Origin of the sequence: Ensifer sp. NM-2 (genome assembly GCF_003024455.1) — a bacterium.
Taxonomy (GTDB): Bacteria; Pseudomonadota; Alphaproteobacteria; order Rhizobiales; family Rhizobiaceae; genus Ensifer; species Ensifer canadensis.
This window is the reverse complement of the sequence record NZ_PVZR01000026.1, coordinates 1-93642: the sequence shown is the minus strand read 5'-3', so window position 1 is coordinate 93642 and position 93642 is coordinate 1. Positions and strand designations below refer to the sequence as shown.

The 93642-nt window shown below is 61.2% G+C and carries 79 protein-coding genes and 3 pseudogenes; 45 read left to right on the top strand and 37 right to left on the bottom strand.

The genetic code is table 11. From position 1 onward, the window contains the following. Positions 1 to 191 (top strand): annotated as a pseudogene (locus tag C6558_RS33155) (IS30 family transposase); the annotation flags it as partial. A 170-nt stretch (positions 192 to 361) separates the two neighbouring features. Here C6558_RS33155 and C6558_RS33150 read toward each other — a convergent pair. Further along, on the bottom strand, positions 362 to 664 hold the full coding sequence (locus tag C6558_RS33150; protein ID WP_057207743.1) for an alkylphosphonate utilization protein: 303 nt from the start codon (positions 662 to 664) through the stop codon (positions 362 to 364). Between the two features lie 253 nt (positions 665 to 917). On the opposite strand from C6558_RS33150, the gene C6558_RS33145 reads away from it, so the two are divergent. Both C6558_RS33145 and C6558_RS33140 read left to right on the top strand, forming a co-directional pair. Then, complete coding sequence (locus C6558_RS33145; RefSeq protein ID WP_057217359.1) at positions 918 to 1190, top strand: helix-turn-helix transcriptional regulator; 273 nt, start codon at positions 918 to 920, stop codon at positions 1188 to 1190. Positions 1191 to 1273: 83 nt separating this feature from the next. Beyond that, entirely contained in the window at positions 1274 to 3031 is a 1758-nt protein-coding gene (locus tag C6558_RS33140; protein ID WP_057217361.1) for a SulP family inorganic anion transporter, read from the top strand. A 200-nt stretch (positions 3032 to 3231) separates the two neighbouring features. Here C6558_RS33140 and C6558_RS33135 read toward each other — a convergent pair. After that, positions 3232 to 3687 (bottom strand): annotated as a pseudogene (locus C6558_RS33135) (benzoate/H(+) symporter BenE family transporter); the annotation flags it as partial. A gap of 544 nt (positions 3688 to 4231) precedes the next feature. On the opposite strand from C6558_RS33135, the gene C6558_RS33125 reads away from it, so the two are divergent. Then, positions 4232 to 5998, top strand: coding sequence for an ATP-binding protein (locus tag C6558_RS33125; RefSeq protein ID WP_057217364.1), 1767 nt, complete (start codon positions 4232 to 4234; stop codon positions 5996 to 5998). Between the two features lie 361 nt (positions 5999 to 6359). On the opposite strand, the gene C6558_RS33120 is transcribed toward C6558_RS33125, so the two are convergent. Continuing rightward, on the bottom strand, positions 6360 to 7868 hold the full coding sequence (locus tag C6558_RS33120; protein ID WP_107028314.1) for a winged helix-turn-helix domain-containing tetratricopeptide repeat protein: 1509 nt from the start codon (positions 7866 to 7868) through the stop codon (positions 6360 to 6362). A 137-nt stretch (positions 7869 to 8005) separates the two neighbouring features. Here C6558_RS33120 and C6558_RS33115 point away from each other — a divergent pair, with 137 nt between their 5' ends. The 7 genes from C6558_RS33115 (at position 8006) to C6558_RS33085 (ending at position 11436) form a co-directional block, all read left to right on the top strand. Beyond that, complete coding sequence (locus tag C6558_RS33115) at positions 8006 to 8275, top strand: DUF1127 domain-containing protein (RefSeq protein WP_371412320.1); 270 nt, start codon at positions 8006 to 8008, stop codon at positions 8273 to 8275. Between the two features lie 12 nt (positions 8276 to 8287). Further along, positions 8288 to 9454, top strand: a complete 1167-nt coding sequence (locus tag C6558_RS33110; RefSeq protein WP_057217367.1) for an MFS transporter — start codon at positions 8288 to 8290, stop codon at positions 9452 to 9454. Positions 9455 to 9607: 153 nt separating this feature from the next. Beyond that, positions 9608 to 9838, top strand: a complete 231-nt coding sequence (gene vapB / locus C6558_RS33105; RefSeq protein WP_025431366.1) for a type II toxin-antitoxin system VapB family antitoxin — start codon at positions 9608 to 9610, stop codon at positions 9836 to 9838. Beyond that, entirely contained in the window at positions 9838 to 10242 is a 405-nt protein-coding gene (gene vapC, locus C6558_RS33100) for a tRNA(fMet)-specific endonuclease VapC (RefSeq protein WP_057217370.1), read from the top strand. Before vapB ends, vapC begins: the two co-directional genes overlap by 1 nt. 101 nt (positions 10243 to 10343) lie before the next feature. Beyond that, entirely contained in the window at positions 10344 to 10592 is a 249-nt protein-coding gene (locus tag C6558_RS33095; protein WP_025431368.1) for a DUF982 domain-containing protein, read from the top strand. 30 nt (positions 10593 to 10622) lie between these two features. Next, positions 10623 to 11102: a WGR domain-containing protein gene (locus C6558_RS41805; RefSeq protein WP_337797719.1), complete on the top strand. Its 480-nt coding sequence runs from the start codon at positions 10623 to 10625 to the stop codon at positions 11100 to 11102. A gap of 55 nt (positions 11103 to 11157) precedes the next feature. Next, positions 11158 to 11436, top strand: coding sequence for an HU family DNA-binding protein (locus C6558_RS33085; protein ID WP_025431370.1), 279 nt, complete (start codon positions 11158 to 11160; stop codon positions 11434 to 11436). A gap of 170 nt (positions 11437 to 11606) precedes the next feature. On the opposite strand, the gene C6558_RS33080 is transcribed toward C6558_RS33085, so the two are convergent. Together C6558_RS33080 and C6558_RS33075 are read right to left on the bottom strand one after the other, a co-directional pair. Continuing rightward, positions 11607 to 11825: a hypothetical protein gene (locus tag C6558_RS33080; protein ID WP_057217371.1), complete on the bottom strand. Its 219-nt coding sequence runs from the start codon at positions 11823 to 11825 to the stop codon at positions 11607 to 11609. A gap of 29 nt (positions 11826 to 11854) precedes the next feature. Continuing rightward, a complete protein-coding gene (locus C6558_RS33075) occupies positions 11855 to 13801 on the bottom strand; it encodes a hypothetical protein (protein ID WP_207207720.1) in 1947 nt (648 codons plus the stop codon). Between the two features lie 436 nt (positions 13802 to 14237). On the opposite strand from C6558_RS33075, the gene C6558_RS33070 reads away from it, so the two are divergent. Next, a complete protein-coding gene (locus C6558_RS33070; protein ID WP_057217373.1) occupies positions 14238 to 15635 on the top strand; it encodes an MATE family efflux transporter in 1398 nt (465 codons plus the stop codon). Between the two features lie 136 nt (positions 15636 to 15771). Here the strand turns inward: C6558_RS33070 and C6558_RS33065 are convergent, their stop codons facing one another. Then, positions 15772 to 16365, bottom strand: coding sequence for a TetR/AcrR family transcriptional regulator (locus C6558_RS33065; protein ID WP_025431374.1), 594 nt, complete (start codon positions 16363 to 16365; stop codon positions 15772 to 15774). 165 nt (positions 16366 to 16530) lie between these two features. Here C6558_RS33065 and C6558_RS33060 point away from each other — a divergent pair, with 165 nt between their 5' ends. After that, on the top strand, positions 16531 to 16920 hold the full coding sequence (locus C6558_RS33060) for a RidA family protein (protein ID WP_057207791.1): 390 nt from the start codon (positions 16531 to 16533) through the stop codon (positions 16918 to 16920). A gap of 179 nt (positions 16921 to 17099) precedes the next feature. Here C6558_RS33060 and C6558_RS33055 read toward each other — a convergent pair whose 3' ends face one another. The 4 genes from C6558_RS33055 to C6558_RS33040 all read right to left on the bottom strand — a co-directional run bounded on the left by C6558_RS33055 (position 17100) and on the right by C6558_RS33040 (position 21705). Continuing rightward, complete coding sequence (locus C6558_RS33055; protein ID WP_057217375.1) at positions 17100 to 18170, bottom strand: alcohol dehydrogenase family protein; 1071 nt, start codon at positions 18168 to 18170, stop codon at positions 17100 to 17102. A gap of 11 nt (positions 18171 to 18181) precedes the next feature. Continuing rightward, a complete protein-coding gene (locus C6558_RS33050; RefSeq protein WP_057217377.1) occupies positions 18182 to 19558 on the bottom strand; it encodes an aspartate aminotransferase family protein in 1377 nt (458 codons plus the stop codon). Positions 19559 to 19606: 48 nt separating this feature from the next. Further along, a complete protein-coding gene (locus C6558_RS33045) occupies positions 19607 to 21103 on the bottom strand; it encodes an NAD-dependent succinate-semialdehyde dehydrogenase (RefSeq protein WP_057217379.1) in 1497 nt (498 codons plus the stop codon). Positions 21104 to 21222: 119 nt separating this feature from the next. Next, entirely contained in the window at positions 21223 to 21705 is a 483-nt protein-coding gene (locus tag C6558_RS33040) for an Lrp/AsnC family transcriptional regulator (RefSeq protein WP_057217382.1), read from the bottom strand. Between the two features lie 67 nt (positions 21706 to 21772). Here C6558_RS33040 and C6558_RS33035 point away from each other — a divergent pair. From C6558_RS33035 to doeB, 10 genes and pseudogenes are all read left to right on the top strand, one after another. Then, positions 21773 to 23193 (top strand): annotated as a pseudogene (locus tag C6558_RS33035) (PLP-dependent aminotransferase family protein). A 123-nt stretch (positions 23194 to 23316) separates the two neighbouring features. After that, a complete protein-coding gene (gene ehuA, locus C6558_RS33030) occupies positions 23317 to 24102 on the top strand; it encodes an ectoine/hydroxyectoine ABC transporter ATP-binding protein EhuA (RefSeq protein ID WP_057217385.1) in 786 nt (261 codons plus the stop codon). Positions 24103 to 24182: 80 nt separating this feature from the next. Beyond that, positions 24183 to 25016, top strand: a complete 834-nt coding sequence (ehuB, locus tag C6558_RS33025; RefSeq protein ID WP_371412321.1) for an ectoine/hydroxyectoine ABC transporter substrate-binding protein EhuB — start codon at positions 24183 to 24185, stop codon at positions 25014 to 25016. Positions 25017 to 25099: 83 nt separating this feature from the next. Next, positions 25100 to 25759 (top strand): ectoine/hydroxyectoine ABC transporter permease subunit EhuC, encoded by a 660-nt coding sequence (gene ehuC, locus C6558_RS33020; RefSeq protein ID WP_107028313.1) that lies wholly within the window; start codon positions 25100 to 25102, stop codon positions 25757 to 25759. Positions 25760 to 25763: 4 nt separating this feature from the next. Further along, positions 25764 to 26426 (top strand): ectoine/hydroxyectoine ABC transporter permease subunit EhuD, encoded by a 663-nt coding sequence (ehuD, locus tag C6558_RS33015; RefSeq protein WP_057207769.1) that lies wholly within the window; start codon positions 25764 to 25766, stop codon positions 26424 to 26426. Continuing rightward, the gene (gene eutA / locus C6558_RS33010; RefSeq protein WP_107028312.1) at positions 26426 to 27205 is read left to right on the top strand and encodes an ectoine utilization protein EutA; all 780 of its coding nucleotides are present in this window, start codon (positions 26426 to 26428) and stop codon (positions 27203 to 27205) included. The genes ehuD and eutA overlap by 1 nt, the downstream gene beginning before the upstream one ends. A gap of 2 nt (positions 27206 to 27207) precedes the next feature. Continuing rightward, the gene (eutB, locus tag C6558_RS33005; RefSeq protein WP_057217393.1) at positions 27208 to 28215 is read left to right on the top strand and encodes a hydroxyectoine utilization dehydratase EutB; all 1008 of its coding nucleotides are present in this window, start codon (positions 27208 to 27210) and stop codon (positions 28213 to 28215) included. Further along, entirely contained in the window at positions 28212 to 29204 is a 993-nt protein-coding gene (gene eutC / locus C6558_RS33000) for an ectoine utilization protein EutC (RefSeq protein WP_057217395.1), read from the top strand. Before eutB ends, eutC begins: the two co-directional genes overlap by 4 nt. A 31-nt stretch (positions 29205 to 29235) precedes the next feature. Next, positions 29236 to 30417, top strand: a complete 1182-nt coding sequence (doeA, locus tag C6558_RS32995) for an ectoine hydrolase DoeA (RefSeq protein ID WP_057217397.1) — start codon at positions 29236 to 29238, stop codon at positions 30415 to 30417. Between the two features lie 2 nt (positions 30418 to 30419). Next, on the top strand, positions 30420 to 31430 hold the full coding sequence (doeB, locus tag C6558_RS32990; RefSeq protein ID WP_057207774.1) for a N(2)-acetyl-L-2,4-diaminobutanoate deacetylase DoeB: 1011 nt from the start codon (positions 30420 to 30422) through the stop codon (positions 31428 to 31430). A gap of 191 nt (positions 31431 to 31621) precedes the next feature. Here the strand turns inward: doeB and C6558_RS32985 are convergent, their stop codons facing one another. The 4 genes from C6558_RS32985 to C6558_RS32970 form a co-directional block, all read right to left on the bottom strand. Then, positions 31622 to 33232, bottom strand: coding sequence for a DHA2 family efflux MFS transporter permease subunit (locus C6558_RS32985; protein ID WP_107028311.1), 1611 nt, complete (start codon positions 33230 to 33232; stop codon positions 31622 to 31624). Continuing rightward, positions 33229 to 34326, bottom strand: a complete 1098-nt coding sequence (locus C6558_RS32980) for an HlyD family secretion protein (protein WP_057217401.1) — start codon at positions 34324 to 34326, stop codon at positions 33229 to 33231. The genes C6558_RS32985 and C6558_RS32980 overlap by 4 nt, the downstream gene beginning before the upstream one ends. A gap of 91 nt (positions 34327 to 34417) precedes the next feature. Continuing rightward, positions 34418 to 34831, bottom strand: coding sequence for a cupin domain-containing protein (locus tag C6558_RS32975; protein ID WP_057217403.1), 414 nt, complete (start codon positions 34829 to 34831; stop codon positions 34418 to 34420). 76 nt (positions 34832 to 34907) lie between these two features. Continuing rightward, complete coding sequence (locus C6558_RS32970; protein WP_107028310.1) at positions 34908 to 35660, bottom strand: SDR family oxidoreductase; 753 nt, start codon at positions 35658 to 35660, stop codon at positions 34908 to 34910. 250 nt (positions 35661 to 35910) lie between these two features. On the opposite strand from C6558_RS32970, the gene C6558_RS32965 reads away from it, so the two are divergent. Beyond that, positions 35911 to 37506, top strand: a complete 1596-nt coding sequence (locus tag C6558_RS32965; RefSeq protein ID WP_057217413.1) for a winged helix-turn-helix domain-containing protein — start codon at positions 35911 to 35913, stop codon at positions 37504 to 37506. A gap of 211 nt (positions 37507 to 37717) precedes the next feature. Here the strand turns inward: C6558_RS32965 and C6558_RS32960 are convergent, their stop codons facing one another. The 12 genes from C6558_RS32960 to C6558_RS32905 all read right to left on the bottom strand — a co-directional run bounded on the left by C6558_RS32960 (position 37718) and on the right by C6558_RS32905 (position 50272). After that, entirely contained in the window at positions 37718 to 39040 is a 1323-nt protein-coding gene (locus C6558_RS32960; RefSeq protein WP_082557416.1) for an MATE family efflux transporter, read from the bottom strand. Positions 39041 to 39157: 117 nt separating this feature from the next. Continuing rightward, the gene (gene tdh / locus C6558_RS32955) at positions 39158 to 40192 is read right to left on the bottom strand and encodes an L-threonine 3-dehydrogenase (RefSeq protein WP_107028309.1); all 1035 of its coding nucleotides are present in this window, start codon (positions 40190 to 40192) and stop codon (positions 39158 to 39160) included. A 124-nt stretch (positions 40193 to 40316) separates the two neighbouring features. Further along, on the bottom strand, positions 40317 to 41507 hold the full coding sequence (locus tag C6558_RS32950) for a glycine C-acetyltransferase (RefSeq protein ID WP_025431395.1): 1191 nt from the start codon (positions 41505 to 41507) through the stop codon (positions 40317 to 40319). Positions 41508 to 41686: 179 nt separating this feature from the next. Next, positions 41687 to 42769 carry an NAD/NADP octopine/nopaline dehydrogenase family protein gene (locus tag C6558_RS32945; RefSeq protein WP_199197094.1) on the bottom strand — a complete coding sequence of 361 codons (1083 nt, stop codon included), beginning with the start codon at positions 42767 to 42769 and terminating at the stop codon, positions 41687 to 41689. Positions 42770 to 42814: 45 nt separating this feature from the next. Continuing rightward, entirely contained in the window at positions 42815 to 43426 is a 612-nt protein-coding gene (locus C6558_RS32940) for a helix-turn-helix domain-containing protein (protein ID WP_063997110.1), read from the bottom strand. Between the two features lie 41 nt (positions 43427 to 43467). Further along, complete coding sequence (locus C6558_RS32935; protein ID WP_025431398.1) at positions 43468 to 44043, bottom strand: peroxidase-related enzyme; 576 nt, start codon at positions 44041 to 44043, stop codon at positions 43468 to 43470. Next, positions 44040 to 44540 carry a CMD domain-containing protein gene (locus C6558_RS32930; RefSeq protein ID WP_057217244.1) on the bottom strand — a complete coding sequence of 167 codons (501 nt, stop codon included), beginning with the start codon at positions 44538 to 44540 and terminating at the stop codon, positions 44040 to 44042. Before C6558_RS32930 ends, C6558_RS32935 begins: the two co-directional genes overlap by 4 nt. A gap of 9 nt (positions 44541 to 44549) precedes the next feature. After that, complete coding sequence (locus tag C6558_RS32925; protein WP_107028308.1) at positions 44550 to 46043, bottom strand: NAD(P)-binding domain-containing protein; 1494 nt, start codon at positions 46041 to 46043, stop codon at positions 44550 to 44552. 93 nt (positions 46044 to 46136) lie between these two features. Further along, positions 46137 to 47222 (bottom strand): ABC transporter ATP-binding protein, encoded by a 1086-nt coding sequence (locus C6558_RS32920; protein WP_057217248.1) that lies wholly within the window; start codon positions 47220 to 47222, stop codon positions 46137 to 46139. Then, on the bottom strand, positions 47222 to 48016 hold the full coding sequence (locus C6558_RS32915) for an ABC transporter permease (RefSeq protein WP_025431402.1): 795 nt from the start codon (positions 48014 to 48016) through the stop codon (positions 47222 to 47224). Before C6558_RS32915 ends, C6558_RS32920 begins: the two co-directional genes overlap by 1 nt. Next, on the bottom strand, positions 48016 to 49002 hold the full coding sequence (locus C6558_RS32910; RefSeq protein WP_057217251.1) for an ABC transporter permease: 987 nt from the start codon (positions 49000 to 49002) through the stop codon (positions 48016 to 48018). Before C6558_RS32910 ends, C6558_RS32915 begins: the two co-directional genes overlap by 1 nt. A 160-nt stretch (positions 49003 to 49162) precedes the next feature. Further along, the gene (locus C6558_RS32905; protein WP_057208311.1) at positions 49163 to 50272 is read right to left on the bottom strand and encodes an extracellular solute-binding protein; all 1110 of its coding nucleotides are present in this window, start codon (positions 50270 to 50272) and stop codon (positions 49163 to 49165) included. Positions 50273 to 50681: 409 nt separating this feature from the next. Here C6558_RS32905 and yghU point away from each other — a divergent pair, with 409 nt between their 5' ends. Both yghU and C6558_RS32895 read left to right on the top strand, forming a co-directional pair. Beyond that, the gene (gene yghU / locus C6558_RS32900) at positions 50682 to 51596 is read left to right on the top strand and encodes a glutathione-dependent disulfide-bond oxidoreductase (protein ID WP_025431405.1); all 915 of its coding nucleotides are present in this window, start codon (positions 50682 to 50684) and stop codon (positions 51594 to 51596) included. A gap of 10 nt (positions 51597 to 51606) precedes the next feature. Then, a complete protein-coding gene (locus C6558_RS32895; RefSeq protein ID WP_025431406.1) occupies positions 51607 to 51984 on the top strand; it encodes a hypothetical protein in 378 nt (125 codons plus the stop codon). Positions 51985 to 52197: 213 nt separating this feature from the next. Here C6558_RS32895 and C6558_RS32890 read toward each other — a convergent pair whose 3' ends face one another. The 7 genes from C6558_RS32890 to C6558_RS32860 form a co-directional block, all read right to left on the bottom strand. Continuing rightward, complete coding sequence (locus tag C6558_RS32890; protein ID WP_057217253.1) at positions 52198 to 53337, bottom strand: hypothetical protein; 1140 nt, start codon at positions 53335 to 53337, stop codon at positions 52198 to 52200. Continuing rightward, positions 53312 to 54484, bottom strand: coding sequence for a polysaccharide pyruvyl transferase family protein (locus C6558_RS32885; RefSeq protein ID WP_057217254.1), 1173 nt, complete (start codon positions 54482 to 54484; stop codon positions 53312 to 53314). The genes C6558_RS32890 and C6558_RS32885 overlap by 26 nt, the downstream gene beginning before the upstream one ends. 42 nt (positions 54485 to 54526) lie before the next feature. Beyond that, a complete protein-coding gene (locus C6558_RS32880) occupies positions 54527 to 55705 on the bottom strand; it encodes a polysaccharide pyruvyl transferase family protein (protein ID WP_057217255.1) in 1179 nt (392 codons plus the stop codon). Between the two features lie 36 nt (positions 55706 to 55741). Further along, complete coding sequence (locus C6558_RS32875; protein WP_057217257.1) at positions 55742 to 58417, bottom strand: glycosyltransferase; 2676 nt, start codon at positions 58415 to 58417, stop codon at positions 55742 to 55744. Beyond that, positions 58407 to 59864, bottom strand: a complete 1458-nt coding sequence (locus C6558_RS32870; RefSeq protein ID WP_107028307.1) for a DUF6212 domain-containing protein — start codon at positions 59862 to 59864, stop codon at positions 58407 to 58409. Before C6558_RS32870 ends, C6558_RS32875 begins: the two co-directional genes overlap by 11 nt. A gap of 218 nt (positions 59865 to 60082) precedes the next feature. After that, entirely contained in the window at positions 60083 to 61312 is a 1230-nt protein-coding gene (locus C6558_RS32865) for a glycosyltransferase family 4 protein (RefSeq protein WP_057217261.1), read from the bottom strand. 48 nt (positions 61313 to 61360) lie between these two features. Further along, positions 61361 to 61933, bottom strand: coding sequence for a MarR family transcriptional regulator (locus tag C6558_RS32860; RefSeq protein ID WP_057217263.1), 573 nt, complete (start codon positions 61931 to 61933; stop codon positions 61361 to 61363). Positions 61934 to 62125: 192 nt separating this feature from the next. Here C6558_RS32860 and C6558_RS32855 point away from each other — a divergent pair, with 192 nt between their 5' ends. From C6558_RS32855 to C6558_RS32805, 11 genes are all read left to right on the top strand, one after another. Continuing rightward, a complete protein-coding gene (locus C6558_RS32855; protein ID WP_057217265.1) occupies positions 62126 to 63907 on the top strand; it encodes a type I secretion system permease/ATPase in 1782 nt (593 codons plus the stop codon). Then, positions 63904 to 65304 carry an HlyD family type I secretion periplasmic adaptor subunit gene (locus C6558_RS32850; protein WP_057217267.1) on the top strand — a complete coding sequence of 467 codons (1401 nt, stop codon included), beginning with the start codon at positions 63904 to 63906 and terminating at the stop codon, positions 65302 to 65304. The genes C6558_RS32855 and C6558_RS32850 overlap by 4 nt, the downstream gene beginning before the upstream one ends. Positions 65305 to 65569: 265 nt before the next feature. Next, positions 65570 to 66229, top strand: coding sequence for a calcium-binding protein (locus tag C6558_RS32845; RefSeq protein WP_057217270.1), 660 nt, complete (start codon positions 65570 to 65572; stop codon positions 66227 to 66229). A gap of 292 nt (positions 66230 to 66521) precedes the next feature. Further along, positions 66522 to 68546: a glycosyltransferase family 2 protein gene (locus tag C6558_RS32840; protein WP_225906501.1), complete on the top strand. Its 2025-nt coding sequence runs from the start codon at positions 66522 to 66524 to the stop codon at positions 68544 to 68546. Beyond that, positions 68543 to 69382: a class I SAM-dependent methyltransferase gene (locus tag C6558_RS32835; RefSeq protein WP_057217272.1), complete on the top strand. Its 840-nt coding sequence runs from the start codon at positions 68543 to 68545 to the stop codon at positions 69380 to 69382. Before C6558_RS32840 ends, C6558_RS32835 begins: the two co-directional genes overlap by 4 nt. Further along, complete coding sequence (locus C6558_RS32830) at positions 69379 to 70632, top strand: glycosyltransferase family 4 protein (RefSeq protein WP_057217274.1); 1254 nt, start codon at positions 69379 to 69381, stop codon at positions 70630 to 70632. The genes C6558_RS32835 and C6558_RS32830 overlap by 4 nt, the downstream gene beginning before the upstream one ends. A 9-nt stretch (positions 70633 to 70641) precedes the next feature. Continuing rightward, positions 70642 to 71373, top strand: a complete 732-nt coding sequence (locus tag C6558_RS32825) for a hypothetical protein (RefSeq protein WP_057208333.1) — start codon at positions 70642 to 70644, stop codon at positions 71371 to 71373. A 14-nt stretch (positions 71374 to 71387) separates the two neighbouring features. After that, positions 71388 to 73616 carry a hypothetical protein gene (locus tag C6558_RS32820; protein WP_146160939.1) on the top strand — a complete coding sequence of 743 codons (2229 nt, stop codon included), beginning with the start codon at positions 71388 to 71390 and terminating at the stop codon, positions 73614 to 73616. After that, positions 73613 to 74947, top strand: coding sequence for a glycosyltransferase family 4 protein (locus tag C6558_RS32815; RefSeq protein ID WP_057217277.1), 1335 nt, complete (start codon positions 73613 to 73615; stop codon positions 74945 to 74947). The genes C6558_RS32820 and C6558_RS32815 overlap by 4 nt, the downstream gene beginning before the upstream one ends. 12 nt (positions 74948 to 74959) lie before the next feature. Next, positions 74960 to 76147, top strand: coding sequence for a polysaccharide pyruvyl transferase family protein (locus C6558_RS32810; RefSeq protein WP_057217278.1), 1188 nt, complete (start codon positions 74960 to 74962; stop codon positions 76145 to 76147). 17 nt (positions 76148 to 76164) lie between these two features. Continuing rightward, the gene (locus C6558_RS32805; protein WP_057208339.1) at positions 76165 to 77052 is read left to right on the top strand and encodes a UTP--glucose-1-phosphate uridylyltransferase; all 888 of its coding nucleotides are present in this window, start codon (positions 76165 to 76167) and stop codon (positions 77050 to 77052) included. A gap of 306 nt (positions 77053 to 77358) precedes the next feature. On the opposite strand, the gene C6558_RS32800 is transcribed toward C6558_RS32805, so the two are convergent. Next, complete coding sequence (locus C6558_RS32800; RefSeq protein WP_057217279.1) at positions 77359 to 78039, bottom strand: hypothetical protein; 681 nt, start codon at positions 78037 to 78039, stop codon at positions 77359 to 77361. A gap of 275 nt (positions 78040 to 78314) precedes the next feature. Between C6558_RS32800 and C6558_RS32795 the strand changes: the two genes are divergently transcribed. Beyond that, on the top strand, positions 78315 to 79709 hold the full coding sequence (locus tag C6558_RS32795) for a sensor histidine kinase (RefSeq protein WP_057217280.1): 1395 nt from the start codon (positions 78315 to 78317) through the stop codon (positions 79707 to 79709). Beyond that, positions 79706 to 80362 (top strand): response regulator transcription factor, encoded by a 657-nt coding sequence (locus C6558_RS32790; protein WP_057208345.1) that lies wholly within the window; start codon positions 79706 to 79708, stop codon positions 80360 to 80362. Before C6558_RS32795 ends, C6558_RS32790 begins: the two co-directional genes overlap by 4 nt. Here C6558_RS32790 and C6558_RS40115 read toward each other — a convergent pair. Continuing rightward, complete coding sequence (locus C6558_RS40115) at positions 80352 to 80819, bottom strand: hypothetical protein (RefSeq protein ID WP_057217281.1); 468 nt, start codon at positions 80817 to 80819, stop codon at positions 80352 to 80354. The two genes, C6558_RS32790 and C6558_RS40115, sit on opposite strands and share 11 nt — an antisense overlap. Before the next feature lie 195 nt (positions 80820 to 81014). Beyond that, positions 81015 to 81281, bottom strand: coding sequence for a hypothetical protein (locus C6558_RS39795; protein ID WP_146160938.1), 267 nt, complete (start codon positions 81279 to 81281; stop codon positions 81015 to 81017). Between the two features lie 311 nt (positions 81282 to 81592). Here C6558_RS39795 and C6558_RS32775 point away from each other — a divergent pair, with 311 nt between their 5' ends. The 5 genes from C6558_RS32775 to C6558_RS32755 all read left to right on the top strand — a co-directional run bounded on the left by C6558_RS32775 (position 81593) and on the right by C6558_RS32755 (position 88313). Then, the gene (locus C6558_RS32775; protein WP_082557407.1) at positions 81593 to 82348 is read left to right on the top strand and encodes a GGDEF domain-containing protein; all 756 of its coding nucleotides are present in this window, start codon (positions 81593 to 81595) and stop codon (positions 82346 to 82348) included. 356 nt (positions 82349 to 82704) lie between these two features. After that, positions 82705 to 84150: a TolC family outer membrane protein gene (locus tag C6558_RS32770; protein WP_057217284.1), complete on the top strand. Its 1446-nt coding sequence runs from the start codon at positions 82705 to 82707 to the stop codon at positions 84148 to 84150. 33 nt (positions 84151 to 84183) lie between these two features. Continuing rightward, complete coding sequence (locus tag C6558_RS32765) at positions 84184 to 86361, top strand: type I secretion system permease/ATPase (protein ID WP_057217285.1); 2178 nt, start codon at positions 84184 to 84186, stop codon at positions 86359 to 86361. Between the two features lie 60 nt (positions 86362 to 86421). Next, positions 86422 to 87702, top strand: a complete 1281-nt coding sequence (locus C6558_RS32760) for an HlyD family type I secretion periplasmic adaptor subunit (RefSeq protein ID WP_082557409.1) — start codon at positions 86422 to 86424, stop codon at positions 87700 to 87702. Between the two features lie 2 nt (positions 87703 to 87704). Continuing rightward, the gene (locus C6558_RS32755; RefSeq protein WP_057217287.1) at positions 87705 to 88313 is read left to right on the top strand and encodes a ribbon-helix-helix domain-containing protein; all 609 of its coding nucleotides are present in this window, start codon (positions 87705 to 87707) and stop codon (positions 88311 to 88313) included. Positions 88314 to 88408: 95 nt separating this feature from the next. On the opposite strand, the gene C6558_RS32750 is transcribed toward C6558_RS32755, so the two are convergent. Further along, positions 88409 to 89356 carry a transglutaminase-like cysteine peptidase gene (locus C6558_RS32750; RefSeq protein WP_225906502.1) on the bottom strand — a complete coding sequence of 316 codons (948 nt, stop codon included), beginning with the start codon at positions 89354 to 89356 and terminating at the stop codon, positions 88409 to 88411. A gap of 505 nt (positions 89357 to 89861) precedes the next feature. Between C6558_RS32750 and C6558_RS32740 the strand changes: the two genes are divergently transcribed. Continuing rightward, positions 89862 to 93642 (top strand): VCBS domain-containing protein (locus tag C6558_RS32740; RefSeq protein ID WP_199197092.1); only part of this gene is annotated, 3781 nt, incomplete at its 3' end.

The window sequence follows — 93642 nt, the reverse complement described above, 5'->3', positions numbered from 1 at the left end:
AATTGCGCGCACTGGTCATCGAGCAGCTGGAGGCGCTGTGGTCACCGGAACAGATCGCCGGTCGCCTGTTCGCCGATGGCGTGAGCGCCGTGCGTGTCTGCACCGAGACGATCTATCGCTTCATCTACGGCAAGGAAGATCAGGCGCTGGAGCTCTATCAGCATCTTCCGGAAGGCCGCCGCAAACGCCGCCCCCGTGGCTCAGCCACGGGTGGCTCTTGAAGAGCGTTCTGAGCTGCTTCTAGTGGGAAGTCGTCCATCTAGAAGACGGCCCATCAGCGTGCCCGCGCGACCGACGCCGGAGGCTGAGGTAATTCGGACACTGCGCAAGGACTGCAAGTGCGGCCAACTGATGTTGTCGGTCACCGCTTGCGGACGAACTCGGTGCGCAGGACCAGACCCTTGATCGCGTCGTGCCGGCAGTCGATCTCGTCCGGGTTGTTGGTGAGCCGGATCGACCTGATGACTGTGCCCTGTTTGAGGGTCTGGCCGGCACCCTTCACCTTGAGGTCTTTGATCAGGACCACAGAGTCTCCGTCGGTAAGAGGATTACCCGACGCATCGCGAACCTCCGCAGCCTGCGCGGCCTCCGCGGCGATTTCCGAAACCGGCCGCCATTCGCCGGTCGCCTCGTCATAAACGTAGTCATCGCTCTGGTCGCTCATGTTCGCTCCGCTGTAGTAGCCTGCTTGTCTTTATCGGATCGCCGCGATGCTCTCGGCATCGGCTGCTAACCCATAAGTGCCTCTATCCCTATCACCCCGCGAAATCAAATCGCGGTTTAGCGCCGGAGGCGAACCCAGCGAACGAGCAGTTGAGATCGATCTCCGGCGCATCGTCGGTGACTCAAGATTTAGGCTTGAAACATGAACTTCAATGCGTCACTAGTTTAGATTAACAGCTATGGAATAAATCTGAATGATCACAGCTGCACAGATGCGTGCCGCTCGTGCCCTTGCCGGCATCGACCAGAAGATGCTTGCAGAGAAGGCCGGCGTGTCAGTACCGACGATCCAGCGCATGGAGGCCAGCGAAGGTATTGTGCGTGGCGTGGTCGAAACGTTGACGCGAGTGATCGAAGCGCTCAATGCCTGCGGCGTAGAGCTGATCGGCGACAACCAGCCGAGCGAGCGCGGTGGGCGCGGTGTCCGTCTAGTCCAGCCGGGTCCAGCCGTCGATGCGAAGAGGTGAAACGCGGAGTTCTCTCCAACGGCGGCAATCGCCGACCGTGACGTCGACGTCCCGTCGCCTATAACGAAGGGCCGGAATAACAAATGGGGATATCGCGGCATACGCAGACGGTATTAACGGCCCGCAGGCCGGACTCAGCACAGTTTTCCACCCCAACGTTCTGGGATTTGTTCACACCCAAACTCGTCACCGTGCTTCGCGAGGGGTATGGCTGGTCGCAATTTCGCAGCGACGCGGTCGCCGGGCTTACGGTGGCGATCGTGGCCTTGCCGCTTTCCATGGCGATTGCCATCGCTTCGGGCGTCTCCCCCGAACGCGGCCTCTTCACCGCGATTGTCGGCGGCTTCCTGATATCCGCTCTCGGCGGCAGCCGTTTCCAAATCGGTGGACCAGCAGGCGCCTTCATCGTGCTCGTAGCGGCGACTGTGCACAGCCACGGGCTGGATGGTCTGCTTCTGGCGACGACGCTGTCGGGTGTCTTCATGCTGACCGCCGGCTATATGCGGCTCGGCACCTATATCAAATTTATCCCCTATCCGGTGACCATCGGGTTTACCGCCGGTATCGCCGTCATCATCTTCGCCAGCCAGATCAAAGAACTGTTCGGGCTGAGATTGTCGGGCGCGGAACCCGGTGAACTTTTGGCGAAGCTGGCCGCACTGACCGCCGCAGCGCCCACGTTCAATTTTTCAACGCTTGCCGTGGCAATACTGACGATCAGCACCATCCTCGCCCTGAAACGTTTACGGCCGGGCTGGCCAGGCATGCTGCTCGCCGTCGCCGCCGCTTCGCTCGTCGCGGCAGTCTTCTCCTTGCCCGTGGACACTATTGGAACTCGCTTCGGTGGCATTCCGCGCGGCCTACCGCTGCCGTCAATTCCCGCGATGAGCAACGAACTTTTACTTGCCGTTTTGCCGAATGCTGTTGCCTTCGCCTTGCTCGGTTCAATCGAGTCGCTGCTTTCGGCCGTCGTTGCCGATGGCATGACAGGACGACGTCACCGTTCCAATTGCGAACTTGTAGCGCAGGGTTTGGCCAATATAGCCTCAGCGCTGTTTGGCGGCATCTGTGCGACCGGCACAATCGCGCGCACAGCGACCAATGTCCGAGCCGGCGCACATGGCCCCATCTCTGGGATGCTACATGCCTTGTTCCTCCTCGGCTTTATGCTAATTGCCGCGCCGCTCGCGAGCTACATCCCGCTCTCTGCACTTGCCGGTTTGCTCACCGTCGTCGCCTGGAACATGATCGAGACGCAATCAGTGGTCGCGCTGATCCGCTCCTCGCGGGGTGATGCACTGGTGCTGCTCGTCACTTTCCTGCTTGTGGTCTTCCGCGACCTGACAGAGGGCATCGTCGTGGGTTTCGCGCTCGGAGCAGTACTCTTCATCGACCGTATGTCGAAGACGATCGCCGTCGAAGCTCACACTCTTCCACTGCTAGACGACACCGCCGACGAGGCAAATGGCGGGCGCGAGGCTTATCACGCGGAAGTCGCCAGCGATCCGGACACGGTTATTTACCGCATTTCCGGCGCATTCTTCTTCGCCGCTGCCACGACGGTCGGCGCAATCCTCGACCGCATCGCCGACCAGCGGCGAAACTTCATCCTCGATTGCTCGGCAGTTTCCTTTCTCGATTCTACTGCTGCCAGTGTCATTGAAGGCGCGGTGCACAAAGCTGGGCGTGCCAGAGTGCGCTTCTTCATCACGGGCGCCTCTCCGCAGGCTCGCCGCATGCTGTTTGCGCACAATGTGCGTCCCCCTCGCGTGCGGTACAAAGCCACGATTGAAGGGGCGCTAAGGCAAATCGAGAAGGAAGATAAACCCGGCGGAACATAACAACTGTACGATTGTCGGGCTCGACACGTTCATTGCCGGTGAGACGAGTTTCAGCCTCGTCGGCTATCATGCCGGCATGCGCGCCGCCCACCGGCTGGCTTGGCCAGCGGTTCAAGTTCACTGCAAATGCACCGGATTGATCTGCCTTTCCCGTTGGACGAAGGCCGCAACAACGTCTTCGTTGGCGCGGGAATCGAGATAGCCGCAATGCCCGCGATCCAGCGCTTCAACGGTCTTCATGAGCTTCCTTGCCGAGGGCGATCGCCGCGATATTGAAGGCATTGGAGCCGAACGGAGCCATGATGAGCGAGCCGAAGCCCGTCACGGTCACAATGGGATTGGCGCTCGTCTTGAACCCATCGTTCCGCAAGACCAGCATTCCAGGCATATATTGGCCGGTCAGCGTAATCAGGAACAGCGGCAGCGCGACCGAGATCAGCGCATTCAGCGAGAACTCCGGCAAGGTGAAGACCGGAGCGGCGAATTCCAGCTTCAGGCCGGATAGATCGACGCGACCTTGCGTGAGCAGGCAGGCAAGCCCGAGTACCCAGAATGCCGACCACCGCATAACGGGCGAAGAAGCGCTTCAATGCGACGTAGGCGACGGTCAGAAGCCCGACGAGCAGCGGATCGACGCTTGCGCCGCCGAATGCGCCGTGCCGGTGGCAGGACTGCCCTGCATGCTACGGACCTTGGACGACCATCTACAAACGACCATCGAAATCCTGACGCCTCAGGGGCGCAAACCTGGCTGGAAGATGGATTTCATGAATGATCCTGTGGTCCTTGCGCGGCGAGAGAGAGCTTTGTCTCGCTCGAGTGCAGATCACCCGCCAGTTCCCTTCCCTTCCCTTGCAACCCGCCCCAGCCGGTCCGGTCGGGGGCTTGCGAGCTGAAGCGTCGCATTTCTAAACGGCTGAAGACGCCGGATGGGACACTTCTACTTTGCCCAACGGCGGACAGTTCAACCTGGCCGCCACATATCGTGTAGCGGCAGTTTAGAGATGCGACATATAGGCCAGTTAGAGATGCGACAGTCCCGCCTCTTGGGACGTGAGCGGGTCGTTCATCCGGCCACCCTCAATGAAAGCTTCGGCGCAAATTCTTTGGCCGCCAACGTATGGGAAACAGTTTTCCGATAAATCAATCGTCCTAGGACGGGCCGCTGGATGATGTCCCTCCGGCATCTGGAGAGGACGAATGCACGAAGACAAGATCCGCCAGGCCCTCATCGAGCTTCTGTATCGCAACTCCTATGGCGTGGTGATCTCAAACATCGTCATTTCTGGCGCTGCCGTGTACGTCCTTCGCAATGCCGTATCGGGGAGTTGGCTCGCCGGATGGGTTGGCGCTCTCTATCTGCTCATTATCTTGCGTGTGCTCGCCTCCCGCCGTTTTTTCAGCCGCCCAAGGGATTCCCGGTCCATCATGCGATGGGCCTGGCTCGCTGCAGCATTTACCTGGGCGTCCGGTCTGCTGTGGGGCACGCTCGGCTGGGTCGGCTTCCTTCCGGATGCGCCCATCGTCCTTTCGTTCACGGTTATCGTTCTGGCCGGACTGGTCTGCGGCACGGTGCCGTCTCTTTCAGCCTTTCCACCCGCGCTCATCGGCTCAATTCTTGTGACGGTCCTGCCGATCGCCGTCCGCTGCATTCTGACGGACAGCGATATTTCCGGCGCTTTCCTGTTCCTGCTCGCCTCCCTTGTGGCAATCAACTTCTACTACTGCCGCATCACCTACCGGATGTTGCGTGAAACCGTCAGCCTGCGACTGGAAAACGAAAGCCTCGTCGGTCACCTGCAAGAGGAACGTGATCGGGCACAGGCAGCAGACCGCGCCAAGACTCGATTTCTGGCAGCCGCCAGCCACGACCTGCGCCAGCCGATCCATGCGTTGAGCCTGCTTGTTTCCACACTGGCAATATTGGGGCAGCGCGGAAACGTCGCCTCAGGCGATGCTCGCGATCTGGCAACGAGAGCGAAATCCGCCGTCAGCAATCTCGGCGGACTGCTGAATGCGCTGCTCGATATCTCCCGACTTGACGCCGGCATCGTGACGATCGCGAACGAGACAGTGTCGTTGCGCGACCTCTTTCGCGATCTCCGCGACGAGTTCGCCGCAGAAGCAAACCAGCGCGGCCTTGACTGGCGGATCGTCGACAGCGACTTGCTGATCGACAGCGACCCGATGATGCTCCGACGGATCCTCAACAACCTGTTGTCGAACGCGTTTCGCTACACCAATGCGGGCGGCGTCCTCCTTGGCTGCCGCAGGCGCGGCAATTCGGTCGAAATCCAGGTCCTGGATACGGGCACCGGCATTCCTGCCGATCAGCAAACGATGGTCTTCGAGGAATTCATGCAGTTGCAGAATCCGGCAAGGGACCGCACACAGGGTCTGGGCTTGGGTCTTGCCATCGTTCGGCGCACGGCCGAGCTGCTGCAACATCCCTTAAGATTGGTTTCCGTGCCCGGGCGCGGCTCGATGTTCTCGATTACAGTTCCGAGGGCTCGCTCGGTAGGATCTCCCCTGCAATCCGGCCGGCCATCTCCCGCGGTCGGCATCACGGCCGGTATCATACTGGTGGAGGACGAGAAGGAGGTGGCCGACGCCATGGTTCGGCTTCTGACCCTGGAGGGGCATCGGATCTATGCCGGCCGGTCTGCTGAGGAGGTGCTGAGAGTCCATTCCGAAGCCCTGGTGGCCGGCAGCGCGCCGGTCGATCTTATCGTTGCCGATTACCGCCTGCAGCATGGCGCCACAGGTCTGGACGCGATCCAGACCCTTTGCGACCACATCGGCCGCCGCGTTCCGGCCATCATCGTTACCGGTGATACCTCGCCATCGCGCCTCAAGGAAGTTAGCGCCAGTCGTTCTCGTATTCTACACAAGCCCATTACCGGAGAGGAACTGCGCGAAGCGATCCATGCCGCCTTGGAGGACTTCGAGCCGGAACCCCGCGGATAACCAGGGTATTGAGCGCACCAGGCGTCGGCAGCAATGTTGCCAGAGTCTCGTTGGCGCGGCTGGGCCGGCTCGCCACAGCGGGTTCAAAATAGCGACGGCGGGGGACCGGGAATACTCGCGCCGGCAAGTCTTCCCGCTTGATCGAGGGGTCGGGCCAGCCTCGCGGCACCCGGCACCCTCACCCACCCGGTCTGACCAGCGACCGCGCGTAATCGCCAAGAACCGCACCGCGCCGATGTTTTCGACCGTGCGGATGGAGGCTGTCTGACGGCCACAGCAAGCGGCAAAAAGACCGGCAAGGCTCTCGCCGCTTTTTCCACGCTAAGGGTAAATGGCGGGTTTGGGAGATCACGCCCGCGTGTCACTCATGGAGCCCCGCCTTGCGGTAGCCATCGACGAAATGCGCAAGCGTCGCAGCGTCGCGGAATGGCTCGGTCGTCGCCCAGTGGTGGATTGTGAAACTCGGATTGCCAACCAGGAAGAGTTCGACCTCTGTACGTGCCTCGTCGAGCCGGCCCAGCTGAGCAAGGCTTGCCGCCAGGAAACGGCGCGAGCTTGTACGGTACGTCTCGTCCCTGCGCAGCGTCTCGACAGCGGCTTCGTACTCGCCAGCCGCGTATTGGGCCTGGCCGAGCGTCAGATAGTACCAACTCGCCGGAAACGGGTTCAGCCGGAACGCCTTGCGAATGTGCTCAAGCCCCTCCTCCACCCGTCCGGCCAGGACCGCGACATCGGAGAGTGCCGCCCAACTGTCGGCCTCGTTCGGGTCGAGTTCGATCGCCGTGGCAAATTCCCGATCGGCTTCGGCGAAGCTGCGCTCATAGGCAAGCAGGTAAGCCAACACCCAGCGGCAGCCAGCATCGTTGGGATCGAGCGCGACGGCTTTGCGCGCCATTTCCAACGCTATGCCACGGCTAGCTTCGGTGGGTCCGCCCGAATGCACCCACCCCATCCAGTGGTTCATGGCAAGCCAGCGATAGGCCTCGGCATAATCAGGATCGAGCGAAACTGCGCGCGTGAGCATCAGATGCGCTTCCTGCGCCGACTGCGGCGTGTCATCCATCAGCTTACGCGCCCGCACGCAGAGATCGTAAGCCTCGATATTGTTGGGTCGGTTGCGCGACGGCGGTGCGCGCAGCCGGCCGAGCAAGGCTTCCACGATCTTGCCGGTGACCTCGTCCTGAACGGCAAAGATATCTTCCAGGCTGCGATCGAAGCGTTCCGCCCATAGGTGTTCGCCACTCACCGCATCGACCAGCTGGGCGTTGATGCGCACATGCTCGCCGGCGCGACGAGCGCTGCCCTCCAGCAGGTAACGCACGCCAAGATCCTCAGCGATCCCGCGCACGTCCATCGCCCTCCCCTTGTAGGCAAAGGCCGAATTGCGTGCGATGACAAAAAGGCCGGAGATCCTGGACAGGTCAGTGATCAGATCTTCGGTCAACCCATCCGCGAAGGATTCCTGTTCGGGGTCGTTGCTGATATTCACGAAGGGCAGCACGGCTATCGATGGTTTGCCGGGCAGCGGCAAAGGTTTTCGCATCGCGCCGCTCAGCTGCTCGATGGCCCTGGTGAAGCGGTAGCCGACGCGCGGAACCGTCGAGATCCATTCACCGCCGTCGGCGGCGGGACCAAGCAGCTTGCGCAGCTGCGCGATCTGGACGGTGAGATTGCCTTCCTCGACAGCCGTGCCCGGCCACGCCGCATCCATCAACTCGGTTTTTCCAAGAATTTCGCCGGGTCGTCCGACGAGTGCTGCAAGCAGCTTTAGCCCGCGGTGGCCAACGGCAACGGGATCACCGTTCCGAAGGAGCGTTCCAGCATCCGGATCAAGCACGAATGGACCAAAAGCAAAGCGCGATCCCTGCATACGGCGCATCTATAGTCCGTTTGGAAGTTTTTGAGAACTATTTGGGAGGCCTTAATTACGACGCCGTTTGTATCCGGCAGACTCCATCCTCTTTCAGGTCGAGGGCCGCTGGCCGCTCAAACCATATGGAGGTTGCCATGAACGATATTCCCACCTCTGCGTCGACCCTGCTTCAGGCAGCGTGGCCGGCAATGCCCGTGGAACCGGCGGAAGTGTCGCGCCGACACTACAGCCTGGCGACCTTGCGAAGCATCATCGCTACCTGGGGTGAGCGGATACGCTTTCGCTGGGAACTTGAGCAAAAGTTGAAGGAAGATCCTCATTTGATCGATGACATCGGTCTGACGAGACAGCAGTTCGAGGCAGAGATCGCCAAGTCCTTCTGGCAAGTATCAAACCCCTTATAAGGCGAATGCTTCATGACTGCCGAAAGCACGACAATATCGCGCGAGGATCGGATCCCATGGGCCGCGATGGCAGGCATCATCGCGACCGTCACGGTGTTCGCCGTGGCACAGGGGCTAACCTATCCGCTGCTCAGCTTCATTCTGGAGCGGCAGGGAATGACATCAGGCGTGATCGGCCTGTCGGCGGCGATGACGCCGCTCGGTTTCATTGTATCCGCGCCTTTCATTCCCGCGTTGACCCGGCGGGTGGGCGCGCCACGGCTTGCGATCCTGTGTTCGATGCTGGCCGCGCTCACCCTGATCGCGATTGGCTGGACACAGGAAGTATGGGCCTGGATGCCACTGCGCTTCCTGCTCGGCTTTTTCGCCAATCCGCTTTACGTGATCAGCGAAACCTGGCTGCTCGCGATCACGCCCGCGCCACGCCGGGGCCGCATCATGGGCCTCTATTCATCGATCGTGTCGGCTGGCTTCGCCATCGGCCCCCTGTCGCTCGGGCTGGTTGGCACGCAGGGCTGGCCGCCCTTCATGATCGGCATCGTCGCCTTCCTTCTCTGCGGCCTAATCGTGCTTGCGGTCGTGCCGCGCCTGCCCGACATGCCGCATGAGGGTGAGGCAACATCGGTCGGCGGCTTCTTCGCACTGGCACCGCTCCTATTGTTCGCGGTTTTCACTGCCGCTGCTTTCGAGCAGACCCTGCTTTCCTTGTTTGCTGTCTACGGAGCAGCGCTCTGCAGCGCGGAAGAGCGCATTGCTTCGCTCATCACCTGCTTCATCGTAGGCAATGCCGTGTTGCAGATTTTGCTCGGGCGCGTCGCAGAGCAGTTTGGCTCGAGACGGACGATGCTGGTCTGTGCTGTGGCATCGCTGGCCGGCTGCCTGTTGCTGCCGTGGTTCTTCAACTCGTGGCTCATCTGGCCGCTCGTTTTCGTCTGCGGCGGGGTCTCGTTCGGGATCTACACCATGTCGCTGATCCAACTCGGCGAGCGTTTCGCCGGTCAAGCCTTGATCGCCGGCAACGCTGCCTTCGCGATCCTATGGGGTACAGGCGGCATCGTGGGCTCGCCCGTCACAGGACTGGCGATGCAACTGATCGGACATCAGGGATTGCCATTGTCCCTTGGCCTGCTGTGCTGTGTCCTGGCCTTTCTCCTGATGGCGGAGAGACGACGGGGTTGATCCGGGCACTTGCCTCATGCCGCGCCGACGATGAGAAGCCGGGTTCCACCAATAGGGAGTCAGCATGATCGCCGCCTGGTATATCCCATTGACATATCCACGGCCAACGACCTATATGGGGATATACTTAAGCCATATCCCAAGAGGTGATCTATGGACCAGGGCTCCGTATTTCAAAGCAATCGCAGCCAGGCGATCCGTCTACCGAAGGCCGTGGCGCTACCCGACGATGTCAAGAGAGTCGATGTCGTGGCGGTCGGAAGGACTCGAATAATAACCCCGGCCGGGGAAGCTTGGGACAGTTGGTTCAACGGCGAACGGGCGAGCGCCGACTTCATGGCGGATCGTGATCAGCCCGAGCAGCAAGAGCGCGAGACGTTCTGATGCTCAAATACATGCTCGATACCAACATCTGCATCTTCACGATCAAGAATCGTCCAGAGCCTGTTCGCGAGGCTTTCAACCGCCACCAGGGGCAGCTCTGCATCAGTTCGATCACTCTTATGGAACTGATTTTCGGCGCTGAAAAATCGGCAATGCCGGAGCGAAATCTCAACGTCGTTGAAGGATTTGCGGCAAGGCTCGACGTACTGCACTTTGATCGCTTGGCGGCAGCACACACCGGCCAACTCCGGGCCGAGCTGGCCAGGGCCGGCAAGCCAATCGGACCTTACGATCAATTGATTGCTGGCCATGCCCGCTCACAGGGACTGATCCTGGTCACCAACAATGGACGGGAATTCGAAAGAGTGCCTGGCTTGCGTCTTGAGGACTGGGCGACCACCTGACAATGGAAGGCATGCCCGATTGCCAGGGGCGCGAAAGCCTGGCCGGAGGAAGGAACAAACTTGCAGGATAAGCGTTCTGCGGCGAAACGGAGGCAACGCAGATGCAAGGTATCAATTGGGATCACCCCGTCAGGGTCGGTCCAGAAGGTGAGCGGTGTATCAACGGGCCAGAGGATGCGCTGCAGTATCTAAGTGAATGGCCGCAAGGCGGATGGTTCTACGAACGGGCCAGAAATCGCTGCCACGCCGCGCTGGAGCGCGGGGAGAGCCTTGGGCTGTCGCGCAAGGCCTTCATTGGCGCGGCCATCGAATGTTCATTCCCGATTGCGGAGGACGAGATATCCTCGTGAGTTGCCGGCCAGCCATGAAATCCCTCCAGAGTGCACAAGCTCCGGCGTTCCGGGGCGGTTAGTATAGCAACTATCAAAGGGGCGGCCTCTGCCGCAGGCGCGGCCTCCAGCCTTTCAGGACGACATTTTGCGGAACTGTCGAGGTTTGACTCGGCGACGCCAACCGATTCAAAACTCTCATTGGACGCGGATTCTCCGACGCGCGATGCTGCGTTCATGACCCAGCAGTGCTCCAACCTCTACTTTCAACGGATAGATCCCAGCCGAAACATGGCGCGCTACTATGCGCTTTCGATCCAGCCGACGCTCTTTGGCGAAATCTCCCTTATCCGCGCCTGGGGACGCATCGGTACGCTCGGCCAGGAGATGAGCCATCACTTCGCATCCGAGGCCGATGCCATTGCGATCCTTCTCCAAATCGCCCGCAGAAAGAGGGCGAAAGGCTATGTTGCCAAGGCAATCTGTGGAAAATCACCTGAGGAGGCGGGAGTTGTTGCGCAAGACCGATGACATTGGCGCCATTCGGGCAAAGTATCCTTTCGTCAAAAACGAGGAGGAACAACCTTTGACCACCACAACTGAAATCGCAGAAAAGATCGCCGGCGAGCATGGCCTGACGAAGGCTCAAAGCAAAGCCGTCGTTGAATCCGTGCTTGCAGCCATCTCCGCCGCTTCGGTCTCCGGCAACGAAACCTCCCTGCCCGGCTTCGGCAAGTTCAAGGTCAAGGCCACGCCTGAGCGTGAAGCCCGCAATCCGGCAACCGGAGCGACGATCAAGGTCGCGGCAGCAAGGAAGGTGTCCTTCGTACCGGCAAAGGCTCTGAAGGACGCACTCAACAAGTAACGTCGCAGCTTTTGGCCCCGCCTGCTGGCGGGGCCACTGAACTCGCTTGGGCTCTGCGTCCAGGCAGCAGCAGAACCCGATGCCATGGGGGTTCTCAGCCGCACGCGTTTAAGCGCCACCGCCGCTGCGCACCATCGTCAAACGCAGTGAAGACGTCCGGCCGGACCGCCTTACCCGTCGAACCGGCCGTTCGAGATGTCCTCGGCCGACGTCACGGAAACCGCGACGCTGACGCCCTTGATCACCGTGCCTCCAGCCCTTTGGAGATCAACGACGGTCTGAAGGGCGCCTTTGACCGGCACCGTCATCGGCGCGACGGTCCCTGCCTCCAGGTCAACAATGTAAAGTCCCTCTTCGCCAGCGAAACCTAAGATTGCAAGTTTTGCCATGCACATTCCCCCCCCGCTCGGTTTAATTTCTAGAAGCCTGCCTTCTTGAGACCTTCACGATAGATGTCTTTGTGCCATTTTTCCTTAATCGGCACGATCGACAACCAGTTTTCGACATCAAAGTCGGGATGGGTTTCTCGGACTCTGGTAACGAATACATGTGCTTTGTCGCGGTGGCCGAGCATGGCCCAGCTCGCGGCCGCCAACCGGTCGGCGAGGCTGCCATCTGCCATTCTATCGATGTAGCCAATCGCCGCCTCGAAACGGCCGAGACCGTAGCAGGCGCCCGCCGCCGTCCACAGGTAGGAATCTGGGCTTATGGGATTGAGTTCGATGGCGCGCTCGATGGTCCGACACGCGGTATCCAGACGCGAACAGTGGGCCAAGGCGTCGGCGTGGTCGGCAATGATATCCGCGTAATGTGGGCTTAGCGTCTCGGCCAGTTGCAAAGTCTCGACACTTTCGTCGAGAGCACCCTGCAGCAGCTTTGCCACCCCAAGCTCGCGGTAGCCATCCGCCATGTCGCTGCTTGTCTCAATGGCCTGCAAGGCATAGGCCTCAGCCGACTTCAGCAAAACCGCCTCGCCTCGCGCCGTCAGAAGCCACTCCTCCGAATAGGTTCGTGCAAGCGAGCTGAGCGCCGGCGCGAAGTTGGCGCTTTCCTGCAAAACCGCTTTCATCTCCTTTCGGGCACGACGCAGGTTTGGCAGCGTCAAGCGGTCGAAAAACCGCCGTCCAAGCAGATAGCGGTGATACGCGGCCGGGTTCCGATCGAAATTGGAGCGCGTGATCCTGTGGCGCTCGATTTCGCTCGCGACCGAAAGTGCCAGGCGCCCGGATATGTCACGCCTGTTTTGCGCGAAACGCGCGCCATCAAGGCTGAGGCGCTCCGCCCAGACAATCTCGCTCGTGGGAAGAAACACGAGCTGTGTGAACAAGGAAAGCGCCTCGTCCACACCGCTCAACCGTGTCTCGAGCACATAGGTCAGGCCATGATGCTCAAGCATCGCGAGCTGGTCTTCAGTTTTGCGGCTTATCTGCAGGGCGGAGTAAGGTGCCAGCACCTGAACGCTATTCAGCACACAGAAGCCAATGGTGATGTCCTCCAGAAGCGAGGCCACAATCATCGCTGCGGCGGGTTCGCGGCTGTAGTTGCTGGGCGGGAGCAACGCCAGGCGCGGCAGGCTAGGCCTTGAATGTTCCGTCAGTTCAGCGGGATTGATGATCTCGACATTTGCCGCCCGCGCCGCGATCTTGGCTGGCGGGAACGATTGTTTCTCCTTCATCCAGGATGCGAGCATCTCGTTTCGCCGTTCAAACGTGCGCTTGAGAAGCTCAACCTCTCCCTGCACTTCGTAGGCCTGCAGCAGAAATTTGGGTGCGATCTGGTCGTTTGAGCCCGTGAGAAAGACGAGAAGCGCGGCCTGTTGGACGACGGCACGCTGGTCAGCTGTGTTGGCCAGAGATGCCATCAGCCGCATGGCATGATCGAGAGCTATCAGCTGACGCTCTCGCTGCTGCGCTAGCCAGTGGTCAAACAAAGAATTTTGAAGGTCGATTTTATCCAGAAAAGCCGATCGAAGCCGGTCAACAAGCACCTTGAGTTCATCGAACGAGCCTTCAGGCTCGGCCATCCCAAACAACGAAACATCGCAGGTGATCGAGGATGACTTGAGCTCGATCCCATGGTTCGAAAAAACAAGAAAATGCACATTGAGCTCGGATTGACGACCTCTGATCCGCGAGATCAACCTGCGAAGATTGGTGAAAGCGACCGATGGCGTTCCCCTGCCCCAAAGCAGCTCCGCAACCTCCATTCTCGTGGCGGTCCGACGGCCTGTGGAAAAAAGGTAGGCGAGGATCACAAGCGCCTTTGCGGGGAACGGGATGGCGTGCCCATGCTCATCGAGCAACTCCAGACCGCCAAATGTCCGCAGGCGGAAGATCGTCGACTGTGGTTCGCCGCCTGAATCCAATCGCTCGACCTCTATCAGATTTCCACACGATCCTAAGTTGAAGTAGGCGGAAAATCATGCCGAAGTCAACTTACAGTATCAGAGTGCAACGGCGAACTCTCAAAGTCTCAAAGCTTCGCACATTTGTCCCAATCAATAGTGCAGCACCACGTCACAATCAGCGCAATGGGGAGCGGGTCTGATGCGTCAACACAGCGAACAAGTTCAAAGCAGCGTGGCTGAGAAGCGCCGGACCGGCCGCCTTGATAGATCTAAGAATTTGACATGGGGACCGGCAGGCGGATAAAGCTCGGCTAAGGTATCGGGCACCTGCCGCCTGCGGACGCAAGTCACGGTGAAGCCCGACGATACTCATCTTCTCACCCTCGAAGCATTTCGTCGGTAGGCAAAGCAGGCTCCCTGTCAAATGCGAAATGCCTCATTTGAGGAGTGAGCGATGTCGTCCGGACACGCACAGCAAAATCCGTTCCTGACCGCTCCGATCGGGCGGCTCTTTATTACCAATGCTTTGCCGATGATGCTTGTCATGATGATGAGCGGACTATTGACCGTGGTTGATGCCGCCATCCTCGGGCATTTCATTGGTGCCGATGCCCTGGCTGCGGTCAGCATCGTCTTTCCAGCGGCGATGGTCACCATCGCATTGTCGACGCTTGTCAGCGGCGGCATGTCCAGCCTGCTTGCCCGGCATCTAGGCGCAGGTGCGCGAGACATGGCGGCGGCAGTATTTGCACGGGCCCACGGTCTCGCGCTCGCGATGGCGCTGGTGCTGATCTTTGCCTTCCTTGTGGGCGGGCGCACCGCCACCGGCCACATAGCAGGCACCGAAGGCAACATCGCCGAAATGTCGTATCGCTACCTCCTGATCATGATCTGCGCGACGCCTGTGCAGTTTCTGCTGGGGCTGCACGCGGATGCTTGCCGCAACGAAGGCCGCGTGGGCCTGATGGCATTGATGTCGGTCGGGGTAACCTTCGCCAATATCGCGTTCAACTACGTGTTGATCGTCGAGCTCGATCTTGGCATTGCCGGATCGGCGTTGGGCACGGCGCTGGCCCAGGCCCTTGGATTGGCACTCCTGGTCGGGATGCGGCTACACGGCGTTTGGATGATACCGCTCGCTTCGCTTGGGGCGCATAGTTGGGCCGGTGGCTGGCGGCCCATTGTGCTCCTCGGCATGCCGCTGAGCCTGAGCTTCATCGGCATCGCACTGGTTGCGGCCGCGGTGATCGCGACATTGCGGCTGACCGCCGGCGCCAGCTACGCCGACACTGCTGCTGCTTATGGCATCGTCATGCGCATTTTCAGCTTTACCTTCCTGCCACTCATGGCGATCGCGCTCTCCACGCAAAGCATCGTCGGCAACAATGTCGGAGCCGGTTTTTATCAGCGTTCGGACAGAATGTTGCGCCTCGCAGTAAGCGTTGCGTTTTTCTATTGCGTCGCGGTCGAACTCATCTTGCTGAGCGCAAGCAGCAGGATCGGCGCGGGCTTTGCGCAGGATGCGTCTGTCGTCGCAGAAGTCGGCGCAATCCTGCGGCCGATGGTTTCTCTTTATCTCTTTACCGGGCCCATTCTGGTGTTCGCGCTTTATTTCCAGGCCGCGGGCCAGCCTGGGAGAGCGGCGGTGCTGACGCTCGTCAAGCCGTTTGCGCTTAGCCCGCTGCTGATTGTCTGCTTTGGGGTCTTCGGCGACAGCACGGCGATCTGGTTTGCCTTTCCGGTCACAGACTGCCTTGTGGCCACCCTCGCGACAGCGATCCTTATCCCAATCCTGAAGACCCCCGCACCTGCAGGCGGCTTTGGGCTCAGGGTCCAAAGGATAACTGTATGACAAACCAAGCGGGACCACATGAGGCCGGCAGCGTTGCCGGTTGGTGATGACGCAAGGGAGCGATGTGGTGCGGTGCCACGCGAAGTTTCGTGGCGCAAAAATCACAAATTTCGCGCCATTGAATTGGCCCGGGACCCTACGCGGGTTTCATGAGAAAGCCCGTGGCCAGTGCGTGGAAAGCGGCTACAGCCTTCGGCAATACGCCCTGCGGATCGTCGCTGGCGGCAATCCAGAGGGCGGCATTGAGCGCAGCGCCACTGAGAAGCCGGGCGGCGGCTTCCGCGTCCACCGGCTTGAGTATCCCCTGCGCGGTCAGCCGCTCAACTGTGCGCTTTGTCGCCTGAAGACAGCTGCTCTGGCTCGGCCATTGCGATGGATCGCCCAAGACAGCAGGTCCGTCGAGCAGAACAATGCGTTGCACTTCTGGGACAAGTGCCATCTCGATATAGGCGGCACCCTCGGCCAGCAAACCTTGCCAAGGGTCTGTCGCACGGGCGCCGATCTCCTGCGCGCGCAAAGCCATGTCGGAGTCGATCTGGTTGACGACCGCGGCCAAGAGGCCGCGCTTGTCGCCAAAATTGTGGTAAAGCGCCCCTCGCGTGAGCCCGACTTCGGCTGTCAATTCGTCCATTGAAGCAGCGGAATATCCCTTTTCGGCAAAGGCTTTTCGCGCCGCCGCGATCAGCTTGACGCGGTTTTCCTCCATCGTCTCGACACGCCGTTTCGCCATCTTGCCCTCAAATTCATATACGCCTCGTATATGAACTTGACATACGAGGCGCATTTCGGCTATTTCACATACGCACCGTACATGAAACGAGTGAGCATGGAAAGCGCTTGAAGCGTCGCCTCCGCTCATTGGATGCGGTCAAATGACAACAAGGCGAGATCAAAGATGACAGAGCGCGAAGCAATCTTTCCCGCAAACCGGCACGCTCTTTATGAGGAACACGGTTATTCGGCCGCCATTCGATCCGGTGACCTATTGTTCGTATCCGGCCAGGTTGGCAGCCGTAGCGACGGAACGCCGGAACCCGACTTTGAACGCCAGGTCCAACTGGCCTTCGAAAACCTCAAGGCGACGCTGAATGCGGCCGGGTGCACATTCGACGATCTTGTCGATGTGACGACGTTCCACACGGATCCCGAGAACCAGTTCGCAACGATCATGACCGTCAAGCAACAGATTTTTAGCAAGCCGCCTTACCCGAACTGGACCGCAGTCGGTGTCAATTGGCTCGCCGGCTTCGACTTCGAGATCAAAGTCATCGCCCGCATCCCCTAGGCTCCGCCGGCGCGATCGTGGGACAGATTTCTAACAGTCGGTCGCGGTACCAATGGAACATTGGCTCAACTCCGACATTGTGAAGTCCGATGGTTTCGCCGGCCTTGCTGCTCGAGACGCATGCGGCGCCGGCCGCATAGCTCGTTCTCGAATTTGTCAAGCATGAAGGAATTCGGCCCTCAGTCCGGAACGACAACCAGATTGCCGACAAAAGACTTGGCCATGAAGTCCGACTGGGCGCGATGAAACTCACGCAGCGGATAGACGCCTGCGACCAGCGGCCGGATTCTGTTTTCTTCGATATAGCGAACCAAGCGCCTGAAATCGGCCCGGGTGCCCTGGCTTGAACCGTGCAGTTCAAGCTGCTTCAGATACATCGTCCGCAAATCGAGCTGAACGACGGCGCCGCCGATCGCGCCGGCGGTGGTGTAGCGACCCTCCGGTTTCAGCACCTTCAGAAGATCGTTGAACATCGGGCCGGCAACGAGATCGGCAACGACATCGATCGGTTTGCCCTGTGATGCTTTGGTGACTGCGTCCACGAGATCGCCTTTGTCGCGCGTGACCACGGCACTGGCGCCGATATCGAGAAGGGCCTGCTCTTTACCCGCGCTGGTAATGGCTATCGGCACCGCGCCACGAACCCGCGCCAGCTGGATAATGGCGGAACCGACGCCGCCCGAGGCACCAGTCACCAGCACGATCTCGCCGGCGACCAGCCGTGCCCTTTCCAACATGCGTTCCGCCGTCAGGTAGGCACAACAGAACGTCGCCAGCTCGACATCCGTCAGATCGGTATCGACGACATGGGCATTTTCCGCTGGCAGCGCCATATATTGAGCATAGCCGCCGTCGCGGCCATGGCCCATGTAATCGATGTCGGCAAGGCTGTCGTCATCGCGGTTGTAGATCGAAAAATCCACCATCACTCGTTCACCGATACGCGCTGGATCGACGCGCGATCCGGTGGCGACGATGCGACCAACGGCATCGGTGCCCTGGATGCGTGGGAAAGTGAGGGTGTTGCCCTGGCGACGCCAGGTCGAAACCGCGGCTGCGTCGTCCTCCGTGCCATAGGCGCCCTGGCGCACCCAGACATCGGTGTTGTTCATTCCGCAGGCCGTCACCCTTATCAGAACCTCGTCGGAGGCCGGCCCCGGCACGGGGACAGCGCCGTTGTAGACGAGCTTGTCGAGCCCGCCATGACCGACGAGTTGCACCGCGCTCATCGTTGTCGGTATCAAGGTCATAACGGCCTCCCTCAGCGCCCGAGAACCTGTTCGATTGCCGCCGTCGCGGCTTTCACGACGATATCGGCTTCATCCCGTGTCAGGCATAGCGGCGGGGCAAAACCGAGGATATCGCCTTGCGGCATGGCGCGGCCGATGACGCCACGCTCGGCAAGAGCGGCAGAAACCTGCGGGCCGATCTTCTGGCTCACATCGAAGAACCTACGGTCGTCCCTGTCTTCGACGAACTCGACGGCTGCCATCAGCCCATCGCCACGAACCTCACCCACATGCCTGTGGCCGCCAACCGCTTCGGCGAGTCTTTCGCGGAAATAGGCGCCGGTCGTACCGGCATTTTCGATGAGGCCGAGTTCGTCGATCAGCTCGAGATTGGCGATGCCGGCTGCAGCACAGATCGGATGGGAGGAATAGGTCCAGCCATGGCCGATGGCCCCGAGTTCGTCGGATCCCTGAACCAGAACCTGCCACACCTTGTCGGAGACGATCGTTCCCGAGAGCGGAGCATAGGCGGAGGTCAGCCCCTTGGCGATGGTGATGAGATCCGGCTTCATGCCGTAGTGATCCGAGCCAAACATCGTGCCGAGACGGCCGAAGCCGGTTACGACCTCATCGGCGATCAGCAGGATGTCGTATTTGGCAAGCACCGCCTGGATCTTCTGCCAATAGCCCTTCGGCGGCGGAACGATACCGCCGGTGCCGAGGATCGGTTCACCGATGAAGGCGGCGATGGTGTCCGGCCCTTCATTGACGATCATTTCCTCAAGCTTGTCGGCGCAATATTGCGAGAACTGCTCCTCGTCCATCGAACGGTCGGGCCGGCGGAAATAATAGGGTGCCTCCGTGTGCAGGATCGGTGCGCGTGGCAGGTCGAAGGCGTTGTGAAAGAGCGCAAGACCGGTCAGCGATCCAGTCATCACGCCGGATCCGTGATAGCCACGCCAGCGTGAAATGATCTTCTTTTTATCCGGCCGTCCGAGAATGTTGTTGTAGTACCAGATCAGCTTGATGTTGGTTTCGTTGGCGTCCGAACCCGAAAGCCCGAAATAGACGCGGGACATGCCCTCCGGTGCCCGGTCGATGATCATTTTGGACAGCGTGATCGAGGCTTCGGTGCCATGCCCGACATAGGCGTGATAGTAGGCCAGGTTCTTTGCCTGCTCGGCAATCGCGTCGGCGATCTTCTGGCGGCCATAGCCGACATTGACGCAGTAGAGCCCGGCAAAGGCATCGAGACTTGTCCGCCCGTTGACGTCGGTGATGTAGACGCCCTCGCCGCCGGCAATCACCCGGGTCGGTGTCTCGCCGCGCGCATGCATGCCCATGTGGGTCGACGGATGGAAGAAGTGGTCGCGGTCCCAGGCGGTCAGTTCGTTGTTGCGGTCGAGCATGGTGTTTTGTCCTTATGCTGTCGGTGTTCGATTGGTGATGGAGCGACTTCAGGCCGCGGTGTCGATGCAGAGATATTTGAGCTCGCTGAAGGCCTCGAGCCCGTGTCTCGATCCCTCGCGGCCGAGACCCGACCGTTTCCAGCCGCCGAAGGGAACGGGCCCGCCGGTGATCTTCACCCGGTTGATCGCCACCATGCCGTAGTCGAGTGCCCGGCCGAGCCGCATCTGTCGTGCTCCGTTCTCGGTGACGACATAGGCGACCAGGCCATAGTCCGTGTCGTTGGCACGGGCGATCACCTCCGCCTCGCTGTCGAAGGAGGTGACGGCCGCAACAGGGCCAAATGTCTCTTCCCGCATGATCAGCGCGTCATCGGGAACATCGGTCAGCAGCGTCGGCTCGTAAAATAGCGCGCCCACGTGGTGCCGCCTGCCGCCGGATACAAGGGTCGCTCCGCGTTTCAGCGCGTCGGCGACCTGTTCCTCGACCTTGGCGACAGCGCGCTCATGCATCAGCGGACCGATGTCGACACCGGCATCCAGACCGCCCCCGACGTTCAGCTTGGCGATACGTGCCGCAAACGCGGCATTGAAAGCCCTAAGGATCGGGCGTTCGACGTAGATCCGATTGGCAGCCAGACAGTCCTGGCCGGACGTCGCGAACTTGGCGTTGATAGCGATGTCGGCCGCTTTTTCGATATCCGCGTCGGCAAAGACGATGAGCGGGGCATGTCCGCCAAGCTCCATGACGAGGCGCTTCATCGTCGGCGCGCATTGGCCGGCGATCAATCGGCCGATCTCGGTCGATCCGGTAAAGCTCATGGCGCGCAGGCGTTTGTCCGCGCACATCTGCCCGACGATCTCCGCTGCATCGCCGGTGACGACGTTAAATACGCCTGCTGGAATTCCGGCCCGTTCGGCGAGTTCGGCGAGCGCCAGCGCCGAAAGCGGCGTTTCGCAGGACGGGTGGGCGACCACCGTGCACCCCGCCGCAAGTGCTGCGGCAGCCTTTCGGGTGACCATGGCCGACGGGAAGTTCCAAGGCGTGACAATACCGACGGCGCCGAGCGCCTCCCGACGCACGATCATCTCGGCGCCGGCAAGGTGACTTGTGACGCTTTCGGCATTCAAGCGTTTGCCTTCTTCGCCATACCACTCAAGGAAGGACGCGGCATAGTCGATCTCTCCGCGTGCTTCGGCAATCGGCTTGCCCTGCTCCAGCGTCATGATTAAAGCGAGATCGTCCTTGGCAGCCAGCATCAGTTCGCACCATTTGCGCAGTATGCCGGCGCGCTCCTGCGGAAGCATATCCCGCCACCCGGCGAAAGCCCTGTCTGCCGCGTCGATCGCCGCAGTCGTTTCATCGCCATCGAGCGACGCCACCCAGGCAAGGGTCCCGCCCGTGGCCGGGTCGGTCACCGCAAAGCTCTTGCCCTGGCGAGAAGAGGTCCAGCGACCGTTGACATAGGCAAGCTCGCGCAGCAGGTGACGATCTCCCAACTGGTTCAGCGTGTCGTGAAACGGTGTGCGGGCGAAAACGGCGGCCATCGGCATCTCCTCGGCATGGGCTGAGGAGATAGTGGCAGCGGACGGGCGAGAGATTGTCTGTTCAGCGAGCAGCGACGAGAGACTTTGTCTGAAATCGTGCCGGAGGAAAGAGAGATTGTCTAGGGTGCTGCCGGCAGCAATGCGGCCAGAGGGAGAACGGTTTCTTCCTTGACGGTCTTCGTCACGATGTAGGTGAAGTAGCGGTCGATCCCCAGTTCGCGATCGAGCAGGCTGTCGACCAGCCGCTGGTAGGCGTCGATATCTGCCGCGATGATCTTCAGAATATAATCGACGCCGCCGCCGACCGACCAGCAGGCGGTGATCTCGGGTATGGTTGCGACGGCGCGCTCGAAGCGCTCGAAATCAGCCTGCCGGTGATTGCCGAGCGTCACTTCCATCATCACGCTCGCCACCGGCGCCACGCGGCGCACAGCCACCCGGGCATGGTAGCCGGTGATGATGCCGGCCTTCTCCAGTTTGCGAAGCCGCATCCAGCATGGCGTCGGCGACAGCCCGGCCTTTTCGGCGAGCGACAGCTTGGTAATGCGACCGTCCTCCTGGACCGCCTCAAGGATGCGCAGGTCGATGGCGTCGAGTTTCATTTCATGGCTTTCGCGCGTGCTGTTTCATGTCAAATCTGGGAAAAGAGATTGGGTGTTGATTTTGCCGTTGTCAATTGACCTGATTTTCAGCAGTGTAAAATCATGACAACTTGGCGCCCCGACCCTGCCCAACTCCGCCGTCCGGCCTACCTCTCGTTGGCCGAACAGTTCGCGCGCGCGATTCAGGAGGGCAAACTATCCAACGGGCAGCGCCTTCCGACCCATCGCAACCTTGCCGACGAGCTGTCGTTGTCGGTTCAAACGGTGAGCCGGGCCTATGACGAACTGATCCGCCGAGGGCTTGTGTCCGGCGAAATTGGGCGCGGCAGCTTCGTGCAGACCCAGGCAAAGGAGCCTGAGCCCCCCTATCTGCCGGAGCGCCTGGGCGAGTTGATCGACCTTTCGATCCTCAAACCGGTCTGCGAACAGCTCCATCTGCAGAAAATGCGGGGAGCTTTTGCCTGGCTTGCGGAAAATCTGCCCTCGAGTTCGGCGCTCTCCTTCCGCCCCAATATGGTCTTCCCGCGTCATCGCAACGTGGCGGCTGAATGGCTTGCGCGCTGTGGCCTGGAGATATCGCCGCTCAACATCAGCCTGACCAACGGCGCGACATCGGCCATGACGGTGGCGCTGATGAGCGTCGCGCCTCCCGGATCGACAATTGCGACCGAGGCGGTGAGCCATCATACGCTGGTGCCGCTGTCGACATACCTCGGCATCCATCTTGAGGGCCTGCCAATCGATCATGACGGCATGATCCCTGGGGCCCTGGACGAAGCCTGCCGAAAAGGCGTCATCCGGGCGATTTTCCTGCAGCCGTCGGTCATCAACCCGAAGGCAACGCTGATGAGCGAGGCGCGGCGCGCCGCCCTTGCCGAAGTCGCCCGTCGTCATGACATCGCGATCATCGAGAACGACATTCTCGGTCCGCTCGTCGATGCGGGACTAAAGCCGGTGGCAGCCTTTGCGCCGGAGCGGACGCTTTACATCACTAGTTTCACCAAGATCACCGTTCCGGGCCTGCGCATCGGCTATCTCGCTGCACCCGATCGCTATGTGGCTGCCGTTGCCAACCGGCACCTCGTCTCGAACTGGATGGCGACACCGGCAATCGCCGAGATCGCGACGCATTGGGTGAGCGAGGGAACGGCAATCGAGCTGGTCGACTGGCAGCGGCGGGCACTGGCTGCCCGCCACGCCATTGCCGCCGAGGCGCTCGGCAATCTCGACTACCATTCGCATCCGCAGAGCCTGCATATTTGGCTGCCGCTGCCGGAGGGTCATACCGAAGAGGGCTTCGTCTCGCAGGCGCGCCTGCGTGGCGTGGCGATAGCGCCAGGATCTTCCTTCCGCACCTCGGACCTCGGCTGGCGCCCGGCCGTGCGCATATCGCTGGGCTCCACCACCGAGCAGGAATTGCGACAGGGCCTCGGTATCGTCGCCTCGCTTGCGATGGGAAATCCCGAAGCGCTTCTGCTTGCGATTTGAGGCGAAAGCCTATTTTCCGGGCGGAGTTGGAATAATTGTCATGATATTATTATTCCAATTGACATGATTTAGATGGGCGATCATCGTTAAGGCATCACCGGTCCCCACCAGGGAAAGACGTGAATGCCCGAACCCATCATCCGCATCGATAACATCATCAAGCGCTATGGTCCGCTGACCGTGCTCGACGGTCTGTCGATGCAGGTCATGCCAGGCGAAAAGCTTGCACTCATCGGTCCGTCCGGCTCCGGCAAGACGACGATCCTGCGCATCCTGATGACGTTGGAGACGATCAGCGGCGGCCATATCCATGTCGACGGCAAACAGCTCTATCACATGCCCGGGAACGGCGGCCTCGTTGCCGCAGACGAACGCTATCTTCACCGGATGCGCGAGAAGATCGGCATGGTCTTCCAGCACTTCAACCTGTTTCCGCACAAATGCGTTCTCGACAATGTCACGCTGGCGCCGATGCTGACCAAGGGCATCGCAAGGCCGGCCGCGGAAAAGCGGGCAATGGAGCTTCTTGACATGGTGGGCATGGCCGACAAGGCCAAAAGCATGCCCGCGCAGCTGTCGGGCGGGCAGAAGCAGCGGGTGGCGATTGCCCGGGCGCTGGCGCTGTCGCCGAAGATCATGCTGTTTGACGAAGTCACGTCCGCACTCGATCCCGAGCTTGTCGAGGAAGTTTTGAACGTCATGCGCAAACTCGCAGCCGAGACCGACATGACGATGCTGCTCGTCACCCATGAGATGGGGTTTGCCCACGATTTTGCCGACCGGATCCTTTTCTTCGACCGCGGCAAGATCGTCGAGGAAGGCAAACCGGACGACATCTTCCATCATCCGAAGCAAGAGCGCACGCAAGTGTTCCTGCGCAAGATAATCGCGGCAGGGCACCGCGTCTGAGCGTTCGCGCCGGGATGTGCCCCAAACAAGAAGATGAAGAACAGCCAGAGGAGCCGATACCGATGAAGATGACGCATTTCATGACAGTGGCCGCAAGCGTTTCGACGCTGATGGCACTCGTTGCCGCAACACCGGCCGCTGCCGACGACAATAAGCTGCAGCAGCTCAAGGAACAGGGCTTTGCCCGCATCGCTATTGCCAACGAGCCGCCGTTCACCGCTGTTGGCGCCGACGGCAAGGTGTCGGGTGCAGCACCTGATGTCGCTCGCGAAATCTTCAAGCGCCTCGGCGTTGCCGATGTCGTCGCATCCATCTCCGAATATGGCGCGATGATCCCCGGTCTTCAGGCCGGGCGGCACGATGCGATCACCGCCGGCCTCTTCATGAAGCCCGAGCGCTGTGCAGCGGTTGCCTATTCGGAACCGGTTCTTTGCGACGCGGAAGCCTTCGCGCTGAAGAAGGGCAATCCCTTGAAGCTGATGAGCTACAAGGACATTGCCGACAATCCCGATGTCAAGATCGGCGCGCCGGGCGGCGGCACCGAGGAAAAGCTGGCGCTGGAAGCCGGCGTTCCGCGCGATCGCGTCGTTGTCGTGCCTGATGGTCAGAGCGGGCTGAAGATGCTGCAGGATGGGCGCATCGACGTTTACTCCCTCCCGGTCCTGTCGATCAACGACCTGATGTCGAAAGCCAACGACCCGAACCTCGAGGTTGTCGCCCCTGTCGAAGGTGCGCCGGTCTACTGCGACGGCGCCGCGTTCAAGAAGGGCGACGAAGCGCTGCGCGACGCCTTCGACGTCGAGCTGGCGAAGCTGAAGGAATCAGGTGAGTTCGCCAAGATCATCGAACCCTATGGCTTTTCCGCCAAGGCGGCGATGTCGACGACGCGCGAAAAGCTCTGCGCGGCCCAGTAAGGCTTCCCGGCTCCCCTCTTCGCGCTTGCGACGACGGGAGCCGGTCTCGATCGCTCCCGACGACGACTGGAATGTGAACAACGATGATCGACTGGTCCGGCTACATAGGGCTGATATTGCAGGGCGCCCTGGTGACGCTGCAGCTGACGCTGCTTGGCTCGGCGCTCGCCGTCGTCATGGCCTTCGTGGCAGGGCTTGCGCGCGTCAGCCGCTTCATGGCGGTGCGGGCGCTGGCGACGACCTATATCGAGTTCTTCCGCGGCACGTCGATTTTCGTGCAGCTCTTCTGGGTCTACTTCGTGCTGCCTTTCGCAGGCATCACGCTGACGCCGCTGCAGGCGGGCGTCCTGGCGCTCGGCCTCAATGTCGGTGCCTATGGTGCCGAGGTGGTGCGCGGTGCGGTGAAGGCGATCGGGCGGGAGCAGCGCGAAGCCTGCATCGCGCTCAACCTGACCCGCTCTCAGGCCATGCGCCATATCATCCTGCCCCAGGCCTTGCCGCTGATGTTGCCAACCTTCTGCAACAACGCCATCGAACTGTTGAAGGGCACGGCCGTCGTCTCACTGATCTCTCTGACAGACATGACGTTTCAGGCACAGGTCGTGCGTGCCCAGACCGGCAATACGCTGATCCCGTTCACGGTGATCCTCGTTCTCTATTTCCTGATGTCCTGGGTCATTTCGCGCAGCATGCGGTGGCTTGAACGGCGCATGACGCGCGGCCTTGATGGCATGAGGGCATGATCTGATGGAATGGGATTGGAATTTCGTCTGGCAGATCATGCCGACCCTGCTCGAAGGCCTGAAGATCACGATCCTGGCCACGGTTCTGGGGGCAGCAGTCGCCGCCGTCGTCGGCCTCGTCTTTGCGATCCTCAGGCTCTCGGCCCCGAAACCGATTGCCCGAGTGGTCGGCTTCATCCTCGAGTTCATTCGCGGCACGCCGCTGCTTGTCCAGCTCTACTTCATCTTCTACGTCCTGCCTGACATAGGCATCAGCCTGCCTGCGCTTGTCGCCGGCGTCATCGGGCTTGGAATCCATTACGGCACCTACACGGCTGAAGTCTATCGCGCCGGCATCGAGAACGTGCCGCGCGGGCAATGGGAGGCGGCGCGCGCCACCAATCTGACGCTGCGCCAGACCTGGCTGCACGTGATCCTGCCGCAGGCGATACCGCCCATGATCCCGGCGCTGGCGAACTATCTGATTGCCATGTTCAAGGAGACACCGTTGTTATCGGCCATCACCGTACTGGAACTGATGAACCAGGCGAAAAGCATCGCCAACAGCAACTATCGCTACATCGAACCGATGACGCTTGTCGGCGTGTTCTTCCTGGTCATGAGCCTCATCTCGGTCGTCTTCCTCAGGTGGCTGGAAGAACGCTACAGTCGCGTGGAGGAACGTTGATGGAAAAAACGCTGTCTCTTTCCCTTGCTTCTCGTGCTGCGAAGCTTGACGAGCGCCCGCTCGAAAAACGCGTCGGACTGATTATCCTCGCCACCGACCACACGACCGAGCCGGACTTCCAGCGCATGGTCGCAAGCGATCGTATCGGCATCTATGTCGCGCGCATCCATTATGCCAATCCGGTCACGCCTGAAAACCTGCGCGCGATGCAGCCGTCGCTGACGACGGCCGCCGGCCTGATCCTGCCCGACGAACAGCTCGACGTTATCATGTATTCCTGCACCTCGGCCTCGGTGGTCATCGGCGACGAGCAGGTCACGGCGGCAATCCATGCATCAAAGCCCAACGTGCCGGTCGTCACCCCGACGGCGGCGGCGGTCAAAGGCCTCCATGCCCTCGGTGCCCGCCGCATTTCCGTGCTGACCCCCTATACCCTCGAGACCAGCCGGCCGATGGCGGATTATTTTGCCGAAAGCGGATTTACGATCGATCGGTTTACCTGCCTTGGCCTGACGGATGATCGCGAAATGGCGCGTATCGGTACCGACGAAATCATCGCCTTTGCCAGGGAGGCAATGGCGCCTGGCTCTGACGCGCTCTTCATTTCCTGCACGGCGGTCCGCGCCGCCTCTGTCGCTGCCCGGATCGAGGATGCGATCGGCAAGCCCGTTGTCACCAGCAATCTTGCAACCGCCTGGGCGTGCCTGCGCCTTTGCGGCGATGACGAGCACCGTCCTCAGCTCGGCCGCCTGATGACGCTGCCGATGGCGGGAGTTTGAGCATGTCCGGATCTCCCCTGCCCGTGGCCTATGGCGACATTGAAGCGGCCGCCCGCCGGATTTCGGCGCATGTGCTGAGAACGCCTTTGGTTCTCTCGCCATCCCTGTCCGAGTTGTCGGGTGTGCCTGTCGGGCTCAAGCTGGAACATCACCAGACCACCGGCAGCTTCAAATTGCGCGGCGCCTGCAACGCCTTGCTGTCCATGTCGCCTGACGAGCGCAAGCGCGGCGTCGTTGCCGCCTCCACCGGCAATCACGGCCGGGCTCTCGCCCATGCCGCAAAGGCCGAAGGCACGATTGCGGCGATCTGCATGTCGCACCTCGTTCCCGACAACAAGGTCGCTGAAATTCGTCGTCTTGGCGCCAGGGTCCATATCACCGGTGCCTCGCAGGACGATGCCCAGCGCGAAGTCGATAGGCTCGTCGAGCAGGACGGGCTCGTGATGGTGCCGCCGTTCGACAATCCGGCTGTTGTTGCCGGCCAGGGCACGCTCGGTCTCGAAATCGTCGACAGCATGCCGGAGGTCGGAACCGTGCTCGTTCCGCTTTCCGGCGGCGGCCTGGCCTCGGGCGTGGCGCTGGCGGTCAAGACGCGCCGGCCGGGGGTTCGCGTGATCGGCATCACCATGGAACGTGGCGCGGCGATGAGGGCGAGCCTCGATGCGGGTCGCCCCGTCGAGGTTCCCGAAGTCCCAAGTCTTGCCGACTCGCTTGGCGGCGGTATCGGCCTTGCCAATCGCGTCACCTTTGCCATGTGCCGCGCGCTGCTCGATGACATCGTGTTGCTCTCGGAAGCGGAGATCGCCGCTGGCATGCGGCACGCCTACGCACAGGAGCGCGAGATCGTCGAAGGCGCAGGTGCGGTCGGTATTGCGGCACTGCTTGCCGGCAAGATCGACACGCACGGCCGCCCGCTTGCGCTGATCCTCTCCGGCCGAAACGTCGACATGGGGCTGCACCGGCGCGTGGTGAATGGCGAGACGGATCTGTTGCGGGAGAACGCGGCATGACACGCATGACCATTTTGACCGAGGCCGACCTGAGGGCGCTCGTGCCGCTGGACCTTGCGGCCGTCGATTGCGTCGAGAATGCCTTTCACGCGCTCGCCACGAAAGCTGTGGTGATGCCGCCGATCCTGCGCCTCGATATCCCCGAACACCGGGGCGAAGTCGACGTCAAGACCGCCTATGTCCCCGGTCTAGACGGGTTCGCGATCAAGATCAGTCCCGGCTTCTTCGACAATCCCAAGCTCGGACTGCCGAGCACCAACGGCCTGATGGTGTTGCTGTCGGCCACAACAGGTGTCGTGCAGGCGCTGCTCCTCGACAATGGCTATTTAACCGACGTGCGCACGGCGGCGGCGGGCGCGGTTGCTGCCAGGCACGTCTCGCGACCGGACGCCTCGGTGGCCGCTATTTTCGGTGCCGGCATGCAGGCAACGCTGCAGCTCGAAGCGCTTTGCCTGGTGCGGCCGATCCGGGAAGCGCGGATCTGGGCCCGCGATCCCGAAAAGGCAGAGGCTGCGGCGCGGTCGCTGACGGCGAAGTTCGGATTTCCGGTGCGCGCTGAACGCGATGCGCAGCGAGCGGTGGATGGCGCGCATGTGATCGTCACCACGACGCCGGCGGAAACACCGATCCTCCAAGCTGCCTGGCTGCAGCCCGGCCAACATCTGACCGCGATGGGTTCCGACGCCGAGCACAAGAACGAGATCGAACCCGCAGCAATCGCCCAAGCCTCGCTCTATGTCGCCGATAGTCTGAAGCAGACGCGGCGTCTCGGCGAGCTGCACCACGCCATAAAGGCCGGCTCCATTGCCGCCGACGCCGACTTTGCCGAGCTCGGCCAAATCATCGCCGGCCAGCGGCAGGGACGCACCGATGCGAACCAGATCACGATCGTCGACCTGACCGGCACCGGGATCCAGGACACCGCCATTGCCACGCTTGCCTTCGCCCGCGCGCAGGAGCGCGGCAAGGGCACGACATTTGAAAGTTGAGACCGGCACGGCCGGAGAATGAGGGAGAGACATGACCCAACCCAATCTCAAATTTTCCCTTGGGGAGTATGAGGCGCGATTGAAAAAGACGCGCAAGGCCATGGAGGAAAAGGGCGTCGACCTGCTCATTGTCAGCGATCCGACCAATATGGCCTGGCTCACCGGCTATGACGGATGGTCGTTCTACGTGCATCAGGCGGTGGTGGTGCCGCCGACCGGCGAGCCGATCTGGTACGGGCGCGGGCAGGATGCCAATGGCGCCAAGCTGACGGCCTATCTGAGCCATAAGAACATCATCGGCTACCCTGATCACTATGTGCAGTCCACGGAGCGCCATCCGATGGATTATCTCGCTGCAAAGCTTATCGAGCGCGGTCTCGACAAGCTGCGGATCGGTGTCGAGATGGACAACTATTGGTTCTCGGCGGCCGCCTATGCGGCCTTGCAGAAGCATCTGCCCAATGCCCGCTTCGTCGATACGACGGCGCTGGTCAACTGGCAGCGCGCGGTGAAGAGCCCAACCGAAATCGGCTATATGCGCAACGCTGCCCGTATCGTTGAAGGCATGCATCAGCGCATTTTCGACAAGATCGAGGTCGGCATGCGCAAATGCGACCTTGTCGCCGAGATCTACGATGCCGGCACGCGCGGCGTCGACGGCATCGGCGGCGACTATCCCGCCATCGTCCCTCTGCTTCCCTCAGGCGTGGAGGCATCGGCACCGCATCTGACCTGGGACGACCGTCCGATGAAGTCGGGCGAAGGCACGTTCTTCGAAATTGCCGGTTGCTACAATCGCTACCACCTGCCGCTTTCGCGTACCGTCTTCCTCGGCAAGCCGACGCCTGCGTTCATCGACGCAGAAAAGGCGACACTGGAAGGCATGGAGGCCGGACTTGCCCAGGCTAAGCCGGGCAACACCTGCGAGGATATCGCCAAGGCGTTCTTCGCAGTTCTGAAGAAGTACGGCATCGTCAAGGACAACCGTACCGGCTACTCGATCGGTATGTCCTATCCGCCGGATTGGGGCGAGCGCACCATGAGCTTGCGTCCCGGCGATAGGACCGAACTGAAGCCTGGCATGACCTTCCACTTCATGACCGGCCTGTGGCTCGAGGACATGGGTTTTGAGACCACAGAAAGCATCCTGATCACCGAGACGGGGGTCGAATGCCTCGCCAATGTGCCGCGCAAGCTTTTCGTGAAGGACTGATCATGACGGTTTCAGAGCTGCGCCCGCCTGCGATCTCGCCGACCGTCGATTTCTCGATGGACGGCGTCCAGCACGGGTTCCTGCGGCTGCCCTATAGCCGCGATGATTCCGCCTGGGGCTCGGTGATGATCCCCGTCACCGTCGTAAAAAACGGAGAAGGGCCGACGGCGCTTCTGACGGGTGGCAATCACGGCGACGAGTATGAGGGACCGATCGCCCTGTTCGACCTTGCGCGCACGCTGAAGGCTGAAGATGTGGCCGGCCGGGTCATCATTCTGCCGGCCATGAACTATCCCGCCTTCGTATCGGGGACGCGCACATCGCCGATCGATAAGGGCAACATGAACCGCAGCTTTCCCGGAAGGCCCGACGGCACGGTGACGGAGAAGATCGCCGATTACTTCCAGCGCGAACTGCTGCCGCTCGCCGATATCGTCCTCGATTTTCATTCCGGCGGAAAGACGCTGGATTTCCTGCCGTTCTGCGCGGCGCACCTCCTGTCGGACAAAGAGCAGGAGGCACGATCGTTTGAACTCGTGGACGCATTTTGCGCGCCCTACTCGATGAAGATGCTCGAGATCGACGCGGTCGGCATGTACGACACCGCGGCGGAGGAGATGGGCAAAGTCTTTATCACGACGGAACTTGGGGGCGGAGGTACGGCGACCGCGAAAAGCGCAGGCATCGCCAAACAAGGTGTCGCCAACGTCTTGCGCAGGGCCGGCATCCTGAAGGGTGGGGACAGGTCGGCTGCCGGCCGGACGCAATGGCTGGATATGCCGGATGGAAATTGCTTTTCCTTTGCCGAGGACGCCGGCCTGATCGAACCTCTGGTCGACATGGGGGACAGCGTCGTTGCCGGTCAGGTCGTCGCCCGCATCCACCCGATCGGCAAAACCGGCGCCCTGCCTTCCGACGTCTGCACGAAGATGGATGGCATCCTGTGCGCCCGGCATTTCCCTGGCCTCGTCAAGGCAGGAGACTGCGTCGCGGTCGTTGCGGTTGCCGTCTAGTTCGACCCGTTCTACCGCACGCGTTGAACCGGCGTCATATGCAAGTGATCGGGCGGGTCGTCACTGCTGAAGGGATGTGTCGCAAATGCAGCCCTTCGGCGCCGCTCAGTCCGCCGAAGCAAGATGCGCCATCTGGTCCGCGTGTGCCTTTGCGAAGCATGGACCGGGCCGCGGGGTTACTGGCGAAGCTCTTACAATTCGACTTCTTCGCCTTGCGATTGCCGAACGCGTGCCTTTGCATATTTTGCCAATCCGATCTTGATGGCGACCAAAATTGGGGCGGCAACCAGAAAAAGCAGTGCGACGGCGTTGAAGGCAGTGTCGAAGGCAATCACCGTCGATTGACTTGTGACCGCCCGGCCCAGAAGGCTCGTCGCTGCCCGGCTAGCGGCAGCTCCTTCCATCCCTTTCGCCATCAGCATGGCTGTCGTGATCTTCAGCCGTTCGAGCACCGCGATCTCCCCTCCGGTCACGTCGGCGGCAAGCACGGCGACATTGGCGGCAACGTTATGGTCGATCAATGTCTGCAGCCCTGCGACTCCGATCAGCCCACCGAGCTGGCGACCGGTATTGAAGAGGCCGATCCCGGAGGCAAGATTGCGGCTGTTGAGATTACTGAACGCAATCAGGGTGATCGATAGAAACAGGAAACCGAGACCTAGACCGCGCAACAGGACCGCTGCCATCATGTCGTCCGCGCCACTCTCACTGGTCGAACCGGACAGCATCCACATGGCGACCATGATCATCAGGATGCCGAAGGGCACGGTGGCAAACGGAGGAAGGTGGCGGGCCTGCATCAGAAAGGCAGCCAGCAGGAGCGCACCGATGAAAAGTGCACCGCTCGGCAACAAGAGCTGCCCAGCGTCGGTGGGCGTGAATGCGAGAACGGACACGGCGAATGAGGGAATGAGGAAGGCGCTGCCGAAAAGTGCGGCGCCGGCAACGAAGCTGACGATGAAGGCGAAGCTGAAATCCTCCGACCAGAACAGGGTAAAATCGAGCAGACCCTGCCCCTTTGCCAGCACCTGTTGGCCAAGAAACGCCAGCAACGTGGCCATGCCAATCACCGTTAGCCACAGGATCCGAGGCTCCTCGAACCAATCCCATCGACTTCCCTGGCTGAGGACATACATGAGCGAAAAGAGCGCGCCGGACATCAATGTAAAACCGATCCAGTCAAACGGGCGATGCGCCGCTTTTGCCGGCATTGGCACGTCTGCGATCAGCAGAAGCCCGGCAGCCGCCAGCGACACCGGAACGACGCTGAAGAAGATCCATGTCCAGGATTGGCTGTCGAGCAACCATCCCTGAAGCGCCGGGGCGATCGTCGCTGGCGCGACAACGGCCCCCATGGCGAACAACGCTTGCAGGATTGGTTGACGAGTTCTGGGATAGGCGAGGAAAATAATCGCCTGACCGCCGACCAACAGGGTGCCGCCGGAGAAGCCCTGAATTACTCGAAGGACGACCAGCAAGTCCAGGCGAGTGGCCATGGCGGCAATGGCGCACGCCAAGCCCATGGCAAGGGTCGAGGCAATAATCAGGCGCAAGGGATGGATGCGGCTGAGCAGCCAGGGGGCCGTCATGAAGCCGATGAGCTTGAAACTGGTGTATCCGACATCCAGCCAGGCGAACTCGTCTGGCGTTGCATAGGTGTCGCCGATGATATCACTACGCCCGAGCGACAGGACGGTGCTGGCGATCGCCTCCGTCAGGGCGGCAAGCACAATGCCAGTGACCAGAAGCGCGCCTGTCGCCGATCTCTCACGCTCCGGGATCGCGGTGACGGCCATTGTCATGATCCGCTCCCCAGATCGATCGCGACTCGTGCGGAAAGGCCGGGAACCAGACGGCCAAGCAGCGGATTGCCGGCAAGCCGGATCTTCACCGGAACGCGTTGTACGACACGAACGAAGTTGCCTGTCGCATTGTCGGTGGGGAGCAAGCTGAAGGCAGCCCCACTGCCAGGTGCAAAACTGTCAACCACGCCCACAAGCGCATCGTTCGGATAACCGTCGATGCGAATGCGTACGCGCTGGCCGGACCTGATATGTTCGAGCTGGGTTTCCTTGAAGTTCGCCACCACCCACACCCCGGCGACCGGTACGATATCGAGCAAAGCGTTACCCGGCGCGACAAGTCTTCCGATACGAACCTGGCGGTTGCCGATAACGCCGGCAACAGGCGCGCGAACCACGGTGCTTTCGAGATCGATCTGGGCGAGATCACGAGCGGCCTGTGCCTGGGCCACGGCGGCAACGGCCGCCTCGCGCTGAGCGGCAAAGACCGTTATGCGTTGCTGCTGAGCCTCGACTGTGGCGGATGCAGCCGCCACGCCCGCCTCCGCTCTTGATCGCGCGGTATCGCTTTCATCGACATGAGCCTGGCTGATTGTGTTGCTGCGGATAAGCTCACGGCGGCGGCCATAGGCCTTGGTCGCCAGATCCATCTCGGCGACAGCCGAACGTTTCTGTGCTTCGGCCTGTCGAATGAGTGCGTGCTGAAGTTCGGTCTCCGCGTCGACATTGGTGAGGCGAGCTTCGGCGGCTTCCATATTGGCGACCGCTTGCGCAAGGCGCGCCCTGTAGTCCCGATCATCGATCCGGAACAGCACCTGCCCTGCGCTTACGGTTTCGTTGTCATCAACCTCCACCGCCGTGACGTAGCCCCCGACTTTTGCGGCAAGCGAGGTCACATCGCCGCGCACATAGGCGTTGTCGGTCGACGCCTCGCCGCTCGGACGAGCCCAGGCCCATCCGCCGGCCACGGCGATCACTGCGCCGAGGCACAGAAGCAGGCCGACGACCTTTTTCTTGTTGCCTTGTTTTGCTGCGCCACGGATCGTTGCGCCCTCGCCCACGACGGTGGCGGCTTTGTCCTCGAGCGGATCCATTTTCTCAGTTCCTGTTGGGGTTAGGTGGCCGCGAGGCAGCCTTTCGACGGAGTTGTCAAAGGCTGCCCGCGTGGAAAACGCGTTCGATGCGTCATTCGCCGATGGGCGTGGTCAATTCCTTTTCACCGGTGTTGACGATGAACACGGCGAGCAATCGCGCCGGCTTCGTGTCGCTGGCGTTTGCACTGACGCCGTGACGAGCACCGGGATCTTCATAGAAGTTCTCGCCGGCCGCGTAGACCCGTTCCGGCGCACCGTTGACGCTGCTGCGGATCGCGCCTTCGAGCACAGTTGCGTAGATGAAGGCCGAGTCCGGATGCGTATGGCCGGGCGAAGCGCCGCCCGGCCCGTACTCGACGAGCACGCCCTTCATGCTCTTGCCTGGAACGTTCGGAAGGACATGGTCGAATACGATCGTCACCTTGCCCTCGGGTCGGTCGGCGGCTGAGACCGGGGTGATCGAGAGTGTTGCCAGGGCAAAGGCATGGAGAAACCGTGTCAGCATTGTCGTTCTCCTAATGGGTGTCTCGTGGGACACCGCGCCGGGTCCCGGACGAGCGTTTTTGGCGTCTGCGCCAGCCTCAATGTGCGGGTTGCTGGCCAAGCCAATCCTCGAAGTGGATGGTGCCGAGGCGCGGTTTGTCGCCTGGTGTCAGCGACTGATCGTTAAGCACCGCACCGAAGTAGCGTGCGTGAACGTCCGGCACGACCTTGCGCGTGTCATGCTTTGCCTTGAGGAAGCGCCTCACCAGTTCATCGAGCGGAACGGCCTCGGGGCCGGCGACTTCGACCGTGCCGTTGATCGGCGGTGCGAGTGCGACATCGGTGAGCGCCGCCGCCACGTCGTCGGACGCAATCGGCTGGAACAGCGCCGGCGACAGGCGAATCTCGCCGTCGACGTCGGCCGATTGCGCAATGCCGCCGACAAACTCGAAGAACTGCGTGGCGCGTAGGATGGTGTAGGGAATGCCGGACGCCTTGATCAGATTTTCCTGCGCGATCTTTGCCCGGAAGTAGCCGTTGTCCGGAAGGCGTTCGCTGCCGACGATCGACAGGGCAACGTGATGGCGAACGCCGGCAGCGGCTTCGGCGGCCAACAGGTTACGACCAGAGGTCTCGAAAAACTCGAGAACGGCCTTGTCTTCCCAGACCGGCGCATTTGCCACGTCGACGACGATCTCGGCGCCGTCCATCGCTCCCGCTAGCCCCTCGCGGGTGATGGTGTTCACGCCCGTGTTGGGGGCGGCGGGTAGCACGTCATGGCCGCGCTCGCGCAGGTTCTTCACAAGTTTCGATCCGATGAGGCCCGTGCCTCCGATGACGACGATCTTCATGGGTTTTCTCCGCTTTTCCCGACCGCAACCATTGCCGTCTGTACGAATGGAGAGTACCTGCGGGTATGTGGGAAGTCCTTGAGGCATGCTTGAATTGCCATTGAGGCATGCTTGAATATATGTCCAAGACGCCTGCCTGATCGATGCCCTGCGGACGCGTCGGCGGGCCAGGCGTTCGCTATCGATGTCAGATACCATTCGTCAGTTGCCTCGGCCGTAAGCCGGTGGCGCTCGGTCAGGGATGCCGGCCTTGCAGTTCATCTTCGGAGACTACGTGCTGGATCAGGAGCGCAGGGAACTGACCTTGCGTGGGCAAGTCGTGGCCGTCGGACCGCAGGTGTTCGATCTTCTGCAGCACCTGGTGGCAAACCGTCACCGTGTCGTCAGCAAGGACGACCTGCTGGAGGCGGTGTGGAGCGGCCGGGTGGTCTCGGAATCGACAATCACCAGCCACATCAACGCCGTTCGCAAGGCCATCGGCGACAGTGGCGAGGAGCAGCACCTGGTTCGCACGATTGCGCGCAAGGGTTTCCGCTTCGTCGGCGAAGTTGAGGTCGATGAAATCGGAGACACGCCACAGCCCGGCGGGCGTGGCGCCAATGAACAGGCCTCCGGAAAATTGCAGGGGCAGCCGTCCGCGCTCGTCCTTCCCGACAAGCCCTCCATTACAGTCCTGCCGTTCCAGCACCTGAGCGGCGATCCGGAGCAGGAGTATTTCGCCGACGGAGTGGTCGAGGACATCATCACGGCACTGTCGCGCATTCGCTGGCTGTTCGTCATCGCGCGCAATTCCAGCTTTACCTACAAGGGCCGGGCGGTGGACGTGAAGGAAGTCGGCCGGGAACTGGGCGTGCGCTACGTGCTGGAAGGCAGCCTGCGCAAGGCGGGCAACCAGGTGCGCATCACCGGCCAGTTGATCGACGCCACGACCGGGGCGCATCTCTGGGCAGAGCGCTTCGAGGGCGCGCTCGACAACATCTTCGACCTTCAGGATCAGATTTCGGCCAGTGTCGTCGGCGCGATCTCACCGCAACTCGAGCGCGTGGAAATCGAGCGCGCCAAACGCAAGCCGACGGAAAGCCTTGACGCCTACGACTATTACCTGCGCGGCATGGCGAAACTGCACATCGGAACCCGCGAAGCGATCGAGGCAGCGTTGGCCCTTTTCTACAAGGCGATCGAGCTCGACCCCGACTTTTCATCGGCCTATGGGGGGGCGGCCTGGTGCCATTTCTGGCGCAAGCTGAACGGCTGGATGGTTGACCGGAACCACGAGATCGCCGAAGGCGTGCGGCTGGCGCGGCTGGCGGTGGAGCTGGGTCGCGATGATGCGGTGGCGCTGACGAGAGCTGGCCACGCGCTCGGGCATCTCACCGGCGACGTCGACGGCGGCATTGCGCTCATCGACAGGGCACGGCTACTCAATCCGAACTTCGCCCCCGCCTGGTTCCTCGGCGGGGCTCTGCGTGTCTTCCGTGGCGAAACGGAAAACGCCATCGAGGATCTCGCGCATGCCGTTCGTTTGAGCCCATTAGATCCGGAAATGTTTCGAATGGAGGCCGCCACTTCGCTCGCGCATTTCTTCGACGGGCGCTTTGATTCCGCCTCGTCTTGGGCGGAAAAGGCGCTGGGAAACCTGCCCAGCCTCCTCGTCGCGGTCGCCCTTCTGGCGTCGAGCCACGCGCTCGCGGGGCGGCTCGTAGAAGCGCGACAGGCCATGCGGCGCCTGCGCGCGCTTGATCCATCCTTGCGCATCGCCAATCTCAAGGACTGGCTTCCGATCCATCGCCCGGAAGATTATGCGCGGTTTGCCGATGGTCTGCGCCTGTCTGGGTTGCCGGAATGAGCCCACCAGCTTGAACTGGATGACGACGCCACCGCCCTCGCCGGGACAGACTGGCCGCCGTCAACGAGCCAGTCCTCTTTTCCCTGCTCAACCGAGCACTCTAAAGGCTACTCGACAGGGTCAAACCAGAAGACAGCCCGGTATCGCCCAGTGGCAACGCGAAGCAGGCGATGGCGAAGGCCCGAGGGCGCCTTTCGTCAACGCGCCCAGATCACAGCTGCGCAAAAATACGCTTCAGTTTGAGGCCCAATGTCGCCGCGCGCGCCAGCATCAACACCATCATCCCGAGCCAGAGCCCGTGATTGCCCCAGACTTGCTGGAGAATGTATGCCGTCGCGAGGAAGACCGTCGTCGAGATAAACATGCTGTTGCGCAGTTCCCGGGTGCGTATTGCGCCAATGAACACACCATCGAGCATGTAACTCGTCACCGAGATCAGCGGCAACACGACGACGTAGGGAAGAAAGTGGACGGCCGCGGCGCGAACTTCCTCCTGGTTGGTCAACAGGGAAATGATCGTCGGACCGGCCATCGCATAACACAGCGAAAACAGCAGCGCCACCAGGCCGGACCACAGGAAGGCCGCCTGGATCACACGTCGAAGGGCCTGTTTGCGGCGTGCACCGATGACTGATCCGACAAGGGTCTCGGTCGCATGGGCAAAACCATCGAGGCCATAGGAGGTGATGCCATGGAGGTTCAAGAGCACGGCGTTGGCCGCCAGGATCGCGTCGCCTTCTGCAGCGCCGCTTCGCGCAAACCAGCCGAAGCACACCAGCAGGAAGAGGCTGCGCAAGAATATGTCGCGGTTGACTGCAATCAAGCTTCGAAAGGCGGCACCATCAAGGAGGTCGCGCAAGTCCAGCGGTTGCCCCGCACTGAACGGTCGGACGATCAACAAACCGGCAATGAAGGCAGCCCATTCGGCCATGGCGGTGCCAGCGCCGATGCCTGCGACCCCCCAGTCGAACACGAAGACCAAGGTCACGGTCGCGGCTAGGTTGAGCACATTGAGCGCTACCTGCAACGCAAGCGAAATCATCACCCGCTGGCGACCCAGCAGGTAGCCGAGCAGGACGAAATTCCCGAGAGCCGCGGGGGCCGACCAGATTCGCGCCGAAGCGTAAGCCACGGCGCTCTCGTAGACCGCTTCGCTGCCACCAAGGAGCGCAAGCCCGATTTCGATGATCGGCTTCTGCAGCACTATGATGATCGTGCCACCGGCAGCGGCAATGAGAAGCGCCCTGAGTAGATGCTTGCGTATGAGTGCGCTGTCGTCGGCCCCCGAAGCCTGAGCGACCAGCCCTGTTGTCGCCATCCGCAGAAAGCTGAAGCTCCAGAACAGGAAATTGAACAGAACGCCGCTGAGCGCCACCCCGCCGAGATACCAGGGACCGGGAAGATGCCCCGCCACCATCGTGTCGACCAGCGACAACACCGGCTGCGCGAGATTGGCCAGGATGATCGGAAACGCCAGCGTGACCATCCGGCGGTTCCAGTTTTCCTGCAGCTCCACAGGTGGCGAAATGTTCATCGCGCATTCGACCTTGGCGGAAGTATCCACACGGCCGCACCAGTTTGCCTAAACATCTCTATCACCCCGGCTGGTTGGCCTGTTTACGTCGATACTGTCTGCAAAACGTTGTCCCGCTTACCAGTCCATGACGACCTTGCCGGAGTTGCCGGAGCGCATGGCCTCGAAGCCGTCGCGGAACTCGTCGATGCCGATGCGGTGGGTGATGACCGGTGACAGGTCGAGCCCGCCCTGGACGAAGGCGATCATCTTGTACCAGGTCTCGAACATCTCGCGGCCATAGATGCCCTTGAGGTTGAGCATCTTGAAGATCACCTTGTTCCAGTCGATCTCGAATCCGGCCGGCGCAATGCCGAGAATGGCGATCTTGCCGCCATTGTTCATCTTGTCGATCATGTCGCGGAAGGCGGGTGCTGCCCCCGACATTTCCAGCCCGACATCGAAGCCCTCGGTCATGCCGATCGCCTTCATCACGTCGGCGAGGTTTTGCTTCGACGCATCGACGACATGGTCGATGCCGACCTTGCGGGCAAGCTCCAGCCGCGTCGGGTTGATGTCGGTGATCACCACCTTGCGCGCGCCCGAGCGCTTGGCAACCAGTGCCCCCATAATGCCGATCGGCCCGGCGCCGGTCACCAGCACATCCTCGCCGACCAGATCGAACGACAGTGCGGTGTGCACCGCATTGCCGAAGGGATCGAAGATCGCGGCGATCTCGTCGGGAACGTCTTCGGGGATCGGCACGACATTGTATTCCGGCAGGCAGACGAATTCGCCGAACGAACCCGGCCGGTTGACACCGACGCCGAGCGTGTTGCGGCAAAGATGGCCACGGCCGGCGCGGCAATTGCGGCACTTGCCGCAGACGATATGGCCCTCGCCCGAGACCCGCTCGCCGACATGGTATTTGGTGACGGCCGAGCCGACCGCGGCGATCTCGCCCATGAACTCATGGCCGACGACCATCGGCACCGGAATGGTTTTCTGGGCCCATTGGTCCCAGTTCCAGATATGCACGTCGGTGCCGCAGATCGCCGACTTCTTCACCTTGATCAGCACGTCGTTCGGTCCGACCTCCGGCACCGGCACACGTTCCATCCAGAGCCCGACCGCCGGCTTCGTCTTGACCAGCGCCTTCATCATCTTCGTCATTTGGTTGTCTCCAAAATCAACTGCCCGCCTGGGGCCGCCCCTCATCCGGCTGCCGCCACCTTCTCCCCGCGAGACGGGGAGAAGGAACATGCCGAGGGCTAGGGTGAGGGGCAGAGCTCTACACTCACTTGATCACACCGAGCTCGCGGCCGACCTCTTCGAATGCGGCAATCGCCCGGCGCACGTCGTTTTCGCTGTGGGCGGCCGACATCTGCGTGCGGATGCGCGCCTGGCCCTTTGGCACCACCGGGAAGGAGAAGCCGATGACGTAGACGCCCTTCTTGAGCATGCGCGCCGCCATCTCCTGCGCCAGTGCGGCATCGCCGAGCATCACCGGGATGATCGGATGGCCCTCGCCGGCCAGCGTGAAGCCGAGCTTCGACATCTGGTCACGAAACAGCGCCGCATTGTCCGACAGCCGCGCCCGCAGCGCATCGCCGTTGTCGATCAGGTCGAACACTTTGAGCGAGGCGGCGGCAATCACCGGCGCCAGCGTGTTGGAAAACAGATAGGGCCGCGAGCGCTGGCGCAGCCAGTCGACAACCTCGGCCTTGGCCGACGTGTAACCGCCCGAGGCGCCGCCGAGCGCCTTGCCGAGCGTGCCGGTGATGATGTCGACGCGGCCCTCGACACCGCAATGTTCGGCCGAGCCGCGACCGTTCCTGCCGACGAAGCCGACCGCATGGCTGTCATCGACCATGACCATGGCGCCATACTTCTCGGCGAGGTCACAGACGCCCCCGAGATTGGCGATGATGCCGTCCATCGAGAACACGCCGTCGGTGGCGATCAGCTTGAAGCGACTGCCTTCGGCCTTCTTCAGCTCTTCCTCGAGCGCCGCCATGTCGTTGTTGGCATAGCGGAAGCGCTTGGCCTTGGAGAGGCGCACGCCGTCGATGATCGAGGCGTGGTTCAAGGCGTCGGAGATGATCGCGTCCTCTTCGCCCAGCAGCGTCTCGAACAGGCCGCCATTGGCGTCGAAACAGGAGGAATAAAGGATCGTGTCTTCCAGGCCGAGGAAGGCGGAGATGCGCGCCTCCAACTGCTTGTGCTCTTCCTGCGTGCCGCAGATAAAGCGCACCGAGGCCATGCCGTAGCCGTAACGGTCGAGCGCCTTTTTGCCGGCCTCAGTCAGTTCCGCATTGTCGGCCAGGCCGAGATAGTTGTTGGCACAGAAGTTCAGCACCCGCTCGCCCGAGGCAACCTCGATCTCGCCCGCCTGTTTCGAGACGATCACCCGCTCGGACTTGTAAAGGCCTGATGATTTCAAGCCGTCGAGTTCTGAGCGGAGGTGGGAAAGAAAAGCATTGGTCATGGCGGGGTAAAGCCTCACTCTTGCCGGCGACACACTTCCGTGTCGCAGCACTGGGAAATCCATATTGAACAACGAGGACCGGGCTGTTGCCCGATCGTTTGCCACAATCGCCCGGCCTTCACGCACGATCGGCGGGCTGGCTGCCGCGAGCGCGTGAAAGCGGGCAATCAGGACTGAAGTCAGGCCGCCGCGGCAAACCCGTTGCGGCACAGCTCCTTGAGCTCGTCCAGCGACATAGCGTCGAGATCAAGGGCCGTCAGAAGGTCGTTCTCCGCGGTGAAATCACGGCCATACATCGCCGAGAAAATTCGGATGCCCGCCTCGTGCAGTTCCGCGGGATGGCCTGCGAGACGTCCGATCTTCGCCGTCATGACCAGACCGAAGGGCACGTCTTCCGTCACGTAGCGGCTATCGGCGGTGGTCGGGCCGCTGCCGCCATTGCCGGCTTCGTGCATCTCCTGATTCATCTGGGAGATGGAGCTCATCGGCACGTGGAATGACAGATGAAAGTGCTGAAAGATATTGCGCACCTCAAGTCCGAGCTTGCTGGCGATGGCGATGCGCTCCCGGTCGAGATCCTCAAGAAGGCGTCCGACGTTCGGCGTCACGTTCTGGCCCTGGCTCCAGCTTTCGCCGCGCTCCATGCGGGTCATGTTGCCGAGCGCGATGCCCATATGGTTCTGCGGATTGAGGTTGGAAAGCGCGATCGCCATCAGGCTGCCGCGGTCGAGGAAACGGTCGCCGAACAAGGACTGGCAGATCGAGAGCCCCTTGGCGCTCTCGGACGCCGGCACCGTCGCGAGATCGACCTGCTTGCGGATCGTGTTCACATTGACCGAGGTCGGGCTCAACTGCCTGCCCGACACAGCTGTCGTGCCCCAAGCAACGATCGGAACGACGACCCCGCGTGCGGCCAGCAGGCGGGACAGGTACAGCGCGCCAAACGAGGCGTGCGAACTGAAGATGACGATCTGTCCCGGGTTAATGTGCGGTGCAATCGCATCGAGGACAGTCTTGTGACCATAGGCCGGCAGCGCGATGACGAGCGCCTCGGCACCGGCAACAAGGTCCTTTGCGCTGGTGGCAACGGCCGGATGGAAGGTGCCCTTGATCGCGCCTTCCGCAACCAGCGCCTGGCCGCTGGCCAAGGCACGCGTCCGTTCGCCGGATGGCGACCACAAGGTCACCTCGTGGCCCTGCTGCTCAACAAGCGCCGCCGTTCCAAAAGCGATCGAACCCGCCCCGACTATTCCTACCCGCATTATCATTCCCTTTTCTGCTCATGAATTCGGCCCGCTGGCCGATCGTTATTTCGGACGTATCGACGTTCTCGGCGTGTTCGGCCCGACATCGCCGGACGCAACCACCAGGAATGCCCCCGCCCCGACAGGACCGACGCTTGTCAGCGAATGGGGGACGTCGGCGGCATAGCGCGCCGTTTCTCCGGCCCGAACGATCATGGTGTTGCCTGCGCTGCGCACCACGATCTCACCCTTGGTGCAGTGCAGATGCTCAACGGTGCCTGCCCCATGCGGGTCGCTCACCAGTTCCCCTTCAGCCTCAAAACTCAGCAGATACCATTCGATCAGCGACACCATGCTGGCCGGGGACAGGATCTGCAGCGTGCAACTGCCGTCCGCACTGCGGATGGTCGGCGTCAGGTTTCCCGGCTGGAGGTCGATGATGGAACCGCCGCGCTCTTCGCTTGCGCCGCTGACCAGACTGTTGAGGTCGATCTTGAGCGCACGCGTCAGATGCCACAGCGTTCCGTAGGTCGGGTTGGCATTGCCGCGCTCAATCTCCGACAGCATGGAGCGCGATACGCCGGACATTGCAGCCAGTTCGGCGAGTGTCAGATTCAACTCTTTTCGATATGCCTGCAAGCGCGGCCCGATCTCGGGCGGGTTGACCAACACCATGGCTTGTCCCTCTTTGCCAATCGAGTGAGTGTCTCCTCCTGTCATTCCCTGATCGGTTCGCCGAGCGTATGCATAAGCCGGTTGGCCCAGCCGAACAGAGAGGTGGACAGGATGAGATCGAGGATTTCCTCCTTACCTAAACCGGCCTCCACCAGCGCCGCCATATCATCGGCGCTTGCTTCGGACGGGCATTTCGAAAGCTTGACCGCAAACTTCAAGATCGCCTTCAACCGCGGCTCGATCTCGGCATCGACGCCATCGGCAAAAATGGACGCAATCACATCGGTGCTTTTGGTCAACTGGTTGTAGCGACTGGCATGAACGGCCGCACAGTAGACGCAACGGTTGACGATGGAAGCACCGACGGCGCCGATCTCGCGCTCGGCGCGTGACAGGCCGCCACTATTATACATCACACCGTTGAAGAGCGGGCTTCTGTGCGTCAGCGTTTCGACATCATGCGCCAGCACCAGCACATAGTCCGAGACCTTGGTGTTGGATGGAGTGACCTTGAGCGCTTCGAGCTGCTCGGCGCTCGCGTCCGCCAGCTTGAGCGGGGTCACATAAGGCCTCCAGACCGGGATATCGGTGGTCAAGTCGTGCACGATCTCGCTCATGCCAGCCCCCTCATCAACTCCAGGCCGACGGCAACCCTGATCTGGTAGCTGACGAAGGCGACGAGTTCTGAAAGCCGCACGATGTCGTCATCGGCAAGACCCGCTTCCTGCAACGATTCGATGTCACGGCGGGTTGCCTGCTTCGGCGCATGCGCCACCAGGTCGACGTGGCGGATCAGCGCCTTGGCACGGATATCGCTGCCACCATCGAACCAGATATCGGCCATCCGGGCAGCGGCGTCGGGCGCACCGGCTTTTTCCAGCAAAGCCTCGAAATGATCCTCGAAGGCTTTATGGTCATTGATCTTTGCAATGCGCCAGGCAAGTGCTGCGCGCTCGGCATGCGACAGGCCACCGGGATTTTCCGGCGTCAGCGCACTGTCATGTGTCTTCTGGGTAAGCGCCATGATGTCCGCGCGCGCCGATAGCACGCCGGCCATCGCGCTGCCGGGCTCGATGCCGACGATCGCGGCAATCACGTCCTCGTTTTCAGCCATGTGATCCTCCTATGCCTGCTTGCGATCGTTGACCGCTACGCTGTCCGGCAAGGGCGATGCCGTCCATTCGTCGCCGCGCAATTCGGGCGTGTCGTAGTCAAGTAAACGCTGCCAATATTGGTCGAAATTCTCTGAGTAGAGCTTGGCGGCGATCTCCCGCACCAGCCACGACGCGCCTTCGCTGATGCCCGGAATGTCGCCACTCACCTTGCCGAGGCTGGCGGCAGCGCCCGAGTTGAAGCTGTGGATGTTGGCAAGCCACGGCGCCTGGCCTGGTACGCGCTCGAGGAAACTGAAATCGTCGGCGAGATAGGGGAACCGGCCGAGCTGATCATTTTCCTCGCGCGCTGGCGGCGTGAAGCGGTCCTGCCACAAAAGGATCTTGTCGGCGTAGCCGTCGAGTTCCTTGCGCGCCAGCGGATCGACCCCAAAGCCGGTGCCGAGGATAAGGAAATCCGCGCGGACCGACTTGCCTTGCGACGTCTCGATGACGATTTCGTCGGCGTCGAGTTCGACACTTTCGACGGCGGCGTCAAAATGGAAATAGGCGTTGGGATGGCGGCTGACGCGCATCGTCGACCCACGCGGCGCCGGCGTCTGGGTGCGCAGCGAGTAGTTCATGATCTGCCACCGCCTGGCGTCACCCAGCTGCGGGAACGCAGCGGTGAAGCCGAACGAGCCGATACCCATCAGTTTGTTGATGCAGGGCATTTCCTTGCGTCGGATGAGATGGCGGACTTCGGCAGCCCCCGCTTCCAGCGCCTCGGCGGCGTTGTCGACCGCCGATGCGCCGACCCCGACAACCACGACCCGTTTGCCGCTGAGGGCAGCAAAGTCGATCTCGTGAGAGGAATGCGCCCAGTATTTCTCCGGCAGATCGCCGACGAAGTCGGGAATGCTGGGATGCCCCATGCCGTCGCGGCCGGTTGCCATCACCACCTTCCGGGTAAACACCGACGTTTCCCGCGCGCCCTTGCCTGTTATCGTCAACCGCATGAAAGCGCCCTCGGGCTGGATCGCCTTGACCTCGACGCCGTTTTCGACCGGCAGATCGAGCACCTTGCGGTACCAGCGTAGATACTCCATCCACATCGGGCGGGGGATCTTGTCGAGCTTGGCCCATGCGTCATTGCCGAACTGGGCAACGTGCCAGGCGCGGAAGGTGAGCGAGGCCATGCCATAGGCCGGGCCGGTTAGTTGCTTGGGCGAACGCAGAGTCTCCATGCGCGCATAGGTCAGCCATGGCCCTTCGAGGCCCTCCTCGCTGCGATCGAAGATGCGGATATTCTGAATGCCGGCGCCGATCAGAGCGAAACTGGCGACCAGGCCGCACATGCCGCCACCGATGACGACGACGTCATGGACCTGTTCATCAGAGGCGGTGGGCACAACCCAGTTTGCCGGCGGATAGCACAGGCAGGCAAGATCGTCGCGGACACGCTGTTCCAGCTCCAGCAGGCTCGTCGCCGCCGATGGGATCGGTGTCTCTACGTTATAAGCCATGGTTCACCTCCGTCGGCCGATGGAACTTGGGGTTCGCATTGGCCGCCTTGCCTGCTTAGGACCCGCACCAATGCGATGCGCGCCGTTGGTTGATTAGTTGTGAGCGTGCCGGTCGGGAATGACCGTCGCCGTCTCGGGCTTCCAACCGACCCAGATGTCCTCGCCGTTAAGTTGCGCGACATCGCTTGGATGCACAAGGGTGTTGAGCAAGGTGCCCGCGCCGACTTCGACCATCAGCGAGGTGTGGTTGCCCTTGAACACCCGTTGACGGATCTTGCCCTTGATGCGGTTTCCGCTGGTCGGCTCGCTCGCCGAACAATGGATCGCCTCCGGGCGCAGGACCACGTAGAGATGCTCGCCGACCTTCGGCGAAAGCCCGCCTTGGTTTGCCGTGATGGTGATGCCGTTCCAGCTGAGAGCCGCGACATCGCCTTCGGTTCCGACAACGGTACTGCGCAACAGGTTGGTCTCGCCGATGAAGTTGGCGACGAAGACCGAGCCGGGGCGGCCGTACAGCGTGTGGGGATCGCCCATCTGCTCGATCCGGCCCTTGTTCATGACCACGATCGTGTCGGACATGGTCAACGCTTCTTCCTGATCGTGGGTGACGAACATGAAGGTCTTGCCGGTCTTTTCCTGGATGGCCTTGAGCTCGATCTGCATCTGCTGACGCAGCTTGGCATCGAGTGCGGAAAGCGGCTCATCGAGCAGCAGCACGTCCGGATCCGGCGCAAGGGCGCGCATGAGCGCGACGCGCTGGCGCTGACCGCCGGACAGCTCCGCCGGCAGGCGATTGGCATAGTCCTGGAGCTGGACCAGTTCCAGAAGTTCCGATACCCGGCGATGAATCGCCTGGTTGTCGAGGCCCTTCAGCTCGAGGCCGAAGGCAATGTTCTTGGCAACAGTCATATGCGGGAATAGCGCATAGTCCTGGAACACGATGTTGACGTTGCGCTTGTTGGGCGGAACCTTGGTGACGTCCTTGCCGCTCAGCAGGATGCGGCCGGATGTCGGCGTTTCGAAACCGCCAAGCATGCGAAGCGACGTCGACTTTCCGCAACCGGAAGGTCCGAGCAAGGTGACGAACTTGCCAGCCTCGATGCTCAGGTTCAGGTTGTCGACGGCGACGTGCTTGCCGTAGCTCTTGTTGACATTGTCGAATTGGACGACGGGTTCCATCAGCGGGTCCTCGCGCGGCGGGTGAGATGTTCGGCGTACAGTCCGACCGCGGCCGTAACCACGAGGACAAGCGTCGCCATTGCGTTGATTTCAGGAGACATGCCGCCCTGCACCTTGGCGAAGATCAGCATGGGCAGGGTCGGGCGATAGCCGCCAAGGAAGAAGGTGCGGACAAAATCGTCGATCGACAGAAGCACACAGAAGATCATGCCACCGAGCAGCGCCGGTCCGAGATAGGGCAGCGTCACGCGGAAGAAGGCAACGACGCTGTCGGCACCGAGATCGCGTGCCGCATCGACGAGGTTGCCGGGCATCGAGCGCAGGCGGGTGAGCGCCATGACGACGACGAAGGGCACGGCGTGCACGGTGTGGCCGAGGATGACGGCCGCCGTACCCGTCGGCATGTCGATGGTCGAGATGAAGATGCGCAGTGAGATCGCCGAGATCATGCCCGGGACGACCGCCGGCAGACAGGCGAGCGCGAAGATGATGACCTGGCCGCGGACGCCCTCGGCAACGATCAGCATGGCGATCCAGACACCGAGGATTGTCGCCGCAAGCGTCGTCGCTCCCGCGATCATGATGGAATAGAGGCAGGCTTCCAGGAACTGCTTGTCCTGCATCACCTTGACGTACCAGTCAAACGTCCACTCCCCGATCGGGAAGGCGACGAAATTGGCGCCCTTGAAGCTCATGGCCATCATCAGCGTGAGCGGCAGAAGCAGATAGAGGATGAAGGCCCAATAGAACGCGGTCAGTGATGCGCGCGGGGCATCGGAAAACAGATTGCGCATTAGATTGCTCTCCTTTTACGCCCGCCGACCAGCCGCATGAAGATGGCGGCGGCGACAAGTGCGGTCACCAGCATGATCAGGGCGAAGGCGGCGCCGACCGGCCACTTGTCGCTGGCACCATGGAAGAAACCGCTGATCGTTTCGGGAAACAGCACGGTGTTGGGGCCGCCGAGCAGCATCGGGGTGGCAAAGACGCCGATACATGTCAGGAAGACCAGGCAGCAGCCCGATACGATGCCATCGCGCGACAGCGGCAGGATGATCCGGCGGAAGCGCGTGAACGGCCCGGCGCCGAGATCGGCAGCCGCATCCAGCAACGGCGACGGGATCTTTTCGATCGCCGAATAAAGCGGCAACAGCATGTAGAGGCAGATCAGGTAGACCAGCCCGAAGCCCAGCGAGAACGACGTGTAAAGCATCGGGATCGGCCGGTCGATCAGGCCGATTTCGCGCAGCAGCACATTCACGGCGCCGCGGTTAGCAAGCAGCATGATCACCGAAAACGTCCGGATCAGCTCGCCGGCCCAGAACGGCACGAGCAACAACAGCAGCGCCTTGGAGCGTCCCTCGGGCCTGACGATCTTGGCGACGTAGTAGGCAACAGGATAGACCACGACCAGGGTCGCAGCGGTCGCGACAGTGGCAAAGATGAAGCTCTTGATCAGCGGCGTGAAGTAGATCGCCTCGCGGAAGAAGATAGCATAGTTGTCGAGAGTGAAGCGCGACTCCACGCCCGACTGAACCGGGTAATGGGAAAGGAGACTGATCTTCAGCATCTGATAGATCGGCCCGACATGCAGCATGATCAGCCAGATCATCGGCACACCGGCCAGAAGGATGATGCGACCGATCCGCGATTCCACCGCCGCTCCCAGCGTGTGCCGGTAAAGCGCGGAGTTGACCACCTTGGCTATCCCCGTCGAATATTTCGGTACGGGGGCATCGCGCACCGTGCCGTATCCGGCTGTCGTGTTGCTACTCACCATTGAACGATCTCGGTTGGCGCAGCCCGACCGGCACCGCGCGGCGTCGCCGGCAGTCAGTCCTTGCGCGTTGTTGGCTGGAAGGGGCCAGCAGACCGGCAGCCGTCCCGGAGCTTACCGAAGCGCTCCGGGACAGGTGCAAGCTATGCGAAGCGCCGCCTGATCAGGCCGCCTTGACCTCTGTGGTCGCGCGGTCGATCATCTCGTTCTTCATGTCGCGGTTGACCGACGAGAAGAAGATGATGCGCTCGACTTCTTCCTGCGGAAGCGTCGAGGCGAGCTTTTCGCGTTCGTTGAGCAGATCGCCGACGCCGTTCATGGTCGAGCTGTAGCCCGACTGGCGGGTCATTGCAGCGCCGACTTCCGGGCTCGCCAGGATGGCGTCGAGCAGCTTGTAGGCATTCTCTGCGTTCGGCGCGTTGTTGACGACATTGAGTGTGTAGCAGAAGCCGAACGTGCCTTCCTTCGGCACTGACAGCTGGATCGGATGACCGTCGATGATCAGTTTGGCGGCCGGCCCAGACCACGAATGGGCCAGATAGATGTCCTCGTTGATGAACATCTGCTGCACTTCAGACCCGGCATCATAGTACTTGCGAACCATGTCCTTGTTCTTGATCAGGAAGTCGCGCGCCTCGTTGGTCGCCTTCTGGGCGACGTCCGCTTTACCGGCATAGCTGACGAAATCGCCGTCATGGCCGAGATATTGCATGACGATGGTCATGAAATCGCTGACGATGTAGGAGGTCTGGCCCTTGAACTGCGGATCGAACATGATCTCCCAGCTCGGCGCCTCCTTCACATAGTCGACGTTGCGGGCGAGACCCTCGTAGCCGGCCAGGATTGGCAGACCCCACAGATTGCCGTCGACACGCGCCCAGGGCGCGTCCTGATAGGCGGGATTGAGGTTCTTCCAGTTGGCAATCTTGCCGGTGTCGAGCGGCTGCAGCAGCTTTGAGCTGATGAACTGTGAATAGCGGTGGCCGGCAACGGTGACGATATCGGTCGACGGATTGGCACCCTCGGCGGTAAGCAGGTTGTACTGCTTGCCCTGGTCGTCGGTCAGACGGATGCGAACCTCGATACCGGTATCCTTCTGGAACTTGTCGATGAATTCCTGCGGCAGGAACTTGTCATAGGTGGTGATGTTGAGGACACCATTGTCGGCCCAGGCCGGGCGCGGACGAATAATGTAAGGCGCCGCAAGAACAGCCCCTCCCGCACCAAGCAGTTTCAGCGCCGTTCTACGATTGATGGATACAATTTCACTCATTTAAGTCCCCCTTTTTTAGTTTTGACTTGTGAGAGCAGATATTTTGGAATGTTCACGCACCAACTGGGCGCATTTGTCCGCAGGCAACATGGTGCCTCAGCGCGATCTGTCGAAAAGGCCTCCCCGCCTTTGTCCGGTATACCGAACTTTGCGTCCGCTAAACAGGAATTGACCTGTATAATGGACGAATGTCAAGCGAGCTTTGCAGGAAAATTACTGGGATCATCGACCGTGATGGGTGAAATCGAACCCGAGAAAAAGCGCGCAGGTCCGGTTGACGGAAATCGCTCAGCACGGTCTCTCTGGTTTCCTCGCTCAAAGTCGTGATTAACAGTGATTGCTTTCCTATATCGAGAGATGCCAAACCCGGCAGAGTGACGTGTTTCCGAGAAGACAAGGTTGAATTTTCATGACCGAGAAATCCCCCGCCGATAATTTCCCCGCCGGCTATGCACTTCCTAAGGTCTGGACCTGGGAAGCGGGCAATGGCGGCGCGTTTGCCAGCATAAACCGCCCGATTGCCGGCCCGACCCATGACAAGGCGTTGCCCGTCGGCAAACATCCGCTGCAGCTCTATTCGCTCGCCACGCCCAATGGCGTGAAGGTCACGATCATGCTGGAAGAGCTTCTGGCTGCCGGCCATTCGGGCGCGGAATACGACGCCTGGCCAATCCGCATCGGCGATGGCGACCAGTTCGGTTCCGGCTTCGTCGAGGCCAATCCGAATTCCAAGATCCCGGCGATGATGGACCACGCGCCGAAGGGTGGCGGAGCGCCGGTTCGCGTTTTCGAATCTGCTTCCATCCTGCTCTATCTCGCCGAAAAGTTTGGCGCCTTCCTGCCAACCGAGCTTCGCGCCCGCACGGAAACGTTCAACTGGCTGTTCTGGCAGATGGGCTCCGCGCCCTTTCTCGGGGGCGGCTTCGGCCATTTCTATGCCTATGCGCCGATGCACATCAAATACGCCATCGACCGCTACGCCATGGAAGTGAAGCGTCAGCTCGACGTGCTCGACCGCCATCTCGAAGGCAATCGGTTCATGGCCGGGTCCGAATACACTATCGCCGACATGGCCATCTGGCCCTGGTATGGCGGCCTGGCCCTTCACCAGACCTATGGCGACGCCGGTACCTTTCTCGATGTAGGGAGCTACAAGCACGTCCAGCGCTGGACGGCCGAAATCGCGGCGCGTCCGGCAGTCAAGCGCGGCCGCATGGTCAACCGCCTGAGCGGTGATCCGTCGGAACAATTGCACGAACGCCACGATGCCTCCGACTTCGACACGAAGACGCAGGATAAGATCGCCCAGAAAGAGACCGCGTAAGGAGAGTGGAATGGCCAAGCTGCCTGATATGACGAAACACCGGGGATTTCCCTACGCCATGCCGGGTACAGGCATCCAGTTCGTGATTCGTCGCGCCAATCCAAAGGGGGCAACGCCGATCAAGGCGTTGCCCCGCCATGCCCGGCCGGGCTCGGGAGCGCACCGCATCGACGCGGCATTCCTCCACGCCCTTTGGCATCATTTCGGCGCGGAACCGTTCGAACGTGGCAATCTTGACGCCGCCCGGCTGAACCTCCTGTTCGGCCGCGAGGTCTTGGCTGTGGACAAGGACTTCGACCCGGTGTCCTATGAAGCCTTGCTCGTCATCAACGAAAAGGTCGCTCGCCAGAGCTTCCCGGAATCGTTCGAGGACGTCTTCGAGGTATGAAGGTAACGGGCCGCGACCAGTGCGCCTGTTAGCGGCCCGCACCAGCAGATACGGGGATCAACGGCGACCTGAGCCAAACGTAGGGCGGATGCAAACTCTCCGAACCTGGAGGCGACAATGCCTCGACACGACGCCTGAAGGGCGCTGGAACTGCTGCAAAATGCGGGCCATCCTCGCCCCCACGCGCAAGCTGCCCCGATTGAGGGCCGTCAGCTAGTTCGGAGCGATTGCCTTGATACCGGCAGAACTGAGCTGGCCGCATCGCCAGACACCGTAGCCGGCGTTGGTATCCCAGTCATAATAGAAAGCGGCTTCCAATCGCCCTGACGACATGAGGTCGCTAAAAACTGATCGTATCGCCGCCACCGCCCCGGTGCGCTTCTGGTCGTCGAGCGGGCAGGAACGGGCGGAGTTCGCCACGCCCCATTCGGTGATCCAGCAGGGCCTACCTGTGTCCCCTGCCCCGCAGAAACGAAGGAGTTCGCGGATATAGCCGGCAAGCTTCGGCCCTGCCTTACGTCCCGGATAGACGTGAATGCCATAGGCGTCGACATACTCATCGAGCCCACGCAATTTAAGAAGGGTGATCACTTCTTCCGGGTCCAGGCGCTCCATGCCCCTATGATCCGCCTCCCCGGCGCTCATGTCGGACAAGCCGGCAGAAACGACCACCGCGTCGCGGCTATGGATCGTCGCCTTCAGCTCCTGCCGGGTAATCCTGGCAACCTCCACATAGGTTGCCAGTCCTCGCTCGAAGGCCTGCCTGTTGCGGATGTCGGAGACACGGCGCGGTGTGACGGCACCGGGTTTTCGATAAACGACGAGATCGCCATTGTAGGCGCTGTAATTGATCTCGTTACCGGGCTCGACGGCCATCAGCGTAACGCCTGCATCGTCCAATCTGCGCAATGCCGCCTTGAGGCTTTCGCGGTACTTCGCCGGATCGAGGTCGGAGAGGCGGCGAATGTCCCAGATACGACCGAAGCCGGTTCGAGCACGAACCTCGTCCGCGTAGTAGTCGGGATTCGCGAGCTGAATCTCCAGCAGGATCTTCAAGCCGAGGCCATGAGCGATCTCGACCGCGTCGATGCTCTTGTCTACCGGGGCCGACAGGGATAGCCGCACGTGGGTTGCGCCGCTCGCGGCGATGTCACCAAGGATTTTTCTCTGCTCGTCGGGTGTCTGCCAAGCGAGATTGACCCTATTGATCCCGACGATCGCCGCCGGGTGTTGATCCTGTGCGATCGCCGATCTGGCCTCGAAGACAAGAAGCGAAATCAGCGCGCAAAGAAGGACTTTGCGCGCCGCAACCTTCCATGCCACGCGCTCAGATCCCAATCTGGCCGAGCACATTTCTGAAGTTGGTCTCACAGGCGCGATAACGGTCGACGGCCGCCTCTGCGTCGATCTTGGAAAGGAAGTTCGAAAGATAGGTCCGCTTGTCGGCCTCGCGATTCCAGGTCGCCGCCTCGATATAGGGGAAGCCGATGAACTCGAGCATTTCGCGCATGCGGTCGTCGACCGCGATCATCAGCGCCGGAACGCCGGCCTGCATGCCGATGATGCAGCCATGGAATCGACGGCCGAAACACATGTCTCTGGTCGTCGTCCAGCCTCGCCATTGGTTTGTGTCGAAGAAGGCGATCAGCTCGTGTTCGCGCTGCCACTTCTCCTTGTGCTTGTACTGCGTCGCCCCGGTAATACGTCCACTGGCGCGATCGTAAACCGGGGTCGTATCCTCACCCGGCAGATCGAGATTGTAGGCGATGACCTCGTCCTGGACCACATAGCTGGCAACGGACTTCGGCCCCAGTAGTGCGTGCGCGTCGACGATCGTGTCGGCGACGCTGCCGAGGTAACCACCGAAGGCGATCTTCTGCGCGTCCGCCAAGGCCGGATTGGCGAGTGCCGTGAGCGATCGGACCATTTCGTTCGGGGCGAAATAGAGCGAAGGGCAGCCCGTCGGCTTGACGAATTTCATCCCCTGCTCTCTCAGGAACTCCGCGGTAAAATAGCCGCGTGTCAGGAAGAAGCTTTCCCTGTTCCTGAGCACGTCCAGGAACTTGAGCGTGCCTGCCGGCAGCAACTCCTTGAGACCTTCCTTACGCTGGATGCCGATGCCCATCACCACAACGGGCATCTTCAGCTTGGCGAAAACCTCGGCTTCGAGATCGGCGGAATATCCGGGCCGCAACAGGTTGGCGGAAGCGAAGACGCAGATATCGAATTCGCGGTTGGCCTGCTCGTAGAGATCGTCCGAGGTGCGATTGTTGACCAGGTGCCAGAAGGGCACATAGGTGACATCGTGCCCCCGCAGGCTTTGTGCAGCACCCTCGCCGATCAGATAATTGCCGGTATTGGCGATTCGCCTGACCTGGGAGAGGAAGTCCTTCTTCGCCGTCACCTCGTCGAAATAGGGGCGATGGTGCACCGTCATGCCGGCAACTGAGCCGATCGTGCGCTGCAGATACGAGGGGATCCCTGTAAGTAAGATACGCATAACTGTCCTTTGAACGAGCGCTTGGGAGGATGCCGAGTTCTGCTAGTGACCGATGCCGATTTCCCGCAAAGTCGAACGGAATGTGCGCTCCCGATCGGAATATCTGTCGACGAGCTCCGAAGCATTGAGCTTCCCCAGATGGTCGGCGACGAATTCGCTGCGGTTCTCGGCGCTGTCGATCTCGTTGATGTCGACTGCAGGCAATCCGGTGTAGCCGAGCATTTCGCGCATGCGGTCGTCCACCGCGACCATCAGGCTCGGTACGGCCGCCTGCATGGCAATGATCGAGCCGTGGAAACGGCGACCCAGATTGAAGTCCATCGACGAAGCCCAGGCTCGCCACTGGTTGGTGTCGAAGAAGGTGCGCACCTGGAATGGCTTGCCGAGCCTGTCGGCGCCGGGATAGGCGAGGTTGCCCACCATGGTGCCCGACGCCGTGTCGTAGACGCGCCCCTCCCCATTGGGCTCGACGCTCATGTCGAAGTGGAGAAACTCGTCCTGGACCACATATTGCGGGACGCTGTCGCCGCCAGGCAGAGCCTTGGCATCCAGGACCGTATCCTGGTTGCCGCCAAGGTAACCGGAGAAAATGGTGCGCGCCTTGCCGACATCGACCTCAGGCAGCTTTCTGAGCGATTTCCGCATGTTGTCGGGCATGAAATAGACGGACGGGCAACCGGTCGGCCGCACGAAGTTAAAGCCTTGATCTTTCAGGAAACCTTCCGTCTCGAAGCCGCGCGTCAGGAAGAAGTGCTCACGCTCCTTGAGAATGGCCAGCAGCCGCTTCGTGCCCTCTGGCAGATTGTTCTCCAGGTCCTTGCGGTTCTGCTGACCGATGCCGAGCATGACGATCGGCATCTTGAGCTGCTCGAGCACATCGGCTTCCGCGTCGGCCGAAAGCCCCTTGCGCAGCAGATTGGCGCAGGTGAAGACGCAGATGTCGAAGTTCGAGTTGAATTCGTCGAGGCCGACGCCATTCTTGGCGCAATTATAGAGATGCCAGAACGGCACGTGCTTGGCGTGGGGTGAAAGCGCGCGCAGGGCACCTTCGCCGATGAGGTAGTTGCCGGTGTTGCTGATATTGCGCAACTCCTGCAGAAACTCCTCTTTCGTCTCCGGCTGTTTTTGACGCTCCGCATAGGAGACGGACAAACCGTGGGCGCCATTGACGAGGCGGGTGTAGTGACCGGGAATACCGGTCACAAGAATCCTTGCAGGCATGCAATCGACCTTTCTGCTTGAAAAACCGGCGTGGGCTCAACTGGCCGCCCGGATGCCGGCGTCTACCGCTGGATCCGCTGGAAAGACGGCCGTTCTTGACTGGGAAGAGTTATCGACCCAGGTGTCGCACCACGCGAGAAACTGCGAAAACGAGGATGTCCACGATCGACGGGATGCAGTCTTGATGCAGCCTTCGATCAGCGGAGCAAGTTGGTCTGGGTTGCGGGCAACCGCCTCGATGGCCTGTGCCATCGACCTGACGACTTCTGGATCGGCCGCCGCATGGATCAGCACACCGTCTTCGCCGTCGATGATGAGTTCGTCGACGGCTCCAACCGCCGTGGCAATCGGAACGCATCCGAGCTGCTGCGCCTCGGCGATGGCAAGCGGCGCGCCTTCCCAACGGGACGGCATGACGAGCACATCCGCCCAGGACAGTGCCTTGACGAGTTCCTTGCTGGCGAAGGCCGGTGGACGGACGTCGACGGAGAGATCCTTCAATCGTTCAGTCCATGAGACGCTCGAGTCGGCAAGAATCTCCCCACCGACGGCACGCGCCTCGAATGGAACATTCCTCGCTCGAAGCTCGGACAGCGTCGCTGCCAGCCTGTCGATCCCCTTCTGCCGATCAAGCCGCCCCATGTAGAGCACGTGCAAGCGCGCATCGTCGCGCGGCTGCCGTCGGGCGGCGATCACGTCTGCCTGGACTTTCGGTGGCACCGTAAAGCCCGCGCTGTTGGAGACGGCAAAGACCTTTGCGTGGGGCACGCCGAAACTGTGCAGGTAGGTCTTCAACTGCTCGGAGCAGGTCAGGAACGCGTCGTAGCAATGTTCGTGAGCGATCGCGGCAAAAGGCTGGCCCGCCGGGCGCTTGAACGCGGTGTTGTCGACGACGTGAAGATAGCATGCCGTTCGCGTTCCCTCGGAACGCAGCCGGGCGATGAGGGGATGGACGGCCATGACATGGTTGTTGATCACCAGATCGAAACCAGACAGCTGGCCCTTCAACGCCTGCCAATCGACTCCATGCTCGTCGGCGATAAAATCCTGTCCGAGGAATGAGCCCGACCCGCCCCATGCAGGAACGCCGGCATCCCAGAAGTGAATGTGATCAAAGCTCGCATCGAATTCGTCGATGACATCCATCTTGGCGCTGCCGAGCACGAACAGATGTGTTTCGAAACCGGTTCGCTTCAGCTCGCGCGCGACAGCATAAATGACCTTTTCGGCCCCACCGAAAGAGGCGTTCGGCACCAGCAGAGCCGCAGTGCGCTTGCCGGAGCTGTGCCCGAGCGGCAGGACCGGCGAACCGCCGACTTCCCTTCGCAGCTCCTTGTATAGCTCGCCATAGGGCACCAGCCGCGAAGGCCGCCATGTCCACCGTTTGCCCGCCGTATGGCGCAAGGGGCTGGAAGCAATGGCATTGATGCAATTGATCATCATCTGCTGCGGCGTGATCAGCGAACGGCGCGACAGGCTCTTGGGGAAGGGAAAGCGAACTTTCAGCAGCGTCACCGTCGGCCAGATCTGCTGGTTGCCGATCGATGCGAACCACTCCAGCGCGTTGTTCTGGATCACGTCTCTGACCAGCGGCGTCGGAAGGAAAACAAGGTCAGCCGGGCCGACATTCTGTGAACCTGCCGGTAGTGCAACCGCCTCGATCCCACGCTTCACGCCGTCATTTGCAAGTTGAACGAACAACGCGTTGGTATTTTCGCTCAACCGCTCCAGGTGGGCGAGAATGTTTGGAAGCATGCGCGAGCGCAATAAGAGATCGAAAGCCGAACCACTGCCCGCCACGAGAAAGGGCGGGAAGTGTGCATTGTCGGGTTCGCCGACATTTGCCCAGAACGCCGGGATGATGTCGTCCAGCCGAAGCACGGTTGGTGCCTTGGTCGGATCGGTAAACAGCGAGATCGACGCATTTTCGGTTCGGGCGAAGAGATAGCGCGGCGCTTCCTCATGCTCGAAATCGACGAGCATCGGGCGGCGATACAGAGCCTTGTGGCGTTTTCTGAGGTAACTGACCGAAGTAGCGCGCTCCCGGTTGGCTTCCTTGAAACGGCTTTCGGCGCGCAACCGATACTCAAAGACCGTGTCGTGGCATGGCACCCCGACGAAGCCATTCTCGATGCAGGACAACCAGAATTCCCAGTCCTCAAATCCGTTCTGCCGGTCGTCGCTGAAGCGCACGCCGGCGCGGAAAACGTCGATGGAAATCAGCGATCCCGTGTCGCAAATGTTGTCCGTGATGCAATGCGCCAGCCGCGAATACTGATTTCCGTAATGCGCGCGCCAGGACACGGAGAACGTATCGATGTTGGTATAGACCCAGCCACAAGCACTGCTGCCGAGCTTTTCATAGAGTGTCTCTATGGTGCGAGGCAGAACACGATTGTCGGCATCGAGGAAATACACCGCCCGCGCCTCGGGCAGATGCTCGAGAATGAAGTCGATGGCGCGGTTGCGGGCACCACCTGGCCCCGCGTTGCGGCCGAATATCACGTGAATGAACGGATGGACCGCAGCATAGAGCAACAGCTGGTCGAACGTTTCGTGGCACGGGTCGCCATCGACCGAAACCACGATCGCGAGCCTGGATGTGTTCAGATCGGACCCAAGAGCGGATTCGATGGCTTCCAGGACAAGCGCCGCATGACCGTAAAGCGGCATCGCGATGGCGATGAGATCGGCCTCTGGATTACCTGGCATTCAGGGCCTCCGTCGACTGCTTTACCAGTCGGAAGCTCGACAACTTGAGCCAGCAAAAATCGACGGTCTCATCCACGGCCCGGCTGAGGATGATCAGATCCATTGGCACGCGGATCGCTTCGTCCATCTGCATGCTGATGCTGATGGATTGCTGGGCACCGACTTCGCGCCAGCCGCTGAACAGGGTCGAAGGTTTCACCGAACCCTTGCGCGCGAGCTCGGCGACTTCCGCGCGCGCGTTCGAACTGGCGGGGCTCAGGAGAAAACTGACTGCTGCCGGCGCGCCCTTGGGATGATCGATAATGGCGCTTGCCGACAACGAGACGGTGCCAGGCTCGATGGCGCGGTTGATCGCCCCGGCTGAGATACCGGTCGGCAGCGGGTGGCAGACGATCGCATGTTCGTGTTCGAGGAACCGGATCGTCTGGAAATCCGGGACGATCTGGGTCACCGAAACGTCAGTGATCTGGCTGAGCTTCTCGATCCCCAGCCTGTAATCGACGGTGAATTGTCCTTCCAGCAAACTGGTGGGAGCGATCATGTTCGCGGTGCTGGCGGGCTTGACCCCGGGCAGCCCCGTAAACACCCGGAACGCAAGCGGGCGCAGGTCAAGGTCGGGATGCGGATGTTCCGATCGCGCCGAGTAGCGCTCGCTGGCGATGTGGTGCCCGAGCGAAAGGCCAAGCGCGTCGGAGCCGCTTGCAGATACGCGCAGGCGAAGTGTCCTTGCCGCGCCGCCGCAGGCACGCGGCAGAGAAAAGAAGTTCCAGCCGGAAACCAGGCCGACATAGGGAACATTCCATTCCGCCACGCCTTCGCCACTTTCCAGGTAGTTCAAAGTGACGATGAGCTCTCCACTGCCCTTCGGCAATGAGTGCAGGTGAAGCGCGAAGCCGGCGACCCCGAGGCTCGAGACGGGCAGGAGCTGCTCGATGAACGCGCTGCTCAACAGCTGCCCTACACCCTCGTCCTTCGGATCGGCAAAGGGATCATGGGCAAAGACTTCGGCAACCGGCTCCCAGTTTCGCGCATGGAAGGCGTCTTCCAGAAGGCGATAGTTTTCGAACAGTTCTTCGCGCTCACGCCTCAGCATGGCGAGTTCCGACGTGATCGAAGCCGAATATCGGGCGAGCCGGCCTACTCCGTCTTCGGCAAGCGCACGCAGGAGCGCCGAGCTCTCCGCCACATTGACCGGGTCAAGACGCAGGACCGCCAGCTCCGGGAGCGTTCGCAAGGCAGACAGTCGCGCCAGCCCCTTCTTCAGGTCCACCTCTGCCTTGTCGGAAAAGGCGACCGCGGCGATCGGAAACGTATCCTTCAACGTGTCGAAGGAACCACCGTCGGCTTCCACATAGTCCACCAGATGGGCAACATTGCTGCCCTGCAAGATCGCCCGATCGCGATCCGATGCCAGAAGCAGCTTTTTCAAACCGAGCCGAGGCCCCATGGCGGAGTGTCTTACTTCTTGCACGTAACGCCCTCAGAAGAAACGATAACGCATATCGATGGAGTTTCTGAACCGACGACAGCTATACTGTCGATCGCCATTCATCACGCTGATTACGTAGCAGTGAATTTCGCAGTGCACAACGGCAAAATACATAGCGCGCCCAACAATAAACATAACAAATACTTCAATATTTGAAGTATTCTGAAATGTTATTGTCACATTGCTGCCGGACGCCCCGTCATCGTTGTCATAAGGTCTCGCTGGCGCAGCAGGCAATCCTCGAGCCGGAAGCGCCGCTCGACAGTCCTTCGCGCTGCCGCCCGCATGCCGACGGACGCCTGCGGATTGCTGACGGCGCCGAGGATTGCTTCACTGAGCGCGTCGGCGTCGAAGAACGGCACAAGGATACCGTTGTGACCCGTGCGAATGACTTCGCGAACCGGAGGCGTGTCGGATCCGATAACCAAGGCGCCGCATGCCATGGCCTCGAGCACGGACCAGGAAAGCACGAACGGATAGGTCATGTAGACATGGGCCGCGGAGACCTGAAAAAGCTGGCGAAGGATGTGGTGCGGGACAACACCTGGAAAGATGATGTTGTTAGGCGGCACGTCAAGCGAGGCGAGCAGGTGCGATTTCCATGAACCACCGCCAGGAGGCGGCGGCCCGTAGCTGGTTCCGTCACCTCCGACGAAGACGAAAACCGTGTCAGGGCGCTTCTTCACGACCTGTGCGGCGGCCTGCAGTGCCTGGGGAAAACCACGATAGGGCTCAAGATCGCGGGCGACAAAGGTGACCACCGGCGGATCATTGGCCTTCAGCACGCGACCGTCCGGAAGCCGCACCGACGCCGAAGCGTTGGGGCGGAACAGCGCGGTATCGATACCTTCGTGGCAAACGGCAATGCGCTCGCGCGTATCGGCGGGATAAAGGCTCTTTTGCCATTCGGTGGGGCTGATGCCGCCATCCATGGCTTCCAGTGACAGCAATTGCGCGACGTTGCGCAGTCGCAATCTCTTGCGCTCTTCGAGGTCGGGTTGATCGTCGGGCGCAAAGCCGATATCGGCCCCCTGCGACCGATAGAAAAACTCGCAGTAGCCAAGGGCCGGAACGCGAGGAAGGGCATCCTTGACGAACATCATGCTGCCCCAGCCGATGTGGCCGACGACGATGTCCGGCGTCATGTCCTGTCGCGTCATCGCATCGAGCGTTTCGGCAACGCGATGTCCGATCCGGGCATGGTGATCCGGCACCGCCATGTGCCGAGCGATGGCCGCGGACATGCGCGGCCCGGGCTCGGCCCGGTGCCGAATGACGCGCACGGACGGAATCTTCTGATCCACGGTTTCGGTGATCAGGCTGACGCTGTTGCCGGACCGCACCAGGTCAGCCGCCAACGCGGCGAACTGGCCGAAGCCGCGCCGATGAACAAATGCCACATGCATGCTATCTAATCCGCTACCTGAATGACGTCCACATTGGGTTCTGCCCGGTCACATGTCGTAACGTGACGCGCTGCCCCAGACGAGTTCGAGTTGATGCAGGGTCTGAAAGGCGGTCTCCAGGTTCTGGCGATCCTGATGGCCGCGATTGAGCGCCCGCTCGTAGGCCATCGCCGCGTCGCGCAAGTTCGCCCTCAGCAGCCGGCCCTTTTCCGTAAGCTTGATGCGCGCCGAACGCTTGTCGCGCTGGGAGGCAACCCGATCGATATAGTCGCCATCTGCAAGTTGCTTCAGATAGTACGACACGTTCGAGCCGACATAGTGCCCGCGATCGAGCAGCTCGGCCACCGACAGCTCGGCATCTCCGATTGCCAGCAAGACCATGGCCTGAGCCGGACCGATGTCGTCGACACGCAGCTTGGTCAGCTCGGCGCGCACCAAACCGGAAAACCGCCTGCTCACCCTCTCCATCAGGCGCGCAAGCTCGAAATAGGTCAGCTGTCGGCAATCGTTCGCGGCTTCGGCTTGATCGTGGGCTCCTACCGCCTTCGACGTCTGCTCCTCCTGCTGGAGCAACGACACATCTTTGATCCCCGTGGACGGATAGAGTACTCTTTCATTCATCCAACTCTCCATTTCGAAATTTACTTCAAATCTTGAAGTAAATCAGACTACAACATCCCCTCCCCTCTACCTTGAACTTGCATTACCTCTTGCTTTTGTGCCACACATAGCGAAGCAATACTACGCTTCACCCTATTTTAAAGCCAGACGTCCTCCACGGATGGCTTTAACGTCAACCTCAGGCTACTGCCCATGCGTGATACTGTTCGGAACGAGACGATAAGCAACGCTCAAATTTTAGGGGTTCTGCGCCAGGATGAAATTATCAATCCAAGATTGCTAATATTGCAAGCCAAGCGTGTGTTTCTTTCCGTATCACTTTACGCCGCATTGCTCAGTGTCTGCATAAGCCTGCTTCAGCTCACGATACCGCTGTTCATGTTGCAGATTCATGACAGGGTTCTCAACAGCCAGAGCTTTGATACGCTCACCATGCTGACGCTGCTCGCGATCAGCGCATTGGTCGTCTATGGGGTCCTAGATCTTATCCGAGCCCTTGCTTTCCAAGCGATGGGCAGCGCCATCGTGCGAAGACTGAATGCTCCGGTTCTGGCATCGGCGGTGCAGGCATCGGTGAACCAGGGGCTTACTCGCGCCGCCCAATCCCTCCGCGACCTGTCGGAACTTCGCAGCTTCCTCACTTCATCGGCTGTGGTCGCGCCGCTCGACGCCGCTTGGTCCCCGATCTTTCTAGGGGCGCTGTTCCTGCTGCATCCGCTTTTCGGCCTGATCGGCGTCGTGTCCGTGGTGTTGCTCGTGTGCTGCGGACTGGTCAACGATTTGATGACGCGCCAGCTCACCAAAGAGGCCAACCAGGCGAATGTCGAAGCGGTCTCGAAGATCGCCGGCTCCCTTAGGCACGCCGAAGCGATCGAGGCGATGGGTATGTTGCCGGCGCTCGCAAGGCGCTGGCGTGGCCTGCAAATCCACGCTTTGGGCGCTCTTGAGGCCGGAGGAACCAGGAGCAGGGCGATGGCGTCGCTGACGCGCAGCCTGCGCTATTCGATCCAAGTGATCACGCTCGCCGCCGGCGCCCTGCTGGTTCTCGACCAGGCCATCACCCCCGGCCCGATGATGGCTTCGAGCATCCTTGTCGGCCGTCTGCTCATCCCCTTCGACACGATCATTGAAAACTGGCGCCAATGGGTGCTTGCCATTGCCGGCTGGCGCCGGCTCGAGGCGGCGATCGGCGAAGATCTGGCAATCCGCCAGACGACACCGACGCCCCATTCGGTCGGCGACGTGGGCGACATGATTGTGGATAAACTCGTTTACGCCGTCCCCGGCGTCGAGGTTCCGATCATCAAGGGCATTTCCTTCTCGCTTTCCCCCGGCGAAGTGCTGGGCGTGGTCGGCCCGTCGGCCGCCGGAAAATCGACGCTGGCCCGGCTGCTGGTCGGCATCTTGAAGCCGACCTCGGGTGGGGTCTTTCTCGATGGCCACAATACTTATCTTTGGGAGCGCGGGTCCTTTGGGGAATCGGTCGGATACCTCCCGCAATCGGTATCGCTGCTGGAGGGCACGATCCGGGAAAACATTGCCAGAATGGAAGATGGGGACCCCTACAAGGTCATCGAGGCCGCGCGGCTTGCAGAAGTGCACGAGATGATCGGCCGCCTGCCGCTCGGCTATGACACGCCCGTCGGCGATGGTCACCTGACGCTTTCCGGTGGACAAAGGCAGCGCATCGCGCTGGCGCGCTGCCTCTACAATCGCCCGCGCCTAGTCGTTCTCGATGAACCCAATGCCAACCTCGATTCGCTTGGCGAGCGCGCGCTGGTGCGTGCGATCCAGCGCATGCGCGACCAGGGTGCCATCGTCATCATGATCGCCCACCGGCCATCGATCATGCAGGTCGCCGACAAGCTTCTTGTCCTCGAAAATGGTCGTATCAGCCAGTTTGGGCCGCGAACGGATATCCTGACGACCGTGCCTGGGCCCGGCGAAACTCGGCGCGAGGTTGCTTCCGCATGACCGACAAACAGATGCTTCCGCTTCGTCCGCAGCCTTCAGAGCCCGTTGTCAGACCGCTGGCAAAAATCGCCCCTCAGGCGGCACCGACCCTGGCCGATATCGATGAGGCGCATTCCGAACGCGCGCTTCGCCGCCTGATGGTGGCGGGGCTTGCGACCATCATCGTATCCTTCGGTGGCTTCTTCACATGGGCGGTGTCGACGGAACTCAGCAGCGCGACCGTTGCCAACGGCAGCGTGATCGTCGACTCCAAGCGCAAGACGATCAGCCATTTCGAAGGAGGTGTCATGGGGCGCCTTCTGGTTCAGGAGGGCGAACAGGTGGCCGTGGGTCAGCCGCTCATCCTCTTGGAAGACACGCGGGCACGCTCCAACTTGAATGCCCTCACCAGCCGTCGCATCGGCCTCATTGCCAGGCTCGCCAGGCTCAAGGCGGAACAGGACGGCGCCGCCGCAATCGCCTTCCCAAAAAATTTCGGCGAAGCCGGCGAGATCGCCGTCGACGAAGCGATCAAGGCGGAGAATGTCTTCTTCGACAAGCGACACGAGGCCAAGGCCGGGCGCGTCGACGTTCAGACGAAAACGATCGAGGAATATGGCGAACAGACAAAATCGCTGCTCATCCAGCTCGAAGCGACCGACCGGCAGATCGCCCTCATCACCGAACAGCGCACCGCAATCGCCACGCTGGTCGAGAAGGGCTTCGTGCAGCGCGCGAAGCTCATCGAGGTCGATACGCGCCTGAGTGAGCTCGCCAGAGCGCGCGGCGAACTGGCCGGAGACAAGGCGCAGGCAGAAAAGGCAAGGGCTGGCGCCCAACTCGCGTTGATCGGCATCGAAAGCGAGTTTCAATCGACCATCGCGGGTGAGATAACCACGGCGCGCATCGACCTGACGGATGTCGAAGAACAGATCGTTGCGGCAAAGGATGTCTTGCGGCGCATGGAAATCCGCTCGCCCCAGGCAGGCGTGGTCAGCAACATCTGGCTGCGTACCCCCGGAAGTGCTGTCACGCCTGGCCAGCCCCTGATGGAAATCGTACCCGAAGACGAGCCGTTGGTCGTCGAGATGCGCGTCAACCCTCGTGACATCGACAGCATATCGGTGGGCTCTCCGACGCAGATCCGTCTGACCGCCTACAATCAGCGCTCGCGCATGCCCTTCAATGGCGCGGTGACCTACATTGCCGCGGACCAGACGGTCGATGAGAAGTCGGGTGCCTCCTATTTCACCGCTCGCGCCAAGATCGATGCGGCGTCTCTTGCTGCCGATCCCGATGTTCGCCTGTATCCGGGGGCGCCTGCCGAGGTGCTGATCGTGCACAAGGCACGCCGCGCCATCGACTACCTGGTGTCTCCTCTGACAGAAAGCTTCAATCGCGCCTTCAGGGAAGATTGATCCGGCGCCGGCAAGCGGGATACGTAGTAAATTACTACAAATATTGAACTAGTTTGCTACTAAACTACCCACTAAATCGCGGAAAACTATGCATAGTTTAATTTCTGTATTGATTTCCCACGAAAATTGGCAATAATGTCGCGAAGATTTCATGATTTAATCTGGAATCGATGTTGAAATATATTCGAGGCCGATGCACACTCCCGGCGCATCAACATCGACCTGGTCGGTGGACGTGCGATTTATCCACCAAGAGGAGAGGCAGATGGCCACACTAGAAGGCGGCGCATACGACGACGCGCTGTTCGGCTCTCGCTTCAACGATTTCATCCATGCTCGAGCGGGTGATGATTTCGTGAGCGGCGGCAACGGACATGACATCATTTTCGGTGACGAAGGTGACGACCAGCTTTTCGGCGGCAACGGCAACGATACGCTGTTTGGCGGCGAAGGCGACGACGTTCTCTATGGCGAGAACGGCAACGATACGCTGACCGGTGGATGGGGTGATGATCTCCTTTCCGGCGGCAATGGCAGCGACATTTTGCTCGGCGGTCAGGGTAACGACTTCCTGTCCGGCGGCAAAGGCAGCGACATGCTCTTCGGCGGTGGCGGCAATGACGTCATCGACGGCGGCGCTGGCGACGACCTCCTGGTTGGCGGTGCCGGCAGTGACGTCTTCGTATTCGACGGCGGCGGCGGCAACGACGTCATCCTCGACTTCACGCCCGGTGAAGATCTGCTGCAGATCTCGAAGGGCATCAATGGTCTCGATATCACCTCGCCTGACGACCTCGCTTCGCGGGTCACCCAGGTCGGCGGCAATGTCATCATCGACCTCGGCCACGGCGATTCACTGACCCTGGTCAACGTCGACGTCGACGACATTCACGCAAATCCCGAGAACTATTTCACGGTTCACTAAGCGTGGACTAGGCGTGCCCTGCATTCCTCCCGCAGGGCGCGCACTCCAAGAGGGATTGAATTTGCCGTTCAGCGATATCAAGCAGCCGAATACCGATCATCGGGACGCAAAGGCATTTCGTTTAGGATCGGACCTGGCTGTTCTCATCTGGGACCTGCCGCCGGGGCTGCCAATTCCAACGCGGCCGGTGCTGACGATGTCAAAGCCGCCGGTGCCGCTCGTGAGCGTAACTCTTTCGCTCGTTGACGGACATCAGCGAACGCTGTGGGCGATGCGGACAGCGAGAGCGCCGATGTCGGCTGTCATTGCCGTCGAAGGCAGCGACAGCGCAGTGCCGATCGGCATCGAACCGGCAAGCGGTCTGCCTCCACTCGACATGGAGCAGCTGTTCCTGGAACTCGCGCCGGAAGCGCGTATCAGATTTCTCAACGTCCTGCTGACGACGTGGCGAAGCGCATTCAAGGTCGCTAGCGACCCATATTTCTCACTTATCGTCGAAGACGCCCTCAACGCATTGGCGCCAACGCCTCGACCGGCGCGCATCACCTGCGAGCTGGGCCGCGGACGGTTCTTGATCGAAACGACCATCAATCCGGAGTTCGACGACAAGCTCGGGATCTATGTCGTGAGCGCTGCAAGCGTCAGCCAATTAAGGCCGAAGGCGATCATCCGTCGCGGCACACGCTCGGCCTGGCAGGCCTGCCACTTCATTGCCGAGATGCCAAGCCTCAGCCCACCCTTTCAGATTGTGCTGCTCAGCAAGAACGGCATCGCCATAAGACAGCTTTCCGAGCGCGAAGCGCAATGTCCAAGCCTTACGCGCTGGTGGGCAGACAATCGCGACGCGCTCGAACTGCGCGAATTGCTCGTTCAGCATCTCGCCGCCTGGCCGAACGGTGGACCGGCGACCGCAATCGACCTGCAGGTCCGGGCGCCCTTGAAAGAGCGTCACGTTCCGAGAGCGGCACAGCAGCCATCCGGACAGGTCGACCTGGCGCTCGCCCTTTCCGACAGCCTGCTGGTCGGCGGATGGTATCATGATCCGTCATCCATGCTCGCCGGCATCGACTATCTGCAGGCGGATGGCAAAGCGGTGCCGCTGGACGGCAATATCTACGAATTCCCCGGATGGGCGCAGACACAGGCCGACAAATCGAAGACGGACGTGACCGGCTTCGTTGCCCGTCTACCCCTCGATCAACCGCTCGGCCCGCTGCTTCAGCCGCGTTTTCAGATGCGGCTCGCCTCCGGGGCCGTGAAATCCCTCATCCCGCCGCCGCAACCCTTCGAACCCGTGCTGCAGCGAAACCAGATCCTGCGCGCGGTCCCGCCGCAACACGCCATCGACGATGCATTCCGCACGATACTTGCGCCGGCGCTGCGAGAAGTGGAGCAACGTCTGGGCAAGACGGTCGAGGTCAAGCGGACGAGAGACTATGGCCTGCCGCAGCATGCACCGCTCGTTTCCATCGTCATCCCGCTCTACAAGGTTCTCGATTTTCTCCGCTTTCAGCTGTCGGGCATGGCGACGGACCCCTGGCTCATGGAAAACGCGGAACTGGTCTTCGTTCTGGATTCCCCGGAAATTCAGGACGAGACCGAGCATCTGCTCGGCGGGCTGCATCTGTTGCACGGTTTGCCCATGCGGCTGGTGGTCATGAACCGGAACGGCGGCTACGCGCGGGCGTGCAATACCGGCGCGCGTATGGCGCGCGGCTCCGTTCTGGTCATGCTCAATTCCGATGTCGTGCCCTGCGAACCCGGCTGGGTGCAGACGCTGATAGATCCGATCATGAGCGGGGCGTTCGGCGCGGTCGGCCCCAGGCTGATCTTCGAAGACAGATCGCTGCAGCACGCGGGCCTCTATTTCGGCCGCGACCAGCGTGGGATCTGGCTGAACCACCACTTCTACAAGGGCATGCCCAGCGACTACATGCCGGCGCAGCAGGCGCGAACGGTTCCCGGTGTCACGGGCGCCTGCCTCGTCACCACGAGGGATCTCTACGAGAGCGTCGGCGGCTTCACCGAGGACTATATCATCGGTGATTATGAAGACAGCGACCTTTGCCTGAAGATCCGCCGGGCCGGCTTCGAGATCGGCTACGAGCCGTCGGCCTGCCTGTATCACTTCGAGCGCCAGTCGATCCGGCGCAGCCAGGACTACATGCGCGGGGTCGCCAGCCAATACAACTCCTGGCTCCACACCCAGCGCTGGGACGATGACATCGCCGCGCTGATGGCGCGCGACTATCGATCGCCGAGCAGCCCCAAGACCGCGTCTCCCGATGACCACGCAATTGAATGGACGAATGCATGATCGATGCCCTGCCCCGCGATGAAATCGGTGCACCACCGCCACTGGACGACGCACATCTTCGCTGGCTGACCGACAGCGTGTCGCGCAACCGGTTCCTTCCGCAGCCGGACGCGAACAGCATTTTTGTCGGCGACGGTGATTTCCGTGCGATCGGCGCGGAGTTTCTCGGACATTTCATCCGCATGGGCGGCTTGCGGGCCAATCATCGCGTTCTCGATATCGGCTGCGGCATCGGCCGCATGGCCGTGCCGCTCACCCAATATCTCGATGGCGACCGAGGCCGTTATGATGGCCTCGATCCCGTGGAGGGCGGCATCCGCTGGTGCCGGGCGACCGTGACGCCGACCTATCCGAACTTCACCTTCCAACGCCTCGACATCGCCCATGATCTCTACAACCCGACGGGGACGATCAAGGGCCGGGAACTGAAACTGCCATTTGCAGACGCGCAGTTCGATTTCATCATCATGACGTCGGTCGTCACGCACCTGCCGGCTGACGAGGTCATGGCCTATCTGGCGGAGATCGTCCGGGTCCTGGCACATGGCGGCCGTTTGTTCATGACAGCCTTCATCGTCGACGAGATCGCCAGGCGAAATGCCACGGGGCGGCGCGATCCGCGCCTTGCCTTCGAGCGCGCCGGCCAGGGACCTTGCTGGTTCGTACCGGGTCAGCCGCCGTTGGCCGCCGTCGGCTTCGACGATGGTTTTCTCGACGGCGCGTTCAATCGCACCGGTCTCTCGCTCGCGCTCAAGTCCTTTGGCCATTGGCGCGAACCGGGCGGCACACACTATCAGGATGTGCTCGTGGGTGAGCGTCACCGGAGCCGCCCATGAGCGAGCGCATTCTCGTGGTGGCGCACAATCATCCGGCCCTTCATCCCGGCGGCACGGAAGTCTTTGCGCACGATCTCTTCCGCGCCTACCAGCGCGCAGGACACGAGGCCCTGTTCCTGGGCGCGGTCAACCAGGTCCATCGCGAGGCCAGACCGGGCACGAGTTTCCAGGCCATAGGGCCGACAGGCGACGAAATCCTGCTTTGGGCGGGGCATTTCGATCGCTTTTTCATGAGCCAGATCGACCTTTACGGTTTCGTGCCGGATCTGGTGGAACTGCTGCGCGAATTCCGACCCGATGTGGTGCATCTCCACCATATTCTGCTGATGGGCGCCGAATTTCCGCATATCGTGCGCAGAACGTTGCCGGCGTGCAAGATCGTCATGACCCTGCATGATTACTACCCGATCTGCCATCATGACGGCCTGATGGTGCGCACCGACAGGCGGGAGCTCTGCCATGGTTCAAGCCCGGACCGTTGTCACGCCTGCTTCAAGGACATCAAGCCCGACCGCTTCGCGCTCAGGGAACAACATCTCAAGGCGCTTCTGAGCACGGTTGATTGCTTCGCCGCGCCGAGCCAGTTCCTGAAACGACGCTATGTCGACTGGGGAATTGCCGAAGACCGCATCTCCGTCATTGCCAACGGCCTACCGCCCCAGGCGTTTAAGGCCGGCAAGGACAAACCCAAGAGCGGCCGCCCCGTCTTCGGCTATTTCGGCAACCTAAACCCTTGGAAAGGTATCAAGGTGTTGCTGGAGGCGGCGCGCCAGCTGATCGCCGATGGCGTCGACTTCGAGCTGCGCGTCCATGGCGGCGCACCGTTTCAGACCCAGGAATTCGTCGCCGACATCGACCGCCTGTTTTCCGAAACCGCACCCTTCGTCCAGCTGCGCGGCCCCTATCGGCGAGAAGATGTGGCAGCCCTCATCGGCGGCGTCGACTGCACCGTTGTCCCCTCCATCTGGTGGGAAAATGCGCCGCTGGTGATCCAGGAGGCGCAAGCGCAGGGACGCCCCGTGATCGCCAGCAATATCGGCGGAATGGCCGAAATGGTCAGGAACGGCGTCAATGGCCTGACCGTGGCACCCGACGATCCACGCCAGCTCGCAGCCGCCATGCGGCAGGTCATCGAAAAGCCGACGCTTCTGCGCCAGCTTTCCGGCCGAGCCGTTCGCCCTGATGACATCGACACGACAGCCGGTCGTTACCTTGCTCTTTTCAATCTCCAGCAGGTTCAGGCCGCATAAAGAGGACCCATGGCCCAAGTCGCAGAAAAACTCGACACGCCGCCGCCCGAGAATGAAGGCGCCAAACCCATCAACGGTCGCGTCGATGCCATCGATGGGGGACGCCTGTTCGGCTGGGCGCACGATCCCGCCGCCCCCGGCCAACGGCTCAAAGTGCGCGTCCTCCTCGATGGCGCACCGGTCGCCGAAGCGATCGCCGACCGCAATCGCCCGGACCTCAAGCGAAACGGGATCGGTGACGGCCAGCACGCATTCGAAATCGCCCTGCCTGAGGCGGTACAGAAGCGCAGCCGCGATCTCGTCGTCATGGCGTTTACGGGAGACGGAGCGGGGCAGCCCCTGCGCGTGCCACAACCAGACGAACAGGCAGCCGAAGCGCTGATCGCAGCACCATTGACCAGGGTGCTCGACAAACTGGACGTGCTGATGGCTGCGCAGCGTCAGCTGCAGATTTCCCAACGTTCGCTGCAGCGCGTACCTCATATCGGTGCAGATGCGGCGGAAACCGACGGAGCGGCAGACCCGAGCGCCGGCATCGACGGCCTTCGTGCCGAGATGAGCCGACGGCTCGACGATCTGGACGTGCATCTGCTGCGAATGGATGGCGTCGTGGCGGGCATGGAGAAGACACTCTCCACACTTCAAAAACGGGCGGGCGGCGAGACCAGGCCGCTCGTGTTGCTTCTCTTCGTCCTCATGGGATTTGCAGCCGGAGCGCTGCTGGCATTGCTGGCAAGATGATGATGCGGCAGACGATGGCGAACGATGAAAGACCCGCTGGCACCAACGGCACCCGCGCCGCGGGGGCACCCTTGCGCTTCGGCAAGGGTCGGGCCGTTTCCGCTCGGATCGATCAGGAAACCATGCTCGTCCTTGGCAGCGGACGAGCCAGGGGCCACGCTGTTTCCGTCAGGGCCGATGGCGCAAAGCCCGCGCGAGACGGCGCTTCTGTTGCAAGCTGGCCCTTGTCTGCATCGTCGCCGTCGGCGACGCACGGTTTTGCGGCGCTCCTGACGCAACCGAAGCCCGATGTGCCCATCTCGCTGATCGACGTTGACGATGGGCGCATCAGCGAGCGCTTCATCGTTGCCCCCAGACCGATTTCGATCGAAGATGCCGCAACCCTTATTGCGCAGACCGCAGCAGGAGAAACGGCCGTCGTCGTCAGTCGCCTCGCCGATCAGCTCATGGCGCAGCCGGGCAACCGCAACAGGGTTTTCGCCGGACTTTCGCTGATCAAGGCACTGCAGCCGTCCGACGGCTTCATCGAACTGGTCGGAGAGACCCATGACGGCGTCATCGTCATCATGGGCTGGAGCCGCGCATTCGTTCCCGGCCGTTGCCAAGCCTATCTGCTAGCCGGCGCAACGACCGTCGCCGATTGTTTCGTCGCCAGTTTTGCCCGGCCGGATATACCGGAGGGCGAACTGGGCTTCGTCGCCGTTCTGGAAACGGGCGGGAGGGTGCGCGCCGACGCGCTCAAAGGCATCGTCTACAATGCCGGCGGAGGCTGGCACCTGACACCGGCGCATTCGCGCGTGCAGATCAGCGCGGCCCTGGACACTCCGGACCACATCCGGTCCGTGCTGCTCGAAGCCCGGGCAACGCCAGAGGCCATGCTGCGCCTGCGTTCGGCGGCAAACGGGTTCACCGGCAAGGACACAATATCGAGCCTTCCATACCCGGTTCGCCTGGACGTTGACCGGGTGTTCGAAACCGATGAAGGCGACATGCTGATTTCGGGCTGGCTGCTCGACCCGGAGCACCATGTTTCCTCCGTCAAACTGCGGCGGCCGGGCGCAGAGGCCAGGCTCGACGACATCTGGACGCGCCTGGATCGGCTCGACGTTTCGCAAAGCTTCGCCGATCAACCCGCATTCCGGGCATCGCTCGACAGCGACGATCAGGCCCACGGATTTGTCGCCCATGCGAGACTGCCTGGCGGCAATCTCGACGCTACACCCTATCTTGAACTGACCTTGAGAGAAGGTCGGCGCGCGTTTCTGCCCTTGACACCCAAGCGGATGCCGGCGCGACGGGCCGCAATCCAGCAATTGTCTTTGTTCGATGCCGCCAACTGGGCGCTGCCGGCGATCGTCGATCACCAGATCGTCCCGCTTCTCTCCAAGGCCGCCTGCGCCGCGCCGCGCATGGAAACGATCATCGACGTCGGGGTGTTCGACGAAAATGCCGGCGTTCCCATCATCGTCGGCTCCACCGTCGGAATGCCGGAAGTCGGCCCGCTCCTCGCATTGTTTGCGCTCGACCCGCAGACGCGCTGCGCTCCGCTCGTGATCGTTGTCAGCAAGCCGGCCTTCCAGAGGGATCTCGTCCGTCTTAGACAGCTGGCACGGTTTTATGGTCTCTCGGTCCGCCTGGTCTGCGCGGCCGCGGCACAAGATCGCTTCGATCTGCTGTCCGTCGGGGCGGAGGTGGTTTCATGCGACACGATCGTAACCATGGCGGGCTCACTCGTCCCTACCGGCAAAGGCTGGTACGACGCACTGACGGCAGTCGGAGAGGCCCACGTCGGAAGCGTGATTTCGCCGATGCTTGCCTATGACGATCACTCGGTGAAATGGGCAGGAAGCTGGCTCTCCGAGGACGGCGATCAACTGCTGCTCGATCGCTATGCCGGTTATCCGCTGATGGCGATTGCGGCACTGCAATTGACGCGGGTCGACGTCGCGTCGCTCGAATGCTGCATCATGCCGCGTGCGGTCCTGAACGACGCGATGCGCGATTGCGGCGTCTATCTCGGCTCAAAACAGAAGGCCTGCGAAATCGGGCTCCGGATCAACCGGGCAGGCACCGCTGCCTACTTGCTGCCATCGATCCAATTGCTCGGCTGCGACGAGCCGATGTCGGGAGAGCAGAACGGCAAGCTTGCCGCGCTCGCCGAGCGCATCGATGTCGAAATCCTCAAGTCGCGGTGGCGAAGTGCTCACCAGAACCAAAGATCGTTTGACAGGGTTTCCGCATGAGGGAGCAAAAGCTTCGCGTCCTGGTGATCTCGCATGCGCACCCCTCGTTTTCGCTTGGAGGGGCGGAGATCGCTTCGCACAACCTGCATCGCGGCCTGAACGCGATGGAAGGTGTCGAATCCGTGTATCTGGCGGCCGCCTCCCCGCCACTGCAACGACACGCCTCGTCGGCGCTGATGAGTGCGCGCCTGCCGCAGGAAGAGGTGTTGTTCCACACCGATGCCTATGATCATTTTCACCTCGCGAATGAGGACGTCGAGTCGATCGAGCGTGATCTCCTGCGCTTCGTGCGCGATGTGAAACCGGATGTCATTCATTTCCATCACGTTCTGGGTTTCGGTCTCGAGGCCCTCTATGCGGTGCGCTCCGCACTGCCAGACGCGGCAATCCTTCTCACCCTTCATGAATTCGTGCCGATCTGCCACAACCACGGCCAGATGGTAAAACGCCCGACGGGTCAGCTTTGCGAGCAGGCTTCGCCGACCGCCTGCAACAGCTGCTTTCCGGATATTCCGGCATCAAGGTTCCTCCGGCGTGAGGCGCTCGTGCGCACCATGCTCCTCGATATGGTCGACGCGTTCGTTGCGCCGAGCGCCTTTCTCGCCAAGCGCTATGCGGAGTGGGGCGTAGATCGCCAACGCATTCACGTCATCGAAAACGGAATCATGGGCGAGGAAGCGACACCCGCGCGCGAACTTGCGCGAAGCGACGCGCGTCGCAACCGCTTCGCCTTCTTCGGCCAGATGACGCCGTTCAAGGGCGTCGACGTGCTGATCGATGCCATCGGCCGCGTACCGGATGAGATCTGGGGCGATGACGCCTACCTGATGATCTTCGGCGCCAATCTCGAGCGCCAACCGGCCGAATTCCAGGCGCGGATGAAGAAGCTGATCGAGCGAGCCGGTCGTCGGGTGCGCTTCTACGGCAGCTACCAGAATGCCGATCTGCCGAAGCTCATGCGATCCGTCGATTGGGTGATCTTCCCATCGATCTGGTGGGAGAACTCACCCGTCGTTATCCAGGAAGCGCTGCTGCACCGCCGACCGATCATCTGCTCTGACATTGGCGGCATGGCCGAGAAAGTTCGCGATGGCGCCGATGGCCTGCATTTTCGCGCCGGCAACGGCCAGCACCTCGCGGATCGGATCGTCGAGGTGCTGAACGACGACACGGTCTGGGACCGCTTGCGCAGCAGCATGCGCGGTCCCTTCAGCTCCAAGGATTGCGCACGGGAACACCTCGGCGTCTATCGCAGCCTGCTGCGCGAGAAAGACGGTGCCGCGCAACGCGAACATCGCGTCGAGATGCGCGTCTCGTCACAGTTCCAATGACGGATTAAGCTTTTGGCACGCATATTAGTCATGATCCCCGCCGGTGAAGTCTACGCACATGACAGCGTTCGCTGGTATCAACATCAAGACATCCAGTCTCACATCAACCACTACCACAATATGGGCGATGCCTTCGTCTTCGACTCGTCGCTGAAACTGCTGCGGTTCGAACAACTCGGTGTGCTCGAAATATCGGAATTCAGGCCACGCGACATCGCCCGGCTTCGCGAGGAATACGATTACGTGTTCCTGCGCGGATCAAATTACATTCACGACGCCATGAACTGGGAGGCGGCAGCAACGGTCCTGAAGGCGCTCGGCCTGCCAGTGATCGGCTTTGGCATCGGTGCACAGGCTCCGGTGGATGGAAAAATCAGGCTCTCCGACGATACGCGCGCCGTTCTGCGCCTGATGTCGGAATCGACGACATCAATCGGTGTGCGGGGTGCCTATTCGGCCGAAGTTCTGTGGGATCTCGGCATCCGCAACGTCCGGATCATCGGATGCCCGACCGCCTTCCGCCAGAACGATCCGGAACTGCGCATCACGCTGCCGCCGCTCGAACAGGTCCGCAAGGTCGGGGTCACCGTCAGGCGAGAAGTCTCCGACGCCTATGCCAAGGACATTGAACGCTATCTCGGCTTCCACCGCGAACTGGTGAAAACCATGGCCGGGCGCTTCGAGACCGTGCTGTTGACGCAGGGCGAGGTCGAGGAAAAGAAGCTTGTCCTGGGAGACGAGGCCCAGCGCGAAGAAGCACTCGCCGCGCTCAAGGCCGACCATTGGACATCGTCCTGGTATCTCGATGAGGTGATGCTGCGCCTCTACCAGCAAAGGCTGTTCTATTCCGATGTGGTTGCCGATTACGAACGGCTGATCCGCGCCCAGGACCTGGTGCTCGGCTACCGCCTGCACGGCAATCTCATGGCGCTGGCGAATGGGGTTCCGTCGATCTACTGCACCTATGACAGCCGAACGGCCGAGTTCTGCGACACATTCAAGATCCCCAGTTTCGACATCTTCGGGCAGCAGGCGTTCCGCCTCGAGAACTATTGGGACCAGGCCCTCTTCGACAGGTACAACCGTGCCTGGTTCCAAACCTACGGCGAAATGTACCGCTTCCTCACTGAGAATGGTGTCGAGCACAAGATGCACGACATCCTCAAATCCCCACCCGCAAAAATCTCCCGAGTTGCTTGAAGCGAAAAGGTGCTGACATGCAGAACAAAGTGCGCAAGGCGATCATCCCGGCCGCCGGATTCGGTACGCGAATGCTGCCGGCGACAAAAAGCGTTCCCAAGGAACTGCTGCCGATCGTTGATCGGCCGATCCTCGACTACATCGTCAGCGAGGCGTTTGCCGCAGGCATCGAACACGTCATCATCGTCACCGGCCGCATGAAGGGTGCGATCGAGGATTATTTCGATCACGCATTCGAGGTCGACGCAACGCTGCGGCGAGCCGGCAAGAACCCGCTTGCCGATCGGCTGGCGACGGCAACGCCTGATGTCGGCAGCATCTCATTCGTGCGTCAGCAACAGGCGCGTGGCCTTGGCCACGCCGTCTGGACGGCGCGCCACATCGTCGGCGACGAACCTTTCGCCGTGCTGCTGCCGGATATGCTGATGGTCGATCACGAACCCTGCCTCCAATCGATGACGACCCTTCACCAGCGACATGGCGGCAATGTCGTGGCGGTCGAACGGTGCTTGCCGGAAGAGGCTCACAAATTCGGCATCGTTTCCCTGAAGCAGACCATTGGGGGCGCACTGGTCGATGGCCTCGTGGAAAAACCGGCCCCGGGCACGGCGCCGAGCAACCTGTTTATCTCAGGGCGCTACATTCTGCAGCCGGAGATCTTCAACATCCTCGAAAACCAGGAGCCGGGTGCAGGCGGCGAGATCCAGTTGACCGACGCGATGATCACCCTGATGAAAGACCAGGAAATTCGCGCTTTCGAATTCGGCGGCCGCACGTTCGACTGCGGAAATCCGACCGGCTTCGTCGCGGCCAACCTGCACATGGCAATGGCGCGCGCCGACATTGCAGCAGGGATCTCCGGCGAGATGCATGCACTGATGACGCCCCTGCGCGCAATCGCCTGATGACGCTACGCCGCAAGGAGCGGCCGTGCCGCCAGGTTGCGCAATCTGTGTTCATGGCGGCGGCGTTTAAGGATAAAAACATGCAGCAGTTCAAAGGGCTACAGCGACCTTTTCGCGTCTAATAAGACGTGCGGCGCTGTAGAACATCAAAAGGCCCGCAGACATTCCTGTTTGCGGGCCTTGTTTGATTTGGCTGTCAATCTCTTCCGGATTTTCAACGATCACGAGACCGGAGAATCCTTGGCGCCCCGTTATCTGCCGACCACGATCAACTGTCTGGCCCCGCCGAATGGCGGGCCACAACGGTCAATTCACGGGTGCCGGAGGAAGCGTTTCGCGGATCTGATCGATCTTGCCGACGTCAGGCCCGACGCCAAGGACATCCTTGGCTTCGTCGAGCATATCATCGGTTACGACACCGTCTTTCGAGAAGCCGGCAAGCGCATCGCGCAGAGCCTCATCGCTGAGGGCTGGGTCGCTTGGGATGGCGTCCACGCCGTTCTCAGCCTCAAACTCTGCATAGGCGATGGCGTAGGCGGCAACCGCGGCCATACGGGGATCGTTCGAGTTGAGATAAGCGTGATAGTTGCGGTTCAGCGAGCGCAGTCCCGGCGTGCCGACGCCAGCTTCAATTGGCTCCACCTTGGTCAACTTGTCGGCCTTGGCAGCTTTTTTCGCGGTGTCCGGGACTTTTTTGCCACGTGTGAACAATGATTTCCACGTCGGCGTGTCGCTGGCGCTGGCCTTGCCCGACCGGGTGTCCTTGCTTGCACGCGCGGTTCCCGATTTTCCATGGCTGGAACCTGAGCCCCCGCCATGGTTGCCGCCATTTCCATTTCCATTACCACCGCCGCCGCCGCCACCGGAATTGCCATGGCCTTCCTTGGCCAGGGCTGCGCCCGCCGCACCGACCATACCGCCTACCGCGGGGGCAACGACCAGACTCAGCGCCAAGGCGCCACGAGCGATTGCTTTCGCGAAAACCATAAGAAACTCCTCTTCGAATAGCCGCGGCACCGACTTCGATGAAGGCCGCGTTTGTAGAGAAGCGTAACTTATCTTGGGCAAAAGGGAGCTACTATGCCCCCCGGACCATTGCGGCGGCCTATAGGACCTTGGTCCTGTCCGGCAGACAGCCTAAGGTCCGATAAGGATTGAGAACCGTGCCACGGCATTGACCAGCCTGCCCAAGCGTTTAGGTTAACGTGGGTTTGTTGTACCACAGCGACGCTGGCGACCAGCAGTCGATACCGGGAAATTTCGTGCGCGCCACCCAACTCATCAAAAATTGGAACGCCCGCTCACTGGCATCGCAGTTCCTGCTTATCGGCGGCCTTGTTGCAGCGGCTGCAATGGTGCTGGTTGGGGCGTTTGTTTCACGCCTTATCGAGGAGGCCGTCACTCGCAACTCCGCCGCAACCACGGCTCTCTATGTGGACAGTGTGATCGCACCGTTGTTGCCCGATATGCAGACGACCCAGATACTCGACGGCGGTGTCGCGCGCGCGCTCGACGAAACCCTTGGTCAGGGCGCCTTGGGAGACCGTCTCGTGTCCTTCCGCCTTTGGCGGGCAGACGGCACGGTTCTGTATTCAAGCGACGAAGCCCAGATTGGAAAACGGCTCGAGCTCAGCGACGAGTTGCGAACGGCATTCTCCGGCAGGATGGTGGCGCTCTTCGATCAATCAGGGGAGCAGTCAGACAAACGCCCAGCCGACATGCCGATCCTTGAGATCTACAATCCGGTGCTGCAACCGTGGTCGGGAGAGGTCGTTGCAGTTTCTGAATTTCATGAGGTCTCCTATGATTTCCAACACGGCTTGAATCAAGCGCGCTTCTATACCTGGTTAGCGGTCGCAGCCTTTACGCTTGCTTTTTTCGTGGTTCTCTCTGCGATCGTGCTGCGAGGCAGCCGGACCATTGAGACGCAGCGCCATGCGCTCAAGGATCGGATCGCCCAGCTTTCAGCGCTGCTCGCGCAGAACGAAGCTCTACGTGGGCGGCTCCAGCGGGCCTCGCAGCGCACGGCGGCGCTCAACGAAAGTCATCTGCGCCGCATCGGTGCTGATCTGCACGACGGGCCTGCGCAACTGCTGGCCTTCGCCTCCCTGCGGCTCGACAGCGATGCTTTGACGAACCCGAAAACACCCGGAGCGACGCGCGAGCGCAGCATCGCCGAAATCAAGGAAAGCCTCGATGAAGCAATGCAGGAGATCCGAACGATCTGCAGCGGTCTTGTTCTGCCGCAGATAGAAACAGCGACCCTGCCCGAGATCTTGAAGCGGGTCGTTCACGCCCATCAGCAGCGAACGGAAACGACCGTGGAGCTGTCAGTTTTCGACCCGCCTGATCACCTCGCTCTGTCCGCCAAAATCTGCATCTACCGCTTCGTGCAGGAAGCGCTCAACAACGCGTACCGCCATGGCGGCGGCGTCGGCCAGCGTGTCTCACAATCGACGGTGGGTGCGCAGGTGATGGTCGAGGTCGGGGACAATGGGCCTGGCTTCAACCCGGATCGCGTCGAGCCAACGGGCCTTGGCCTTGAGGGTTTAAGGGAACGAATCGAAAGTTTGGGTGGAGCCTTCGAGATTAAAGTCTCAACAACTGGCACCGTTGTTCGTATGACAATCAGCACCGAGGAGACAAAAGCGGTATGAAGACAGCGATACGCATAGCCGTGGTCGATGACCATCCCTTGTTTCGAGAGGGCGTAACAAGAAGCCTGCTGGAGATCGGCGGCTTCGAAATCGTTGCCGAGGGGAGTTCCAGGGATGATGCCCTGCTTATTGCCGAGAATCTGCGTCCCGATGTCATGCTGCTGGACATATCCATGCCGGGGGGCGGCTTGAACGCAATCCCACCTATCCTCGAGTTATCGCCGTCGCAAAAAATCATCATGCTGACCGTTTCCGAAACGAGCGACGATGTCACTGCAGCCCTCGAACGAGGGGCGCTGGGATATGTGCTGAAGGGCGTAGGTGGCCGAGCCCTGGCGGAAATCATACGCAACGTCGCCACGGGCGAGAGCTATGTCACTCCGGCGCTCTCGGCCAAACTTCTCTCCAATCGGACGCGCGGTCCATCAAACCTGTCGGCCCTAGTCGCCAGCCTGACCGCGCGTGAACATGAAGTGCTGCAGTTGGTGGCCGCAGGCATGAGCAACAAGCACGTCGCCCGGAAACTCGAACTTCAGGAAAAGACAGTAAAGCACCATATGACGCAGATCATGGCCAAGCTCAGTGTCACCAACCGAACCGAGGCTGCCATGGTGCTGCGCGACGCGGCCGATTGGCGTCCCCTCACTGAATGAGGGACTGAATTCGTTTCAAGTCCGCCAGGGTCGCCTTTCGGTTGATGATCGTGCGCCCCCGCGCATCCTTCATTATGTAGCGGCCGTTATTGATCTCCTCGCTCATACCATCGGCATGGCGCACGCCGACCCTGGAAGCACCGCCGCCGGCACCCTTCGAATTGCCACGGGCGTTGCCGCCGCTCGAGTTGCCTTTTCCAGACCTGCCCCCTCCGTTTCCTCCGCCGTTACCACCGCCATTTCCTCCACCACTTCCTCCGCCATTTCCTCCACCGTTACTACCGCCGCCGCCGCCGCCCCCACCATTGCCGTTATTCTCCCCGCTCTTGGCAAAAGCGGCCTGGGGAACAAGTTCCAGCAACGAGCCGGCAGGGCCGAGGGTATATGGAAGGGCTGTGGCGAACAGACAAACGGCTCCCGAACTGACTGCGGTAAGAAACTTCCGACGCGTAGGCATGACATCTCCTAAGTACAGAACTTTGCCCGGGCTTCGACAGGTTGTCGAGATTGGGCATGCTCTGCCAGACCACAATCCGGCGGTCGATAGCATGAGTTCAACCGAGACAACCGCCTCGACAAACCCCTGTAAATGAAAGCCCTGATCGCTGAAACGCGTTGGGCCAGGGCGCCGCGAACGACCCGTGGCAGGCTTTCAGTGCGGACCTTCGGCTTTGCCGGCACGGTCCACCTTCTCAATACAGGACATGAGCCGCATTTCAATATCGCGACACAGAACTTCAAACTCCCGGATCGCATCCTGCCGCGGATGCGTTTCTAGCTGTAGCCTGTGCAGTTCCGTGACCGCCAGGTTGTAGGCTTGGCAAAGGTCAAGAAGAGACTCCAGAACATGTGTCCTGGGCGCCAGTTCTTGCCCGAGCGTCGGAGAAAGAAGTCGGCTCAGAGAGTTCTTGATCCTCATTTTCGTGACACCAGCCCAACATGCTGTCAGCGTGCGGAACAAGCGGGCCTGTGTCAAAGCGGACTGAAGTCGGATCAGGAGTAGGACCAAAGTCCGCCGGACGCGCTTTCTCGACAGCGGAAGAACGGGTTTTCCCCGCGGCCGTCTTGAATTTGCACGCCGAGCGCGAATATTCAGGCGGCAGTTATGCCGTTTTGGTGCATTTCCCTGGTACATTCTATGCGGTGCATAAAGTTGTAGATACCTAGGAAAGGGAATATGCATAAAACCGCACTAGACCGATTATCGTCAGTGAATCGGGAGCTGGATGCATGCAGAGAGAGTTACCATTCAACGGGCAGAGGGATTGGCGGATCGTGCGCTATGTCCTGGCCGGCATCGTTGGTTTCGCCGTACTCGCCCAGGTTCTGGTTTATCTCAGCCTGGTCGCTCTCGTCGACCGGCCCTATGCGGCAGCGATGGTCGGCGCGGCCTTGATTTCCTTGCTGATGGGTGTGCCGCTGATCGTCGTCGCGGCCATGCAGTTTCGCCGGGCCCAGCGCCTCCGCAACCAGATCAACCACGTCGTTGCCCATGACGCCACGACCGGCTGCGTTACCGGCCGCGGGCTCGTCCAGCATGTTAATGGTCTCGAGCGCCGCCGTCAGCGCGGTGCCGAGGAGCTTCACGGGGCTCTCATCCATCTGCGGATCAACAATCTCGACGATGTCGGCGCCGCTTTCGGCCCGGAATGGAGTGATGAACTGCTCCAATTCGTCGCCTCCACCATCAGCACCTCGGTGCGGCGCGACGATGTCGTCGCGCGAACCGGTCCAGCGAGCTTCGACGTCCTGTTGGTGGGTGCGACCGAAGCTGATGCAGAGCAGGTTTGCACACGCCTGACGAAAGCGCTGACCTCGTCGCATTTCGCTGCCGACGGCAGCAAGGTCGATCTTGCCTTCAGCGTTGGCGGTGCGTTGTTCGACGGCAGCGTTGACCTGGAGCAGCTGCGCCGCACTGCCGCTTCCGAGGCCGTTGCTGTTGCGGCGACTCAGAGCGTCGGTTTTGTCCGCCTGCCCTCGGCTTGAATCAATGTGGGCGCTGGCGCTCACGTTAGGTGAAGATACAACCTTGCGCGCGGCGACTGAGATTCAGCGGCTGAATTCGCACCTGCATTGAGTTGTAGACGGCAACTTAGTCGCTCAAATCCTGAAGACGCGATGCGCGATCGGTTCTATTTCAATAGCTTAACGGATCCCGGCTTAAAGGGCGCGATTGTTCCATTTTTGCAACATGACCGTGCGAAAGGCTGGGATACTCTTGCACCACCCCAAAAGTGGTGGCCGCCTTTTATTACAGCTGTATTATTTAGCGATAAATTTCTGCAGTTGTAATGTGCGCTTGGATTTGCAAGCGTGACGTACTGATTGCGAGGGGGATAGTATTGAACGTGGGGAAAACCTTTAAGGGCGGGTTGTTTTCTATTCTGCTCGCGTCAACCGTGTTTGCGGGCGGTGCGGCCGATGCGATGACGCTCAGGGAAGCGCTTCAAATCGCGATGGAATCGAACCCGGAGATCGGGCAGTCGATGGAGAACCGCGAGGCGATCGAGTTCGAACTGCGGCAGGCCCGCGGTCTCTACCTGCCGAGCCTCGATGTGGAAGCTTCCACGGGCGTGCAACACCTCGAGGACGAAGCACGACGGCTCGGCTCCATCGAAAACGACCCGCTCTATCCTTCCGATGTCGGTCTAACAGTCACTCAGAAGCTCTTTGACGGCGGTGGTCGTCGTGCCGAACTGGAGCGGCAGGCAGCACGCGTCGACAGCGCCTCCTTCCGTGTGCTGGAACGTTCCGAAACCATTGGGTTGCAGATCGTCCGCGAGTACTTCGAGTATATTCTTCAGCAGCAGATCGTGGCGGAGGCCCGCAAGAACGTCGGCGTTCATCAGTCGATCCTATCGGATATCAGCTCGCTGATTTCAGGTGGAACGTTGACTGATGCGGATCGCCAACAGGCCAGTGAACGCCTGCTTTCCGCAAAGGCCCGCCTATTGGAAGCGGAGGAAGCGCTCGATACCGTCAAGATCAGCTTCAATCGCCTGGTGGGCCAGCCGCTTACCAAGCCGTCGATGCCGAAGTCGGTTGCGAACGTCTTGCCGAAAACGCTGGAGACGGCGATCGGCATCGCCCGCGGCAACAACCCGCGCATCAAGGCTGCCGATTCCGACATCAGTGTCGCGGACTCGCAGGTAAAGGCTGCGCGCTCGAGCATGTTTCCGGAGGTCTTTGCCGAAGGAAGCGTGCGCTCCGGAAACGATATCGACGGCGCGACCGGCAATTCCTGGGACGCGCAAGCGCGGATCGTCGCAAAATGGAATCTCTATCGTGGCGGCATAGACATCGCCAACGAGCAGGAACAGATGCGCCGGGCGAGCGAGCAGCGGCTGGTCTTCCACCAGGCGCATCGCGAGGTCGAGGAGGCCGTTCGCATTTCCTGGGAACGCCGCACGAGCCAGTATGACATTTCGCGCACGCTGAATGCACAGGCCCAGATGAACGTGCAGATCGTCGAGTCCTATCGCGAGCAGCTCAAGGTCGGCCAGCGCTCGCTGCTCGACGTGCTGGGCGCGCAGAACGCACGTTTCAATGTCAGCGTCCTGGCGAAAACATCGCAATATGCAGCCTTGTTTGCCGAATATCGCCTGCTTGCCGCAACTGGCCAGCTCCTGGCGACGATGCAGATCAAAGCACCGGCTCAATCCGAAGCCTATGCGCGCACCGAGTTCAATGTTCCGGACACGCCTGCTACGGAAACCTATCGCCGTGTTCCGTCGCGCCAGACGAACGATTTGCCGCTCGACTTGTTGGCGCCGATCCGGCAGAAATGATAGTCCTCGTGAGGGCGGACACAACCGGTGGTGATGCAAGCTATTGACAGGCATGCGCAGATTGGCCCGTCCTTGACTGGCTTTTCCGAGGCGTTCAAGGAGATTTGCGTCTTCTTGAACCGCCCCTCGTCAGACAGTGTGCTCTATTCCGACGTGCCCTTCGACGCCCGGTCGCCGAGCGCCGAAGACGTTTCCCGCATAGCTGAGCGCGTTGGCCTGGAGACGGAGCTTGTTTCCACGCGGGCCCTTGCCAATCGCGATTTCGTGTTCCCGCTGCTGCTCGTCTTTCGCGATGGCAGCGCCACGGCGTTGTTGGAGGAGGCGCCGGACGGGACTCTCAGTCTTTCGAACAAATTGGCAAGGCCCGACGAGACGGCGGTGAAGCTGTCCGATCTGCAACTCGGCGGGCTCGCCTATGCCGCATCGTTCTCGGCGACCTATTTGAACGCGGCTGCCGGCCGGGGTGTTGGCGAGGCGCGCAACATTGACCGCCGGCACTGGCTGACTTCGACGATCAAGCCCTTCTGGCAAGCCTATGTCCAGGTGGCGATCGCGACATTCTTCATCAACGTCCTGGCGCTCGCCGCGCCGCTGTTCACGATGAACGTGTACGATCGCATCCTGCCGAACAAGGCGATCGCGACGCTCTGGGTCCTGGCGCTGGGCATCAGCACCGCCATCCTTTTCGATTTCCTATTGAAGACCGTACGCGCGGCGCTGATCGACTACGCCGGCCGCAAGGCCGATCTGAAACTCTCCTACATGCTATTCGAGAAGATTCTGCATGCAACCATGGCGTCGCGGCCGCCGTCCACCGGCGAGTATGCGAACCGGGCGATGCAGTACGAATTCGTGCGGGAGTTTTTCACGTCGAATACGCTCAGCATGATCATCGACAGTCTTTTCGTCTTCGTCTTCATCGCCGCCATCTATGCGGTGGCAGGTTGGATCGCGCTCATTCCAGCGATTGCTTTTATCTTGAGCCTCATCATCGGCTACGTCGCGCAGTACAAGATCGGCAATCGCGTCGCCGCGGCATCCAACGAGTCCGCCCAGCGCCAGGCACTCCTGGTCGAAACGATCAGCGCGATCGAGACGGTGAAAACGCTGCATTCGGAAAAACAGCTGCTTCGCCGCTGGAACGAATTGGCCAAGCATTCCTCGAACACGGCCGAGAAAATCAAGGAGATTTCCTCCTGGGCGTCGCACGCGACGCAGTTCGTGCAGCAGTTGGTGACGGTCTGCATCGTCGTGGCCGGCGCCTATGAATTCACCGAAGGAAACATCTCCTCGGGCGCGATCATCGCCGCCAGCATGCTGGCCGGCCGCGCCGTCGCACCGCTCGGCCAGATTGCGATGACGCTGGCGCGACTGCGCCAGGCGCTTCTATCGCTGCGGATCCTGAATGCGGTGATGGAGCAGCCGGAGGATCGGCCCGATACGATCGGTTTCGTTAATCGCGAGATCCGCAACGGCAGCATTACCTTCGCCAATCTCGACTTCGCCTACCCGGGGACCGACCACAAAGTGGTCAGCGGCATGAACGTGGCGATCAAAGCGGGAGAGCGGGTGGGCATCATCGGCCGCATCGGTTCCGGCAAGACGACGATCGGCCGTCTGCTTGCCGGCCTCTACCCACCAAGCGCGGGGCGAATCCTGGTCGACGGCGTCGACATTCGCCAACTGCACCCCTCTGTCGTTCGCTCGGCGGTATCGTTCGTGTCGCAGAATTCTGATCTGTTCTCGGGCACGATCAAGGAAAACCTCCTGATGGCAAATCCGACCGCCAGCGATGAAGAAGTGGTGGCGGCAGCGAGGCTTGCCGGCGTGGACGAATTCGTCTCCCACCATCCGCGCGGCTATGACATGCCCGTAGGTGAACGCGGTTCTCAGCTTTCCGGCGGGCAACGCCAGGCGGTCGCCATCGCACGGCTGCTATTGCGCAAGCCGAAGGTCGTCTTCCTTGATGAACCCTCCGGGGCAATGGACCTTGCAAGCGAACGTGAGCTGATCAACAAGCTCTCCACCGTCTTCAGCAGCGATGTCACCCTTTTGATATCGACGCATCGCCATAGCATGCTGAGCCTCGTCGATCGGCTGCTGGTTCTTGACCGCGGGCGCGTCGTTGCCGATGGCCCGAAGGCTGAGGTCATCGAGCAGTTGCAAAGGCGGCCCGGTCCTGCTGGCCCAGTGGCCGGAGCCGGCCTATGATGCACGCTTTCACAAAGATGACGAAAAGACGTCGGTTCGCAAATGGCGGGAGGGGTCAGCATGACTGAGAAACCGCCGCTTGCCGCGCGCGCCGGGTTGCTTGTCATCGGCTTGCTGATCAGCTCTTTCGTCGCCTGGGCGGCGATCGCCGAGGTTGATGAGATCGCCCGCGGTGAAGGCAAGGTCATCCCCGTCTCGAAGACGCAGATTATCCAGTCGAGTGAACCCGGCATCGTGCGCGAGATCGCGGTACAGCCCGGACAGGTCGTTCGCCGCGGCGATCTGATCCTCCGGCTCGACGATACCGCGAGCGGCTCCTCCCTTGGCGAACTCGAGGCCAAGGGGCGATCGCTGCGCGCGCAAGTCGCGCGGCTCAAACTCGAGGAGACCGGGGCCTACGACGCAAAATACCAATGTCCTGAGGACATCACTAAGGTCGCGCCGGCCATATGCGCGAACGAGGAACAACTGCTTCAAGCCAAGGCCGGCAATTTCAACAACAAGCTGTCGGTCATGCAAGCGCGCGAAGGCCAGCGGCAGAAGGAGCTTGCCGAGGCGGCGGCCAATATCACCCGCCTGACAGAGAGCCTGCAGTTGACCGAGCAAGAACAGGAAATGCTCGCGCCGATGGTCAAGCGCAAGCTCGTCGCGCAAACCGAGGTGCTCAGGGTCGAGAAAGAGCTGACCGATACCCGGGGTCAGCTCGCCCTCTGGAAGGAGTCAGTCGGAAAGCTAGAGGCGGCGCTCAGGGAGGCAACCCTCCAGGTGACCGAATTGTCGCTGCAACTGAAGCAGGAGGCCCTGGCGGAAAAGACCGAGGCGCTTTCGCAACTTTCCGTTATCGAGGAAACCATCCGCGGCGCCAGCAGCCGGGTCGCCAACACCGACATTCGCTCACCAGTCGACGGCATCATCAATACGCTCGATGTCAACACAGTCGGCGCCTATGTGACGCCCGGTGGGGTGATCGCCGGCGTCGTACCGACGTCGGAGATTCTGCTCGTCGAGGCACGGCTATCTCCAAGGGACGTTGCGTTCGTGCGCGCCGGCCAGCCGGCACTGATCAAGGTCTCGGCTTATGACTTCTCGATTTACGGTGGCCTCGGCGGTGTCGTTGAGACCATCAGCGCCGACAGCCTGGTTGATCAGAACAATGGCGAAACCTACTATCTCGTGCGCGTCAAGACCGACACAGCCGCGCTGGTGAAGGATGGGCGCGAATATGCGATCATGCCCGGCATGATTGCGTCCGTGGATATCATGACCGGCAAGAAAACGATCCTTGCCTATCTGATGAAGCCGATCAACAAGGCGCGCGAGGAAGCTCTGCGGGAGCGCTGACGATGAACGAGACGCCGCCTCCCCCGTCCGACGCGGACCTGAGCGCTCTGCGGTTCCGTGTCGTCACCGTCGGCGGTCAGCGCCGCGGGATCAAACTTGAGGAGATCTATTGGCAGAGCCTTGGCGAGCTTGCCGCGCGGCAAGGCCGTAAGCTCGCGGATATCGTTGCCGCCTGCGAAACAGAACTCGAGGGCGAAGGCAACCTGACGGCGCGGCTGCGCTTTATCGCCACCCGCTACCTGCGCGACGAACTCTCGTCGGCCAAGGAGCGCAGCAATCTGGCGGTGGTTGCAGGCCAGGTCCGCGCAAGTCCGTCGCCGGCCTTTGCGCTCACGGGGAACAAGCACATCATTGCCTATAACCCCGCCTTTCTCTCCTTCGTCCAGTCACGTGTCCTGCGCTCGCACCTGCCTCAACCCGCACGGGGCTTGAAGCTCTCCTTCGACGTTCAGTTTGTCGATCTCGTGCACCGCCTCAAGGAGACCCCCGGCGAACCGCAATCGGCCGGCTTCACCATCGGCGCGCAGGGACAGATCACGCGGGGCAAGTTTACCGCCGCCCTCGCTCCGCTCTCCGACCAGGACGTCATCATCGGCTTTATTCTGGCCTGATCCAATGCGACCGCCGCTGCGACAGCGTAGTTAAAATGGCGACCCTTTCGAGCGGTCACCCATTCGACGAAAGGCGTTGCGTTTGGAGATGAGGTTTAGCGAAGCGCGACACCCTCTCCGGGCATGACATCGGACAGAGGTGCGGCCGAAGCGACCTTGTCGCCGGTCGACCTGACGCCGTGGATCCAGGAGCGGTCGGCGCTGACCGAGAAGAGCGGCTGGTAGTTGGGCAGAGCACGGTCGGGCTTCACCTCGTCGCTCAAATTGTCGAGAATGAAGTGGCCCTGGCTCGTCGTGATCGCGAGCACCGCGTGATAGAGGTTGCGTCGGACATCGCGCAGAACGACGACCGACATGGCTTCCGGCGGCAGGCCGGCCGCCTTCAGAGCCGCCATCTTCAGGATGGCATAGTCTTCGCAGTCGCCCTTGCCGCGGGCGAGAATTTCGTCCGGCGTTGCCCAATAATCCTTGGAGCCGTAGTTCTCAGCGTCCGGCTGGTAGCGGACAAGCCGGTTCACCGTCCGGTTGATGCCGCTGATCTTCTGCCGGAAGGCGAGGCCGTTGGCGTTTTCGATCGCCCTGCCGAGGATGCCGCGAGCGGCACAACCACTCTCGTTGGCGCAGTGGTCGAAATCGGCTGCCGCGACCGCCGGAAAGACGGTTTTCCATTTGCGGGCCACGGGGATCGAAGAGACGCGGAAGGCGACGGAATGGAAAACGGCGGAGGGCGTCGACTGCGCCGGTGTTTGGCCACCGAGGTTGGTGCCTGCCGTCACCGCCACTTTCTGCACCCGCTGCCGCTTGAGCCCTTCGGAGGCTTGCTTCGACCAGGTGCCGATTGCCTCAGTGGCGACGGCCGCCAGCGGACTCGCGAGGCTCAGCATCTGCTGGAAGACGCCGGGCTGGAGCATGCCGGGCTGTCCGGCCTGCACAGAGGATATCGCTGAAAGCGATGCCAGGCCGATCGCAAACACCGAAGTCTTCAGGTATTTTTCGCAGTGCTTCCAGCTCTTCTTGTTCATCGCCGTGTCTCTCGGTTGCATGGAGACACTCTACGAATCAAAAGAAAAATGCAGGTAAAGCCGTATGTATTATTTAGTATGTGCCACGCCAATACGTTTTATGTAAAATTTTATTCAAACTTTATACTTGTGTATGCTTTTGGAGCACTGACGGATTCGTTTATAGAAGTCGCCGACTCCGTCATCATGAAAGCGATCGCCAGCCCGGAGCATGCCGTTTGGCACCTGTGCCGGTTGTTTCATGAGGATGCGTTCAACGGAACGTCTTGCAACGCGGCCAGTTGCGATTGACGGGCGCATTTTGCCACTGTTCTCTGTGACATCAGGGCTTCTTTTTATAGCTCAGGCGGCCCGGATGGGGCATTCGTTTCGAACCCATGACCAGAACTATTAAAATTGCGTCAATCTAACCAATTTTGGGTATTAGCATATCATATTATGCTGTTTTTCTCTAATCCCTTCGATGCCGATTGCGGCTGCACAAGGTTGATGTTCTCTTGCCCGCAAAGGTCGAGGGGTATTTTCTATGGCAACCGCAGGCACCACAAATTCCAACGATGCCGCCGCAAACCCGGCAGAGGCAATCGAGTACCGCGACGCACCGGATGGCAAAGCCGGCCGGTTGGTAGCACAGACCGGTGGTGGCGCGACGGACGAGCCGCAGCTCCTGGACCAGGCAACCGGCGCTCCGGTGAAGGGCGCTGAGAACGCGCTCCAAACGCCGCCGATGCCGGCGACGGTCAGCGCCGATGCTTCAAATGTCGTGCACCTCCCTGCAGGCGCATCGATCGAAAAGATCCAGGTGGTCGGCACTGATATCGTTTTAGAACAGCCTGATGGCTCTACAATCACGATCCAGAACGCCGCATTGAAAGTTCCGACCTTCGTCATCGGCGACGCCGAAATCCCCCGCGAAACCCTCGTGGCGGTGCTCGGCGAAAACGGTATCAACGTCGCCGCGGGGCCGGATGGCACCATCAGCGTCGTGTCGAACCAAAGCAGCGGCGGGGATCTCTCCGATGCGACCGGCGACATCGGCCAGGCCGGGCCGGTCATCGACTTGCTCGCCCCGACCGCCCTGGAGTTTCCTGCGCTTGAAGCGACCGAGCGTCTGCCCTTCGCGCTTGACCCCAACGATGACCCGTCGATCACCCCCGACTCCAAAGATAATCCAGGCGGCATCGCGGTGAGCGACAGGCAAGTCGACGAAGCCGGCCTCGCAGTCGGATCGCGTGCGGGCGATGGCAGTGCGTCGGTCAGCGGTGTGTTTGCCCTCACCGATCCGGACGGGCTTGACGACATCGCTGGCCTGACCGTCAACGGTCAGACGTTCGCCATCGGCGGTCTCGTCGGGCAAACGGTTGTGGGTCAATTCGGTACATTGACCATCACCGGCTACAACCCGCTTACCGGTGTGGCGGATTACACCTACGAGCTGACGAGCGCAGTCACGAGTTCCGGGGTCAATCCCGGGACGAATATCGAGCAGGACCGGGACATCTTCGACCTCACGGTCACCGATCACGATGGTGCCGGCGGTTCGGCCACCCTCCAGATCGATATCATCGACGACGTTCCAGTGATCGGGATCACCGATCCGGCCGCGCCGAGCGTGGTGGAAGGCCAGACGCTTGCCGGCAGTTGGACGCTTTCGGCAGGTGCCGATGGCGTCGGCACAGTCGACGTGACGGCCGGCAACACAACGCAGACGCTGACCTTGACGGCGGGCCAGTCGGTGGCGTTTGCGCTTGCCGAGGGCACGCTGACGGTCAATGCCGACAACACCTGGACGTTTGCAGCGGCCAGCAACCTCAACAATGCCGGCGGCGTCAATGTCAGCTTCACGCTGTCGGCCAAGGATGCCGACAACGACACGACGAGCGACAGCCAGACGATCACGGTGACGGACGGCGCCGGCCCGACAGTCAATCCGCTTGCGGCTTCCGCATCGCTTGCACTCGACGACCAGAACCTGGCCGACGGCAGCACGCCGGGCGCCGACGCCAGCAGCGGCACGATCGGCTTCGTGGCCGGTTCGGATGCGATCGCCACCATCGTGTTCGGCGACACCAGCACCCTCACCGGTGCGCTGACCTGGGATAGGGTCTCCGACACCCAGATCGTAGGTAAGGCCGGCGGCGTGACCATCGTCACCCTCGACCTGGTGCGCAGCGGCGACAGCGCGACGGTGACGGCGACACTTACCGACAACTATGCCAGCCATCCCGGCGTCAATGCCGACGATCTCGCCGCACTCGGCTCGGTCAAGGTCATCGCTTCCGACACGGACGGCGACACGGCGGAAGGCACCGTCTCCGTCTCGGTCTCCGACGACGTTGCGACGGCTGCAGCGGACACGGATAGCGCGACCGAAGATGGTGTGCTCGTTGCGGATGGCAATGTGCTGACCGGCTCGGGTGGCACGGATGCCAATGGTACGGACGGTGTCAAGGACGTGCGGGGGGCAGACGGGGCGTCGGTCACGGCCGTATCGTCTGGCGACGCGGCGGGCGTGGTTGGTGGCGCAACGGTCGGCCAGTTCGGTACGCTGGTTTTGGGCGCTGACGGCAGCTACACCTATACACTGAACAACGCTCATGGCGCCGTCCAAGGTCTTGCTGCGGGCCAGACAGTGACGGATACGTTCAGTTACGAGATCACTGATGGCGATGGCGACAAATCGTCGACGACGGTGACGATCACCATCACCGGCACCAACGACGTTCCGGTAATCACCTCTGCGGTGCAGAGCGGTTCGGTGACGGAGATCGCCGACGGTGCTGCGGGCGAGAATGCGACAACGCATGCGCAGAATGGTGCGGTAACCTTTGCCGACGTCGATGCGCTCGACACGCACAGCGCAACTTTCACCGCACAGGGCGCCAGCTACCTCGGCACTTTCGCGCTCGGCGCGGTGAACCAGGCGGGTGACTCGGTCGGCTGGAGCTTCGAGGTCGCCGACGGCGTGCTCGACAGCCTACAGGCCGGCCAGACGCTGACGCAGAAGTACGATGTGACCGTCGACGACGGCCATGGCGGCACGGCAGTGCAGACGGTGACGATCACGATCACCGGCACCAACGACGTTCCGGTAATCACCTCTGCGGTGCAGAGCGGTTCGGTGACGGAGATCGCCGACGGTGTTGCGGGCGAGAATGCGACAACGCATGCGCAGAACGGCGCGGTAACCTTTGCCGACGTCGATGCGCTCGACACGCACAGCGCAACTTTCACCGCACAGGGCGCCAGCTACCTCGGCACCTTCGCGCTGGCGGCGGTGAACCAGGCGGGTGGCTCGGTCGGCTGGAGCTTCGAGGTCGCCGACGGCGTGCTGGACTCGCTACAGGCCGGCCAGACGCTGACGCAGAAGTACGATGTGACCGTCGACGACGGCCATGGCGGCACGGCAGTGCAGACGGTGACGATCGTCATCACCGGCACCAACGACGCCCCGGTGATCACGTCCGGTTGGCAGCTTGGCGGCGTGGTGGAACGGTTTGACGGTACCGTGGGCGAAAATGCGGTAACGCATGCGCAGAACGGCGCGGTAACCTTTGCTGACGTCGATACGCTCGACGCGCACAGCGCCAGCTTCGCAGCGGGGGGCAGTGGCTATCTCGGTACCTTCTCGCTCGGCGTGCTGAATCAGGCGACCGACAAGGTCGGCTGGAACTTCCAGGTTGCCGACGGTGCGCTCGACTCGCTGCAGGCAGGCCAGATCCTGATGCAGAAGTATGACGTAACCATCGATGACGGCCATGGCGGCACGGCGACGCAGACGGTTACGATCGTAATCCTAGGGACGAACGACGCACCGGTGATCACGTCCGGTACACAAAGCGCTACCGTGACGGAGCGTGCTGACGGGGCGGCCGGCGAAAATGCGGTCGTCCATGCGCAGAATGGTGCGGTAACCTTTGCCGACGTCGATACGCTCGACACCCACAGCACCAGCTTCTGGCCGCAAGGCGGCGGTTATCTCGGCACCTTCGCGCTCGGCGCGGTGAACCAGGCGACTGATACGGTCGGCTGGAACTTCAAGGTTGCCGACGGCGTGCTGGACTCGCTACAGGCCGGCCAGACGCTGACGCAGAAGTACACCGTGCTCGTCAATGACGGCCATGGCGGCGTCGCGACACAAACGGTGACGATCGTGATCACCGGCACGAATGACGCACCGGTGATCACCTCTGCGGTGCAGAGCGGTGCGGTGACGGAACGAGCTGATAACGCGGTCGGTGAGAATGCGGTTGTGCATGTGCAGGGCGGCGCGGTCACTTTTGCCGACGTCGACACGCTCGACACCC

Coding starts and splice junctions, on each gene's coding strand:
- C6558_RS33150 (WP_057207743.1), bottom strand. CDS start 664: ATGAGCGACCAGAGCGATGACTACGTTTATGACGAGGCGACCGGCGAA.
- C6558_RS33145 (WP_057217359.1), top strand. CDS start 918: ATGATCACAGCTGCACAGATGCGTGCCGCTCGTGCCCTTGCCGGCATC.
- C6558_RS33140 (WP_057217361.1), top strand. CDS start 1,274: ATGGGGATATCGCGGCATACGCAGACGGTATTAACGGCCCGCAGGCCG.
- C6558_RS33125 (WP_057217364.1), top strand. CDS start 4,232: ATGCACGAAGACAAGATCCGCCAGGCCCTCATCGAGCTTCTGTATCGC.
- C6558_RS33120 (WP_107028314.1), bottom strand. CDS start 7,868: ATGCAGGGATCGCGCTTTGCTTTTGGTCCATTCGTGCTTGATCCGGAT.
- C6558_RS33115 (WP_371412320.1), top strand. CDS start 8,006: ATGAACGATATTCCCACCTCTGCGTCGACCCTGCTTCAGGCAGCGTGG.
- C6558_RS33110 (WP_057217367.1), top strand. CDS start 8,288: ATGACTGCCGAAAGCACGACAATATCGCGCGAGGATCGGATCCCATGG.
- vapB (WP_025431366.1), top strand. CDS start 9,608: ATGGACCAGGGCTCCGTATTTCAAAGCAATCGCAGCCAGGCGATCCGT.
- vapC (WP_057217370.1), top strand. CDS start 9,838: ATGCTCAAATACATGCTCGATACCAACATCTGCATCTTCACGATCAAG.
- C6558_RS33095 (WP_025431368.1), top strand. CDS start 10,344: ATGCAAGGTATCAATTGGGATCACCCCGTCAGGGTCGGTCCAGAAGGT.
- C6558_RS33080 (WP_057217371.1), bottom strand. CDS start 11,825: ATGGCAAAACTTGCAATCTTAGGTTTCGCTGGCGAAGAGGGACTTTAC.
- C6558_RS33070 (WP_057217373.1), top strand. CDS start 14,238: ATGTCGTCCGGACACGCACAGCAAAATCCGTTCCTGACCGCTCCGATC.
- C6558_RS33065 (WP_025431374.1), bottom strand. CDS start 16,365: ATGGCGAAACGGCGTGTCGAGACGATGGAGGAAAACCGCGTCAAGCTG.
- C6558_RS33060 (WP_057207791.1), top strand. CDS start 16,531: ATGACAGAGCGCGAAGCAATCTTTCCCGCAAACCGGCACGCTCTTTAT.
- C6558_RS33055 (WP_057217375.1), bottom strand. CDS start 18,170: ATGACCTTGATACCGACAACGATGAGCGCGGTGCAACTCGTCGGTCAT.
- C6558_RS33050 (WP_057217377.1), bottom strand. CDS start 19,558: ATGCTCGACCGCAACAACGAACTGACCGCCTGGGACCGCGACCACTTC.
- C6558_RS33045 (WP_057217379.1), bottom strand. CDS start 21,103: ATGGCCGCCGTTTTCGCCCGCACACCGTTTCACGACACGCTGAACCAG.
- C6558_RS33040 (WP_057217382.1), bottom strand. CDS start 21,705: ATGAAACTCGACGCCATCGACCTGCGCATCCTTGAGGCGGTCCAGGAG.
- ehuA (WP_057217385.1), top strand. CDS start 23,317: ATGCCCGAACCCATCATCCGCATCGATAACATCATCAAGCGCTATGGT.
- ehuB (WP_371412321.1), top strand. CDS start 24,183: ATGACAGTGGCCGCAAGCGTTTCGACGCTGATGGCACTCGTTGCCGCA.
- ehuC (WP_107028313.1), top strand. CDS start 25,100: ATGATCGACTGGTCCGGCTACATAGGGCTGATATTGCAGGGCGCCCTG.
- ehuD (WP_057207769.1), top strand. CDS start 25,764: ATGGAATGGGATTGGAATTTCGTCTGGCAGATCATGCCGACCCTGCTC.
- eutA (WP_107028312.1), top strand. CDS start 26,426: ATGGAAAAAACGCTGTCTCTTTCCCTTGCTTCTCGTGCTGCGAAGCTT.
- eutB (WP_057217393.1), top strand. CDS start 27,208: ATGTCCGGATCTCCCCTGCCCGTGGCCTATGGCGACATTGAAGCGGCC.
- eutC (WP_057217395.1), top strand. CDS start 28,212: ATGACACGCATGACCATTTTGACCGAGGCCGACCTGAGGGCGCTCGTG.
- doeA (WP_057217397.1), top strand. CDS start 29,236: ATGACCCAACCCAATCTCAAATTTTCCCTTGGGGAGTATGAGGCGCGA.
- doeB (WP_057207774.1), top strand. CDS start 30,420: ATGACGGTTTCAGAGCTGCGCCCGCCTGCGATCTCGCCGACCGTCGAT.
- C6558_RS32985 (WP_107028311.1), bottom strand. CDS start 33,232: ATGACAATGGCCGTCACCGCGATCCCGGAGCGTGAGAGATCGGCGACA.
- C6558_RS32980 (WP_057217401.1), bottom strand. CDS start 34,326: ATGGATCCGCTCGAGGACAAAGCCGCCACCGTCGTGGGCGAGGGCGCA.
- C6558_RS32975 (WP_057217403.1), bottom strand. CDS start 34,831: ATGCTGACACGGTTTCTCCATGCCTTTGCCCTGGCAACACTCTCGATC.
- C6558_RS32970 (WP_107028310.1), bottom strand. CDS start 35,660: ATGAAGATCGTCGTCATCGGAGGCACGGGCCTCATCGGATCGAAACTT.
- C6558_RS32960 (WP_082557416.1), bottom strand. CDS start 39,040: ATGAACATTTCGCCACCTGTGGAGCTGCAGGAAAACTGGAACCGCCGG.
- tdh (WP_107028309.1), bottom strand. CDS start 40,192: ATGACGAAGATGATGAAGGCGCTGGTCAAGACGAAGCCGGCGGTCGGG.
- C6558_RS32950 (WP_025431395.1), bottom strand. CDS start 41,507: ATGACCAATGCTTTTCTTTCCCACCTCCGCTCAGAACTCGACGGCTTG.
- C6558_RS32945 (WP_199197094.1), bottom strand. CDS start 42,769: ATGCGGGTAGGAATAGTCGGGGCGGGTTCGATCGCTTTTGGAACGGCG.
- C6558_RS32940 (WP_063997110.1), bottom strand. CDS start 43,426: ATGGTGTTGGTCAACCCGCCCGAGATCGGGCCGCGCTTGCAGGCATAT.
- C6558_RS32935 (WP_025431398.1), bottom strand. CDS start 44,043: ATGAGCGAGATCGTGCACGACTTGACCACCGATATCCCGGTCTGGAGG.
- C6558_RS32930 (WP_057217244.1), bottom strand. CDS start 44,540: ATGGCTGAAAACGAGGACGTGATTGCCGCGATCGTCGGCATCGAGCCC.
- C6558_RS32925 (WP_107028308.1), bottom strand. CDS start 46,043: ATGGCTTATAACGTAGAGACACCGATCCCATCGGCGGCGACGAGCCTG.
- C6558_RS32920 (WP_057217248.1), bottom strand. CDS start 47,222: ATGGAACCCGTCGTCCAATTCGACAATGTCAACAAGAGCTACGGCAAG.
- C6558_RS32915 (WP_025431402.1), bottom strand. CDS start 48,016: ATGCGCAATCTGTTTTCCGATGCCCCGCGCGCATCACTGACCGCGTTC.
- C6558_RS32910 (WP_057217251.1), bottom strand. CDS start 49,002: ATGGTGAGTAGCAACACGACAGCCGGATACGGCACGGTGCGCGATGCC.
- C6558_RS32905 (WP_057208311.1), bottom strand. CDS start 50,272: ATGAGTGAAATTGTATCCATCAATCGTAGAACGGCGCTGAAACTGCTT.
- yghU (WP_025431405.1), top strand. CDS start 50,682: ATGACCGAGAAATCCCCCGCCGATAATTTCCCCGCCGGCTATGCACTT.
- C6558_RS32895 (WP_025431406.1), top strand. CDS start 51,607: ATGGCCAAGCTGCCTGATATGACGAAACACCGGGGATTTCCCTACGCC.
- C6558_RS32890 (WP_057217253.1), bottom strand. CDS start 53,337: ATGTGCTCGGCCAGATTGGGATCTGAGCGCGTGGCATGGAAGGTTGCG.
- C6558_RS32885 (WP_057217254.1), bottom strand. CDS start 54,484: ATGCGTATCTTACTTACAGGGATCCCCTCGTATCTGCAGCGCACGATC.
- C6558_RS32880 (WP_057217255.1), bottom strand. CDS start 55,705: ATGCCTGCAAGGATTCTTGTGACCGGTATTCCCGGTCACTACACCCGC.
- C6558_RS32875 (WP_057217257.1), bottom strand. CDS start 58,417: ATGCCAGGTAATCCAGAGGCCGATCTCATCGCCATCGCGATGCCGCTT.
- C6558_RS32870 (WP_107028307.1), bottom strand. CDS start 59,864: ATGGGGCCTCGGCTCGGTTTGAAAAAGCTGCTTCTGGCATCGGATCGC.
- C6558_RS32865 (WP_057217261.1), bottom strand. CDS start 61,312: ATGCATGTGGCATTTGTTCATCGGCGCGGCTTCGGCCAGTTCGCCGCG.
- C6558_RS32860 (WP_057217263.1), bottom strand. CDS start 61,933: ATGAATGAAAGAGTACTCTATCCGTCCACGGGGATCAAAGATGTGTCG.
- C6558_RS32855 (WP_057217265.1), top strand. CDS start 62,126: ATGCGTGATACTGTTCGGAACGAGACGATAAGCAACGCTCAAATTTTA.
- C6558_RS32850 (WP_057217267.1), top strand. CDS start 63,904: ATGACCGACAAACAGATGCTTCCGCTTCGTCCGCAGCCTTCAGAGCCC.
- C6558_RS32845 (WP_057217270.1), top strand. CDS start 65,570: ATGGCCACACTAGAAGGCGGCGCATACGACGACGCGCTGTTCGGCTCT.
- C6558_RS32840 (WP_225906501.1), top strand. CDS start 66,522: ATGTCGGCTGTCATTGCCGTCGAAGGCAGCGACAGCGCAGTGCCGATC.
- C6558_RS32835 (WP_057217272.1), top strand. CDS start 68,543: ATGATCGATGCCCTGCCCCGCGATGAAATCGGTGCACCACCGCCACTG.
- C6558_RS32830 (WP_057217274.1), top strand. CDS start 69,379: ATGAGCGAGCGCATTCTCGTGGTGGCGCACAATCATCCGGCCCTTCAT.
- C6558_RS32825 (WP_057208333.1), top strand. CDS start 70,642: ATGGCCCAAGTCGCAGAAAAACTCGACACGCCGCCGCCCGAGAATGAA.
- C6558_RS32820 (WP_146160939.1), top strand. CDS start 71,388: ATGGCGAACGATGAAAGACCCGCTGGCACCAACGGCACCCGCGCCGCG.
- C6558_RS32815 (WP_057217277.1), top strand. CDS start 73,613: ATGAGGGAGCAAAAGCTTCGCGTCCTGGTGATCTCGCATGCGCACCCC.
- C6558_RS32805 (WP_057208339.1), top strand. CDS start 76,165: ATGCAGAACAAAGTGCGCAAGGCGATCATCCCGGCCGCCGGATTCGGT.
- C6558_RS32800 (WP_057217279.1), bottom strand. CDS start 78,039: ATGGTTTTCGCGAAAGCAATCGCTCGTGGCGCCTTGGCGCTGAGTCTG.
- C6558_RS32790 (WP_057208345.1), top strand. CDS start 79,706: ATGAAGACAGCGATACGCATAGCCGTGGTCGATGACCATCCCTTGTTT.
- C6558_RS40115 (WP_057217281.1), bottom strand. CDS start 80,819: ATGCCTACGCGTCGGAAGTTTCTTACCGCAGTCAGTTCGGGAGCCGTT.
- C6558_RS39795 (WP_146160938.1), bottom strand. CDS start 81,281: ATGAGGATCAAGAACTCTCTGAGCCGACTTCTTTCTCCGACGCTCGGG.
- C6558_RS32775 (WP_082557407.1), top strand. CDS start 81,593: ATGCAGAGAGAGTTACCATTCAACGGGCAGAGGGATTGGCGGATCGTG.
- C6558_RS32765 (WP_057217285.1), top strand. CDS start 84,184: ATGCAAGCTATTGACAGGCATGCGCAGATTGGCCCGTCCTTGACTGGC.
- C6558_RS32760 (WP_082557409.1), top strand. CDS start 86,422: ATGACTGAGAAACCGCCGCTTGCCGCGCGCGCCGGGTTGCTTGTCATC.
- C6558_RS32755 (WP_057217287.1), top strand. CDS start 87,705: ATGAACGAGACGCCGCCTCCCCCGTCCGACGCGGACCTGAGCGCTCTG.
- C6558_RS32750 (WP_225906502.1), bottom strand. CDS start 89,356: ATGCAACCGAGAGACACGGCGATGAACAAGAAGAGCTGGAAGCACTGC.